This window comes from Wolbachia endosymbiont (group B) of Horisme vitalbata, assembly GCF_964028625.1.
Taxonomy (GTDB): Bacteria; Pseudomonadota; Alphaproteobacteria; order Rickettsiales; family Anaplasmataceae; genus Wolbachia.
In genome coordinates, this window is record NZ_OZ034797.1 from 230,686 (window position 1) to 346,028 (window position 115,343).

Sequence of the window (115,343 nt, forward strand, 5' to 3'; positions counted from 1 at the left end):
CAAATTAGATTTACCTACAATTTGATAATCTTAATTCTGCTGCTTATAACGTTTTGAGATTATCACAACGGTATAATGTTAGGCTGTGTGGACTATAATCTGTAGCTTAATTCAATTTGGCTACAACGAGCTGCTAGATTTCAGTTTTTTTAATAATTGTGTGCTACTAATTATATATAAATTTACACTTTTAAAGAGAATAGATGATTTCTAAAAATTTAGAGGCAAGTTTAAATAGAGCGTTACAGATTGCTTCTGATTGTAAGCTTAAATATGCAAAAGTGGAACATTTGTTGCTAGCATTAACCAAAGATGTGGATGTAAATTATGTTTTATCAAGATGTAACATCAGAGCTGGTGAAATCATAAATATAGATAATATTATATTAAGGAATGATCGTGGTAATAATACAAAAGGTTTTTTACAAGACAACTCCGAATTAACTGTCAATAAAGTTGAGCCTGATGTGCTATTTCAACGCATAATACATAAAGCCATGATACGAGCTCATCGTCTGGGAAGAAAAGAAATAAATGGAGCAAGTATTCTATTAGAGATTCTGTCTGAGCAAGATTTATATATTGAAGAGCTATTACGCAAACAGAATGCAAAGGATTCTAATTTGATTTATAACATATCCAATATGAAATATTCAGGTGATATAGAAGAATATGTAACTAATCGCAAGATAAAACTTGATAAGAATAACGATATCTCTACTGTAGCAAATAAAGGTGAATTATTAAAAGATGAAGAAGTTCTACAAAATTATTGTAGAAATTTAAATGATTATGCAAGAAGCAAAAAAATAGATTATGTCATTGGTCGTGATTATGAATTAAATCGCACTATAGAAATCTTGCTAAGACGCAGAAAAAATAACCCTTTATATGTCGGAGAACCAGGTGTTGGTAAAACAACAATAGTTGAAGGCTTGGTATTGAAAATTATTGAAGGTAGTGTTCCGAGTGCACTGAGATCCAGCATAATTTATGCTTTGGATTTAGGATCACTTCTTGCAGGAACACGCTATAGAGGTGACTTCGAAGAGAGAATAAAATCTATAATAAAAGTAATTGAGGCAAAACCTGGCGCTATTCTTTTCATTGATGAAATACACACTATTATTGGAGCAGGTTCAACAAGTGGCAGCTTTCTTGATGCTGGCAATCTGCTCAAACCTGCACTTGCAAGAGGTGCGTTGCGTTGTATAGGTGCAACTACATATAGAGAATATAGCAATAGCTTTGAAAAGGATAAAGCATTAGCAAGGAGGTTTCAAAAAATTAATGTAAAAGAGTCTTCTATTAATGATACAGTAAAGATACTAGATGGTATAAAGCATTACTATGAAAGGTATCATGGGGTATATTACACGAAACATGCCATTAAATCTGCAGCTGAACTTTCACACAAGTATATTACTGGGCGAATATTACCTGATAAAGCAGTTGATGTTATAGATGAAGCAGGGGCGTATTGTAAGTTACAAAAAAACAGGCGAAAAATTATAAACAGTAGAGATATTAAGAATACTATCACTAGGATTACAAACGTACCTTGCGAGCTTGATGATGTGCAAAGAGTAAAATCTTTGAAAGAAAATCTCAAGAAAGCCATTTTTGGTCAAGAGCAAGCGATAGAGTCTCTTGTTAATTCTATTAAAATTGCTAAATCTGGTCTAAGAAGTTACAGTAAACCCTTGGCAAATTATCTTTTTGCAGGACCAACTGGCGTAGGTAAGACTGAGCTTGCAAAGAAATTAGCACAGAATATGGGTATGAACCTTATACGATTTGATATGTCCGAGTATATGGAACCTCACACAATATCTAGAATGATTGGTTCCCCTCCTGGATATGTGGGTTACGACCAAGGTGGATTGCTTACAGAATCTGTATCTAACAATCAATATAGTGTGGTACTTCTTGATGAAATTGAGAAAGCTCATAGTGATATTTACAATATATTACTACAAGTCATGGATTATGGTTATGTTACAGATACTTACGGGCGTAAAGTTAATTTTTCCAATACAATTTTAATTATGACAACCAATGCAGGTGCATTTGAGCGTAGCAAAAGTTCTATTGGCTTTGGGTATAAGGACTTTAATATTGGTGATAGCGAAAAAGCAGTAGAACGGATTTTTAGCCCTGAATTTCGTAATCGCTTGGATGCAGTCATTTCTTTTTCTGACCTCAATTTAGATGTCATTTTGTATATTGTGGATAAATTTGTTCAAGAATTGAAAAAGCAACTTATGCAAAAGGGCATAAGTTGCTCAGTCGAAGAGGAAGTAAAGTTTTATCTTGCACAAACTGGCTACAGCAAAGAAATGGGAGCACGTCCGATAGAGAGGTTGATTGAAAAAGAGATAAAAAGTCATTTGGCTGAAGAAATGCTGAATCGTCAATTAATCAAAGGAAAGAAATTAAGGATTTATATGGATAAACAAGAAATTGCTTTTAATATAGTTTAAATTCTTGCTTGAGTATTAAATTTGTAGTATAAGCCTCATTTTTTAATGAGGCTAAAGTGGCAAGTTTAACTAGAAATCAATATTACAGTAATCAAGATTTACGGAATTTATTTTCAAGACTGGGAATAAAAGCGGAAGAAGTAATAAGCCAGGAGTTTGATGATGTACTTAAGTTAGTTGAGCGGCGCTTTAGAAAAGCTTCATTAAAATGTCACCCTGATAAAGTAATAGGAGAGAAAGAAAAAAAAGTAGCTGAAGAAAAGTTTAAAAAACTTAGTGCAGATAAAGATAAGCTAGAGCAATATCTTAATTCTTTAAAAGCAGCTGGCATATCTATAACATTACAGCGAGAAGTGCAGGAAAAACAAAGGAGAATCAATGAGATTCTATTGCGTAGAGAGAAAGCTGTAAATAGAGCATGTTTATTTTTTATATTAGCAGGTGTGATACTTAATCCGTCGCATAAAGTCAAATATTGCTTATCGCAGCTTGCTAACAGTGGCAAAATGCAAAATATTGCTTATAAATTTTATGCATTCAGCATCGGAGTTTGGCCATGGTTATTTATTATATCCTTTTGTAGTATTATCTATGCAGCAAGTAAACAAAGAGGCTCACAAGAGGAAAATCTAGATAGGTTAAATAGAAGATACAATCTACTTATTGCTGCTGATAATTATGTGATATGTATGGCAGCAGCGTTTGCTGTGTGCAGTTTAGCATCGGAAATTGCACAAAATGGCTGTCCTGTTCAATATGGAACAATGCTGATAGTTAATTTGGCATTGGATTTATTACTTATTGCTTTACTTAGAACTTTTACGAAAGCTTCTGAATTATATAGCGAACACTGCATTCAGCGTTTATATGAAGAAGACACAGAATTTAGCTACAAGGAAAAATTTGCATGGTATGACTACAAATTAGTGCTTATGCCACTCATTCTTCCTATTGTTAAAATGTATTTTGAAGATTTAATTCAAGAAAAACCACAGCAGCACACCACCGATCCTAAAGTTACACCTTTAAATATAGGTGTAGGAACAAGAGCATAAAAAGATCTTTGCTTCAACTATGGTTTTTGCTACACTTTAAGCAAACTTGAAGGTGTTAATGAGTAAAGAAGTAAACCGAATTCTAGATTATTACGAAAGTGAAAATCCTGGGGTAAAAGCAAATCTTGCTCGTATTCTTATGCATGGAAAACTTAGTGGAATTGGCAAGTTAGTAATTCTTCCTGTAGATCAAGGATTTGAGCATGGGCCAATAAAAAGTTTTGAAGTTAATCCTGATGCTTACGATCCGCATTATCATTTTCAGCTTGCAGTTGATTCGGGAGTAAGCGCATACGCTGCTCCGCTTGGTATGATCGAAGCTGGTGCTTCAACTTATGCTGGAATGCTACCACTTATTTTGAAGCTTAATAGTGCTAACTCCTTGCACTCGAAAAACTTAACTTCTGATCAAGCAATAACTGCTTCTGTAAAAGATGCGCTGCGTTTGGGTTGCGTAGCTGTTGGGTTTACTATATATCCTGGTTCTGCTAAGTGCTTCGATATGATGGAAGAAGCTCGCGAAATTATAGCTGAGGCTAAGTCTTGCGGCCTTGCCGTAGTGCTATGGTCTTATCCACGCGGTGAAGGAATTTCCAAAGAAGGCGAAACAGCAGTTGATGTTATTGCCTATGCTGCGCACATAGCAGCTTTACTTGGCGCTAATATAATCAAAGTAAAACTTCCAATTAACTATTTGGAAAGGGAGAAAATAGAAACAGAAAATATTGAGTCATTATCTAAAAGAATTGAATATGTTAAAAGATCTTGTTTTGCAGGGAAAAGAATAGTAGTTTTTTCTGGTGGCGAGTCAAAATCAGTGAATGACATATGCAATGAAGCGAAAGAAATTAAGCAAGGCGGTGGTAATGGTTCAATTATCGGGCGTAACACTTTTCAAAGAAAAAGAGAGGATGCTTTATCTATGCTAAAAGATATAATGGATATCTATGCATAAAAAACGGCTGGGTGGCAGAATGGCTTATGCGGAGGACTGCAAATCCTTTTATACCGGTTCAATTCCGGTCCCGGCCTCTTACTCCAATTAGATCGTTTTTTCTTCTGAAATTTTAACAAGAAGTGTGGCTTTTAATGAAATATTTAAAAAAATAAGATACTATATTCAAAATATAAGCAGTAAAATGCCAAAGAGATTAACAGAAGTTTTATTATTGATTGGTTTGCCCTTCTTGCTTACCAGTTGCACTTTTCACTATTTATTAAAGAGCTCGTATACTCATCTTGCACCAGAAAAGTACCCTTCATCCAACAAACAGCCGGTTTACGTCGGTACAGCTTACAGTGCACAGACTATATATAATGCGTTATTTAATGACTTTCTGTTAATAGGTAAGTCATCATTCACAGCCAAACATGGGCGTGCTAGTCAATATGTTAACTATGGAAGAGAAGTTGGAGCAGATGTGATAATCGTATCATTTCAAAATATGCAAAAGGATAAAGAGCATTTTAGCATCACAGAAAAACTATTATGGGACACAAGCTTAACAACATTTCATACAAGGACCATTATAAACTTTGATCAGGACGTACTCTTTCTAAAAAAGGTAGGTGATGCAAAAGCTCCATGGGAATATGTCAAAGGAGAGTTCAAGCTTCACGAAAAAGACGATACTGATCCATATCTAGGGAATTGGGTAGGGTATAGAATATGCAAGATTGCAATATCTTCTTCAGAAGATGAATACTTAGGATTTGTAAATGAAGATAATTGTAAAGAAAAATCTGGAATAAATAAGATGCTTGCTTGGAAAAATGGGGATGTAAGGTTGCGGATTAATAAACAATCAAAACAGGGATTTTATTTAAATCGAAATAAGATTCCTATACTAATAAAATCTCAAATTAACAAATTTGGCTACCTCGAATTAGTAGATAAAAATACTGATCAAGTTCTGGTTTCCCTTCAGAAAAATTAGTTTTTACTACTCATAGAAACTATATATAGCTCTTCTCATAATAGTCAGAATAAAAAAGCAGAATCAACAGCTTGACGGAAAGACTTAAAAATAGGGATATTTTTTCTAGCTCTGTTCTTTATAGCAAACCACTGATGCTCAATTTTGTTAAAGTCTGGAGAATATGGAGGAAGATAAAGAATTTCAGCACCAACTCCTTTAGCAAGATTATCTATTTTTTTAGATTTATGAAAAGTAGCGTTATCAAGAATTACAGTTTGGCCAGACCTTAAAATTGGAGTTAAAAACTGCTCAAACCAAGCCTCGAAAACATCCTTATTGCAATATCCTTCAAAGGTCAATGGAGCAATGATTTTCTCTTTATTTAGAGCTGCAATCATACTGACCCGCTGAGCTTTTTTACCTGATTTTAGTGAATGAAACCTCTCTCCTTTTCTGCAGTATCCGTATGGGTAGTCTTCTGTATTATCTATTCCAGATTCGTCAATATATACAAGATTTTCATGACGTTTTGTTGCTATAACCTTTGAAAAGTGAGCTCGCTTCTCTTCATTTCTTTCTTTATATCCGTAGGTCTTTTTTTCTTGTAAATCCAATATTTTTAAGTGCACGGTGAATCGTTTGTCTACTGATATTGCCCCAGAGTTTAGCCATCTCTGACTGAGTTTTGCCACCATGGTTTTTTGCAAATTTGGTAAAAACATTCCAGTCAGTAATTTTATGGTTATATCCTACGCTTCCAGGCTTTTTTGACTGAAAATCTCCCGTTTCCTTACGTCTTTTCTGCCACTCATATAGAGTTGTTTTTCCAATTTTAAATCTCTCGGCAACATTTGCTCTACTTTCTCCTTCATCCAATGCTTCCATTGCTTTTTTCCTTAAGTCGTAACTATACGCTGCTGGCATACAAACCCCACTACCATAAATCCATATCTTAACTTGTTTGGATTATTATGAGAAGAGCTATACTTACTATTTTGATAAACCTCAAGCTTTCTAAGTTATTCTTGTTGCATGGTAAAAAATAAACTAAAAATAAGCAAAGTGTTTTACAAAATGATATTACGTAATTTATTGTTTTTACTGCCGCCTGAAATTGCTCACTCCTTGGTAATAACGGCGTTAAAAAAGATGCCCTGTAGGAAACCTATAGAACTACCTAAGTCTTTAAATGTAAACTTTTTTGGTAATAAAATTAGGAGTCCTGTAGGTCTTGCTGCAGGTTTTGATAAAAATGCGGAAGTTGTAAAGCCGATGCTCTCATTTGGTTTTGGATTTATTGAGGCTGGTACTGTAACTAAACATCCCCAATATGGAAACAAAAAACCGAGAATTTTTCGATTAATTAAAGATGAAGGAATAATTAATAGATTGGGATTTAATAATAAAGGAGTAGACTATTTTCTTAAACAGATAAGTGAAACTAAACTTGGTGATTGTATTTTTGGTATAAATATAGGAAGAAACAGTACATCAAAGGACCAAATCAGCGATTATGTTGACTTAATAAAGATAGTATATGGAAAGAGCAATTATATAGTACTGAACATCTCATCCCCAAACACACCTAACTTGCGCGATTTGCACAATAAACAAGAATTATCCAAATTGTTGAAATCTATCACTCTAACCCGGAAATCAATCGATAGCTCTGAATCCATACCGATAATATTAAAAATTTCTCCAGATATAGATCAGCAAACAAAAGAAAATATCGCTGAGCTTACACTAGAATATAAAATTGACGGCTTAATAGTAAGCAACACTACGATAAGTCGAGATTCTTACTATAATGAGAGCGGTGGGTTGAGTGGCAGACCATTGTTTCAACTTTCAACTGAGTTATTGAGTGATATGTACAAGCTTACTAAGAGCAGAATTTTATTGATAGGATGTGGGGGAGTTTCAAGTGGTGTTGACGCATATGAAAAAATAAAGGCAGGAGCTTCTTTAGTCCAGCTATACACTGCTCTTGTATACCAGGGGCATCAAGTTGTGAACAAAATTAACCTGGAGCTTGCGGAACTAGTAAGAAGGGATGGATTTAGTAACGTTACTGAAGCGGTGGGTTGTATACATTAATTTTGGAAGTGGTGGTATTATTTTAATAAAATAAAACTAATTCTCTGGTATAAAGGTGGTAGAAAGCGTTTTTCTTTTGAATGATGAACATGAAAGTTTTGAACGATATAATATCTAAAGTTATTAATTATCAATTTACAGATCATGCAATATTAGAAGAGGCATTAACCCATCCAAGCGTAAATAAAAGGAATAGCGAAGACCAGATCGTAAGCTACGAAAGGCTAGAGTTTTTGGGCGATAGTATTTTGAACATGGTTGTATCTGCTATGCTGTTTAAAATGTTTCCTGAAGAAAAAGAAGGAGCATTGGCAAAAAGAAAAACGGATTTAGTTTGTGGTAGTACCATTGCTAATGTTGCTAAAGAAATAGAGTTAGGTAACTTTATTATCATGAATAATAGTGAACGTTGCAACGGAGGGAAATGTAACTTAAAAAATTTAGAAAATTCGCTTGAGGCACTAATAGGTGCAATTTATATTGACGGCGGACTTGAGAGTGTTGAAAAATTTATTATCCGACATTGGGAAAAGCTAGCTAAAGACATCCTCGATCCTCCTCAAGATCCTAAAACTTCACTGCAAGAATGGACTCAGAGAAATAAATTACCTTTACCGAAGTATGAGCTTGTAAAACAAACTGGACCAGCACACAATCCTGAATTTACTATATCAGTTTGCATAGAGAGTTATGACAAAGTTTCTGCATGCGCTCCTAGTAAGAAAATTGCTGAACAAAAAGCTGCTGAGTTGATCCTAGAAAAAATTAAAAAAACGACTTAGTTTAATCAAAATAGCTGTTAGCATAAATTTAAAGTAAGCTAAGCTCTTTAGTTCAGCTTACATATTTTTTTATCTCAGCCAGAATCTTATCAGATTGACTTTCATCTGAATTTAAGTCAGCTACAAAGTGTGTGACATATTTTCCTTCAGGGCTAATAAGGTATATCATTGAAGAATGGTTAATTTCCTCTTCTCCATCTACTTTACTTGCATATACTTTATACTTTGCAACTACTTCATCTATTTTTTGTCTTTCACCAGTGAGCATTTGTATTCTATGGTCAAATTGCTGCTGAAATTCTTTAAGCCTTTCTGTATTATCGCGCTCAGGATCAACTGTGATAAAAAATGTTTGTAGCTTGTTGTCAGTTTTCTTATCTAACTTTGCAAGTGTTTCTGAAATTATGCCGAGATTCATAGGGCAAATTCTTTTGCATGAGGAAAATCCGAAAAAAATCATCATATACTTATTTTTAAAATCACTACTGCGTACTGTTTGTCCGTCTTGATTGATCAAAGAAAAATCTCCACCTACCTTAATTTCTGTATTTTGTGAAACAAATATGCCTTGCTTGGTAAAATAACAATAACCTAAGAAGATAGCTGCTACTGTTATTAGCAAACTAGACAATAACCTTATAAACTTTATCATTAAAGCGTTTCCAATAAAGTTAAATCATATATTGATTAGTTGATTGATTCAATATATTCCTTCCAAAGTGGGTTGTTAATTTTATCTAACAATTTCTTATGCTCATCAATTTCTTTAATACTTGGTGAATGTTCTCTGCGAGCTAAATTACGCACTTTATGCTGAATAAACGTAGAGTTATTGTCCTGAGCACATTCATTATTAAATAAAAAGGTTTGCAATCCTCCTGTAAGCTCAACATAGACCTTTGCAAGCAATTGAGCATCAACTAATGCTCCGTGTAACTCTCTACCTTCTAGCGATATATCAAAACGCTTGCATAATGCATTTAAAGAAGCAGGTGATCCTACAAACTTTTTTCTTGCAAGTGGTAATGTATCTAGCACTCTATCTGAGGAAATTAACCCGGCATTCAACTTGTTTAACTCCATATTAAGGAACTTAATATCAAACTCAGCATTATGAATTACCAAGATGTCATTAGATATGAAGTCAAGAAATTCAAGTGCAACATCTGAAAATAGTGGCTTATCTTCCAAAAACTCCTCACTAATACCATGAATCTTAAATGAGTGGTAAGGTATATCTCTCTCTGGATTAAGATATCGATGAAATGTTTTACCTGTTGCAATACGGTTAATTAGTTCTACACATCCTATCTCAATAATTCGATGGCCAGACTCAGTGTCAAGACCTGTAGTTTCAGTATCAAGTACTATTTCTCGTAGCCTACTTTCCATCGGTGTAACTAATCTTACTTGTCATTTGCTGTTAAATTTTTATCGGTACTTGCCTTCTTGTAGTTAATGGAAACAAGCAACCAGGTTGGATCTGATGAATTAATATTTTTTTTGAATTGCCATACATCCTCAACTTTGTTAATAGTAGACATACTACCTGATATGATATCTCCTTCATTATTCTTAACGAAGTTAATTTGCTCTGAAAGGAAATATACTGCAATAAATATTACGTTTTTTACTAGCTTTATTTCTAAGATCTTTTGTGAAACGATAGAAACAATTATAGACTCGTGTATCTCTTTACGATGCTTAATCTTATCCACAAAGCTGTTATACAAATCTTTGTCCAGAAGGGATTTTAATTGAGGTAAATTCCCTTGGTTAAAATATTTAATTATTAATTCAAAAGCTATGCTTGAACCTTCTATAAAATTGGAAATAGAGAACTCTCTGTTTTTTTGTAATATTTGTTTATAAGTAGCTTCTATTGAACTTTTGTCGTTGCTATAAATATAATCTTCGATATTTTCTACCACATCCTCTTTACTTTGACTTGCATCCAATACAACTGTTAGCTTTTTTAGGTTGAGACTGTCTGATCTTCCTAAAGAATTGTATAAGCGTGAAAAAATAAACGCCGCTAGTAAAGCATATATTACAAGCTCTATCATGGTAACTTAACCCCTTGGTATATAAAGTATCTAAATATTATTAATTATTGATAAAAATATGTTTTGCATATTAGCCTATAGTTAGGTTTGCTATTCGTTTATAAATGAATATATTATATAAGAAAGTATTAAATATCTCAACTTAATTAAAGGAGAAGTAAGAAATGTTACAACACAAAATGAAAATTCATGGTCAGTATGTCAAAGATCTTTCGTTTGAGAATCCAAATTCGCCATTCCTTCCTTCTAGTAAAGCTCCCGATATTAATGTAACGGTTAATATTAATTCAGCAAAATTAGAAGGAACGGAAAGCAAAGAAGGAATAAATGAAGAAAAACCTTTTCATGAAATTACTTTGCATATAGAAGTCAAAGCGACGGTAAAAGATGAAGATATAAAAAATGGTATAGCTTTCATTTGTGAGATAAAGTATTGTGGTATTTTTTCAATAGAAAATTTGAAAGAGTTGAGTGAAGAGGAAGTAAGACAAGCTTTGTTTATTGGCGGGCCTACTTTTCTTTTTCCTTTTGCAAGAGAAGTAATTGCAAGAACTACAAGTAGTGGTGGGTTTCCTCCACTTATGCTAGATCCTATAGATTTTGAAACTATGTATCAGCAGCAAAGTCAACAACAAAAAAGTAGCGCTAGTAATTCCAATTTTAACTAATACAGGATGAACAATTCTTTAAATGCAAAGACGACTTTAAATATTGATGGAAGGTTATATAACTACTTTAACCTAAGTAACGCTGGTAAATTCTTAGGAGTAAATTTAACCAAATTGCCTTGTTCACTCAAGGTATTGCTTGAAAATTTATTGCGCAACGAAGATGGAGTAAGCGTTAAATTAGATGACATAAAGATATTAGCAAATTGCGTCAAGAAACACATTAATCACGAAATTAGCTACAAGCCAGCAAGGGTTTTGATGCAGGATTTCACAGGAGTTCCTGCTGTCGTTGACTTAGCTTCAATGCGTAATTATGTGAAGAAAAACGGAGGTAACCCAAGCAAAATAAATCCATCTGTAACTGTTGATCTTGTGATCGATCACTCTGTTCAAGTAGATAGTTATGGAAGCACTTCCGCATTCAGTAAAAATGTTGAGCTAGAAGTAAAAAGAAATTTGGAGAGATATCAATTTTTAAAGTGGGGAGAGTCGTCCTTCACAAATTTTAGAGTAGTACCACCAGGTACTGGAATTTGCCATCAAGTAAACCTTGAGTATTTAGCGCAAGTTGTGTGTAATAATGATGGGGTCATATATCCTGACACTTTAGTTGGTACTGACAGTCACACTACAATGATTAACGGGTTATCAGTCCTTGGTTGGGGTGTTGGAGGCATAGAAGCTGAGTCTGTGATGCTTGGTCAACCAATTAGTATGGTGATTCCAGAAGTAGTTGGATTTAAATTAATTGGCAGACTACCGGAAGGAGTAACTGCGACTGATTTAGTGCTGACGGTTACCAGTATCCTAAGAACAAAAGGTGTTGTTGGTAAATTTGTAGAATTTTATGGTGATGGTTTAGATTATTTATCTCTAGCAGACAGGGCCACTATAGCTAACATGGCCCCAGAGTATGGTGCAACTTGTGGGTTTTTTCCAATTGATCAGAAAACACTCGATTATTTACATTTAACAGGGCGATCAGAAGAGCTGATCAAATTAGTTGAAGTCTATTCAAAAGAGCAGGGATTGTGGCGTAGCAGTAATGAGTTAGCATTTTTTGACACACTAGAGCTTGATTTATCAAGCGTAAAGCCAGTGATGGCTGGTCCTAAAAGACCACAGGATAAGATTTTCCTTTCAGAAGTAGCGGAATCTTTTTCTACATCTTTTCCTATTAATGAGACAAACAGACCTCCGTTGGAACCTATCTATGGCGATCAGCTCCAGAGTGGCAGCGTAGTGATTGCAGCAATAACAAGCTGCACTAACACCTCAAATCCAAGTGTGATGATTGCTGCAGGTCTTGTAGCTCGTAATGCAATTAAACTTGGATTAAAATCAAAGCCTTGGGTTAAAACTTCTCTTGCTCCAGGGTCACAAGTTGTGACAGAATATTTAGAAAAGTCTGGATTGCAGGTAGATCTAAATGCTTTGGGTTTTAATCTAGTTGGATATGGCTGCACAACTTGCATTGGAAATTCTGGTCCACTTAATAAGGATATAGAGGATGATATAAAAAACAAAAACTTAACTGTTGCTGCAGTTTTGTCTGGCAATCGTAACTTTGAAGGAAGAATTCATCCGTTAGTCAAAGCTAATTACTTGGCATCTCCGCCACTTATTGTTGCATATGCACTTGCAGGCACTGTGCAAATTGATTTGACAAAAGATTCAATATGCAAAGATAAGAATGGAAATGATGTCTATCTCAAAGATATATGGCCAACAAATAATGAAGTTGAGAGCTGTGTTAAAAGTGTTGTGACGCGTGAAATGTTCATACAAAAGTATAAGGATGTTTTTTCTGGTGATGAGCATTGGCAAAAGATAAAGTGTGAGAAAGGTGAAATATATGATTGGGACGCGAAAAGCACTTATATACAAAACCCTCCCTATTTTGATAATTTATCGACTAAGAACAATGGAAGCAACATAGTTGATATAAAGAATGCGCAAATACTAGCGATGTTTGGCGATAGCGTCACTACCGACCACATTTCCCCTGCTGGAAATATTGCCTCAAATAGTCCTGCAGGCATATATTTAAAAGGTCTTGGAGTTGAACCGCAAGATTTCAATTCATATGGATCTCGCCGCGGTAACCACAACGTAATGATGCGTGGAACCTTTGCTAATATCAGAATAAGAAATAAAATGGTGAGCGCTGAGGGTGGCTATACAAAACATATTCCTTCTCAAGAAACTATGTCAATTTTTGATGCAGCAATGCAATATAAAAGAGAAGCTGTTCCATTAGTTGTCATTGCAGGAAAAGAATATGGTACAGGTTCAAGTAGGGATTGGGCAGCAAAGGGTACTGCATTACTGGGAATTAAAGCTGTGATTGCAGAAAGTTTTGAACGCATACATAGGTCCAACTTGGTCGGCATGGGTGTTCTTCCACTTATATTCCAAAATGGAATAACCAGAAAGATATTTGATGGTAGTGAGATAATAAGCATAAAAGGTGAAATAGTATCAAATGGAAATCTAGAATGTATCATTAAAAGACAGGATAATTCAAAGCAATCAATACAACTCAAATGCTGTGTACAAACCGCAACTGAGATTAAATACTTAATGAGTGGTGGAGTGTTAAGCTACATACTTCTTTCGACTTAGTAAAAGTAAGTACTAGACTTCTTTTAGCTCCAGCCCTGGTCCTTTTAAATAATGATTTGTTCTATGCGAAGTTATGATATAATTTTACCTTACATATAGTAAAGGTGTTTTATAGATAATTATGATTAGCTCTATACAAGAACCTAATGAACTCAGAAAACGTTTACAAGGATTTTATCGTACTGATGAAAAAAGCTGTATACGTTATCTTGTAGAAAAAGTAGAACTTTCGGTTGATTCGAAAAACAGAATTTACAATATTGCAAAACAAGTTATTGAAAAAATCAAACACAATAAATTAAGTATTGTAGATTCCTTTATGCAGCAATATTCGCTTTCCAATGATGAAGGAATAGCATTGATGTGCCTTGCTGAATCGCTACTTAGAATACCAGATGATTACACAATAGACGAATTGATCAAAGATAAAATTACCAACCAAGAATGGAATAAACACTTGGGGCGTTCCTCTTCATTGTTTGTTAATGCTTCCACATGGAGCTTGATGATAGGTAGCAGTATATTGAGAGATAATGAAGGCGATTCGAAGTTCTATTACGCAATTTCTAAGTTACTTAAGAATTTAGGAGAACCGATCATTCGCAAAGCAGTAAAACAAGCAATGTCTATGCTTGCTAATCATTTTGTTGTTGGAGAAACCATAGAAGAAGCTTTAAGATATGCAAAACTAGATGACAATAGTAAGTTTTTATACTCTTTTGATATGCTTGGCGAAGCTGCTCACACAGCTGAAGATGCAGAAGAGTGTTTTGATTCATACATGCACTCAATAAAAGCTATAGGTGCAACTACTGAAGTGAATGATTGTTTTAAATCCCATGGAATTTCAATAAAACTTTCTGCTTTGCACCCACGTTATGAATTTGGTCAATTTGACCGAATTGCTGGTGAGATATTTACTAGGGTTTTAGAGCTCTGTCGTGAAGCAAAAAAATACAACATTTCACTATGCATAGATGCAGAAGAATCAGAAAGACTTGAGATGTCATTAGTTTTATTCGAGCAACTGCGTCTTGATGAGTCACTTTCTCAGTGGGGAGGGCTTGGCTTGGCTGTACAAGCATATCAAAAACGTGCTTTATCTGTGCTTGATTTTGTTGAGGATGTTGCTATCCGATCAAAGCATAAAATTATGGTGAGGCTTGTGAAAGGTGCATATTGGGACTCAGAAATCAAGTGTGCACAAGAGCTAGGGTTAAGTGGTTATTCAATATTTACAAGAAAAAGCTATACTGATGTATGCTACCTTGCGTGTGCACAGAAGCTTTTAAGCAAAGTAAATCACTTTTACCCATGCTTTGGAACTCATAATGCCTATACTTTTGCTACTATAATAGAGCTTGCTGACAAAGATCATCCTGGATTTGAGTTTCAGCGTTTACACGGAATGGGTGAGGATTTATATGATTATGCAATGTCAGAACTTGCAACAAGCATCAGCTGTCGTATATATGCACCAGTTGGTAAACGTAGTGATTTATTACCATATCTTGTTAAGCGTCTTCTTGAAAATGGAGCTAATAGTTCGTTCGTCAATCAAATAAATGATCCTAACGTTAAAATTGAAGAATTAGTCTCGGATCCATTAGAAAAAGCTAAAAGTTTAGAATATGAACCTCATCAAAACATTCCATTGCCACAAGATATTTTTGGAGAGGAAAGAAAAAACTCCTTGGGGATGGATATTAGTGATTCAATTACAGTTTCGCAATTTGCAAATGATATAAAAAAATTTAGTGAAAAGAAATGGCAAGTTGGGCCAATAATTGATGGAAAGGCACTACTTGATAGTGCTGAATTTATCGAAGTAGTGAATCCTGCACATTTGGAAAATGTAATTGGAGAAGTGTCAAGTACAACAAGCGCTCAGGCTTTAAATGCTCTTGAAATAGCACATAGTGCTTTTACTAAGTGGCAGAATATTTCAGCAGAAGAGCGCGCTAAATGCCTTGAAAAAGCTGCAGATTTGCTTGAGGAAAGGATGAAAGAGTTGGTTTACATTCTCATCTTGGAAGCAGGAAAAATTTTATCCGATGCAATAGCAGAAGTAAGAGAGGCAATCGACTTTTTGCGCTATTATGCAATGATAGCAAAAAACGAACTGAATGACTGGAAAAAATTGCCAGGTCCAACAGGTGAAGATAACTTCATCTTTTTTGAGGGCAGAGGAGTTTTCTTATGCATATCACCGTGGAATTTTCCACTTGCTATCTTCATTGGGCAGGTTTCAGCTGCACTTGTAGCAGGTAATGCAGTGCTGGCAAAACCGGCAGAGCAAACGCCGATTATTGCCTATGAAGCCGTTAAGATACTACACGAAGCTGGAATACCAAAAAATGTATTACATCTTGTTCCAGGAGATGGTCGATATTTAGGTAAAATATTAGTGCCAGATAATAGAATTTCCGGTGTAGCTTTTACCGGCTCAACACAGACCGCTCAAATAATTAATAGAATGCTTGCCAGCAGAGATGGTCCTATTGTGCCACTTATCGCTGAAACTGGTGGATTAAATGCTATGATTGTTGATAGTTCTGCTCTTTTAGAGCAGGTAACTAAGGATGTTTTAATTTCTGCATTTCGCAGTGGCGGTCAACGTTGTTCTGCTCTCAGAGTGCTATTTATTCAAGAAGATATAGCAGAAAAACAGATAAAAATGATATGCAATGCAGCTCAAGAACTAAAGATAGGTGACCCAATACAACTGAGCACAGATATTGGTCCAATAATTGACAAAGCATCTATTGATATGCTCACTAAACATACGGAAAAAATATCAAGGGATGAAGATTCAAACCTTTTGTCCAAGGTACCCATGGATACAAATTCTTATAATGGTTATTTCTTTCCTCCGTACATTTATGAGATACAAAAAATTTCGCAATTAAAGCAAGAAGTGTTTGGGCCTATTTTACATATCATACGTTTTAATAAGTCGCAGTTAAATGAAGTTATAAGTGATATAAACAATACAGGATATGGACTTACGTTTTCTTTGCAAAGCCGTGTACAAAGTAAGATCGATTTAATAAGCAAGAAAATATCAGTTGGAAATGTATACATCAATCGCAATCAAATAGGTGCAGCAGTTGGAATGCAACCATTTGGCGGTAGAGGACTGTCAGGTACCGGACCAAAAGCTGGTGGTCCTAATTATCTGCAACGTTTTTCTATAGAAAAGGTTGTAAGTGTCAACACTACAGCATGTGGCGGTAACATTACACTTGCGTGTTTGGATTGATTTGCAATTTCTAAATTGGAAGTCCGTGCAGTTGTGTATGCAGTACTAAAACCTAAAACTCATACACTGAAAGGATAGTTGTGATTCTAAGGAGGATTCAAAGAAAGTCTTGTCTTTAATAAAAGAAAAAGGTTGCTATAATTCTGATAAAAGCACTATAAACAAAATGAATGTAAAAAATATCTTATTAGCGTTTTTAGTACAATTTATATTCGATTTGTCATTATTTGCGGCTGATCCTATTTTGCTTAATTGTATTGAAACTCCAGGGATTTATGATCTTGAAACAAGGCCAAAAAGCTTTAACTCTTCAAATAATTTAAGAAGAAAACCTGGCTCTCCAAATAATGCAGCAGGAGAATTAATAAATGTAGTGGGTAGAGTTACTGATGTAAATTGCTTACCGATACAAAATGCTGTGGTTTCTATATGGCACGCAGACTCACTTGGCATGAGCTATTATGATGAAAATGTGGAGCTTGATCCAAATTTTGCTGGATCAGGAAGATTTGTAGTAAATAACCTTGGCTATTATAATTTTATTACAATAGTACCAGGTAAAATTGGTGATAGGGCTCCACACATCAACTTTTTGGTCCAACATCCAGATTTTCCAGAATTCACAACACAAATGTTTTTTGCTGATCATAATTGCGATAACTGTGATGATCTTCTTCTTGGTAATCTTATTGAGAGTGGACTTGCAAGCCTTCTGATAGCACCATTTACTTATAACAATCAGGCCATGAAGACCTACACATTTAATATAACCCTAGGTGGGCATAACAAATTTTCTGATAAAAGATAAAGCCCTTGCATATCAGGGGAGTTCATAGTAGTCTTAAGCGCTATTGTACTTAAAATGTATATGAAAAATATCTTACTAATGTTTTTACTATGTTTTATGTGCAGCTTACAATTATTTGCAACGGAGATGTCAACGATGAAGATAACAATTTCTAAAGCTTTACCCGATTTTGAGACGCTAGTGGTAGGTTTGTTTGAGGGTGATAAGCTCATAACTAATGTTCTACAAGATAAGCAAGCTATAGATAACATCAAGAAATTTAGTGGTTTTAATGGAGGTTTTGGTGAATTTTTCTCCGTTACTTCATCAGAGGGAAAAAATATTATAGTTGCTGGTCTTGGAATGAGAGATGAATGGGATGAAAGCAAAGGATTAAATATTGGTGGTAAAATATATTGTGAGCTAAGCAGATTAAGAATCAAGCGAGCAGCTATTTCAATCGAGGGCAGTACAGCAAATGTTGCATATGGAGCATTTCTGCGCAGTTTCAAGTTTAATAAGTATAAAACTAAAAAGGATGAAAAAATTACAGAAGTAGAGGAAATTACATTATTAGTAAAAGATGAACAGTTAAGTAGCATTGAAAAATCATTTGAGCGTTTAAAACACGAAGGTGAAGGTATCTTTCTTGCACGTGCTTTTACTACTGAGCCACCTAATATTTTATATCCAGAGTCTTACGCTAATCGTATAAAAGCTGAACTTACTAAACTTGGTCTTGAGGTTGAAGTGCTTGATAAAAAGCAAATGGAAGAGAAAAAAATGGGAGCCCTGCTTGGAGTAGCACAAGGAAGTAGTAAAGAGCCAAAGTTAGTGGTGATAAAATGGAATGGGGCTTCTCAAGAACAAAAACCAATAGCTTTTATAGGCAAGGGTATAACGTTTGACACTGGTGGAGTGTCACTTAAACCCTCACGCGGTATGGAGTCAATGAAATATGACATGGCAGGTTCTGCTACTGTAGTTGGAGTGATGCATACTCTAGCTGGGCGAAAAGCAAAAGTAAATGCAATTGGTGTGGTTGCACTTGCAGAAAATGCAGTGGATGGTAATGCTCAAAGACCGAGCGATGTAGTCACTTCAATGTCTGGACAAACAATAGAAATATTAAATACCGATGCAGAGGGAAGACTAATACTTGCGGATGCTTTATGGTATACACAAGATAGATTTGCACCGAAATTTATGATCGACCTTGCAACTTTAACTGGTGCTATAGTGGTTGCACTGGGAAGTAATGAATATGCTGGTCTTTTTTCAAATAACGATGAATTAGCGAATCATCTGATTGATGCAGGAAATGAAGTAAATGAGAAATTATGGCGCTTTCCTATGAATGAAACTTATAACAAAATTATTGATTCGCCGATTGCTGATGTGCAAAATATAGCTCCTGCAGGTTCTGGTGGAGATAGTATAATGGCTGCACAGTTTCTACAGCGTTTTGTAAACGACACTTGTTGGGCACATTTAGACATTGCAGGCACTGCTTGGCACGAAAAAGGCACTGATATTTCTCCAAGAGGGGCAGTAGGTTTCGGTGTAAGGTTGCTAAATAAGTTGGTTGAGAAGTACTATGAGATTAATAATTAAGGATCTTTGTATTGAGTTTATAGCTTAATTTACGGCTACATGAATGTCTATTTATAAGACGTAGAAAATGATATCATCAAAGTAACTTACATTTTCTTTTTTGGGGATTCTAAAGTTACACACTTGAGCAGCATCAAGAGAAAGTATTTTGTTCAAATGATGATTGTAATGATGGACTATTAAAACTTTAAAGCTATTTGGTATTGACGGTATATACTTAAGTGTTAGAATAAAATAGGAAGTTTTTAGGAGTTTATATGGCAGCAGGCGGAAAAGCGAAAACAGCTAGTAAAAATAACCCTACTCAGCGTAAGAAAGCAGAACAAAAAATGTATAAGGATAAACCGGTAAAGCCGGTTAGATATATAGACCGTGATTCACGTATGAACTATATGTCTGCTCAATACGATAACGGCAATCTAGTTGAAGATGAGGTAAGCGGCAATCCTATAAAGTGGGAAGCTGTATAGTAGTTGTGGTTAAAGTTACTATTAATTCTAAGGAATGTGAAGTAGAGCATGGGCTCACTATAATTCAAGCTTGTGAAGTTGTGGGCGTTGAAGTTCCGCGGTTTTGTTATCATGAGCGTTTAGCAATTGCTGGTAACTGCAGAATGTGTTTGGTTGAAGTTGAGGGTGGCCCTCCAAAACCAGTAGCCTCTTGTGCAATGCCAGTTGCAGAAGGGATGGTTATTCACACTGATACCCCTAAGGTTAAAAAAGCACGTGAAGGTGTGCTTGAGTTTTTGCTAATTAACCACCCGCTTGATTGCCCAATTTGCGATCAAGGTGGTGAATGCGATTTGCAAGATATCACGATGGCTTATGGTAAAGGAATCAGCAGACTTGATGAATATAAGAGGGCTGTGCCAAAAAAACATTTTGGTCCGCTGATTGAAACTGCAATGAACAGGTGTATTCATTGCACTCGGTGTGTTAGATTTTTGTCTGATGTTGCAGGTACAAATGAACTTGGAGCAATTGGAAGGGGAGAAAATATAGAGATTAGTACTTACATAAAAAGGCATATTAGCTCTGAATTATCTGGGAATATTATAGATCTTTGCCCGGTGGGAGCTTTAACTTCAAAGCCCTATTCTTTTACAGCACGTCCATGGGAGCTATCACATTGTGAAACTATAGATGTGCTAGATGCTGTGGGAAGTAATATTAGAGTTGATTGTCGTGGTCCTGAAGTTATGCGAATATTGCCAAGACTCAATGAAGAAGTGAACGAAGAATGGATATCAGACAAAACTCGTTTTGCTTACGATGGACTCAAAGTACAACGCCTCGATCGACCTTATATAAAAAAAGAGGGCAAATTAATTCCAGTTGATTGGAATGAAGCATTGGCTTTTGCTGCAAAGAAACTAAAGAGTACGAAATCAAACAAAATAGCTGCAATTGCAGGTGATTTAGCAGATTGTGAGTCTATGCTTCTACTCAAAGAAGTGATGCAGAAGCTTGGTTCGGGGAATATAGACTGCAGGCAAGATGGTGCAAATCTTATATCAAGTAATCGTGGATCTTATGTGTTCAATACCACTATTCAGGGTATAGAAAGTGCAGATTTATGCTTGCTAATCAATACGAATCCAAGGATAGAAGCACCAATAATTAACGCAAGATTGAGAAAGAGATATTTACAAGGTAATTTCACTATTGCAAATATTGGTCCTAATCTTGAATATCTATATAATGTTGAAAGATTAGGTGATGGTCCAAACGTTCTAAAAGAAATAGAAGAGGGAAATCACAAATTCTGCGAGTTACTGAGTGCGGCTCAGAACCCTATGCTAATTATCGGTCAAGATGCATTAATAAGAGATGATTCTGAATCAGTTTTAGCTCTAGCTGGCAAAATTGCAGAAAAATTTAACATGATCAGAGATGACTGGAATGGCTTTAACGTACTGCATAAGGCTGCAGCAAGGGTTGGTGGACTCGATATTGGATTTGTTCCTAGCAAAGGTGGAAAAGACATTAATCAGATGCTAAAACAGGCAGAAAGTGGCGAGGTGGAAGTTGTTTATCTTCTTGGTGCAGATGAAATTGATACATCAAAATTAGAAAATACATTTGTAATTTATCAAGGCCACCATGGTGATAGGGGAGCGCATATAGCAGATGTCATTCTACCTGGAGCTGCATACACAGAAAAATATGCAACTTATGTAAATACTGAAGGGCGAGTACAGAGAACAAATTTAGCTGTTTTTCCTCCTGGTGAAGCAAAGGAAGATTGGTTGATTATTAAAAATTTATCCCAATATTTGAGCCTTTCCTTGTTATATGATAGTTTATTTGATGTGAGAAAAAAATTAGATACTATCGGTCCACAGTTTAGAAGTGTTGATCAAGTGGTAAAAAATACATGGGTACCAATCAGCAATGGTAAAATAAATTTAAGTAATACGCCTTTTACTTTAAAGGAGTGTAATTTTTATATGACAGACTCAATAGGTCGTGCTTCAAAAATAATGGCAGATTGTACTAAGGATTTTTATGAACACTCTACTTAATATTTTATTTATTCTAACACCATTATTACTAATAACTCTGGTATATTTTCAACGAAAATTAAACTCTATATTTTTGTGTAAAGAACAAAATACATTAGAAAAACAGTTCGTTTATAAGCTAGTTGATTTTATCAATGATATTATTGCACTATTTACGGAAGGATATGTATGGATGGCAATAACATTTATTATAGTTACCGAGGGAAGAGGGAATTATTTGCCTCTCACAATGATCTTAATTATGATGTCACTAGTGTCATTCATATGCATATCATTTTACTATTCTATTAAGCTAAATGCTGTACAGAAAAGTGTTGTCCTATTGATTTCAATAGGGACATTGTCTTTTGTGTCTAGAGCATTTGCTGTATTTTTTATTGCCACAATTATGAACTATTTTTTTGATTTAGGGTTGCATGTACTTGATATTTGATATTCTTTTTCTTCTTATTCCACTTTTGCTTTCAGTAGCATATTTAGTGTACTTTGAGCGTAAAGTTATTGGTGCAATTCAACTAAGGCATGGTCCAAGTGTAGTAGGGCCATTTGGGCTACTACAGCCATTTGCAGATGCTATCAAATTGATAATTAAAGAGCCGATAATACCATTTAGAGCAAACACCATACTGTTTATTATGGCTCCAATGCTCACCTTTATTTTAGCATTAATTTCCTGGGCAGTTATACCATTTGGAGCTGAAATAATTACAGAAAATGGACAGCAGGTAATAATCCCTAAGGTAATATCAAATATTAATGTTGGAGTGCTTTATGTGCTAGCTATATCCTCTTTGGGAATATATGGCATTATTATTGCAGGCTGGTCTAGTAATTCTAATTATGCATTTCTTGGCGCTATAAGGTCAGCTGCTCAAATGATTTCATATGAAGTTTCAATAGGTCTAATAGTTGCTACAGTTGTTATTACAACTGGCACATTAAATCTTGGAGAGATGGTGGTAGCGAAACATAATATGCCATTTTGGATTGATTTATTACTAATGCCTATAGGAATAATATTTTTTATTTCTTTGCTTGCCGAAACTAATCGTCACCCATTTGACTTACCAGAAGCTGAAGCAGAGCTCGTCTCTGGGTATAACGTCGAGTATTCATCAATGCCTTTTGCTCTCTTTTTCTTGGGAGAATATGCAAATATGATTTTAGCAAGCGCTATGATGACAATATTCTTTCTAGGAGGGTGGTATCCTCCATTAGAGCTTAGTTTGCTGTATAAAATTCCTAGTTTAATCTGGTTTGTTTTGAAGATAGTTGTACTTTTGTTTATATTTGTTTGGATTAGAGCTACAATACCTCGTTATCGTTATGATCAATTAATGCGTCTTGGTTGGAAAGTATTTTTGCCAATATCGGTACTTTGGGTAATACTCATTTCAGGAGTGTTGCTTTTTACTGGGAATTTGCCTGGATCCAATGTTTAATTTCCCAAATACAAGGTTAAGGCGTAGGCGCTCAGGCAAGTGGATTCGCAATTTAACAAGTGAAAGCACTTTATCAGTAAATGATTTGATTTTTCCCTTATTTGTTCATGACGGAGAAGAAACAATTGAGCCAATTTCTGGCTTACCTGATATCAAATGTTATTCAATAGATGGATTAATTTCTATAATTCAGAAAGCTAAGGACTCGGGGATTAATGCTGTTGCAATTTTTCCTGTAGTTGATAGTAAACTAAAATCTGAAAACGCCGAGGAAGCGTACAATCCTGACAATTTAATCTGTAAAGCAATTTGTGCTGTAAAATCAAATGTACCGGATATTGGCATTATTGCAGACATTGCACTAGACCCATACACTACTCACGGTCATGATGGCATTTTAAAAAGCAGTAGGATAGATGTAGAAAATGACGAGACTGTGTCAGCATTATGTAAGCAAGCACTTGTTTTAGCAAAAGCAGGATGCGATATAGTTGCTCCTTCTGATATGATGGATGGCAGGATAGGAAAAATAAGAAAAACATTGGATGATAATAACTTTCAGAATGTGTCAATATTGTCCTATGCAGTAAAGTACTGTTCTAGCTTCTATGCGCCGTTCAGGCAAGTTGTCGGTTCGTGCGCATCATCAAATTTCATCGACAAAAGTGGTTATCAAATGGATTATAGAAATGCACGTGAAGCAATCTGCGAAATCGAAATGGATATAGATGAAGGTGCAGATTTTATTATGATAAAGCCGGGTATGCCATACTTAGATGTAATAAAAACAGCAAGTGAAAAGTTTAATTTTCCGATTTTTGCTTACCAAGTAAGCGGTGAATACGCAATGATAAAAGCTGCAGCAAATAATGGCTGGTTGGATTATAACAGAGTGATTTATGAGTCCTTAATTGGTGTTAAACGTGCAGGTGCAAGTGCAATATTTACCTATGCTGCACTTGATGTTGCAAAAAATTTGGTATCTACTTAGAACCTGTCTTGAAAGGAGTTAATTGGCTAATTTAGTAAGCATAGAAGTAATCATATTAAATAAGATATTGTTTTTTGAAGTAAGAGGAGAATGTTCGTAATCCTTGCTCATGCGTCTAAAATTGGAAAGCCAGGCAAAGGTTCGTTCTACAATCCAACGTTTAGGAATAACTTGAAATCCTGTATCAACCAATTTCTTGGTAATCGTTAGCAAACATCCAGTTTCCAACAAACATCGATTTTGTAATTTACCTTTATACCCTTGATCAGCAAAAAACCTACGTAATGTTGGAGCTTTGCATTTAGCTTGAACAAAAAGATTGGTAGCACCATCACGGTCCTGAATGCTTGCGCTGTGTACTTCTGCAGTAATTACAAGACCTAGTGTATCTACAATAATATGACGTTTTCTACCCTTTATTTTTTTACCGGCATCATATCCTCTTGATCCCCTTTTTGAGTCGTTTTCACTGATTGACTGTCAATTATACCTACTGAAGGTGTTTCATTTTTGCCAACCATTTTTCTTACCTCTTTTACTAGCATGTCATGTATTTTTTTCAATTTTCCATTATTACGCCACCTGAGAAAATAGTCATACACCGTTTTCCATGGAGGAAAATCTTTTGGTAGCATTCTCCACTGGCAACCACCCCTCATTATGTACCTTATTGCATTAATAATTGTTCTTATGTTATGTTTTCTTGGTCGTCCTATCGCTCCTTGTGCAACATAGGGCTCTAAAATTTCCCATTCCTTGTCACTTATATCACTTGGATACAACTTACCCTCCTATTTTTTGCTTACCTCATCATACTCTTTTCTTCATTACCTTTCAAGACAGGTTCTTAGCAGTGTGGAACATCTAAGTAGGTAGCTGGCCGAAGTGACTTGACAAACCTTCCCACTTTCCTTATCATATCAATAAAAGTATTTATCCTTGTTTTTAATCTCTGCAGATTTAACAACAAAAATTCAGTAAAAAACTCAGGTATTTATTGGCAAATTACATAAAATTATAGCGGCTGCATGTCTTTTTTATTTTTTCTACGTTCAGCCAAATCGCGCTTGTTAGCACATTATTACAACGCCAATTTAAATTATAAAACTCGCTATAAGGGGGTTCTTTTGCCTTTTTTTATTTAGTAAATTTTTTAATATTTTGAATTAGCTATACATACTGACATCATATCACAGTGCGTGACACTGTGATCCAGAAAAACTAACCGCAAATTGAATCATAATAAAGACTAGATTCCAGCGTCATGAGCTGGAATGACATCAACTTTTGAATTCCAGTTATGCAAGAGATCTAATGACGCAAAGGGGCTACTTGAATGACAGGAAAAGGAGCACTGGGATAGAGGCACTAATATGAAGAAAGAAGGGATAACGGTTATTGGTAAATTTAGATCGTTTTTAACTATTTGCCTTTTTTCTATGCAAGAAGTGTATTGATAAGTCCATTACAATTCAGTATTGTGAAAAATATAAGTCAAGTGTTAGTTAGGACATGGGGATTTTTTTTCAATTTTTGGGTAAGGTGCTAGGCAAGGTTTTTCCTGCCAAAATAGTAAGCTCTTTTTTAGGAGTAGGATATTTACCGGGTTGGCAGCATTATTGGTCTTCTTTTCTAATATTATTTATTACCGACATTATATTAATGCTTACATACGGAGGTGATTTTATACTATATAAAATGCCGAATTCAGGCATAGTTGTAGCTGCTATTTTTACCAAGCTAGCAATAGTTATGTTAGTGCTGCAATTAGTTGGCATATCTATTTTTCATACTCAAGATCCTTCAGCCAGCAGTGATGAGAATATAGTAATACAAATAGCATCAGGACAGGTGATGACTGTTGCGTTTTCGATGCCGGCAATAATGTCAATTTATTATATTGTAAGTAAATTCTATTTAAGTATATGCAAGGCAATACTTAAATGTCCATTTTGGTTTAATGATCTTATGCATTTGTTCTTTTTCTTTATAATACCTTATTTATTTTTTAATATTGTAGAAGTAATAAAACCATGGCCGATAAGTACGATACAGCTTAGTTATAACAATGCAATATCAATCACATTTGAAGGGATTTTTCATGTGTTTTATGCAGTGATTTTATTGTACTTGACTGCATTTATATTCTGCGATCTGACTATGCATGATGCGATTGTTTTAAATAAAAGCATATTTGAGTATGTAAAAGAAAGTTCAATAGCCTTGAGTGACTATTTTCATGGCACTATTAAAAAAATAAGTATAGAATAGTACTTATTTGCTTATGTATTCAGTTTAAAAGATATACAGTTTGCGTGAATCTACAGGATATAATAAAGGGATTACAAGATTTTTGGGCAGATGAAGGGTGTACTATACTTCATCCATATACGTCTGAAGTTGGAGCTGGAACACTACATCCCGCAACAATCATGTCAGCGATTGACGAAAAATCAACAAAAATTGCGTATCTACAACCAGTAATCAGACCTGCAGACGGACGCTATGGCGACAACCCTAATCGTTTATATCAGCATCATCAATACCAAGTTATAATAAAACCATCTGGCAGCAATTTGCAAGATATTTACTTAAATAGCTTAAAAGCTCTTGGTGTATCGACAAAAGAATATGATATTAAGTTTATTGAAGATGATTGGGAAAACCCAAGTGTTGGCGCATCCGGTCTTGGTTGGGAGGTTACATGCAACGGAATGGAAGTAACACAACTTACTTATATACAGCAAGTGGGAGGTATTGACTGCAGAATAATTCCTGGTGAAGTAGCATATGGGTTAGAGCGTTTAGCAATGTGCATACAGGGTGTAGATAATGTTTACGACATAATGTGGAACGGTAGCGGTGCAACTTATGGAGATATTTTTAAACAAAGAGAGCGAGAGTTTTCTTACCTGGCACTTGATTATTATGATACTAAAGTAGTACAACAGCAGTTTGAGGATACAGAAAAACTGTGTAAATTCCTTGTTGAAAAAGAATTGCCGATAGCAGCTTATGACCAATGTATTAAAACGAGCCATCTACTTAATCTACTTGATGCAAGAGGTGTGCTTGGTGTGAATGAACGTACAGCCTATATTGGTAGAGTGAGAGAGTTAACAAAAAAATGCTGTGAATTATATAGAGCAAAGTAGAATATGTTGTCACAATTATTGTTTGAATGTCTTTCAGAAGAAATTCCATCAAGAATGCAGAATTCATCTGCAGCTCAGGTTAAGAGCTATATCACTAATGCTTTTAGTAAAAATAATGTGAAATTTGCATCTATAGAAGTTTATGTGACTGCACGTCGCATTGCTCTTTTTATTGATGGCATAAGTGCTTTGGAGCTAAAAGATTCTAACAATGAGATTAAAGGACCAAGAGTTAATGCACCGAAAAGTGCTATCGAAGGTTTTTTGAGAAAAAATCGGAAAGGTGAAGAAGATTTACTCATTCGCAAAGTAAACGATGAAGATTTTTACTTCATTAAGAGAGAAAGCTGCTTATTTAACATCAACGGGTTTCTCAAAAATCAACTGGAGGAAATGCTAAAAAACTTTTCTTGGCCAAAGAGTATGAGATGGAGTGAAAGAAAAGAGAGATGGGTTAGGCCAATTAAAAATATTCTATGTATTTTAAATGACGAAATAATACCTATATCTTTTGCAGGGGTTACAGCATGCAACGTGACGTATGGTCATAGGTTTCTTTCAGGTGATGCAGCACTTACTGTTAAAACACCCAAAGACTATTTTGAATTGTTAGAAAAAAATAATGTCATTCTTCAGTTGGACAAAAGAAAGCAATTTATACTAGATCAGATTAATAAGTTTACAAAAGAGGAGAACTTACAACTTGAAAAAAATGATTATTTACTTAATGAATTGGCAGGGCTTATAGAGTGGCCAATAGTATTATTTGGTAAAGTAAAATCATCAGAATTACCGAAGGAAGTAATACTTAGTATAATTAATACGCAGCAAAAGTATCTTGCTTTAAGTGATGGACAGAAAATATCACATTTTGTTACTGTTGTAAATGTTAACAACAATGAAGTTGTCAAAGGCCATGAAAGAATATTAGAAGCACGTCTTGCTGATGCCCAGTTTTTGATATCTCAAGACAAGAAGGAAAACCTAGATTACTATGTCAAAAAATTGAGCTCTATTTCATTTCATGCTTCGCTCGGTAGCGTAGAAGAAAAAGTGAAGCGTATTATCGCTCTTTCAAAGTATATAGCGATATTTATTCCACATGCTTCATTAATTAAAGTTGAACGTGCTGCATATTTAGCAAAGGCAGATCTTGCAACGTTGATAGTGAAAGAATTTCCGGGATTGCAAGGAGTAATGAGTGGATACTACGCTTCTTATTTTCAAGAGGATAAAGAAGTAGTGGAAGCTATAACTGAGCACTATAAGCCAATTGGATCGGACCAAGAATGCCCTAAATCTCCTACTGCGATTGCTGTAGCTATTGCAGACAAAATGGATAGTTTGGTTGGCTTAATTGCAGCAGGTGAGAAAATCTCTGGTTCGTATGATCAGTTTGGTTTGCGGAGAATGAAAATTGGTATAATTAGAACAATACTTGAAAATAATTTGCATATTCCAATTAGATTGCTGATAGATAAGTCAGTATCTTTATGTTCAAGGCTTCTATTGAATAAAAATATAACTCCAGTTGATAAGCCAAGTGAAAAACAAATTTCAGAACTAGTATTTAAATTCTGCTTAGAAAGATTCAAGATTATTTTAAAAAATAGAAATATAAGGCAAGATGTTGTAGATTCAATACTATATAAAGTCGATATTAATGATCTGCTGAAAGCGGAAAAGCAAACTGTGATATTGGATCGTTATCTTAGTACAAAAGAAGGTGAACAGGTTCTAAGCACTTATAAAAGAGCCAGTAACATGATGAGCAAAGTGAGAAAAAGTGATGGCACTACTTATAATGCATCTTACAGTAAGAAGTTTTTGATTGAAGATGAGGAGATTGCGCTATCAAATTGTGCTATAGCTGCTTGTAAAAACATCAAACAAGCGATAGAAAATAACGACTTTAATACAGCGCTTGATGAACTTGCTCGTTTTGCTCCATTTATCAATCAATTTATGGACAGTGTAAAGATTAACTGTGATTCTAATGAGCTTAGAATAAACAGGTTATCTTTGCTTGCAAATGTTATTTCTACCTTTCATTTAGTAGCAGAGTTTAACCTTATACAGGTTAAACAATTGATAAATGCTCAGGCAATATAAGGAACAAATCAAATCATCTCCACAATCCTGTGGCGTTTATAAGATGATTGGAGATAAGAGTAAGGTTTTATACATTGGTAAAGCAAAAAACTTGAAGTCGAGATTATCCGACTACCTTCAATTCGAAAACCTTTCTGAACGAATCAGAGTAATGATCTCACAGGTTATTAAGGTTGAAATATTCATCACTGAGAATGAAATCGAAGCATTGCTTCTTGAAGCACAGTTAATAAAATCGTTAAAACCATCTTATAATATTTTGCTTAGGGATGGAAAATCTTATCCTTATATAACAATTTCTAAGCATGATTATCCAAGAATAGCGAAATATAGAGGTAAGTTTAAGAAGAATGAGTTTCATTACTACGGCCCTTTTCCATCTGCTGCTGCTGTTAAGAACACTATATTATCATTGCAAAAAGCTTTTCTCTTAAGAGTATGTTCAGATCAATATTTCTCTTCAACAAAAAGACCATGTCTTGAGTATCAAGTTAAGCGCTGTTCAGCACCATGCGTAGATAAAATTACAAAAGATGATTACTGCAAATCAGTAAAACAAGCACAAGATACTCTGCTAGGAAGGAATAAAGAAGTGCAAAGACAGCTATTTTCTACAATGGAAAAGTGCAGTAGGGAGATGAACTACGAGCTTGCTGCTGTCTATAGAGATCGATTGAAATTTCTTCAGCAAATTCAAATGCAGCCAATGGATTTTTCTTTTGAAGAAGATGCAGATTTCTTCAGCATTGTACGTGAGGCAGACTTAGCATGCATTGGTGTACTATCTTTCAGAGATAAAGGTAACTATGGAAGCATTCCTTACTTCATTGAGAATTGTAGTGATCATCCAAATAATGAAATTTTATCCACCTTTTTGGTCAATTTGTATAATCCAGTTAGCACACCACCAGCACAAATTTACGTTCCCGATTTTATTAAGGATAAGGAAATTATAGAACAAGCACTTTATGCTCTTACTCAAAAATCAATAAAAGTTTTGTATGCGAAAAATAGTAAAGAGCGTGATTTGTTGAATTTTATTTACAATAATTCTAAGCATAGCCTAGAGCAGAAGCTTACTGATTATAGAAATAACCTAGAAAAGCTCGAAGAGCTTAGGAAGATTTTCTTGTTACCAAATATTCCAAAGCGTATCGAGGTTTATGATAATAGCCATATATCTGGAAATCAACAAGTTGGTGTGATGATTGTTGCAGGGCAGGAAGGTTTTTTAAAAAGTGAGTACAGAAAATTTACTATAAAAGAAGAAATTTCAGGTGATGACTATAAAATGATGAGAGAAGTGCTTACTAGACGTTTCTCTGGCAATATAAAAGACATCATTCCTGATTTTTTACTGATAGATGGTGGGCCAGGACATGTTTCCATAGTGCAGAATGTGTTGGAGATATTGAATATAAACGTTCCTTTTGCTTGTATGGCAAAAGGTCATGATCGTAACGCAGGAAATGAAAGATTTTATGTGCCGAGCAGAGAAGAATTTACTCTAGCAAGTGACAGCAAGGTCATGCTTTATTTACAATTGCTGCGTAATGAAGCTCACCGTTTTGCAATAACTTCGCATAGAAAAAAACGCGATAAACAATTTTTTGCTTCACAATTAAGCAAAATATCCGGTGTTGGCAGTAAAAGAAAGAAGGCACTCATGTCTCATTTTGGTTCGGTAGAAAACATAAGCAAAGCTTCTCTAGCTGAAATTCAAAACGTACCTGGAATTAGTAAAGGTTTAGCAGAAATCATTCTTCAAAACGTGAATTCTAAGAAAGGTACTCCTAAATAGGTACTCTAAAATTAACCTTTATTTCTTCTTAATAAGACATAAAAAGCTCCTTTGCCACCATGTTTTTTTATGGCTTGCTGATAGTATAAGATCATATTCCGAACTTTTGTGTCATTCAACCACTTATTTAAGCTATTCTTTATAGTGTCTATTTTATCTGTACTATTACCATGCCCCGTAATTACCAATAAGCACCTATTCCCTGCTTGATAATTTTTGATAATAAAATCTATCAATTTACAATAAGCATTATCTATACTATAGCCGTGCAAATCGAGTTTATCGCTTATAAAATATTTGCCCCTATCGATCTTTAATTTTGTATTGTAGTCAAGACAAAATGATGAATCACCATTATCAGTATTAAGAAAATTTTCTTGTAAACTAGAGGCACCTTTATCAATCATAGATTTTATATTTACTTTGTGATCAACTTTCAAAGTAACTTTTCCACATTCTATTGGCTTAACATTTTTTTGCCAATCTAACTCATCATCTGACATAAATTCATTAATTGAACTGCATAATTTTACAACAATATATAAACACAGTAAAATATTGCTTACTCTATAAAAATCTGATTTTTAATAATGAGATGAAATCATCAAAAGCTAATGAAAACTGTTGGATATATGGAAAGCACACTTGTATTTCAGCATTAAGAAACAAAAATAGGCGGTGTATAGAACTGTTAGTAACAGAAAATTTCTACAGAGAATTTGAGAAAGAAATTAAACAATGTGCAGATAGTAAGGGCATTAAAGCTCGACTGGTAGAGAACAAAATGTTCAATGATGTTTTACCCAAAGGTGTAAATCACCAAGGAATTGCTTTAAAAGTTACTCCTATTTTTCACAGCTTAAATATTGAAGAAATAGCTGAAAGATCAGGTGAAAACTCTACTATAGTCATTTTAGATCAAATTACTGATACACACAATATAGGGTCGATTTTAAGAACCTCAGCTTGTTTCAACATTGATGCATTGGTTTTACCGTATCACCATTCACCAAGCGAAAATGCATCTATCGCAAAAACAGCAAGTGGCGCATTAGACATTGTTCCTCTAATATACGTTACAAACATAGTAAAGACGATGGAGTCTTTAAAAAAGATAGGCTACTGGTGTTATGGGTTTGATTGCAATGCAAAGGAAAATATAGATGAAATAAAGAATTTTGGGCAAAAAAGAGTAATTGTTTTTGGTTCTGAAGAGAAAGGAATGCGGAGACTAGTTAAAGAAAATTGTGATTATCTTTTAAAAATCCCAATGTCAAACGTAATTAACAGTCTAAATGTTTCAAACGCAGCAGCAATAGGACTATATTCCATCTACATTAAAACAAAAATCACTGCAAATTAGTTGCAATAAAACAAGGATGTCATTCCAGTATGTGATACTGTAATGACAACAGTGAATGACATCTTGCGATGTCATTCACTAGCACTTACATTACCAATCCCAAGAAAGAGGTGAACTTGAATCTGTTGGAATCTCGAAGGATGGCTGTGACACTATCTCTTTTATCTCATTTCTAAGCCATTCACTACCTTCTTGCCCAGCATCCGTGATAGCTTGCTTGAAACTGCTCTCTAGTACAGCTTTAGCAGCTTCAGTGACGTGACCATTACCATTTATAGCATTTCCTATTGCAGTTAACTTAATTAACTCATCGTTTAAGTCATCAGGCATCTTATCAGTCTTAGTTTGTATTGCAGTAACCTTATTTCCTAAATTAGCAGCACTTGTAGCATCTTTTATAGCAGCAACATCAGCAGTAAAGGTATCTGTAATCTTATCAGTCTTAGTTTGTATTGCAGTAACCTTGTCTCCTAAATTAGCAGCATTTGTAGCAGTTTCTATAGCAGTTACTTTAGCTGTTAAGTCAGCTGGAATAGTATCAGTTTTAGCCTTTATAGCAATGACATCAGCTCCTAAGAACCTGTCTTGAAAGGAGTTAATTGGCTAATTTAGTAAGCATAGAAGTAATCATATTAAATAAGATATTGTTTTTTGAAGTAAGAGGAGAATGTTCGTAATCCTTGCTCATGCGTCTAAAATTGGAAAGCCAGGCAAAGGTTCGTTCTACAATCCAACGTTTAGGAATAACTTGAAATCCTGTATCAACCAATTTCTTGGTAATCGTTAGCAAACATCCAGTTTCCAACAAACATCGATTTTGTAATTTACCTTTATACCCTTGATCAGCAAAAAACCTACGTAATGTTGGAGCTTTGCATTTAGCTTGAACAAAAAGATTGGTAGCACCATCACGGTCCTGAATGCTTGCGCTGTGTACTTCTGCAGTAATTACAAGACCTAGTGTATCTACAATAATATGACGTTTTCTACCCTTTATTTTTTTACCGGCATCATATCCTCTTGATCCCCTTTTTGAGTCGTTTTCACTGATTGACTGTCAATTATACCTACTGAAGGTGTTTCATTTTTGCCAACCATTTTTCTTACCTCTTTTACTAGCATGTCATGTATTTTTTTCAATTTTCCATTATTACGCCACCTGAGAAAATAGTCATACACCGTTTTCCATGGAGGAAAATCTTTTGGTAGCATTCTCCACTGGCAACCACCCCTCATTATGTACCTTATTGCATTAATAATTGTTCTTATGTTATGTTTTCTTGGTCGTCCTATCGCTCCTTGTGCAACATAGGGCTCTAAAATTTCCCATTCCTTGTCACTTATATCACTTGGATACAACTTACCCTCCTATTTTTTGCTTACCTCATCATACTCTTTTCTTCATTACCTTTCAAGACAGGTTCTAAGGTATCTGTAATCTTATCAGTCTTAGTTTGTATTGCAGTAACCTTGTCTCCTAAATTAGCAGCATTTGTAGCAGTTTCTATAGCAGTTACTTTAGCTGTTAAGTCAGCTGGAATAGTATCAGTTTTAGCCTTTATAGCAATGACATCAGCTCCTAAGGTATCTGTAATCTTATCAGTCTTAGTTTGTATTGCAGTAACCTTGTCTCCTAAATTAGCAGCATTTGTAGCAGTTTCTATAGCAGTTACTTTAGCTGTTAAGTCAGCTGGAATAGTATCAGTTTTAGCCTTTATAGCAATGACATCAGCTCCTAAGGTATCTGTAATCTTATCAGTCTTAGTTTGTATTGCAGTAACCTTGTCTCCTAAATTAGCAGCATTTGTAGCAGTTTCTATAGCAGTTACTTTAGCTGTTAAGTCAACTGGAATAGTATCAGTTTTAGCCTTTATCGCAGTGACATCAGCTCCTAAGGTATCTGTAATCTTATCAGTTTTAGTTTGTATTGCAGTAACCTTATTTCCTAAATTAGCAGCACTTGTAGCATCTTTTATAGCAGCAACGTCCGCAGTAAAGGTATCTGGAATAAATACAGTCTTAGCCTTTATCGCAGTGACATCAGCTCCTAAGGTATCTGTAATCTTATCAGTTTTAGTTTGTATTGCAGTAACCTTATTTCCTAAATTAGCAGCACTTGTAGCAGTTTCTATAGCAGTTACTTTAGCTGTTAAGTCAGCTGGAATAGTATCAGTTTTAGCCTTTATAGCAGTGACATCAGCTCCTAAGGTATCTGTAATCTTATCAGTCTTAGCCTTTATTCCTGATATCAGATCTGTTCCGACTTGAGTTTTTATGGTAACTAAGTCAGCGCTTAAGTCAGCTGGAATAGAATCAGTCTTAGTTTTTATTGCATCTACATTAGTTCCAATACCTAATAATGTAGCAATTGCACCTCCAGTCATGAAGTTTGTTGCTGTAGCACTGTAATCTATTTCAGCAGCACCATTAGGTTCATACTTAAAAGTGTTGAAAACATTAGTAGCATTGTCTACACCAAAGGTATACTTATTCTGTGCAGCATCTTCATAAATTATGCTTTTAATGTTAGGGGATGGTACATTTGCTCCAGAGTTGTCTTTAAAAGTTAAACTAGCCATATCACTTTCCGTTAATTATAAAAACCATAATGTGCATGAAAATAATATAAATTCCGTAAATACTAGATTTTGCATAAGATTTCCTTGAAGCTTTTCGCTTCAGAATTCTTCTCTTGTGATCTAAGTATGTAGCAGACGATGTCATCCTAGTAGCCCCTTTGGTGTTATTCCAGTGCTTGACACTGGAATCCATTTTTCCATCATAAGAAACGTTGATTACTTTTATACTAGCAAATTTAACTGGATGCCAGTGTCTGGGCATTGGCATAACAAAAAGAGGGCAGGGCCCTCCTTGTATATTAGATATAGGCTGAGTTATGATCGTGATAAACGTGATCGCTTGCGCAGTCGAACATTTTCACAAAACCATTCTCTAGATAGAGATTATATTCATGATGTTGATCTAATAACTCAAAGTTATCTTGTGTTTCTAAGCTGAAGTGACTTGAATCTGATAGCAATTCGTAATTTGGATTATCTATTTTACTAATGCTGCTTATTACTTTGCCATTACCATTTGATATAGCCAAACTATAACTATCACCATCCTTCATTATTTTGATGGATACCTTATCTTCAGGTAACACTATAAGCTTTTTCGTGTCACTATCGTGAATTAGAAATTTGCCATCTTTAAAGTAATACTTGTCTTCCGGCAAAGCACCAATCTTATAATCCGATGTATGCAGTTTGTTCCAAAAATCTAACACAGATTGCTTATCTGCTCCTTCTGCTCTATTATACAAGGCTTTCACATCATTATAATCTATGATTACATTTGCCTTATGCTTTCCTTCTACATCTCGATCATAGCTCTTTTCTATTTTCAAGATTGTGTCTTTCAACACTACCTGCTCTTTCTCCTCCACTGAAGCTGACCTTTTTGCCCTTGTTGGAATTTGTGGTTGATCAGACTGTATTTCACTATTGTCGTTTGATACAGTTCTCTCTTCAGCAACAACATTAGTAGTACTATGAACTTCTGTCTTAGTTTCACTTACTTGCCCTTTTGGACTTTCGGTTTGTTTCTCTTTTGTGAATATTCTCTGATAGTCCGTGTAGCCTCTGTTAGTATCGCCGATATCGCCACTGCCTTGATCGAAAGTTATTTTTTTGCTTCCATTTCCCATATTCTCAATTTCAACTTGAGGAGAAACAGATGCGAGGAAATCATTATAGCTGTAGTTATAATCAGCAGAAAAGAATATTTTTCCTTTGAAGTTATGGAAATTATTAGATAACATTCCAATTTCTTCATCAGTATCACCATCAAATAGTTTTACTTTAGTGAAATATGTTTGATCTTTTATTCTAACTATTTGACCACTCGAGTTTCTTTGTATCTGATAATCATTTGGATCATGTTTAATTGTAAAAAGTTTACCAGGGGCATATTTTTCTAAGTTTATAAGGCCCACATTTATATGTTTATGAGAATAATCTCTCTTTTCATATTCATGTGCAAATACTGGGTCAATATATTTGTATTCGTCTGGTATGCTACTGTATTCTCTTCCTTCAGAATCAGATGGTGCTAATTTATATTGTCCATCTTTTTCCACCAATTTTAGGTGAGTAACATTGCCTGGCAATTGAAACCTTACGTTTTTTCCATGATCATGAATGAACAAGTTACTTTCATTTATAACTTCACCTCTTTCATTTTTCATCTCTTCAGTGATATAGAAGCCCATATTTTTGAATGCATGTAGATTTTCGCCTCCTTGCTTTACAACCGCTTCGTATACATCGTCGTCTGTTCTATCAGTCCCTTTATCATCCAATAATGTTCCTTTTTCTACGATTACGCCGCTTTCTCTTTGCTCATCAGAATATTGAGCATGCTTTGAATCCTGATGATTTAGAATTTTGGTCCCTCTAAGAAGCAGAGAATCTAAATCTTTTTGAATGTGTCCAGTGCTAGGATGCAACAATTCATTTTCATGTAAATGTGCTTCATCAAAGTATTCATCACGTTCAACTGTTCTGCCATCTATCAGAGAAGCTTTATAATGACCATTTTCTTTTGTAATAGCCATATAAGCACCACCGTCATATTGAGTATTCAAGTTGTGCAATATGTCCTCAAAAACAAAAGTTTCTTTAGTTTGACCTTCAACTTGCTTAAAAAAGCCCGATTCGCTCGACAACTCTCCAAGCTTTGTATTCCCATCATATATAGATAGTGCACCCATATCTCCGTGACCAAGAGCTTTGATAGAGAAAACTTTACCTTCTTGTAGATTAATATGAGCACCTCTGATTAGGTTTGGATCGATATTAACCATCTCTTCTAACATCTTTTCTACGTCAATGTTCTGAGTTTCTTTTACTTGTTTCAAGCCAGCGTTTATGGTTTTATCAAGCAAATCATCTTTCAGTTGTGTATATTTGTCCTGTGTAGCATTATATAATCTCTTATCTTCATTATGATAATTAGTGCTGGCTGAATTGCATTTTTCTACAAATTTCTCATAAGAGATCTCTCCTCTTTTGTATTGCTCGTATGCATCATGACGCTGTGTTTCTTCCTGTTCACGAAGGCTTTTCAACACATCATTATATTTTATATCCTTCTGCTTATCTAAGTCTTCTTTCCCATCATAGTAAGATTTTCTAAGATCTTCACCATATTTTGATAATATCCTCAAAGCTTGCATTTTATACTCTTGACTGTTTTGATATTCATTACCTTGTTGATCAGAGTAAGTCAGCTTAACCTGCCCATCAGTAGTTTTTACTGCCTTTAAGAAATGATATTCCTTTGATATATCGAGGGTATCATTTGTTGCCCTATTAACAGCACGAGCATAATCGTAAAATGACACATGCTCTACAGCAGAGAAACTTCCAACGTTTTCTCCATCTATTTTTTCTATATTTGCTTTATAATACGATACATCTTTAATTTCTCCACCCACTATTTCTTGACCAGTTGCTATAAAATCTCCTTTTGTAACTTGCAAAGCGTTGAGATGTTCCATTGCAGTTTCTGTATCATTCTCAGAACCTGTCTTGAAAGGAGTTAATTGGCTAATTTAGTAAGCATAGAAGTAATCATATTAAATAAGATATTGTTTTTTGAAGTAAGAGGAGAATGTTCGTAATCCTTGCTCATGCGTCTAAAATTGGAAAGCCAGGCAAAGGTTCGTTCTACAATCCAACGTTTAGGAATAACTTGAAATCCTGTATCAACCAATTTCTTGGTAATCGTTAGCAAACATCCAGTTTCCAACAAACATCGATTTTGTAATTTACCTTTATACCCTTGATCAGCAAAAAACCTACGTAATGTTGGAGCTTTGCATTTAGCTTGAACAAAAAGATTGGTAGCACCATCACGGTCCTGAATGCTTGCGCTGTGTACTTCTGCAGTAATTACAAGACCTAGTGTATCTACAATAATATGACGTTTTCTACCCTTTATTTTTTTACCGGCATCATATCCTCTTGATCCCCTTTTTGAGTCGTTTTCACTGATTGACTGTCAATTATACCTACTGAAGGTGTTTCATTTTTGCCAACCATTTTTCTTACCTCTTTTACTAGCATGTCATGTATTTTTTTCAATTTTCCATTATTACGCCACCTGAGAAAATAGTCATACACCGTTTTCCATGGAGGAAAATCTTTTGGTAGCATTCTCCACTGGCAACCACCCCTCATTATGTACCTTATTGCATTAATAATTGTTCTTATGTTATGTTTTCTTGGTCGTCCTATCGCTCCTTGTGCAACATAGGGCTCTAAAATTTCCCATTCCTTGTCACTTATATCACTTGGATACAACTTACCCTCCTATTTTTTGCTTACCTCATCATACTCTTTTCTTCATTACCTTTCAAGACAGGTTCTGAGCTACCAGGCTCCAGCTTAAATGCATCTTTAAAATTAGTAGCTGTTTCTCTTATCTCACTTTCAATGTGAGCAACTTTACTTGTTCTTAAATCATGAGAATGAACCTCTACTTTGATATTTAAATCTTTAACTTCTATGATATGCTTATTGTTAAAATATTCTTCTTTAGTTATATTTTTATTTACTTGTTGACTGATTGTCATAACTTTAACCTCTAATTTATTAGTCTCCACAATATCAAGCATAAAGCTACTTCCGCTAAGAAAGTGTAAATTCTCATATTGATATAATTTATATCTTAATAAAAAAGTATAGATAGTTAACTCAATATGAAAAATCGAGAATATAGCTAAAATTCCATGGCTGTTAATAAGTAGCGGAATTATAATTAAGAAATTTACTGAGTAGAAAAAAAGGTAAAAAAATCCTTTAGTAGCGAGTTTTATAATGTAAATTGGCGTTGTAATAATGTGCTAACAAGCGCGATTTGGCTGAATGTAGAAAAAATAAAAAAGACATGCAGCCGCTATAATTTTTATGTAATTTGCCAATAAATATCTGAGTTTTTTACTGAATTTTTGTTGTTGAACCCGCGAGGATCAAAAACAAGGATAAGTACTCTTATTGGTATGATAAGGAAAGTGGGAAGGTTTGTCAAGGAGTTTCATTCAGCAAGAAGTCTAAAAGCAAATTGACTTTCATTTCACTGAAGCACTATACTAAGGTTAAGATGGGTAATTAGCTCAGTTGGTAGAGCACTTGCTTGACGTGCAAGGGGTCGCTGGTTCGAGCCCAGTGTTACCCACGTTTTTTTGCTCATAAAAAGATTTTGTATGACAGCAGTGCACAATGGCAAACACTCAATAGCAGAGTCCAAGCGCTTAATTTATTCCATAATAATAGTCGCAATAACAATGCTTATGGAGATAGTAGGTGGAGTAATTTCACACTCGCTTGCTCTGTTATCAGATGCAGGGCATATGCTCACTGATCTTTTTGCCTTGATTTTAAGCTGGGTAGCGCACAAATTTTCAGCTAAGAAATCTGATTTACAGAGGTCATATGGGTATCACAGATTGCAGATAATTGCAGCATTTGTTAATGGTTTAACTCTATTTTTCATTGCAGCGGTCATTATAATTGAATCAATAAAGAGATTCATTTGTCCGGTCAATGTGGAATGGAAAGTAATGCTAATAATTGCCACACTTGGCCTAATCTCTAACATTATAGTCTTTTTTATATTACATAGTAAATGCGAAAGTAATATAAACATAAAAAGTGCTGTATTGCATGTTATCGGAGATATTTTAGGTTCTGTAGCTGCTATACTTGCATCCATAATTATCATGTTTACCGGATGGCAAATAGTGGACCCTATTTTGTCAGTATTTGTCAGTGTAATAATCTTAAACAGTGGCTATAAAATTCTCAAGAATTCTTGCCATATACTCCTTGAAGGTACACCTGAGAGTGTATCTGCTGAGGAGATAAAAAGTGAGATTGTATCTAAGTTACCTGAAGTGATAGATGTGCATCATATACATGCATGGTCACTATCTGATAATTATTTTATACTTACTATGCATGCCAAGATAAAGCAAAATGGACAACACACTAATATTTTGTATGAGATAAAAAAAATACTATTAAATAGGTTCGAAATTGCGCACTCTACAGTTGAAATTGAATACGATGAGTGCGTAGACAGTAAAATACTTAAGCATTGACATCTATAGGCTATTTGTTATTACTACAATATCATAATATTATAGAGAGTAGGCTATGATAGGTGTTTCCCAAATACAATTTCCTGGAAAGGATTCTTACAGATTAAAGACAGCAAGTTACTTCGCAGCTTTTGTTTCTTTAAGCATTTTAGTTAATCCTGCCAATGTCTTTTTATCTTTTGCCACATTGTTTTTTAGATCTGAAATAAAAACTTTTTACGTTTATAAAGACATAAAAGCTGCAAAGCAGGAAAAAATAAGTAAAAAGGAATATTGGGAAATATTTTTTGAGAAAAATAAAATTAAGATAGCATCTTTCCTTTTATTTTTTGCTTCTGTAACATATCTAACTTTTACAATTACTTTTCTACTTGTTTCGTTACTTGCAACAATACCACTTGCAATGGTTTTAATTCTATTACAAAGTGAATTAAGGCCAAAGGATTTTAATCCATTTACGTTACTCAAAGCTGCTATAAGTTTCTTTTTAGAAGGCATAAAAGAAAATACTCGCAGTATGACAAATAAGTTTGATGGTACTTATGAGCATTTACTGCCCCATCAATTGAATGACGATATTAGTAATAATATTAGTAAGTTAATACGCAAATATGATCCAGTACCAGAAGACGCTATTAATGATGAGGGATTTAAAGAGTTTATTGAATATATAAATCACTTACATATGCTTGATGGCCAACCATTTAGTAATGAGAATAAGGGAAAATTAGTAATGTTTTTGCAAGATTTTTGCAAAGGTAATGAGAAACATAGCTCTGGCTTCACTGGTGGACAAATTCTTCTGTTAGTTCTTAGAGCCTGCAATGATGGAGATAGAGAAGCTGTAAAAAATAAAAAAGACGCGTTAATTGCAAATTTACTGGATAGTCAAACTTTCTCTAGAAAAGAACGAATTCCTAACACATGTTTTACTGGTGTTATCTACAGAATGTTAAGTACATTAGAGGGTATTCATTCCGATCCAGAGATTAAATTTACACCACCTAGACAAATGCTCCTTACAGAAGCAGAAAATGAAGCACGTAAGTTTATGTTAGACAGGCTAAAAAATAAGAAGAACAGTAAAGAAATTCTTAGGGCTTGGCATAACGCCCAAAATAATTATGAAGATGATAAAAGTCAAAAAATAGTTGATGATTTTATTGCAGAAGTAAGCGTTCCTTTAATGAGAAGGTTGCTAAGTTTTACTTCTCAGAACCTGTCTTGAAAGGTAATGAAGAAAAGAGTATGATGAGGTAAGCAAAAAATAGGAGGGTAAGTTGTATCCAAGTGATATAAGTGACAAGGAATGGGAAATTTTAGAGCCCTATGTTGCACAAGGAGCGATAGGACGACCAAGAAAACATAACATAAGAACAATTATTAATGCAATAAGGTACATAATGAGGGGTGGTTGCCAGTGGAGAATGCTACCAAAAGATTTTCCTCCATGGAAAACGGTGTATGACTATTTTCTCAGGTGGCGTAATAATGGAAAATTGAAAAAAATACATGACATGCTAGTAAAAGAGGTAAGAAAAATGGTTGGCAAAAATGAAACACCTTCAGTAGGTATAATTGACAGTCAATCAGTGAAAACGACTCAAAAAGGGGATCAAGAGGATATGATGCCGGTAAAAAAATAAAGGGTAGAAAACGTCATATTATTGTAGATACACTAGGTCTTGTAATTACTGCAGAAGTACACAGCGCAAGCATTCAGGACCGTGATGGTGCTACCAATCTTTTTGTTCAAGCTAAATGCAAAGCTCCAACATTACGTAGGTTTTTTGCTGATCAAGGGTATAAAGGTAAATTACAAAATCGATGTTTGTTGGAAACTGGATGTTTGCTAACGATTACCAAGAAATTGGTTGATACAGGATTTCAAGTTATTCCTAAACGTTGGATTGTAGAACGAACCTTTGCCTGGCTTTCCAATTTTAGACGCATGAGCAAGGATTACGAACATTCTCCTCTTACTTCAAAAAACAATATCTTATTTAATATGATTACTTCTATGCTTACTAAATTAGCCAATTAACTCCTTTCAAGACAGGTTCTCAGTATAGTGAACAAATTGTGCTGACATTAATGAAAAATATCAGCTCTGTAAAGTTAAATAAATTAGAGCACTTTGTGTTGGGTCAGCACATGAGAGATAGACTGCAGGAGCATGCTTTAGATGACCAACTCGAAAATATCAAAGAAAAAGTCTTTTTGAAGCTTTTAAACCAAAATTTACTTAGGATAGATTTTTCTCTTAAGGATTCATTTTTGAATGAAGCTAAGGGAATAGCTGACGAAATAATAAAAGAAGAAGTAGAGAAATTTAGGTCAGAAACTGCTGAAAAGGTTAGGAAAGTTAACCCTATAGAAGCTCAAATAGATGCTACATTGCAAAATCTGTCAGCCTTGCCACGAGAAAGGAAGTGTTGCATTGCATATAACAGACTAAATGGACAATATAAAGGTGATGAAAGAGAAATAATGGAGAACATCTTACTAAAAAAATTAGAGATAACGAAAGAAGAAATGAATAAGATGCTAGAAGAGTATGATATACGTAAGCTAAAATTAGCACTTGATGATGCATGTAAAAAAAGTGGAAAAAACATGGAAGAAATAATAAAAGAAGTAGAAGAAGTGGTCTCAAGTCGTCTCTCACATGGAGTATCCGCTAGTAATGTAGTAGAAGGAATGAGACATAGCTCATAAAAACTTACGTTCTCTGCCTTGCAGAAGATTTGCAATATTTTTGTAATGCTTCAAGAAAATTAATATCGCTACAGTGAGTAGTATAAGGAATAACTCCTTTTGAAAAAAGAAAGATGCTATAACAGCTGCTGCAGTAGCAGCCAAGGAAGCAAGAGAGGAGTACCGAAAGATAAAAAATACTATTAGCCAGACAAATACAAATGCTAATGCTATAGAAATGTTAAGTGCTATCAAAACTCCCAAAGTTGTTGCAACCCCCTTTCCTCCATTGAACCTTAGCCAAATAGGAAACATATGCCCTAGAACTGCTAAAATTGCAGATACATGTATATATAAATCGTTATTATCACAAAATTGTTGTGCTGTATAAACCGCGACAAATCCTTTCAAAGAGTCTAAAAATAATGCGAGGACAGCAAGTCTCTTATTTCCTGTTCTTGCAACATTTGTAGCACCAATGTTTCCTGAACCTACTTCTCTTAAATTTATATCATTTATTTTTGCAATAATTAAGCTAAACGGTATTGAACCTAATATGTAAGATAATACAAAGACTACAAATATCTCTATCATAGCAGAAATCTAGCTAATTTTGTTATTCCTTAGCCTTTTTAGATAACATTGGACTTCATTGTTAATCTGATTGCTAAACAGTATAAGTGCTGTCATATTGATGAGTGCTAAACAAGAGAATAAAGCCCCACCAATATTAGCAATAGCCATTATATCTTTAGACAAACCTGACAAAAATGAAACTACTACCACCGCTATACGATATATTACTACACTTTTTACACCAAACAAATACAGCCATCCCATTTCACAACAATATACAAATGAAATTACTGAGGAAAACGCAAACAAAGGCGCAGCGATGGTTAAAAGTATAGGAAACCAAGAAGAAACTGTTTCAAATGCTTTTTGGGTGATCAATATTCCCTCGCCAATGCCAGTCTGGTATGCGCCTGTTATTACTATTGTTATTCCTGTCAAACAACAAATTAACATTGTATCAAAGCATGGTTCTATCATAGCAACTAGACCAGTCCTAACCGGCTCCTCATCTTTAGCTACAGCGTGAGTAATTGCAGCAGAACCAACACCTGCTTCACTGGCAAAAATTGCCCTTTGAATCCCAGCGACAAATGCTCCTACTACTCCACCACCAACAGCATTGAAGTCTATCATACTGGAAAACAATATTTTTAATGTATTGCTAAAATTGTGAATATTGAATGCAATAATCGTGAAACAACTCAAAATATATATGAGTGACATAATAGGCACCAGCGCAGAAGAGACTTTAGCTATTCTCCTGATTCCACCGATAATCACCAGAGCAAGTAACGTAGAAATTATGGAAGAGAGAAACCAAGGATGACCATCTATCCAATTTGAATAACCAGATAATATTGAAACCATTTGGTTAGTTTGAAACGCTACACTTCCACCAAGACCTGATAATACAAAAACCGCTGCATATATTGCAGCCAGTACGATACCAAGTTTTTTAAATCCAAATTCCTCTAGTCCATTTCTTATATATTGAAAGGGACCACTGAATAACTGCTCCTGGCCTTCTGTTCTGTGTCTGAATGCTAAAGTTACTTCAGCAAACTTTGCAGACATACCAAAAAAGCCTGTAATCATCATCCAAGGTACCGCTCCTGGTCCTCCCATTGAAACTGCAATTGCAACACCGGCAACAGTTCCAAGGCCGACTGTACTTGAAAGTGCAGTTACAAATGCCTGAAAATGAGTAATGTGACCATCGTGATGATCTGTGTCATATTTTCCACATAAAATAGCGAATGCATGCTTAAACATCCTTATGTTGAGAAATTTAAAACGTAGTGTTAGAAATATATAACCAAAAGCCAATAGAAGAATTATAAATGGTACGTGAAAGATCTTGAAAAACAACACTTCATTCATGAAGTTGCTTACTCCATTTAATGCAGTGTCATAACTTTTATGAAAAACTGAAGCAGCGTATACATCATTAAATGGTAGGCAAAATAACACTATATAAAGCATTCTATAAATCATGTTTAATACCTTTTGTAATAAGAATCTATTGTATTTAAGACTTCCCTTCTCAGTAGATATATCGCAACAGCATTTGGAATCATAAGGCACATAAACAGGCTATCACCTAAATAAGATATAAATTCTATATTTTTTGACATACAACTGATATACACTGAACCCACTATAAGAATTTGGAACAATATCAGTACTTTTTTGTTACCAAATAAGTATAACAGGGCAACTTCACAGTAGTAATAGTAAGCTATTATTGTGGAAAATGCAAAGGAAAACATTATCAGCGGAAGAGCTAGCTTGCTAAATAAAGGTAAGGCTGTTGAAAATGCTGAGCTAACTAACGTAATATCACCTACGGTATTAGTGATATGCATATCGGTGATAATTATCACAATACCAGTCAAAAATGAGACTAATATTGTGTCTACAAATGGTGCAATCATTGCAACACTTCCAACTTTAACTGGGTCTTTCTCTTTTACAATCGAATGTGCTATAGCTGCTGTTCCAGTACCTGCTTCATTAGCAAACACTGACCTTCTTACCCCTGCTATTAATCCACTAAATACTCCACCTCCTATAGCTGATTTGTTAAAGATATCTTGAAATATTATAGATAGAGCATTCAGTAGATTATTTCCGTTTACACAGATTAAATATATACACATGCCTATATATAACATTATCATGTTTACACTACCGACAATGTTGCAAAAAACATAAAAATAAAACTAGAGAAAACCATTTCTCGAAAACTTCTGTGTCCAGAACCAAGAGTCCGATTTACTTATAGCGCTAATAATCAATTAACCATCGGCTTTAAGGAATGATATGAACATATTATTTCAAGGAAAAGTCATGAGAAACAAGAGATTAGCTATCCAAATTAGCTGTAGCTATGAACCTAATCGGTTAGCAGAACAATGCTTATCAGATGCTTATGAAAAGGTAGTGTCAAAGGAAATAAGTCAAAAAAACTTAAAACATAAAAATGGGATTCAAGGAGGGTCAAATGGTAACAGTATGTTTATATGCGAGAGTTTCTTCGGGGAAACAAGTAGAAGGAAATACGATAGAAAGTCAAATTGCAGCTTTAGAGAAGCAAATTAATCTGGACGGATACAGATTGTTAAGTGAGTATAAATTTATTGATAACGGCTACAGTGGATCTCATTTAGTCCGCCCTGATTTAGAAAAATTACGTGATAAAGTAACAGAAGGTAAAATTGATAAGATTTACATTCATTCTCCTGATCGTTTATCTAGAAAATATGCATATCAAATGGTGCTGATTGAAGAATTTGAAAAAGCAGGAGCAAAAGTGGTTTTTTTAAATTATGAGATTAACGGTAACCCAGAATCTCAATTACTGTTACAAATGCAAGGTATGATAGCAGAATATGAACGTGCGAAAATTATGGAACGAAGTCGTCGTGGTAAAATCTATGCAGCTAACAAAGGCTATGTAAATGTAATGGGAGGAGCTCCTTATGGTTATCGTTATATAGATAAGCATATGGGAGGAGGACAAGCTTTATTTGAGATTAACGAAAAAGAAGCTGATGTCGTTCGTAAAGTATTTTTGTGGATAGGCAGAGAAAGAACAAGTATTGGGGAAGTATGTCGTCGGCTAAATACTATGTCCATTAAGACACAAAAAGGAAAAGAACGCTGGAATAAAGGTACAATTTGGAGTATGTTGAAAAACCCTGCTTACAAAGGACAAGCAGCTTTTGGTAGAAGAAGGTTAGGAGTAAGATTAAAGCAAGTAAGACCACAGAAAGGCTCTTGTGAGCAGCCAAAAAGTAACCACTCTGTCTATCCTGTTGAAAAAGCAAATTGGATTTATATTAAAGTGCCAAATATAGTAGATGAAGATATATTTGATATTGTTCAAGAACAATTAGCTGAAAATAGAAAAGTAGCAAGGACAAGAAAAAGAGGAGCAAAGTACTTACTACAAGGTTTAGTCATATGTAAGCGTTGTAATTACGGATGTTACGGAACTTGCATGAGAAGTAGACGAGAAGAAGAAGGTGGTCATTATGCATATTACCGTTGTAGTGGTAAAGATTCTTACCGTTTTGGTGGTAATAAGATTTGTGACAATAAACCCATTCGCTCAGATGCATTAGAAACAGCTGTGTGGGAAGAGGTTAAGCAGTTATTGAAAAATCCAAACAGGATTTTAGAAGAATACAAGCGTAGGCTTTCAGAACTAAAAAAATCATCATTGGATCAAAAAAGTGACCTGCTAGAGAAACAAGAAAATAAATTAAAACGTGGTATTGCTAGACTTATCGATAGTTATGCTCAAGAATATATCAATCAAGAGGAATTTGAACCACGAATTAAAGCAATGAAACAAAGCTTAAAAACAATTAAAGAAGAGAAGAAAAAGATATTTTATCAAAAGGAATTAGAACAGGAGGTAACTCTGGTTGTGGCCAATTTAGAAGACTTTTCTTCCAATATTACGTTAAACCTTGATAACGCAGACTGGTTAACTAAACGTGATATTATCAGAACATTGGTCAAGAGAATTGAAATTAACCTTGAGGACGTAAATGTGGTATTTCGCGTAAAAGAGCTACCGAACTCTTCTGGACATAATGGAAAGGAAAATAAAAATTTGCAACATTGTCGTAGGTGTAATCGGCCCTAAACCTGTTGCAACTAAAGCAATTCGCTTTATTCCTCCCAGTATTACAATTAATACAAATAGCGAGATAATAACAGATGTGTTGTATTCAAATAAGTTACTTGACAACGCTGCAATTTGATTTGCCTGAAATGGTATGCCGCCTAGAATCATTGCAACAAGCAGCATAACTGCGTAGATAAATGCAAGGAATTTGCCAGTCTTCATAAATCCAATCTTTGCAAGTCCATGTTCCATATAATAAAAAGCCCCACCAGTTGTGTTTTCAGAGCGATGAGTAAATGCAAGCACTACTTCAGCAAATTTTATTGACATGCCAAGTACTCCGGTAATTATCATCCAAAAAACTGCACTTGGCCCCCCTATTGTAATAGCTATTGCAACTCCTGATATTGTTCCAAGACCAACTGTTCCTGAAATTACCGTTGCAAATGCCTGAATGTGGGTGATTATGCCGTTATTATTATGGCTCTCTAGGTTGAATAGTGTTTGTATCCCATATTTGAACAACCTAAAGTTAATGAATTTGAATCGAATCGTACAAAAAACCCCAGTTGCAATTACCCAAATAATTATAAATGGTATGTTGAATATCTTTATATATAAAAAAGAGTTTAATAGATCAGTTGCTTTTACAATCATGCTGCTCACTACTTTTATATAGCTAATGAGTTTTATATGTGTAGTATATATAAAGTCCAGTGCTTATTGGAATAGTAAGTATATACAATGCGCCTAAAATTGGTAGTGTTATCCAGGGCTTGCTTATAAACAGTATGATCAATATTCCAAAAAACGACACAAATATATAGGATAGGCTTCTAGGAACATAAATGTACTTTGCAGAGAAAGTTGGAATATGACTTATCGAAAAAAATGAAATGGCCAAAAAGTAACAAGCTGTATTCTTTACGTTAAAAAATTGCTCTATAAGAAGTAAGTATTCACTCTCATGAGATTGAAAGGTAATAATTATTGGTAACAGAGCAAGTAAAGCGCATACAGGAGCTGGAACGCCGGAAAAGAAAAATTTTTTCCAGTATAATTGTTCTGAATGTAACGAAACATTGAATCTGGCAAGTCTTATTGATATGCAGATTACATATATCATTACTAAAATCCATCCTACAACTTTAATTTCATTTAACTTCCAAAAATATAAAAGAAAAGCAGGTGCTGAACCAAAATTTAGAAAATCTGCAAAAGAATCGAGTTGTGCTCCAAAATCGCTAGTTGATTTTAAAATTCTGGCTATCCTGCCGTCCATTCCATCTATTATTGCTGCAATGATAATAAAAATTGCTGAAAATTCCCATTGTTCATTAAATGTGAATTTAAGTGAAGTAAGGCCAGCACATAAACCCAGTAAAGTGATAAAATTTGGAAATAACTTGGTAATAGGTAAGGATTTACTGTTACTTTCATCATTATTCATATAACATCAAAAGTAAGCTTCTCTTGTTTATTTAAATCTGCTATAACTGTCTCACCACCAATAACAGTTTGGCCTTCTGAGACTCTTACCTCTATTCCAGCAGGGATATAAATATTTACTCTGCTACCAAATCTTATAATTCCAAATCTTTCACCTGCTTTTACGCTCTGAGATGTCCTCAAATTACAAACAATGCGGCGTGCAATAAATCCAGCTATTTGTTCCACAATGATTTCTTTTTCCTTTTCATATTCAATCACAATAATCTGCTTTTCATTTTCATTACTGGATCTATTACTCATTGCAGAAACAAACTTGCCTTTTTTATAGTTCATTTCCTTTATCGTACCAGATATTGGTATACGATTCACATGGACATTCAAAACGCTTAGAAATATGCTGACAAGTGTAAATTTCTTTTCTTCTTCATTTTCTTCTGATAAAGAGTAACTAACTTCTTCTATCTTTGAAATCACACCATCAGCTGGGCTTAATATAAAATCCTTATTGCTTGGTACAGCTCTTGCTGGATCACGAAAAAAATAGGTACATAATAACGTTGGAAATAAGCAAGTAATTCCAGCTCCCCAAGATATAGAGAATGCTATACATGTTACGATAAAGGAAACAACTATAAATAAATAACCTTCTCTGTTTATGTTAGGCAAACCAAAGCACATAACTTATTCTCAATAATTCATTATTAACAATTTATCATTTATAATTTCTCATGAAAAGCTTTTTTTTACTGTTTCACTTTTCGAATTATTATATAAACATTTGCTTATAAAATCGCTGATAGATGTAAATTTTTTAATAAAAATTGAAGTTTTTTAACTATCATTAATGTAATTTTAATAAAAACTTAATAATAATCCTTAATAATCTATGAATTAATATGTTCGCAATTTCGTATGACAGGGGAAATAGAAAAAGATGAATCTCCTTCCTTATACTCTGCAATTCGGATGGGTGATATTGAAGCTACAGAGCTACTAATAAAGTTTGGTGCAAACGTCAATGATAATTATGAACGTAATCGTACGCCACTGCATGTTGCTATCGGGTATAAGCAGTTTGAAATAGCGAAATTGCTGATAAATAACGGAGCAAACGTTAACGCAAAAACTGGAAATCATGGCAAAGATGACTTAACACCAATGCACCTTGCAATTTTTGCAAACACGCCAGAGTTTATAGAATTGCTAGCTAGCAATGGTGCGTTAATTAATGAAAGGGAAAGCACTGAAGGACATACACCTTTTCACCTTGCTGCTTTATATGGGAATAAAAGTGTAATACAAGCCTTAGTTGATAAGGGACAGGATATTGAAGATATTGATAATAATGGGCGGACAGCTTTATTTTTAGCTATTAGACAATGCACTGAAGCAAAGGATGATAGCAGAGTAGAAGTTATCGAGTATTTGATAAATAAACTCAAAGCAGACATAACGAAAAAAGATAATAATAACAACACAATACTTTTTCCTGCTGCTAATAATTGTCCTGGAAAAGTAGTGGAACTCATCATTAAACAATATATAGAAAGCTTTGGTAGAGATCGGTTGAAGAATTTTATCAACCACAAAAATAAAGCTGGAATGGATGCCTTGGATATTGCACTCAATAGTGGAAATGAAGAGGCCATTGAAGTACTTAGATCATATGGAGCAGACATTGAGAAGATAGAGGGTGAAAGTCGTCTATTTCGTACAGTAAAAGAAGGTAATATAGAAAAAATGAGGCTTCTTTTAGAGCAAGGAGCAAACGTTAATATAAAAAATGGAAAGGGGCTTACTCCTTTAGATATTGCGATACGGGAAAACGATCAAGACATGGCTCGATTCCTAAGAGAGAATAAAGCAAAAACAAGTTTAGAGATAAAAGTTCAGTTAGCGGCATTAGTTACGCTAACTATTATAACTCTTGGTTTAGCACTAGTAGTGTATTTTGTTGTGAAAGGTATTCAAGAAATTGCTGCACAAAAAACAGGCAGTACTCTCAATAATGTAGAAAGTACAAAGATAGAACCTCCTATCAAGCAAAAATAAAGCTTTTTACAGGTAGTTGATAAGTTTCTTGCTTTATTTACATTCTTTCTATAGTATGATATATTAATGTTAGAATAGGGTATGTTTGCAGGTCAAAATAATAATCAACAGCAGAATAGAAATAGAGTACAGGCTTTAATAGAAAGAGTGCAAAATGCTTACAACAACACTAATAAAATTAAAAGATTCATTAATATAGTTTTATTAGTAAGTATGATTCCTTCATTTTTTCTTCTTGTACAGCTCTCTTTGTATTTATCATTAGTAAATTATTTTTTCAAACCAAGGGAAAATGAAAAAAGATTATCAGCGTGGCCAAAAAATGTTATTAGAATAACATTAAGCATTTTTTTAATTATACACATTATTAATTCCTGTGTGCTTTTGGTACTGCCTATATTGTGCTTATGGTTGCTAAACAAATCACTCATTGAAGAAATACAGCAGTTTAACGATTTAATACAACAAATTCCAGAGGAAGAAAGGCCTATTTTCTTTCAAGATTTAGCAGCCATTCCTTTTATGGCACAAACTACTCATGACCCAAGTGCAGTTGCTAGTATAAACTTGAGTGTTGATAGACTCATAGAAAAGTATAAAGAGAATTTAAGCAAAGATGAATTCTATGTACAGCTAAATAGAGGCAACACAACCGACATTGAAGAGTACATCAAACAGTCAAATGAATTTACAGAAGGCGATAAATCTAATGCACTTGAATGCTTAAGATTTATCAATAGAACAGGAGATAATTTTAAAGACAATCATAGTAAGTTAACACTAAAGCAAGCAGCTATTTTATGTTGGAAAGCCTGCAATGATAGAAATACAGGGACAGAAAATCAAAGAACTCCTTTGAATGATGAAGACATAAAAAACAGAAAAGATATGTTTTTAAAAGGTCTTGTAGACGCTGCAACAACTTACGGTAATCAAGGTCAAAGTTGTGCAGGTGGAACATACAATAAATTATTTGAGTCTTTATCTGGCTTACATCCATCAGTGGTTATTACACTCGATGGAGAAGAGGCTAGAGAAATGATAAAAGAAACGATCACACAAAAATTCCCTGAAATGGCCAGAGCCAATTTCACCAATTTCTCTGGAACAGAACAAGAAAGGATCCGTAGCGAGTTACCAGAGTTATCATCTGAAACAGTAAGGTATATTATGACTACGCATTCAGCTCTTGAGAGAAGGTGTCAAGAGTTCAGCAATAGATTAAACAATGATAAAAAGAATGAAATATTAGAAGAGTGTATGAGCAACTTATCCTGTGTTGAGCTAGAAAGTCCAATTGAAAGAAGAAGGTAAATTGTATTTGATTGTAGCCATTTATCTTGAAATATGAAGCAGAGTTTTGTATGATTATTTGAACTTAAGTTTATGTATTGAAATAACATGTAAAACCACTTCGTGTAGGTGATATGTTATGTTTTATCTATATGTCAAGGATCCTTCTCTCAACTTAAAGATGTTGCTAATCAGCACATACAAATGTAATATTAATTAATATTTATAAATAAAGCAATTCCATGGAAAGTAACTACAACGCTGATGCAATAAAAATCCTAAGAGGTCTTGATGCTGTAAGAAAGCGTCCAGGTATGTACATTGGTGATACTGATGATGGATCTGGTCTGCACCATATGGTGTACGAGGTTGTTGACAATGCGATAGATGAGTCTTTGGCTGGGTATTGTAGTAAGATTGAAGTTAGCATAAATGAAGATGGCTCAGTATCTGTAACCGATAATGGTCGTGGCATTCCAACTGATATTCATGCAGAGGAAGGGATATCAGCAGCAGAAGTGATAATGACCCAATTACATGCAGGAGGTAAATTTGACAGCAATACCTATAAGGTTTCTGGAGGATTACATGGTGTTGGAATTTCAGTTGTTAATGCGTTATCGAGTTGGCTGGAATTAACCATATGGCGCAATAAGAAGGAATATTTCATACGCTTTGAAGATGGTGAGTCTGTTGAATCTTTAAAGGTAATTAATGAAAACAAAAATAAAAGAGGAACTAGAGTAACGTTTATGCCATCAACGGGGACTTTTAGTAGTATTGATTTTAGTTACTCCACTCTTGAGAGTCGCATCAGAGAATTGGCATTTTTAAACTCAAATATTGAGATCATTTTGTGTGATCTCCGTAATAAACCACATGTAAAGTCTCATTTTAACGATAGTAAAGAGTCTGAAGATAATTTTGGTACAGCTAATTTTGTACGGTACTTAGACAAGAATAAGACACATGTTACTAAAATTGCCAGCATTAGAGATAATGTAAAAGATCTAGGTACCAGTGTAGAAATATCAATGGAGTGGAATGATTCCTACTATGAGAATATGCTATGCTTCACAAATAATATAAGACAACGGGATGGTGGTACGCATTTGGCGGGGTTTAGATCTGCACTAACCAGATGTATCAATAACTATGCAAACAATGAAGGTTTTTTGAAGAAGGCAAAAGTGAATTTGACTGGAGAAGATGTTAGAGAAGGCTTAACTTGTGTTTTATCTCTCAAGATGCCTGATCCTAAATTTTCTTCACAGACAAAAGATAAATTGGTCAGTTCTGAAGCGCGGGCAGTTGTAGAGAGCATAGTTTTTGACAAGTTGAGTACAATACTTGAAACTGACCCCAAGTTAGCAGCAAGTATAGTAGAAAGAGCGATTAGGTCAGCAAAAGGAAGAGAAGCCGCAAGAAAAGCACGAGAGTTAGTTAAAAATAAAAACAATATTAATATTGCAACTCTACCTGGAAAGCTTGCCGATTGTCAGGAAAAAGTTCCTGAGTTATCGGAATTGTTTATAGTAGAGGGTAATTCCGCAGGTGGTACTGCAAAGCAGGGACGTAATCGTAAAACACAGGCGGTACTTGCTTTAAGAGGGAAAATTCTAAACGTAGAACGTGCAGGGCTGGATCGTATTTTTTCATCTGCAGAAATTGGCTCTCTGATCACGGCAATTGGAGCTGGAATAGGGAGTGAGCACTTCGATATTGAAAAAACTAGGTATCATAAAATTATCATTATGACAGACGCAGACGTTGATGGCTCGCATATAAGAACTTTGATTCTAACTTTCTTTTTTAGACATATGCGTGAAGTAATTGAAAAAGGATATTTATACATAGCGCAGCCACCGCTCTATAAAGTTACAAAAAATGCTAAAGATACTTATATCAAAGATGATGAAAATTTTGAAGAGTATATAGTAAATTCAGCGATTAAAAAATTAACATTAAATGGTGTAGGCAAAGATTTGCGTTTCGTTTTGAATAAGTGCCTCAGTATTTCAAACATTAGCAAAAATTATGATAGGGAAATACCAAAAGATCTCTTAGAATCATTGCTAATTTTAAGCAAAAAGAATGCTCTATTGTCTGCTGATGAGATATTAAAATATTTAAAATTGATGTATAGTGAATATAATTGGGAAGTAGAAGTAAAAGATGAGGAAATTCACATTGCTAAATTGTTTCAAGGGTTAGCAGACAAATATGTATTCTCGCTTAGTATGCTTGAAAGTAAAGAAATACGGAATATATTGAGTTCTCTTGATAACATAATTGACTTATTTAATGGTGATTCATTTTTACAGTCACAAGAAACTGAAATAAAAATAAAGTCTCCAAGTGCACTCGCAAAAATAGTGATGGATTATGGTAAAAAAGGTTTAACTCTGCAGAGATTTAAAGGCCTTGGTGAAATGAATGCTGATCAGCTTTGGGAAACTACACTCAATCCAGAAACTAGAACTCTGCTAAAAGTTGAAATAAAAGATTGTGAAGAAGCAGATAGCATATTCTCGGTGCTAATGGGTGATATAGTTGAACCACGTCGTGACTTTATAAATAACAATGCACTTAACGTGCATGATGTTGATATTTGATTTTAGAAACGCTAAACCCTTATGGCTTAGCATTGTGTGCCAAACCGGCTATTTAAAACGTACTACTAACCAATCCATTTCAGAAATCTGAATTGATCTCGGTTGTATTCCCGTTTTCGATCATAAATATATAGATTTTCTGTCCTATTGTTGTTATAATTAATGCCTCGCTAACATTGAATATTAATGAATGAATTGAGAAGGCTCACTATTACAGAGATGCATGATGGACTTAGGCGGGGGGATTTTTCTGCTGTTGAGCTTGTAGAGACGCATGTTAATGCAGTTGAAAATGAGCAACTAAATGCATTTGTAACAAAAACCCCAGAAATCGCGATAAAAGCTGCTAAAATAGCAGATGAATACTTCTTGAAACAAAAAGATAATATTTCACCACTTATGGGCATACCAGTTGGTGTTAAAGATTTATTCTGTACAAAAGGAATAAAAACAACAGCATGCTCAAAAATGCTGGAAAATTTCATCCCGACTTATGAATCTACGGTATCTAACTTGCTTTTAAAAAATGGAGCAGCCATGCTTGGTAAACTTAACATGGATGAGTTTGCTATGGGTTCTGCGAACACAAACAGCTATTTTGGTCCTGTTGAAAATGTGTGGATTAGAAAAAGTGACGGAGAAAAAGTTGTTCCTGGTGGGTCCTCTGGTGGATCTGCAGCATCAGTTGCTGGGTTTTTATGTGCTGGAGCATTAGGAAGCGATACTGGTGGGTCTGTACGTCAACCAGCAGCTTATTGCGGAGTAGTGGGAATAAAGCCAACTTATGGAAGGTGTTCGCGTTTTGGTATGATTGCATTTGCGAGCTCTCTTGATCAAGCAGGAGTAATTACTCGTTCCGTTTCTGATTCAGCGTTAATGCTGGAAACAATTTGTGGCTATGATGAAAAAGATTCAACATCGAGCGAAAGACCAGTGCCTAAATTTTCCAGTTTTATAAATGGTGATATTAAGGGTAAGCGCATTGGTATACCAAAAGAGTATAAGATGGATGGAATTTCAGATGAAATAGTTCATAATTGGGAAAAAATTGCTTCCTATTTAAAAGAAAACGGTGCTGAAGTTGTTGACATTACTCTGCCTCATACTAAATATGCGATACCGGTTTACTATCTAATTTGTTCTGCTGAAACTTCATCTAACCTTGCTCGCTATGATGGTGTACGTTATGGATTCAGGGTTGATGCTGATACCCTTGAAGAAATGTATTCGCTAACAAGAGCAGAAGGTTTTGGTAAAGAAGTGAAAAGGAGAATTTTAATTGGTGCTTATGCGCTTTCTTCAGGTCATTACAATGAGTATTATGAAAAAGCACAGTGCATTAGGGCATTAATTAGAAATGATTTTATAAAAGCGTTTGAAAAAATAGATTACATACTTGTGCCATCTGCTCCAACAGAAGCTTTTGGCTTAAATGAAAAGCCAGACCCGCTAATTATGTGCATCAATGATGTGTTTACCGTGCCGGCAAGCTTAGCGGGGTTACCTGCTATTTCTGTTCCTGTTGGACTTTCCAATGAAGGCTTACCACTTGCTTTGCAAGTAATTGGAAATTATTACGATGAAGCTGGAATATTAAATATGGCAAGTGTGATAGAGCAAAATTGTGGCAGAATAGTTAATTCCCTTACGTAATATGTTTTCTTATAGTAACTATAGCATTATGATTATTTTGGCTATAGGAAACAAGAGCTTGATTTTTATAGCTAAATAACAGACCATCAAAGGCACACATAAATATCTACAATGAAAGAAAAAACTTTCACAATCATTGATGGTTATGGTTTTCTTTTCAGAGCTTATTACGTTTTGCATCATTTGACTACCACAGCTGGTATTCCAGTAGGTGCTGTGTACGGTTTTCTTAATATGGTTCTGAAGTATATTTCCCATTCGGACTACTTAACTATAGCACTTGATTCTGGCAAAAAAAATTTCAGGCACAGTTTATATTCTGAGTACAAAGCAAACAGAGTAACACCTCCTGAGGATCTAATTCCACAATTTACAATACTGAGAGAAGCGGTAGAAGCTTTTAACTTCAGCTATGAAGAGATTGAAGGCTATGAAGCAGATGACATAATTGCAACACTAGCTGCAAAATATGCCAACCACGAAGACTTTAAAGTAGTAGTAGTCTCATCAGATAAAGACTTATTTCAACTTTTGAATTACAACATTCTAATATTTGATCCTATCAAAAATATATACGTAGATGAAAAACAAGTGATAGAAAAATTTGGTGTAAATTCAAATAAGCTTCTTGATTTATTTTCTCTAACTGGAGATGCATCTGATAACATTCCAGGCGTTCCAGGAATAGGCCCAAAAACTGCAGCTAAATTGCTGGATAAATTTGATTCGTTGGATAACATTATAGAAAACATCAATAACATTGAGCAAACAAGAGTTCGTAATATTCTTACTGAGCATAAGGAAAAAGCACTAATTTCAAGAGAACTTTTGTCACTATGCAAAAAAGTAGATCTTCAACATGATATTGTAAAATATGAAGTCCATCCTCCAAATATGGAAAAATTGTTATCCTTTTTGAAGAAATATGAATTTAATTCATTGATAGGAAAAGTAGAAAAGCTCTTTTCTTATAGTGGATCTAGCACAAAAGAGAAAATAGAATATAGTAGTGAAGAATTAGAAAAATTTTTGGAGCATTGCAGATATGAAGGTAAAATTGCAATTCATTGCCACTTTGAAAACAATAGATTGAACAAAATCTCCTTATCTTGTAGTGAGGATAATATTTTCTACATAGATCAAAGCTGCCTACAAGATGCACTTACTATAATAAATTCAACTTTATTTTCAAATGGGGTGCTTAAAATAGTACATGATATTAGAAAGATCAGAGAAATATTTCCTACAATAGAGAGAGTGCTAGACTCAATTGATGACCTGATGATCATGTCATACAGCCTTGACACAGGTAAGCATGATCACAGCATTCCAAACATAATTGCACACAATTTAAGTAAAAATGTAGAAACTTTCTCGGCAAAAATTTTAATAGCGATCCATGAGAAACTGACACAAAGATTATTTCAGGAAAAACTTTTTACGATTTACGAGCGCTTTGATAGACCTCTCATGAAAGTAATATTTGATATGGAGCAAAATGGAATACTGCTCAATATTCAAAAACTACAGGAATTGTCTGATAAGTTTGAGCAGCTAATTGCTGTACTTGAAAACGATATACATAATTTAGCAGGAGAAAAATTCAACATTGCATCGCCAAAACAATTAAGTGATGTTTTGTTTAATAAAATGGAGCTAAGTAAAAAGAAAAAGTCAAAATCTGGGTCTTATAGCACAAACTCTGAAGTTCTAGAGGCACTTGAAGAGGAGGGGACAGAAATCGCAGGTAAAATTTTAAGTTGGCGACATTCAAGTAAATTAAAGGGTACCTATACTGACGCGTTAATAAAACAGGTTGATCCGCTTGATGGTAGAATACATACAAGCTTTTCAATAACCACAACTGCAACTGGAAGGCTGAGCTCTAGCAATCCTAATTTACAAAATATTCCTATCAGAAGCGAAGAAGGTAGTCTTATCAGGCAAGCCTTTATTGTGCCAAAAGGTTGCAAGATAATTTCTGCTGACTATTCACAAATAGAATTAAAAATCCTGGCACACGTTGCAAATGTTACCGCATTTAAAGAAGCTTTTGCAAACAGGCAAGATATTCATGATATCACTGCAAGACAAGTTTTTGGAGTGCAAGAAATAGATGAGCAATTAAGACGCAAAGCAAAAACCATTAATTTTGGCATTATATATGGCATTAGTCCATTTGGCCTTGCAAAGCGACTTGGCATTACCTTTCAAGAGGCTGCTGAATACATTAATTACTATTTTTCTTGTTACCCAGAAATAAAGGTCTATATGGAAAAAGCAGTATCTATCGCGAGAAATCATGGTTATGTAGAGACTTTGTTTGGTAGAAGATGTTTTGTAAGAGACATCAACAATAAAATTCCTTATCTAAGACAATTTGCAGAAAGGGCAGCAATAAATGCACCACTGCAGGGAACTGCCGCTGATATAATAAAACGCGCGATGATTCGGCTTTTTGATCAGTTAAAGTCAGGTAAAATAATCCTCCAGGTTCATGATGAATTACTTGTAGAAGTGGAAGAGAGCAGAGTGCAAGAAACAGCAAAACTTATGAAAGATATAATGGAAAATGCAGTAGAAATTTCTATACCACTTGAAGTAGAAATAAAAATTAGCGACAACTGGGGCTTTTCTTAATTATACCGTAGACCCTAAGAACCTGTCTTGAAAGGACTTAATTAACAAGCATAGTCATATTAAATATTTCTTGAAGTAAGGAGAGCACGCTCATACGTCACGCAAACAACGTTTGGGAATAATCTAAGGTTCTGTGATATCAGCAGCTTTCTTGCCCCGTTTTCAGTAAACAGTGATTTTTCTATATATTAGAAAAATTTTTATTTTAATTAGCGTTAAACAATAGGCGCCTATTGGTTTTTAGCTAAAATAAAGGTCAAGTATCTGGAATTCTGAACATAAAATCCCCCTGTGTAAAAAAGATTAGAAAAAAGTGCAGCGCACATACGACAGAGATTAAGTATACGTGTATACACTGAAGAAGATAGACTACATTTTTTAATTAATTTGATTGTTTAGTAGAAAAAGTCTGCAGACAAAGATAAGTTTTTGAGCTCTCAAAATATCTCTAACTGTAATTATAATCAGATTTAAAATATATGGAAGCAATTTTTTACATTCCCTTATCATTTGTTACTTTTCTATTTCTTGCTTTATTCTTTTCTTTTTTCCCTTTCAAGACAGGTTCTAAGAAATTTGAATTAATGCGAAAAATATGCTATAATTAAAGCATAGGTTAGTACGGATAGATCAGTTATGACAGGAATACCAATTTCACAATCAAAGAATCAGGAACCTTCGAAGCCACCTGTTCAGGCGGTGGAGAAAAATGAGATGGTCCTCAAGGAGGAACATAGGGTAATTTATGATGACTTTGTGAAAGTGCTACAAGATAAGGCCAAAGAGAATCAAGGAATAACTAATGCTTTCATATCAGTTTATAAGGACATACTACTTAATAATGTCAATCCGGAAAAAATAAGACCACTCAGTGAAGAGAATTTTTGTCAGTTTTTACTTTCTGTATTTAAAGAAGTTAGAGAGAAAAAATTAGCGAACAAAGAGAATGTCAAGAATGTTGAAATAAAGAAAGTAGATGATTGTGTAGCTGATATACGTGGTACAGAAGCTAAGGATTCACTAATAAAACTTGTTGGGTTACCATTGGGAATAAAAATAGACCCGAAAAATATTTCTGATTCTTGTATGAGTGGGCTAAAAGAGAAAATACCATTCTTAGGCGGTGGTAAAAAAGAGGATGATGAACCACTACTTAGTGATGAAGAGATGGTAACAAAGTTCTTACGTAAAGTTTTTCTTCCTATTCTTTTTTCCATTGCTTCAATATTAATTTTTGGTCCTACTACACTTGCAATAGTTGCTGCTGTTATTGGTACAATATTTGCCGTAAAGGGAGGAGTTGAGGTTCTTTTTTCAAATAATAGGCCAGGTACTTTATATGACCCTAGCTCACCAGATAAAGATGATACAGAAAAGAGAGAAAAATTGAATGAAAAAATTCGCAATGGCATTGATGATATTTTAAAAACCGAAATCAAAGAGATTACTGAACAAATTTCTCAGGGAGACGGAGAGAATAAACAGCATTTTACTTCTGAGCGAGTTTGCAGTCCACGAAAAGAAACACCTGCTACCCTTAAACAACCTACTTTAGATCAGCCAGCTAAAAGTACAGGACAGCAAACAGATTTACCAAATATGTAAGAGGTCTTTTATTGTTTTATAACACATACAACAGGAGTATGATCAGATGGGTTTTCTAGTTTACGCAACCTATCATCTATGTAACATGTTTCCAATTTATCTGCAGCTTGTGGCGATAGCAGCATATGATCTATTCGCATTCCTTGATTGTTTCTGAGTGAATTACCTTGATAATGCCACCAAGTGAATTGTTGTAAGTTGAGGTGAGATATTCTAAATGCATCTTTAAAACCAAGATTCAAGATCGCTCTTAATTTCTCACGCTCTTTTATATGAAAGCACACTTGGCCATTTAATAAATTTGAATCAAAAACATCAATTTCATCCAGTGCAACATTATAATCGCCAGCTATAATAGTTAACTCTTCATTTTTCAACAAAGTGCCCATCCTTTCATATAGGTTATCAAAAAACTTGAGTTTATACTCAAAAGTATGAGAGTCTGGGCTTTGACCGTTTGGAACGTATACACTTCCTACCCTTACCTTATTATTGGTGTGTTTTATCACACACTCTATATAACGTGCTTCTTGATGACTCTCTACAATATCAATTTTAAACTTCTCCAGTATTGGATATTTAGATAAAACACAAACACCATTTCTTGCAACCTGTCCATAGACAGCATATTCATATCCTAATTCTTCTATCTCTGCATAAGGAAATTGCTCTTCTGTACATTTTATCTCTTGCAGCAAAACTATATCTATCTGACTATCAACTATAAAACTACAAAGTTGGTTAATTCTTTTACGTATGGAGTTTACATTCCAAGTTGCAATCTTTAGCATCAACAATCCTTATTAATTATATCAATTAAACTCTCCCCTGTAGGCAACCTCGATGTTATAATTTTTTTCCACTTGATTAACTTTAAACTATCAGCAATGTTTTTACTCATGGTATATGCAACTGTATTATTCATCACAGGAGATAGCCCACTTTTTAGAACTAATGAACAAAATACCCTTGCAGTTTGTGAGGAAAAAAAAGCAACGCTATCAATTTTACCGTCCAATAGTAAATTTTTACACCTATTAGTTAGACTCCTTTTAGTAATTGTTTTATAGAGTACAACTTCTCTTACGTTAAAACCTTCTTCAGATAATCTTTTTTTTAGGTCACATGATACTTCTTGTCCCCTTATATATAAGAACTTTATTGCATTTGAATAATGAGATTTTATGAATGATATCAGACCATCAACGTTGCTGTCTGCTGAGATTATATCGGAAAATCCCAAATTTTTTGCAGCCTGCATAGTTGAATTACCAACTGTAATAATCGAAAAGTTATCCTCTTTGCATATTTGACTGAAAGCCTTTACACTGTTTTTACTTGTAGATATCACAACATCAAATTCGTGTGCGGATATATCAGGATTTAAGTACTTTATTGTGAATACTGGCTCTATAAAAACTTTGTATCCATATTTTTTTAGCGTGCTTCTTGTGCTCAACGAATCTAATAAAGGCCTTGTCAATAAAATAGACTTCATTCTTGTTTATTTCGCTAGCAGTAAAATGATATCCCTTATACACAAATTATTGAATAAAAATTTTATTTTTCAAGTTTCTTGCATAACCTAGAAAAAAGGCAAAAGAAACTCCATAATTGGCCCAGTGCTAGAAAATTGATATTAAATAAGCGAACGTTTTGATCAAATGGAAAAAAGGATGTTACTCATTGAGTAACATCCTTTTGAAGAAAGTAGGTAATTTTGTTTACTGTCTTTCATTCGTTTTTGGAGCTTGATGCTCTACATCGACTTCAGCAGTTACTGTTGAAGAAGGTCCCACCAATTTTTCCAAAGAACCTGTCTTTCTTAAGTTATCTTGGGTTTTTAACTTGCCATTTTTCTCAGTGAACATACCATGTTGCGGAGAAGAACTTGGTGAATTGAACCCACTATCAGAATTACGACGGTAACTGGCAAAGCTAGAAGTTGTAGCAGTACTGTCAGTGCTTAAAGAACCCGTTGAATTGCTTCTTGGCGGTTTCTCCGGAGCAACATAAAAACGGCTATTTCCTATCTCCGCAGATGGCATCTCATCTGCGTGCATCCTTTTATATCCTGTGCAAGTAACTTCCTCTGGCTTTTTGCCACCTTTTAGTGATGATGACAACTTGCTCCAAAGTGAAGTAGGTGCTTTTACTTCCTTATGCTCATTAGGATTTAATAATTCTGCTTTGCTGCTAACAGTACTTATAGAACTCGTTGAACTACTACCTGATAAGCTATTTTCCAGTGAATTCATAGAACTTGCTTTATGCCTTTTTGCTGACTTATTAAGCCTTTCTAAAGTACTAAAACGAGTATGCTCTTCCTTGCATTCTTTAATAACTTCCTTAATCTCATCATGATGTTCAGAAAAAATTTCATATAGGCTGCTACTATCTTTAGCTAACAAATGTTGCAACTTCTTAGCATCTAATTTATTGATAAAATCTATTTGCTGCTTCAATCGGTTGATCAACTGGTCCTTTTTGGCACTGTGTTGACCATCAACAGAATAAGCTTTCTCTAATATTTTTTCCCCCAGCTTAGAAAATATTTTCCTAGTTAAAGCAGAGCTATTCACACCTTTGTCTTCAAAAACTTCCTTGACAAACATTTCCTTTACACTATTAAAACTTCTCGTTTTTTCTTTTGTTTTCAAAATAACAGTTTGATCTTCATTACCTATTGAATATGCGATGCCATCTAAACTAGACATGCTTGCACCACTATCACTCATCTTCCTTCCAAGGTTTTGAATGTTATCCCCCATTTTTCTTAATGTAGAGCTAGCTCTCTCTTGTGTTGCCTGTTTTACAGAACTTGCAGTTTCTTTTACCGAATTCTTGGCATATACAGCACCATCTTTGATTTTTCCGCCAATATGCTTCGCTCCTTCAACTGTTTTTTCTGCTGACCATTTGAGCCCTTTATATCCAGATTGAACTGCTTTTACAGCAACTTTCGCAGCGAAAAATAGAGTAAGACCAACTATAGCACTTGGTATAGCAAGTGTTGCACCAACTGCCAAAAATGGTAACACTGCTGCAAATAATCCACTTGCTGTACCTACTACAAGGGCCTTATCTCCTTGCTTCATCTTGGAGAATTCTGTATCTCCTTTTAACAGATCCATAATTCTGTCTTTTAGCTTCTTGGGATCGTGAATGATATCTGAATTTAATGAAGAATCTTGAATCATTTTAAGATCATCTTGCTTAGTTTCAACAAAATTTGAAGAGTTTTTTTCACTAGGTGACATTTTAAACCTCACTATTAATTAAACATACTAATATTGTATATATCTGATTCTTAAGTTAGGGTTAATTCATCTAACAATGTCCACTTACTCTCAAATGATTTTGCTTGATGTGTTTTTTTGAAAGCACAGAAAATTAGTGATTGTTGCGGTATGATGTTTCGTTTGGATTAGCTATAGTTGAAGTAAAAACTCATCCTTTTCAAGAAATAGATTTTTCTGAAGCCTGAGCAGAGACTGCGCTTGGATCTGATAGTTCTGTTCTGACATATTTGCCTTCTTTATTGTATAAATCAATCACTTGCTCTTCAGTTTGAACTTCCACTGTATTAGCCTCTTTTTGATCTGTTGAAGATGATGCATTAACACCTGCATTTGTACCTTGGTCTTGTGTTTTAGGAACTGTAGTTTCGTGATTACTTGCCTGGATTCCTCTACTTTCATATTTAGCTTCAGTTTGAGTTGAAGTAGCTACTTTCGCACCTACTTCACTGAGTTCATCTGCAATTGATCTTCCAGATTTAAGTTGCCAAATTTCCCTTTCTAAATTCCCCTTTTCTTTTTGCAGTTGATTTAATTCTCTAGCTAATTGATTTACTGTATCAGTCAATTCTTCGTTTTCATTTTTTGCTTCCATCCATTGTTCTACCAACTGCTTTTCGTGATTATCTTGTGAACCTTCTACCAATATTTTCTTGAGATCATTTTCAAAATTTGTATTCTTTTTTTCTAGTGTACTTAACTTAGCTTCACTTTGCTCTAATTTTTCCTGCTGCTCTTCATTTATTCTATTTATTGACTGAATCTCACTTTTTTTATCGTTCAATTGACTCATTAAATGTGTTATTCTAGCGTTTTCATCTTTTTCACTTTGTTTTAGTGCGTTTACCTCTAGTTCTAATTGCTTAATGTCTTGATCCTTTTCAGCTAACTCTTTTTCCTTTCTTTTCAATTCATCTTTAAGTCTTGTGAATTCTTTTTCCAGATCTTGCTTTCCCTCGATTAATTGACTTGCTTCTGCTTCACCTTCTTCTGTTATCTTCGTATTACGGCTTTTTAACTCCGCGTTTTCCTTCTTGAGATATGTGTTTTCTTCCTCTAACTCATTTCCTTCTTGTTTGTTCTCTTCTTCATCACTAAACGTATCACTCTCAAATATTTCATCTTCACCATTAAATTCACTACTAATAGACAAAGAACTTCTGCGTGAAGAAGGTGTATTAAGAGAAGAATATCCACTGCTACTTGGTGTAGCTGACTGTGGTGAATCTTTTGTAAATGTTTCCTCTGCTGGTGTTTGCTGCTCGTTCACACTTTTGACCATGTCAGTGAAAGTTTGATATAGAGTTTTGCCATTGATAAAAACTTCTTTATTCTGCTCAACTAATTTTAATACCTCTTCTGGGTCAGTTATTTCTCCAAATTTTGGTTCATCAATCACTCTTTTTATGCCCTTAGAATTTACTTCTACAGTCATGCTACAATCTATGCTATTGCCTTTAGAATCCTTAGCTTGCCAGTTAATGGTCATCTCACATGAGCTTGAACCAGTAAAATCATAGTGCCTTTCGCTGCCTTTTTTGGTTGCAGTTATTTGACTATCTTTCCCTAAAGATAGGTTATAAACCTTGCCTTCGTCACTGGCTCTTAAAAGGGTGCTAATCTCTATTGGTTTTTCTTTATTTTCAAATCTAATTTTAAATTCATTATCTTGTGTTGTATATACTAAGAAATTTTCACTTGGTAGAGATTCTGCGAATTTTTTATGTGTTGCATTTATTGATTGCTCAAACTTTTGAAACTCCTCTTTCCACTTTGAACTTACCTGTTCTTTAATGTTCTCATCTTTGTGTAAAGGACCAATAAAGTACCAGATTAAATTTTCTTCTTCTAGTTTTCTGATAAAATCCTGAAAATTTTTGCAAGATTTAATGAAACTTAAAATATCATTTTTCTTTTGCTCATCTACATCTAAACCTTGATTTTCAGCTATAAATAAGTTTTCTTTTAGCATAATTTCTATTTTTAGAGAACTATATTATAATATTAGCATATTTTCTTAAAAAATCAACTAATCTTATAGTTAAATAAACTTGAGTATTTGGCGGGAATGTTATATATTAACCACTCCAAGAAGTGCAGTATGGACAATACTATTATAAGAAAATACGATATTAGAGGTGTGGTAGGCAGAGACCTGCAAATCAGTGATGGGTATGAAATAGGTAGAAAATTCGGTCAAACTGCAGCTAACGTTTGTGTAGGCTATGACAGCAGGATAGATTCACCAAGCATAGAAAAAGAATTAATCAGAGGCTTGATTTTATCCGGTGCGAATGTTATACGCGTTGGGCTCTGTTCTTCACCTATGCTCTACGCTGCAACAATGCAGGCAGATCTTGGGATTATGATCACTGCTTCTCATAATCCCAGAGAATATAACGGCTTTAAATTTTTCAGTAGTAAAAAAGTTTACTCAGATCAAGAAATGAAGGAAATTATAGGCAGTACAATTAAAAACAGCACGAAAATTGGAAGCTTAATTAACACGAATACATATAGTGAATACATTCACATATTAAAAAATGCACTAAAAAATAATACTACACGCAAGCTAAAGATAGCCTGGGATTTTGGCAATAGTCCAACAATTGTAAGGTATATTGAAAAAGTTTTACCAAGTCATATACACATCATAACCAATAACTCTATAGATGGGACGTTTCCACTGCATGACCCAGATCCCATAGAAGAAAAAAATCTTGCTCAGTTAATCAGTATTGTCAAGAAAGATAAATGTGATCTTGGTATTGCACTTGATGGTGATGGTGATAGGGTACGCTTGATTGATAATAAAGGTAATGTTGTTTCCAATGATCACTTGTTTATGATTTTTTCACGTGAAGTATTGGCGGAATACCCAAAAAGCAAAGTTATTGCCAACGTAAAAATGAGTATGAAAGTGCATGATTTCGTTAGCAAATTAGGAGGGCAAATAATTACCTGTGCCACTGGACACTCACTAGTTAAGAAAAAGATGGTAGAAGAAGGGGCCAAGTTTGCCGGTGAACTCAGTGGGCATTTTTTCTTTTCTGAGTTAGGTTTTGATGATGGACTATATTCTGCTATTAAAGCCATTGACATTTTACTTAAGAAAAACCAAAGCCTATCTGAGGCGATTGAAGATTTACCAAAGTTATATATCACTCATGAAGTGAAAATTGTGGTGAAGGATGAGAAAAAATTTCAAATAATTGAATCAATCAAGGAGACACTAAAGCAGCAAAACATTGTATTTTCAGAGCTTGATGGAATTAAGGTAACTGATGATAAAGGTTGGTGGCTTCTTAGAGTATCAAATACGCAAAACTGCATAACAGCAAGATGTGAAGGAAATACCTTAGAAGATTTTGAATTCACTAAAAAAGTTTTGTTGTATTACATTGATGAACTAAAATTATACATTTAAATTTTTTTGATGATTTACTTATTCGTCAATGTTTGCAGTTTTGTTTGATTAGTAATAGGAATTGGTAACCTATGGCGCACTGCTGTGGATAACAGCTGTCTAAGCTAATTTAGCTATAGAAAATGAACACTCACTTTTCTTTATTGTTTTGAGGTTTTTCTTGATCAACCATTTCCTCACCAATCTCTTTTATTTTTAGTATCAATGACTCTGGTACATACATGTTAATTACTTCTTCTGTTGTCACAAATAAAGCCTGATAAGAGTGTGAATTTATTATCCAATTGGGCAATATGTCTTCTGCGTCTATTTTAGACTCTCCCTCTTTTTTATCATATACTGTGTGGCAATATAAGTGCACAGCAAAAAATAGTACATAAGAAAGCAATATTCCTCTGAGTGCTCCGACAAAGATTCCAGTAACTCTATCCATTAATCCCAACCTTATAGGTGATAATATGTACATTAGCCAGTTATTCATTGTCATGAATGTAAGATTAAGTATGATAAATACAGAGATTGTAGAAAGTATGTTTTGTGTAACTTTAGAGTCAAAATACTTACTATAATTTATAATAAAAAAATCATAGTAACTAGCTGTCAAAAAGACTGATAAGAGCAAGAACATTAATGCACATAGCTCTTTTATAAAACCTCTAGTTATCGATATTATTACACACAAGACAATAATAAAGATAATTAGGCTATCGAAAAACATATTTTGTATCTATATGATTTTCAAGATATAATAGTTGTAAATAACAAAGTTGTAAAATTAATTGTGTTGATATTTTATCAGCTGGTCTAAGTACCGAGCAATCATATCAACTTCTAAATTTAGGTAATTACCTGTTTTGTTATATTGAAAAGTTGTATTTTTCCATGTGTAGGGAATAATGTTCACAGTGAATTCTTGATCGACAACTGAATTTACTGTAAGGGAAACTCCATCTAGCGTTACAGAACCTTTTTTTGCAACAAATTTAATTAATTCTTGTGGGCATGATAGTCTGATTTCATGAGATTCTAAATTTTGATTGATTGTTAAAATTTCTGTTGTGTCATCCACATGACCCTGAACCAAGTGGCCGTCAATTCTGTCACTCAGTTTCATTGCTTGTTCTAGGTTTATTTTTTTCCCTGTTTTCCACGTATTTAAGTTAGAAACCTTCATGGTTTCTTGAGATACTTGAACTGTGAATACATTGCTCATTATGTTGACAACAGTTAAACACACTCCGGAGCAGGATATTGAATCTCCTTTGTTTATAGAGGATAAATTTTGTGTCTCAATATGGAAGATTTGATCAGAGTTAGGGTGGATAGTGATATCAGTTATAGTGCCAATATCTTTGATAATTCCTTTAAACATGCAATAAAATAAATAATTATATCACAAAAGATCTTATTTGTTAGGTGCGCAAAGGAAGATCTTTTTTACTTATCTGCTCAATAGATTCTACAGAATATTCAGAATATAGAAAGTAAGCCAGGTTCAAAACGCACAGTGTAATTAATATTGGTAACCCTATGTTTAATGTTAGACCGATACTTTCCCTTTTTTCTGTTGGCACCAATTCCTTTAAAATTGACACTTTTCCCAGCGGCAAGTGCCATAGGCAGAGTGCTGATATAGAAGCTGCTACTAAAAATAGACAAAAATAAGTCTCTTTCGAAGAAAACATAGCTTTTAATGGTGATTTGAGCCTAATATTAGTAGGCAATCGAGTTTTAGCTTCATTTGTTTTTGGTAAATGGTCTACAGCTTTGCTTGGTAAAATTTCATGAGAAACATTTTTAGGCTGTGGAGAAGGTTGGCCTGAAACTAATTTAATCAACTGCTCTTTTTTTCTATATACTTGCTTGTGTAAATACTCTTTTGGAAAAGAAGATTTGCCGGCTGTTTGTGGTATCTTCAGCATTTCTAATGCTTCTGATATCTCATCTGGTTCTAATACTTCATGTAGTTGTTTATCTTGGAAATAAATAATATTAAACATTGAGTTGAAAATATTGTGAAATATTTCTGGATCTTGATTTTTATATTCACTTACTACTTCTACGAATATTTCATCGAGTTTTTTTCCCTTGTGCTTAGCTACATTATCTATCATAGCTACTCTAGCATCAATTTGAGCTTGTTTTATGATTGATTGTTTTTCTTCTTGCAATAATTCTTTAGCCTGCTTTTGTGACTTCTTTTTTCTGTTAGCTTTAAAATAATCTGTGTGCGAAGTAGTTTGACCTATATCCCGTTCCACTTCTTGAGGCATTGGATTTCCTATACTACCCTCTGTTATCCGAGTGTCTAACACTGGTTCTTTTTCTTTTTGGTCAAGTGCTGGAATAACACCAGGTGGCATATTGTTACTCTGTATAGAAAATTTGGGCAGTTGTGGGAAAAAGAATTGTGCCGTATTAAAAAAATTGAATGGCTGAAAAAGAGACCTAAACCAGGAAATATTTTCATGAATTGCAGCAACAATTACTGGTGCGCGTGTAATTTGCTTTCTGTTACTTACTATATTGTAGCCAAACGAACCTTGCACAATTTGTTTATCTTGCTTGTTCCTTTTTTCAACCACATTTTCGTTTTTATTTTCAGTTTCTTCTACTTGTGATATATCTTGACTTTGCTCCTCATTTTTGGCTTTTTCTACATGTTTTAGCTTCTCATTTAAGAGTGCCTCGATTTGTTGCAAGCTATCTAGATTGATGTTTTTGTCTGTTTTTAGCGTTATCGTTATGCCCTGCAGAAGGATTTGAATTGAAGCATTACTTATGAATTCTTCTACAGTTTTATTCGCTTTATGGTGGTTGTTGTATAGTTCTTCACTTTCTTTTGGTACTTTTATATTGGCTGTGAAGTTTTTCTCCTGAGAAAGGCAGATTTTAAAAAAGTCAATTAAATGTTTTATTTGAGGTAATATTGTATTAGGGTTTACCTCTGTTAGCAGCTTGAGCTTAAATGAAAACTCTTGTGTATCACTTACAACACTTCTTGAGCGAATGGTGCTAATCTCCAGTACTTCATTAGAAAATGCCTTACTTATTTTTTTAGATCTATCCTTAAAAAACTTAGGTAAACCCTCAATTTCGTATTTTTTCTTAGTTTCTATGTTACTACTATGCATGAGTAAATTTTTTAATGTAGAGTGAAATAAAAAACATAATTAGTCAATAAATTAATAATTATAGCACCCTTGCATAACAGCGGCGCGTTGGATTCAATAAGAGCAGAAGAAGTTACTTTACAAACCTCATCAGTTTCCTTATCATGACAATAAGAGTATTTATCCTTGTTTTTGATCTGCGCAGATTCAATGACAAAATTCAGTAAAAAAACTCAGATATTTATTGGCAAATTACATAAAATTATAGCGGCTGCATGTCTTTTTTATTTTTTCTACATTCAGCCAAAATCCGCTTAAAATAAGCGTTAGAACATTATTACAATGCCAATTTACATTATAAAACTCACTACTGGGAGATTCTTTTGCCTTTTTTTTGCTTGGTGAATTTCTTAATATTTTGGATTGGTTAGGAGTCCTATAGAGATGTCATTCCAGCACTTGATGCTGGAATTCAGGAATTTTTTGAGCACGAAAGTTATGCTAAGTTTTTATTGTTAAGTAAAGGCTGGATTCCAGTGTCGGAGCACTGGAATGACAGAAGAAGGAAACACTCGGATAGGGGCAATTTTAATGATACCATCATAGAGATCAGCTACTCTGATGACAACTTTTTATGCGAATAGTTTTATTGATGATATTAAAGACTTCACTATAATGAAAGTTTAAGCTAGCGTTTTTAAGGTGAATAAAGAGCTAATAAGTGAAATACCTTTACTTGAAGATAAGGCAGTTTCTGAGATTGAAAATGCTGCTTCTTTGCAGGATTTAGAAAAAGTTAGGTTGTCATACTTGGGGAGAAAGGGTGTAGTAAAAGCTTATTTCGATGACTTAAAGAATATAGATGATGCAGGAGAAAAACGCGACCTAGGTGCAGTGATTAATGTTTTACGCAATAAGATAGACCAGCTTATAACAAGCAAAGAAAATGAACTAAAAGATAAAGAAGTTAAGTTAAAACTGCAAAATGAAGCAGTTGATATCACACTACCTGTCAGACCAGAAAGAATTGGCAAGATTCATCCACTGAGCAAAGTTATAAGTGAAGTAAAGCTCATTTTTGCACATATGGGCTTCAAAGCAGTTGATGGTCCTGATATTGAAGATGAATTTCACGTGTTTGATGCGCTAAATACTCCAAGTCATCATCCTGCGCGAGAGGAGCAAGATACCTTCTACTTAAAGAATAAAATAAACGATAAAAGAATGGTGCTGCGCACTCATACCTCATCTGTGCAGATTAGAACTATGGAAAAGACAAAAGCTTTTCCAATTAAAATAGTAGCTGCAGGCAGGGTATACAGAAATGACTTTGATGCAACTCACACTCCTATGTTTCATCAGATAGAAGGGCTTTATGTTAATGAAAATGTCAATATGGGCCAATTAAAATTTACTATTCATCGCTTCCTTAGTAAATTTTTCGGAGATAAAGGTCTAAAAATACGCTTTCGTAATAGTTTTTTTCCTTTTACTGAGCCTTCTGCAGAAGTGGACATAAGTTATAAAGGTAGTAAATGGATTGAAGTACTTGGATGTGGTATGGTGCATCCAAATGTCTTTAAAAATGTTGGAATAGACCATACTAAATACAGTGGCTTTGCATTTGGGATTGGTATAGAAAGGCTAGCAATGCTGAAATATCAAATTAGTGATCTAAGGAGCTTTTACGACAATAGAGTTAGTTGGCTCAACCATTATGGTTTTCATTTTTTGTCTTTAAGATAAGTGACAAATAAATCTTATACATTTGTTGTACTTGCTGCTGGGCATGGTAAACGAATGAATTCAAGCTTACCTAAGGTTTTGCACAAAATAGGTAATTTTTCCATGCTTGAGCACGTCATTTACAATGCAAAGCAGCTAAATCCTGAAAAAATAGCTATTGTAGTCGATTTGCCTTTAACTCAAAGGCTGGAATGCTTTAAGGATATAAAATTAATTACACAAGAGTCAACGCTCGGTACAGGGGATGCAGTCAAAATTGCAATGAGAAACCTGAAAGAATTGTCAGATATAGTTGTTGTGCAGTATGGGGATACTCCACTAATAAAAAGCAGCACAATAACTAAAATGATAAGCTGCTTAGGAGAGAGCAATGCTTTAGTTTGTCTTGGGTTTAAAACTAATAATAAAGGATACGGTAGACTAATTATTGAGAACGGCTCCCTAAGAGAAATCGTAGAAGCACAAAATGGTAGAAATAATGATGAGGAATTTCTTGCTAATGCCGGAATAATGGTTGCACATGAAAAGAATCTACTTGAATTGGTGGAGAAAATAGAGTGTAATAACCAAGCTCATGAATATTACTTGACCGATATCGTTTCCATTGCAGTAAAGAGTAATTTAAATGTCGGCTATGTTATTGCTGATGAGGAGGAGGCAACTGGCATAAATAATAGGAATGACCTTGTAAAAGCTGAGTTTTACTTTCAAGAAGACAAAAGAAAGTTTTTCACTAACTCTGGAGTGACGCTTGTTGCTCCAGAGACTGTTTTCTTCTCTCTTGACACGCAAATTGGTATGGATTCGATTGTTTACCCATACGTTTTTTTTGGCCCTGGAGTAAAAATAGGATCTGGTGTTAGGGTTGGTCCATTTGCCAAATGTGAAAATACAACAATAGGTGATGGTGCAATCATAGGTAATTTTGTTGAAACAAAAGCAAGTGATATAGGTATAAATACTAAGATAAAGCATTTAAGTTATATAGGAAATACTCAGGTAGGGCAGGGGAGTAACATAGGTGCAGGTACCGTTATTTGTAATTATGATGGAAAAAAAAAACATAAAACAAATATTGGAAGCAATTGTTTTATTGGTGCCAATAGTTCATTAATTGCACCGCTTAATGTTCATGATGACTCTCTAGTTGCAGCAGGTAGCGTTATAGTAGAGGATGTGCCAGAGAAAAGTCTTGCAATTGCAAGAGAAAGGCAAATAACTAAGAAAATAAAATAACTCTAATTTTTATTACACGAATTATGTTATTTTTAACATATATATTAGTATACATGTATATCAATATACATGTTAAAAATGAAAAAGTTGCTTATTTTGGTGGTCTGTTGTTTCCTGTCAGTACCGTCTTTTGGAGTTGATTGGATTAAAGATAGAATTTATACTTCTTTGTCATATAGCCGACTTGGTGTTAATTATGACGTTGGTTTTCACTATACAGATAGCGTTAAAATTTCAGTTGGCTATGTAATCAAACCTACTCTTGATGAAGAATTTGGAGCAGTGGTGGGGCTTATGGCAAAGCTTCATTATCATCATAAATTTGAAAATACGGGTATTACTCCTTATATTACTGCTGGTGTTGGTGCTGTTATAGTGCGTACAATGAAGGCTAAACCTAATGTAGGTAGAGCTGATAGTATAGGTGAAAACATAAGTGCTCTACTTGGAGAGGCTTTCAAAGCTGTAGTCAATGATGAATTTTTTTCTTATCAAATAGGTTCTGGTATTAATCTTCCACTTTCTGAAAGAACAAGTGTTTTTGCTGGCTACAAATTGCAAAGGTTTCATAAAATTTTCCATGGAATTGAGCTAGGAGTGAGTTTTAATTTATAAACTCTGATTGAATATTTTTAGTAAAGGCTAGTGGGAAATTATATTGAAGTGAAAGTAAGTGATGTAGACTCAAATGATGATTGCAGCAGATAGTGAAAGATATGCCAATTTGCAATTGCAAGAGAAAGACAAATAACAAAAAAAATAAAATAATTCCAATTTTTTACTTGCAATTTATACTATTTTTAATATTTATATGCTTGTATGTGCATATATTAATCTTTGGAGGATAAAAATGAAAAAGTTACTTACTTTCTTGGCTTGCTGTTCTTTGTCAGCACCGTCTTTTGGAGTTGATTGGGTTAAAGATAGAACCTACACCTCTTCGTCGTATGGTATGCTTGGTATTAATTATGATCTTGGCTATCATTGTACAGATAGCATTAAAATTTCATTTGGTCCTGCAGTTAAACTTGTTATGAGTGAAGGGATTTTAGACGCGGGACTTATGACAAAGCTTCATTATCATTATAAATTTGAAAATACAGATATTACTCCTTATGTTACTTTTGGTGTAGGAGGAGTTGCTAAAATTCCTCTTTCAGAAAATCAAGGGCCAGACGTAGAAGAATTTTTTTCTTATCAAATAGGTTCTGGTATTAATCTTCCACTTTCTGAGAGAACAAGTGTTTTTGCTGGCTACAAGCTGCAGAAGTTTCATGAACTTTCGCATGGGGTTGAATTTGGAATGAGTTTTAATTTGTAAGCTCCGATTGAATGTTTTTAGTGAAGTCTGGTTTGAATTTTTGTTGAAAAAAAGCAAGTGATATAGGCTAAAATGATGATTGCGGTAGGTAACAAAATGTGACAAAGAGAAGTTTGGCAATTGCAAGAGAAAGGCAAGTAGCTAAGAAAGTGATTCCGATTTTATTATGTAAGTTATGTAATTTTTAACTTTTCTGTGAGTATATATGCGTATATTCATGGTTAGAGGGTAAAAATGAAAAAATTACTTACTTTAGTAGTCTGCTGTTCTCTGTCAGCACCGTCTTTTGGAGTTGATTGGATTAGAGATAGAATCTATACTTCGTCGTCATATGGCAATCTTGGTGTTAATTATGATCTTGGTTATCACTATACAGATAGTGTTAAAATTTCGGTTGGTTCTGTAGTTAAACCTACTCTCAATAGTCAGTATAACCTTGCTGGACTAGAGTTGGGACTTATGGCAAAGCTTCATTATCATCATCAATTTGAAAGTACGGATATTACTCCTTATATTACTTTTGGCACAGGAGGCATTATTGCAATGTCTCAAAAACAAGAAGGATTTTTTTCCTACCAGATAGGTGCTGGTATTAATCTTCCACTTTCTGAGAGAACGAATGTTTTCGCTGGCTATAAACTTCACAAGTTCAGTGATTTTTCTCATGGGTTTGAACTTGGAATGAGTTTTAATTTATAAGCTCTGATTGAATGTTTTTAGTGAAAGCTTGAGTTTTTATTAACGTCGTAAAGTTTTCATGAGACTAAGAGAATTTGAGAGTAGTCAAGTTTTAAAACTTGACTACTCTCCACGAGGAAAAGCAGATAAAGGTAGAAGTATTTCATGTTTTTATTTATATTGACAGTATGTGTAACATCATTTACGATTAGTGTTAATAACAATAATTGATATTTGTCATGTTTGCAGTAATCGAAACTGGTGGAAAGCAGTATTTAGTAAAAAAAGGCAGCATAATTAAAGTAGAAAGATTACAAGCTGAAGAAAAAGAGGAAGTGGAAATCAATAAAGTGATTTGTGTTTCAAACAATGGCTTATCTTGTTCATCCAATGCTGTTATTAAAGCTGAAGTACTAGAGCAGTGTAGAGATAAAAAAATTATAATCTTTAAGAAAAAGAGAAGAAAAAATTACCGTAGGAAAAATGGTCATAGGCAGTATATTACTGTTCTTCGTATCAATGAAATTAGTCTTCAAAAGTAAGAGGTAAGATATGGCAACTAAAAAATCAGGTGGTAGTTCCTGTAATGGTAGAGATTCGGCAGGGCGTCGACTCGGGATAAAGAAGAATGGTGAGGTTATTCCAGGTAACATAATTGTACGTCAAAGAGGTACAAAATTTCATCCTGGAAAGAATGTTGGTATGGGTAAAGATCATACGATTTTTGCTAAAACGAAAGGCTGGGTGAGTTTTAGAAAATCAGCAAATAAAAAGACGTTTATTGATGTTGTGCCTACAGATGATATGCAAGCCTTGGCTTGAATAGATACGGGTCTGTAGCTCAGGTGGTTAGAGCGCACGCCTGATAAGCGTGAGGTCGGAGGTTCAACTCTTCCCAGACCCACCATTTAAATTTGCAATAGTTTTGATATCGTGTAACTAAGCGATGGTTTTACATAAGAATTCAGTAACCAGTGAATCAGTAGCAGCCGGTCATCCAGACAAAGTAGCAGACCAGATTTCAGATGCAATACTTGACGAATACCTTTTTAATGACTCTTCCTCTCGTACTGCAATAGAGACTTTAGTTACTAAAGATAATGTTATTATAGCTGGGGAAGTATTTGGGCCGAACATTGAAAATAGCAAGATTGAAAGTATTGTACGGAATACAATAAAAGATATTGGTTATGAGCATGATGGTTTCCACTGGGAAACAGTGAAAGTAAATATACTGCTACATGAACAATCAAATGACATTGCAATAGGTGTGGATCAAGGTGCTGGGGATCAGGGCATAATGTATGGCTATGCAACAATAGAGACAGAAAGCCTCATGCCAGCACCCATTTTTTATGCACACTCGATTCTGAGAAATATCATGAGTATGGTCAAAGAGGTAAAGCTTGGTCCGGATGCAAAATCGCAAATCACTTTGGCGTATGAGAATAACCTTCCAGTGCGTGCTGAAAGTATTGTTGTTTCAATACAGCATCTTGAGGATCTGAGTCAATCGAAAGTGAAGGAAATAATTTATCCTTACATAGCTTCATCTTTACCTGAAGGGTGGATGTGCCCTAAAGAAAATCTCTTAGTCAATCCAACAGGTAGATTTGTTATTGGCGGACCAGTTGGTGATTGTGGATTAACCGGACGAAAAATTATGGTTGATACTTATGGAGGCTATATTCCACATGGTGGAGGAGCGTTTTCTGGAAAAGATGCAACAAAAGTTGATAGATCCGCAGCTTGTATGGCGAGATACCTTGCTAAAAATATTGTCTTTGCAGGTTTAGCTGAACGTTGTCTTGTGCAGCTTTCTTATGCAATTGGTGTCTCAAAACCTACTTCATTTTACATTGATACATTTGGCACGAATACAATAGATGAAGAGAGGATTAAAGGGTTTATTGAAGGTAACATAGATTTATCAACTAAAGGCATAATAAGACATTTATCACTTAATCGTCCTATATATAAACGTACAGCCTGCTATGGGCATTTTGGTAAAGAATCGGAAAGTGATGGTGGATTTTCTTGGGAAGGTGTGGACTTATCTACTGATTTTTGTAAAGAATTTAATATAGAAGAAAAAAAGAGAGAATTTCTTTAAACTATTAAACTCTTTTATTTCTAGCTTGATACTGATATAATAACTTATTATTAAATTGTAAGTAACTTTTTAGTAATTATACCAGTTTTAATATTTATGAGGCTTACAAGATGTCCGACAAACCAAAAGAAGAATTTTACGATATTGCTGTAAGAGAGTCATCTGGCCTTATTGAAAAAATAATAAAACATCCTTTCAATGTTGAATTGATGAACAATACGCTAGATTATGAAAAGTTCAAATTTTATCTTCAGCAGGATTTTTTATATTTAGTGGACTGTACTCGTGCTTTATTGATTATTGCAGCTAAAGTTCATGACATTGAAATAATGAGCAGCTTAATAAATGTGGCAAGAGGAACATTTGATGTTCGGAGGCAATATAAAGAACATTTTGGAGATTGTGATTTATCTGATAATCACAAAAAATCAAGAGCCTGTTCTGCCTTTACTGACTTTTTCATGCGCGCTGCATATAACAGTTCTGTTGCTGAAGCTTTATCAGCATCTTACCCTTGCTTTAACATATACCAAATCATTCTACATAATATGATGAGTGAGATAACACCCGATGAGGTTAAAAATAGCAAGTACGAAGGATGGATCAATATTTACAATAGCAAAGCAATGAATGCTGCAATTGATGAGTTTACTAATATTACGAATAAATTTTATAAGAAAGCTGGCGATTGTGAAAAAAGAAGGATGCATGAGTTTTTTAAGAGAGGTCTAGAGCTAGAAATATTGTTTTGGGATGAGATGTATTCTCTAGCATAGTCTGTAGTATTAACACTAAATTATGTTATAATTTATGTGATGTTCAGTGGTATAATTAAGAGCTATTATGGGTCAAATCTTTTAAAGGATATTATTGAGCATCCTTTCAATGTTGAATTAGCAAATAATACTTTAAACATAGAAAACTTCAAATTTTATATACAACAAGATGCATTCTTTTTAGCTGATTATGTTCGTACTGTTTTAATGATTGCATCAAAAATGGAGAGTTGTAATAACATTGTTCCATTGATTGGGGTGGCTAAAGGAGGAATAGAGATTATGAGAGTGTTATACGACCACTACTTTACTGTATACTCCATAAATCGTGGAGAAAAGTCGCTTGAGTGTTTCAATTTTACTAACTTTCTTTTGTCTACTTCATATAGCGATGTTTATGAAGCTGTAACAGTTCTTTACTCTTGCCATTTCATATATAAAATTGTTGTTGATAATATGAGAAATAAAATTAAAAAAAATAATAGGTATAAGGATTGGCTTGATTTTTTTGGCAGTAGCTTGATGGAATCTGGATGTGTTGCTTTGGAAGATATTGTTGACGAATATTGTAACAAAGTAGGAGAAAGTGAAAGAACCAGAATGCTAGAATTATTTAAAATAACTGCACAATTTGAGTTAGGCTTTTGGAATAGCGCATATAATTTTTCAAAATTTGATCAAGATTTTAAGAAATATTGACAATTTTAAGCTAATTTGTATGCTTGGTACGTATTTTTGAAGATGATATGAAAAGTAAAGAACATGATTTTCATTTAGTAGATCCAAGTCCCTGGCCAATTGCTATATCAGCAGCAATTCTTGTTCTTGCACTTGGATTAGTTGGTACACTCCATAAACAAATTTCTGGAATATTTGGTTTAGTTTTGGGAATCTCTGCGGTATCAGGGGTGCTGTTTTATTGGTGGAGAGATGTAATAAGAGAAGCAATTTATGATAAATGCCATACTGCCATTGTAAAACATGGACTCAAGCTTGCAATGTACTTATTTATCCTCTCGGAAGTTGTGTTTTTTATAGCGTTCTTTTGTTCATTCTTTAAAGCCTGGCTTGATCCGGTTTTTTTATTTGAAGCGTTTTCTCCTACAAAAAAAGTTGAATGGCCCCCTGAAGGGATTTTACCACCGGATCCGTGGTCATTACCATTCATGAATACATTAATATTATTACTTTCTGGTACAACGATTACTTCAGCACATCATTTTTTACTTGAAAATGATCAAAAGAGCATGATTAAAATGCTGTCTATAACTATATTGCTTGGGATGTTCTTTATAATAGTGCAAGCAATTGAGTATTATGAAGCAAGTTTTTCTCTACAAGAAGCGGGAGAGAAACTTATCTATACATCCAACTTTTACATGATTACTGGTTTTCATTGTGTACATGTTATAATAGGGATAATATTCTTGTCAGTATGTTTATTTAGAGCTCGAAAAAATCAGATTACACCTCAAGATCATTTATGTTTTGAGTTTGCTTCTTGGTATTGGCACTTCGTTGATGTAGTTTGGATATTTTTATTTTTGTTTGTTTATTGGCTCAGCATTTATTAAGTGATTAAGATAATAGGTCTAGATCCAGGAATAAGCAAAACTGGTTGGGCAATTATCAATCTGGAAGAAAAAAATAGTATTGAATTTTTGGGTGGTGGTGCCATATCAACTGATAGTAAGTTGGGTACAGGTGAGCGTTTACATATAATTTTTGAAGAATTAAAGAAAGTAATTTCTCTATACTCTCCAAATGAAGCTGCAGTAGAGAAAATTTTTGTTAATAAGAACCCAAAATCTTCGCTAACTTTAGGATATGCAAGAGCGATTGCAATTTTAGTATTACAAATGACGGATTTACCCATGAATGAATATGATGCAAACTATATAAAAAAGAGCATTACTGGAAATGGTCATGCTGATAAGGGTCAGATTATATTTATGGTAAAGCAAATAGTTAAAAGCTCAAATATAAAATGTCACCATACTGCTGATGCTCTTGCTACAGCAATTTGTCATGCTTATACGAGAAATTCTTGTTTTATTGAATAGTTTTACATGAATTCAGTTAAAAAAACTATTTGATGGTATTTATCTTATCTAACGTTCGTTGCAGAATAATACATGCAGCAATTTTATCATCTATTTTTTTTGATTTTGTGATTGATATTCCAGTAATTTTTAGTGCGTGAGTTGCAAGAGATGTTGATAGACTTTCGTCTTGTAGGTATATGTGTACTTTACATTTTTTTATTATTTTATTTGCAAACTGGATTATTGCTTTACACCATTCAGTCTCTTGGTCATCTATTTTGAATGGTAGTCCTATTACCATTGATCCAGCTTCATTTTCTTTAAGCATTCTATTTAGATAGCCTAAATCTTTGCTCATATTTCTTCTATAATATATACTATGAGCTGTAGCTATAAGCTGTGTTTTATCACTAAATGCTATGCCTATTTGTTTTTCTCCCATATCAAGGCACATTATACGTTTATCTCTTGGAATAGACTTTAGAAATTCATCTGGATTTCTATGTAGCATCTATGAAAACATAACTTTTGTACAATTATATTTTTGTGACAGTAAGTTATGTACAGTCTACTGGCATGATAGACATTCATCATAATTAATATCTGTTTTTTGTTGCAATATTTCACTTTTTTTGAATATGTCATGTGAGACCTTGTCAGCTCTCTGCATTGATTGTGATCTGCAGTAATACAAGCTTTTTAATCCTTTTTTCCAAGCAAGCATATGTATTTTGTGTAAGTAACGTTTATGCACATTGGCAGGTAAGAACAGATTTACTGATTGAGATTGACAAATATAAGGAGTTCTATCACTTGCATGTTCTATGATCCATTGTTGATCAAGTTCGTATGCTGTTTTAAATGTCAGTTTTTCATGCTTGCTAAGAAAATCTAAATGCTGAACAGAACCCTCATTTGTTGAAATTGAGGACCATGTTTCATCATTGTCTTGATTTTTTTCTGCTAGTAGTTTTTGCAAGAATTTATTTCGTACTACAAATGAACCTGTAAGTGTCTTCTGTATAAATACGTTTGCTGCATACGGCTCTATTCCAGGAGAAGTGTTGCCTGCGATAATCGAAATTGAGGCAGTTGGAGCAATAGCGAGCTTATGTGTAAACCTTTCCATTAGATCGATTTCTTTAGCGTCAAGACATGGCCCTTTTTCTTCTGCTAATTTTTTAGAAACTACATCTGCTTGCTCGCGCAAATGCTTAAATATTTTTTTATTCCATTGTTGGGCTGTTACTGATTCAAAAGGAACCATTTTACTTTGTAAAAATGAATGAAAGCCCATCACACCAAGACCGATACTACGCTCTCTTATTGCGGAATATTTTGCTCGCTGTATTTCATTTGGTGCGTGGTTTATGAAATCCTCTAATACATTATCAAGAAAACGCATTATATCTTCTATGAAAAGCTCATTATCTTTCCATTCTTCGTAGTATTCAAGATTTACGGATGATAAACAACATACAGCAGTGCGTGACTTTTTCAGGTGATCGTAACCTGTAGTTAAAGTTATTTCACTGCATAGGTTTGACATTTTGATATCTAAATTGAGCTTTTTGTAAGGTTCTGGTTTATTGTTATTTGTTGCATTAAGAAAGATAATATAAGGTTCTCCAGTTTCAATTCTTGCTGTTAATATTTTAATCCATATATCCCGTGCTTTTACTGTTGAAATAACTTTATTGTTATGAGGGCTTATTAAATCCCATTCTTGATCATCTTCAACAGCTTGCATAAACTTATCTGTTACTATTACAGCATGATGTATATTTAATGCTTTGCGATTTGGGTCACCACCAGTTGGCTTACGTAAGTCTAGAAACTCTTCTATTTCTGGATGCCATACAGGAAGATAAACTGCTGAGCTTCCTCTTCTTAAGGATCCTTGGCTGATTGCAAGCGTCAGAGCGTTTTGTACTACGATAAATGGCACAATTCCTGATGTTTTACCGCTACCTTTGACACTTTCACCAATTGAACGTAAATTTCCCCAATAACTACCTATTCCACCACCACGTGCAGCGAGCCAAACATTTTCATTCCATAGATCAACTATTCCCTTCAAGCTATCTTCAGTTTCATTAAGAAAGCAGGAAATAGGCAATCCTCTTTTGGTACCGCCGTTACTAAGTATTGGTGTTGAAGGCATGAACCACAAGTTGCTCATGTAATCATAAAGACGTTGTGCATGTTTTCTATCATCAGAATAGTAATTAGCAATACGTATAAAGAGATCTTGATAACTTTCATTTTCTATTAAATACCTATCCAATAGAACTGCTTTTCCAAAATCGGTTAATTTACTATCTTTTGCGTAATTAATAGTAATGTAATTCATAAGGCTCCTTTTATGATAATATAGAAATTTATTTGAGCGATTTCTCGATTAAGTTGTTGAATTTGTTTGTGGATGTTGTAATGCAAATAAGATACCATCAACCTGACTGCCATATATTTTACAGTAACTCATTTGACTTATTTGCATATTTGTTTCTTTTGCAACATGCTGAATATAATCTTCTGAATGACGAAAATAATCTCCTTTGTTTACAAAGTCAATACCTTTACCTTCCTTTCTTCTTACTAAACATACAATAACCCCTTTTTTGTTTGTCAATCCTTTTGCTAGTTCCAATTCTGCTAGAAAATCATGTAGATAGTGTAGCACTTCAGCAAAGATAATTACATCATATTGCTGGTTCTTCTCTTGTTTAAGAAATTCTTTCATTTCTGTATGTATTAACTCATCGTAAACAGGTTTACCTTTTATAAGGCATCCTCTTGCAATATTGAGCATTCTATTTGAGATGTCAACTCCTGTTATGCGACTTCTAATATTACTTATTTTTAGGAAGTGACCACATATTCCAGTACCGCAACCAAGGTCGAGTATATTCAGTTTAGAAGTGGAGTTGTTAAAGACTTTTGTAATTATCATGTGTACTAGTTCATGCCCTCTGTATTGTTTGGCAATTAGCCAATGCTCAACAAAATATTCACCTGTGTAATCAAAATATTGTTTTATGAGATTTTCAGGCAATTCTACGATATCTGATGTGTTTGTTATTTTTTTTAAGTAGTAAGAAGCTTCTTTGTGACTACTATCTAATTTTAGTGTCTTTGTTAAATAATTATAAGCTTTATTAGTATTTCCTACTGCAAAATGACATCTTCCAATATTATAACAGACTAGAGGTAAATTGGGGTAGAATATGCTAATTAACCAAAATCTTAACTTTGCATCTGATATATTACCTTTATAGAAGTGATATAACCCGATTTCAATGTTGGTATTTAACAGGTTTTTAGATTTTTCAAGAAACACTACAATTTCTTTATGGAGAGTATTGTATTTATCCATAATGAAATTTTTTACTTTTTTAATATTTAATAAGCCAGTGAGCTTAGATATACAATTTAAAGCAAAGTTTTTTATAAAAGATAGATTACTTTTCATACATTAGAAATACTCCAAATGTTCATTTTCATTTTTAGGTAACTAATTTTAACACATTTTATCTTACAAAATATCTTTTTCATTAATTTTTCTGTACATATCAATTTGTCGAATATTTCTCAGATTGTACTGTTTAAGATTGCTGGTATATTGTTGTTGATAATAATAGGTAAATGTTTTGTGTAAAAAGGCGTTGACATATGATTTATCAGATTGTAACATATAAAAGATTAGTTTTTAGATGTTTGAAAAGTTTTATGGTAGAGATTATTTAATCTCAATTCAATTGTAAGTTAATATTTAACTCTGCATATTCTACATATAGTCAGATAAATAAATTATTAAGAGCACTTGATGGATGCCTTGGCGTTAAGAGGCGATGAAGGACGTGGCAGGCTGCGATAAGCTGTGGGAAATTGTCAACAAATTTTGATCCGCAGATTTCCGAATGGGGAAACCCAACTAGCTTAGCTAGTTATTATATACTAAGTATATAAAGCAAACTTGGTGAACTGAAATATCTAAGTAGCCAAAGGAAAAGAAATCAACCGAGATTCTGTTAGTAGTGACGAGCGAAAGCGGAAAAGGCTAGTGATTTAAAAATAAGAATTAGAATACTCTGGAAATGGTAACCATAGAAGGTGATAGTCCTGTATAAATAGAAAGTTTTTAAATCCTTGAGTAGAGCGGGGCACGTGAAATCCTGTTTGAATATGGGGGGACCATCCTCCAAGCCTAAATACTCCTTAACGACCGATAGTGAACAAGTACCGTGAGGGAAAGGTGAAAAGAACCCCGGGAGGGGAGTGAAATAGAATCTGAAATCAAGTGCTTACAAACAGTTGGAGCTCTATATCAATTTATTGATATTTAGAGTGACAGCGTACCTTTTGCATAATGGGTCAGCGAGTTAATCTATGAAGCAAGCTTAAGCCGGTAGGTGTAGGCGTAGCGAAAGCAAGTCTGAATAGGGCGTTTAGTTTTATGGATTAGACCCGAAACCAAGTGATCTAGTCATGACCAGATTGAAGGTATGGTAAAACATACTGAAGGATCGAACCAGTTAATGTTGCAACATTATTGGATGAGTTGTGATTAGGGGTGAAAGGCCAATCAAACTTGGAAATAGCTGGTTCTCCGCGAAATCTATTTAGGTAGAGCGTTGTATGTATGTTGTTGGGGGTAGAGCACTGGATAGACTAGGGGGATTCATCATCTTACCAAATCTAACCAAACTCCGAATACCAACAATTAATTATACAGCAGACACACTACGGGTGCTAAGTCCGTGGTGGAAAGGGAAACAGCCCAGATCACTATCTAAGGTCCCAAAATTACAGCTAAGTGGGGAAGGAAGTGGAAAAACCATTACAGCTAGGAGGTTGGCTTGGAAGCAGCCATCCTTTAAAGAAAGCGTAACAGCTCACTTGTCTAAATAAGTTTTTCTGCACCGAAAATGTACCGGGGCTAAAGCTGTATACCGAAGATGTGGGTGCTTATTAATTTCGATTAATAGGCGCGGTAGCGGAGCGTTCCGTAAGTCTGTGAAGGCGGTTTGTGAAAACTGCTGGAGATATCGGAAGTGAGAATGCTGACATAAGTAGCGTAAAAGAGTGTGAAAAACACTCTCACCAAAAATCTAAGGGTTCCTACGTTAAGTTAATCTGCGTAGGGTTAGTCGGTTCCTAAGGCGAGTCCGTAAAGGAGTAGTCGATGGCAATTAGGTTAATATTCCTAAACCTCTTAAGTGTGACGGGTTTTGTATTTGTATAGGTCTTATTGGATTGATCTATGCTTAAAAGAAGCTCCAGGAAATAGCACTTATATTTATGAGGCCGTACCGTAAACCGACACTGGTGGATGAGTAGAGTATACTAAGGTGTTGAAAGAATGATGTTGAAGGAACTCGGCAAATTATACCTGTAACTTCGGAAGAAGGGTAACCTGCTTTTAGGCAACTATGAGTAGGTGGCACAAAATAGGGAGTAGCGACTGTTTACTAAAAACACAGGACTCTGCAAACACGTAAGTGGAAGTATAGGGTCTGACGCCTGCCCGGTGCTGGAAGGTTAATAGGAGGGGTGCAAGCTCTGAATTGAAGCCCCAGTAAACGGCGGCCGTAACACTGACGGTCCTAAGGTAGCGAAATTCCTTGTCGGGTAAGTTCCGACCCGCACGAATGGCGTAACGATTTCTCCACTGTCTCCAACATCATTTCAGCGAAATTGAATTCCCCGTGCAGATGCGGGGTACCCGCGGTTAGACGAAGAGACCCCGTGCACCTTTACTATAGCTTTACATTGCTATTAAAAGTGTGATGTGCAGGATAGGTGGGAGACTTTGAAGTTATGGCGCTAGCTATGATGGAGTCAACCTTGAGATACCACCCTTTACACTTTTGATATCTAACTATGTTTCATTATCTGGAACTAGGACATTGTATGGTGGGTAGTTTGACTGGGGCGGTCGCCTCCTAAAAAGTAACGGAGGCGTGCGAAGGTAAGCTAGAGCTGGTCGGAAATCAGCTTGATAGTACAATGGCATAAGCTTGCCTGACTGCGAGGCTGACAAACCAAGCAGAGACGAAAGTCGGTCATAGTGATCCGGTGATTCTGTATGGAAGGGTCATCGCTCAACGGATAAAAGGTACGCCGGGGATAACAGGCTGATGGTGTTCGAGAGTTCATATCGACGACACCGTTTGGCACCTCGATGTCGACTCATCACATCCTGGGGCTGGAGAAGGTTCCAAGGGTTCGGCTGTTCGCCGATTAAAGTGATACGTGAGTTGGGTTTAGAACGTCGTGAGACAGTTCGGTTTCTATCTGCCGTGGGTGAAGGAAATTTGAGAAGATCTGACTCTAGTACGAGAGGACCGAGATGGATATACCTCTGGTGTACCAGCTGTTATGCCAATAGCATCGCTGGGTAGCTACGTATAGATGGGATAATTGCTGAAAGCATATAAGCAAGAAACCCTCTTCAAAAAGATTTCCCAATTAAGGCCGTGGGAGACTACCACGTTGATAGGCTAGGTGTGGAAGCATGGTAACATGTGAAGCTAACTAGTACTAATAGCCTGATTGATTTATTTCCTTTCTATATGTGTATATGCAGTGTTAAATATTAAATTGAAATTTGTTAAGTCAGAAATTTTTATTGACTTGGTGACTATAGCAAAAATGAACCACCCGATCTCATTTCGAACTCGGAAGTGAAACTTTTTAGCGCCGATGATACTTAAAAAGGGAAAGTAGGTCGTTGCCAAGTTTATAAAAATTTCTTTTTATTTATATCTGTTCAGTAGAGCGATGAAACAAGGTAAACATAGAGTAGCTGTGAGGTAATATAACTGATCTTTTAGAATTTTGCGAAAACTTTAAAATAAAAGTAGAAAATTTAAAAGTAGAATTTGTCACCTATTTGCAAATGAGGAGGAGAGATAGCAACATTTAACAAATCATCAAACAATTGATCTTCCGAAAATCAAACTTTATATAATTGAATATTAATTAAGTTGTTGGAGATGAGGAGAAAGAAGAAGTAGCAAACTACCAAAAAGCAGATACATTTGGTCCAATAGTTAGGTGATAATTGTAGTACTCAGTGGATTTTATAAAAATTAAAAACGTGAAAATTATAAGTGATGTTTTTAATGTGAATTGAAAGCGTATCAAATAGTGAATATAGAATTCCCTCAAAATGCAAAAAGGTGTATGAGCAAATCGAATAAGAAAAGTGAGGTTTTGCGCATCAACGTGTTATAATAAAGGTAAACTTGGTTAGTGCTGAAGCAATACTGCAAGTTTTAAAGGGAAAGAAGATTTAAAAGACAGTGTATGTTGCAATCGTAATAGTCGCTGACAGGTACTTTGAAACATAGCTGGACTATTGAAGTTAAAATTCTGGGCTGTTACTTAAAAAACGCATCCACTGAATTATTTATGCTAAAAAAAGCTTTATTAAAAAATGAAACAGAAGTGTAAGAAAGTTGCAAAACGTATAAGGTATTACTTGAAGCTACCTATCTGAAGCAACTGGAGCTTTTCAAGTTGCGAAAAATATTTTAAAATCTGAAAGAATGATGTGAAATTTTTTAAGTAAACCAGAAAGTATTCCACTATCGCGCTGAACAGCAAATTAGGCATTATATCATTTACTGTAAAAGCTCATATTTTACGTAATCAGAGCTAGGAATTTGAAAGGATAATTTCATTATACTTAACATGGAAACAAAGAGAACTATACAATCCCCTGCCTATCGTTTCTTGAACCACTCCCCTGAACGGGTACTTTTACTTTTATCAAACTATTCTCTTATTGTAATAAGTTGCTTCTATATTCAAATTTAGCAACTTCCCTCTAGGATTATCCTTATTTTGTTCTAAGTATTGGCTTTGTTCAAATGCCATTCCCCATTGTGTACGATAGCTAGACTTTCTATATTCATAAAAACTCTCTTCAGCATTATTTGTATCGAGCTTTTTATCTTGTTTTCTTATACTCTCTACCATCAAGCACCCACATCTATTAATTTATTTTAAAAAGTTTACTTATCTTATCATAAAAAATATAGCTGTAAATACTTTAGTGAAAATTTCTTCTTATTTTATCTTTCTTTAAGCAAATATTGAGGTCTTTTTGTAAATTTTTATAGCCTGCTTGCATAATGTTTTTATGGGTTAGTATTATGTAATAGTATCCTACATTACTTATATTAGAAATGCTAACTTTAGCTAGCATTCGTAATTGCCTTTTTATTTTATTTCTTTTTGCTGCTTTTCCGACTTTTTTACTGATAGCCAGACCTACTCTAATAACATGAATATACTTTTCAGGTTCTCTTTCTTTTATAGCATATAGTGATATATATACCCCTCGATAAAAAAGACTGTCAGGTGCTAATCTGTTTTTAAAAGCAAAGGAAAACTCTTTTTTTTTATGCTTACTATGCGCATAATTTATTACACCCTAATGAGCGACGCTTATTAAGAATTTTTCTTCCAGCTTTTGTTGACATACGTGAACGAAATCCGTGTTTGTGCTTTTTTTTTAAATTTTTTGGTTGAAATGTTCTTTTCATTGTTTTTATATTAATATAACTATTTATTTTAAATTATTTTTCTCTATTGTCAAATAATGGTCAACTTCTATGGCATTCTTATTGAATAAAATTTGATATATGGAAAAATGAATTTAATTATAGGCGTACCTGTTTTACTAATCCTTTTATTTTGTTTGAGTAAGTTTCAAGCAGTAAGTAAAGTTAAGTCTTATATATATTTGAGTTGTATGTGGATGCTACCTTGTTTGTTAGCATTCTATGATGGTTATTTTATAACTTCTATTTCTATAGCGTTACTTTTTTTTATGCTGATTTTTATCTTTAAAGGTAAAAGAAATAAGATGGTAAAATTTTTGTTATTTATGGCTTTAGCAATATCACTTTTTATCACTTTATTTATAATGCTATCTATTTTTGTTCAGTCCATTTCTTTTTTTAATAAAGTAGCTATTTCAGAATTCTTATTTTGCTTAAAATGGAAGCATAATGTAGCTATTATTGGCGAAGGAGAGGTGGGGTGTTTTGGTATAGCGCCACTTTTAGTGGGGACATTACTTATAACTATTGTAGCAATGTTAGTTGCGGTGCCGCTTGGTTTATTTTCTGCAATATATATTAGTGAGTATGCGAGTGAAAAAGTGCGTTATGTTATTAATACAGCCTTACAGGTTTTGTCTGCTATTCCTACTGTTGTATATGGATACTTCTCAGTTGTATTTTTGTCTTTTTTTATAAAACAGGTAGCAAATTTTTTTAATTTAAGTATACACTCAGAAAGTGCTTTGATTGCTGGTTTATCGATCGGGGTAATGATTCTTCCTTTTATTATTTCTTTGCTTGAAGATGCTATAAGATCTGTTCCAAAAAGTTTGCGTTATGGTTTTATGGCGCTTGGTGCAACTCCAGCGGAAACTATATGGCATATAACAATACCTTATGCAATGCCTACAATTTTAAGTGCAATTTTATTATCAATTTCAAGAGTGATAGGTGAAACAATGATTGTACTAATGGCTGTGGGAATCAATGCAAATTTGACCTTTAATCCTCTCAATTCAGTTACTACTATCACTGTACAAATTGCTACATTACTTACCGGAGATCAGGATTTCAATAGTGTGCAAACTCTTGCTGCTTATGCGCTTAGTTTAGTGTTATTTGTTATTACTTGGCTATTAAATGCATTTGCACTATTTATAATGAAACGTAACTAGTAAGTGTTTTAATATTGCAAAATTTCTGTTAATAATATAAGATTTATTTTTTAGAAGTTCTTTTATAGAATTATAGTGTTAGGTGATGAAAGAGATGAATATAGGTAGAACGGTTAAGATAACTCAAGCAGTTGTTGATCTAAAATTTGAAGGCGAGTTACCTAAGATATTTAATGCTTTAAAAAGCAAACTAAAATGTAAGGGCAAGGAGCTAGTTTTAGAGGTTTCACAACATATAGGTGACAATATAGTTCGTTGCATTGCTATGGATAGCACAGATGGTATGTCAAGAGGTGATGAGTTTGTTGATACAGGTGCACCAATATCAGTTCCGGTTGGACGCTCAACTTTAGGAAGGATTTTTAATGTTGTAGGGGAGCTTATAGATGAGTGTGGTCCGCTAAAAGGAAAGTATGATTTAGAACCTATACATAGATCACCTCCAAGTTTTACTGAGCAGAAGATACAGGAAGAAGTTTTAGTTACAGGAATAAAGGTTATAGATCTTCTTGCTCCTTATCTTAAAGGAGGAAAAATTGGCTTATTTGGTGGAGCTGGTGTTGGTAAAACAGTTCTGATAATGGAGCTGATTAACAACATAGCAAAAGCTCATAAAGGATTTTCTGTGTTTGCTGGAGTAGGAGAGAGAACGCGTGAAGGTAATGATCTTTATAACGAGATGATTACTTCGAATGTAATAGATATAAATGAGCACGAAAAATCTCAAGCCGTTTTGGTTTATGGTCAAATGAATGAACCTCCTGGAGCAAGGGCTAGGGTTGCTTTAACAGCACTAACTATGGCGGAGTATTTTCGTGATCATGAAAATCAAGATGTTCTATTTTTTGTAGATAATATCTTCCGTTTTACTCAAGCTGGCTCTGAAATTTCTGCTTTGCTTGGAAGAATACCGTCGGCTGTTGGTTATCAGCCAACTCTTGCGACTGATATGGGCGCTATGCAAGAGAGAATAGCCTCAACTACTGCTGGTTCTATTACTTCTGTACAGGCTATATATGTTCCTGCAGACGATTTGACCGATCCAGCTCCAGCAACGACATTCTCTCATCTTGATGCCACTACAGTGTTGTCAAGGCAGATAGCTGAAATGGGTATATATCCTGCTGTTGATCCACTTGACTCAACTTCTCAGTCTTTATCTGCTGAAATCATTGGTGAAGAGCATTATAATGTGGCTTCTGAAGTGAAACGTATATTGCAAACTTATAAGTCGCTGCAAGATATTATCGCAATACTTGGTATGGATGAACTATCTGATGAAGATAAAATTATTGTTGATAGAGCTCGTAAAATTCAGAAGTTTCTTTCTCAACCTTTTCATGTTGCGGAGGTATTTACTGGCATGTCTGGCAAATTTGTTTCACTTTCTGATACTATTTATAGTTTTAAAGGAATTATTGAAGGTAAATATGATCATCTGCCAGAAGCTGCTTTTTATATGGTGGGAAGTATAAGTGAAGCAATAGAAAAGGCTGAATCAATAAAAGCTGAAGTTGGAGCCGGACATTAAAGATTATGAACACTTTTAAGGTGCAATTTTTTTCTCCTGATAATCGAATTTCATTCGATGAAGTGGTTTCGCTTTCAGTGAATGGGCTTGAAGGAGAGCTAGTGATTTTAGCTTACCATTCTCCTTACTTAATTTATTTATTGCCTGGTATAATTACTGTTCAAATGAGTAACCAGACAAAGGAAAAAGTTGTAATTGATAATGGTATATTAGAGGTTGCAAATAATAATTGTAGCATTATAACGAATCAAATTCAGGTTTTTGATCATTTGACTCATGATGAGGAATCATTAAAAAATAAGAGAGTTGGTATATATTTAAGTTATCTTGATGTCAAATCTCTTTAGGGGCTCTTTTTGTGTTCAAGAAATGAGTTTACTCTTGTCATTCCCACTTCAAGTAGCTGACACACAACTGTACGAACATTATGGTTCAGGGAAGATGTCATTCCAGTATCTTCCTTCTTGTCATCCCAGTGCGTGACACTGGGATCCAGATATAAAAAGTATTTGAAAATTATGCAGTAAACAATAGTTCTTATACACCTACGACAATGTTGCAAATTTTTATTTTCCTTTCCATTATGTCCAGAAGAGTTCGGTAGCTCTTTTACGCGAAATACCACATTTACGTCCTCAAGGTTAATTTCAATTCTCTTGACCAATGTTCTGATAATATCACGTTTAGTTAACCAGTCTGCGTTATCAAGGTTTAACGTAATATTGGAAGAAAAGTCTTCTAAATTGGCCACAACCAGAGTTACCTCCTGTTCTAATTCCTTTTGATAAAATATCTTTTTCTTCTCTTCTTTAATTGTTTTTAAGCTTTGTTTCATTGCTTTAATTCGTGGTTCAAATTCCTCTTGATTGATATATTCTTGAGCATAACTATCGATAAGTCTAGCAATACCACGTTTTAATTTATTTTCTTGTTTCTCTAGCAGGTCACTTTTTTGATCCAATGATGATTTTTTTAGTTCTGAAAGCCTACGCTTGTATTCTTCTAAAATCCTGTTTGGATTTTTCAATAACTGCTTAACCTCTTCCCACACAGCTGTTTCTAATGCATCTGAGCGAATGGGTTTATTGTCACAAATCTTATTACCACCAAAACGGTAAGAATCTTTACCACTACAACGGTAATATGCATAATGACCACCTTCTTCTTCTCGTCTACTTCTCATGCAAGTTCCGTAACATCCGTAATTACAACGCTTACATATGACTAAACCTTGTAGTAAGTACTTTGCTCCTCTTTTTCTTGTCCTTGCTACTTTTCTATTTTCAGCTAATTGTTCTTGAACAATATCAAATATATCTTCATCTACTATATTTGGCACTTTAATATAAATCCAATTTGCTTTTTCAACAGGATAGACAGAGTGGTTACTTTTTGGCTGCTCACAAGAGCCTTTCTGTGGTCTTACTTGCTTTAATCTTACTCCTAACCTTCTTCTACCAAAAGCTGCTTGTCCTTTGTAAGCAGGGTTTTTCAACATACTCCAAATTGTACCTTTATTCCAGCGTTCTTTTCCTTTTTGTGTCTTAATGGACATAGTATTTAGCCGACGACATACTTCCCCAATACTTGTTCTTTCTCTGCCTATCCACAAAAATACTTTACGAACGACATCAGCTTCTTTTTCGTTAATCTCAAATAAAGCTTGTCCTCCTCCCATATGCTTATCTATATAACGATAACCATAAGGAGCTCCTCCCATTACATTTACATAGCCTTTGTTAGCTGCATAGATTTTACCACGACGACTTCGTTCCATAATTTTCGCACGTTCATATTCTGCTATCATACCTTGCATTTGTAACAGTAATTGAGATTCTGGGTTACCGTTAATCTCATAATTTAAAAAAACCACTTTTGCTCCTGCTTTTTCAAATTCTTCAATCAGCACCATTTGATATGCATATTTTCTAGATAAACGATCAGGAGAATGAATGTAAATCTTATCAATTTTACCTTCTGTTACTTTATCACGTAATTTTTCTAAATCAGGGCGGACTAAATGAGATCCACTGTAGCCGTTATCAATAAATTTATACTCACTTAACAATCTGTATCCGTCCAGATTAATTTGCTTCTCTAAAGCTGCAATTTGACTTTCTATCGTATTTCCTTCTACTTGTTTCCCCGAAGAAACTCTCGCATATAAACATACTGTTACCATTTGACCCTCCTTGAATCCCATTTTTATGTTTTAAGTTTTTTTGACTTTCCATAAGATGGTACAAGCCTCCACCTTCTAGGTGGAGAAACTTTAGTTTGTCAATGTCATAACTGTACTTTATAAAGTATAGTTATGACGGAATATGACAAAGGAAAACACACTGTATTTTATCATAGGTACCATATAGTCTGGATTACAAAATATCGGTACAGAGTATTAACTAAGGCTATGAAGGAGAGAATACGAACAATCATAGCAGAAGTATCTGAAGAAATGGGGATTAAGATAGAAAACGGAGTAATATCATCAGATCATTTACATTTATTCGTAGTAATACCTCCTCATATAGCTGTGAGTGATTTTGTTCAAAGAGCCAAAGGCAGGTCTTCACGCAAAGTTCAACAAGAATTTCCAGAGCTAAATAAAATGTACTGGGGAAAGCGTTTTTGGGGAAGAGGATACTTTAGTGCTACCAGCGGACATATCACAGATGAAGTCATTAATGAGTACATCAATAAACATACAGATGCACATCAGCCTCATTCTATATCTAGTATAAGATTGGAGTAGCTTTAGCTTCTCACCGCGCTTCCAGCGCTATATCCAACCTTTCGGCTCTCAGCCGATAGTGGTTGAGTTATTTCCTTTGACACTACCTTTTCATAAGCATCTGATAAGCATTGTTCTGCTAACCGATTAGGTTCATAGCTACAGCTAATTTGGATAGCTAATCTCTTGTTTCTCATGACTTTTCCTTGAAATAATATGTTCATATCATTCCTTAAAGCCGATGGTTAATTGATTATTAGCGCTATAAGTAAATCGGACTCTTGGTTCTGGACACAGAAGTTTTCGAGAAATGGTTTTCTCTAGTTTTATTTTTATGTTTTTTGCAACATTGTCGGTAGTGTAAAAGGACATATGTCAAAAACAATGTCCAAAAACTAGATCCCAGTGTCTAGGCACTGGCATGACATTATTTATTATGTGCCGTATTGCAATGTTCGTACAGCTATGTGTCACACTACTCGGATGACAAGAGGGGCTACTTGAATAAAGAAGCCGCTGGTCTCATGTGCATCTTTAAACATTTTCACGCTGACTTTGGCTACACACCTTTGAGGGACTGCTGATTAAGTCTAGAAGTGAATTACAGTGATCGCTATGAAATGCGCTATCAAGGCTTAAAGACCTAGATTTTTTTTCTGAATCATCAATTTTCTCTGTAAGCTGGTAAAACATTTTTGAATTATTATCAAAAACTTCCTTTTTATTAACAAGTACTTGATCAATTACTGGACTTAACAGTTCTACTTGACTATTTAAGTATTGCACTGTACCTTTTAGCTCTTTTCTTTCTCCAGTTATTCTTTCAATTTCCAGAGCTTTATTTCCAATTATTTCTGTCAAGTGCTCATTACATTCTTCCAATTCTTTAATCTTTGTCAGTAATTGATTCTCTTTTGTTTCTTCTCTCTTCTGCGACAACTGTTGCTTATACTTCTTAATTTGCTCATCTTTAAGCTCTACCTCGTTCTTTAACCCTTCATATTCCTGCTTTAGCTGATCTACCTCTTGTTTATAAGATTCCAGATTTGTGTTGTACTTATCATCTAAGCGTAGAATTGTAAATTTTAAATTCTGTATATCTTTCCAATTTTCATTTAATATATCTTCTGCTTCCTCTTCCGCTTTTTTAAACTGTTTCAATTTATCTTCCAGTTTTTCATTTTTTGCATTAGCAATTGTTAACTTTTTCTCTAGATCTTTCTTTCCTTCATGTGCACTTTCAAGTTCTTGTATTTTCTCTTGCAGCTCTGTTGACATATTTGCTAGTTTTTCATTTTTTTGTGTCAGTTCGGCTTGCAATTTTGCATTTTTTTGCTTTTCCTCTCCAAGTTCATTCTGTAAATCACTATTATGCTTTTCAAATTCTTGCTCAGCCTTGTCGAGCCTATATTTTAAATTCGTTAAGCGCTCATTCTCTTCGATCATTATACGTTCTGATTGCTCGCTCTCTATCTGCAATGTATCTTCCAGTTTCTTATTTTTTACATTGGCAACTTCCAGCTTTTTCTTCAGGTCTTTCTTTTCTTCATATGCACCTTCAAGTTCTTGCGCTCTTTCTTGCAGCTCTGTTGACATATTTGCTAGTTTTTCATCTTTTTGTGTCAGTTTAGCTTGCAATTTTGCATTTTTTTGCTTTTCTTCTCCAAGTTCATTCTGTAAATCGCTATTATGCTTTTCAAATTCTTGCTTGGCCTCTTCGAGCCTATGCTGTAAATTGTTCCTCTGCTCATTTAATTCTCTAATTTCTTGCTCAGCTTTTGTAAGCTTTTGATCTAGTTGTTGTGAATTAACTTCTGTTTGAGTTGCAATTGCCTGAGTTGCAATCTGCTGTGGATTAACCTCTGATACATTGTTGCTAGTGAAAGAGAGAATAGGATTGTTTTTAGCATCATTTTCAAGATCTTTCAGCTTTTCGTCTTGATTGATTACGATATGTTCGTTATTTTGCAGATTACTAACAGCCGGTGCAATGTTAGCATTTTTGTTCTTTTTCAATAATGCTTTTACAGCATCATTTAGAGAGAGGTCTTGAATATATAATTCCTCATTTTGTCTTATTAATTCCCAAAACTCCTCAGGTGGCGATTCAAAATCTTTACCATTAAACTGTAGTACTTTAGTTATACCAGAATTACTTACATTCATAACCATAGTACAGGTAAAAGTTTTCCCATCCTTGTCCTGCACAGGCCAAGTGCTTGTCATTTCATAATATGCACCCTCTTTAAATTCATAATGTCTTTCCTTACCTTTTCGGTAAGCGTATATGTCATGCTTTTTATCGCAATAGATATTCAATGTGCTAATATCCCTTTCTTGCTGTAAGATATCACTAATTCTTATTGGCTCACTTCTATTGTAATTAATAAGATTAATGTTTAACACTTTATCAGAATTGTTAGTTTCTACATAAAAAGCTCGAAGGTCTATGTCTTTGTCTCTAAAATACTTACTTACAGCTTTTTTTGCCTGATTTGCTAATTCTATAAAGTTTTTTTTAAAGCTCTTGTTGAAAGATAGATCTATATATGCTTGCTTAAAATTTTCATCATTTGTTAAATCCATGAGCAAGTCATAAACCTCCCATTTTTCCTGACAATGTTCTTCTAAAACAGTAATGCTATTTTTTCTTTTCAGCTCTGCTAATATGTTTTTCAATGTCGGGAAATTTGTTGACATAGTATACCCCTTGTTACTATTGTTCTGATAATATATTTACTTTAGGAGTGATTAACTCCTTTTATATTAACCTTTTTAGTTGAATTTAATTGCGAGCGTTAAACTCGAACTTAGTCATTTTGTTTATTGTTCCTCACTACCTATTTGTGTTACTATACTAATAGTAGCACTAAGTTTTAGGCTATGCAAGAATTTCTATTGAACGTAAAGCTAGTAAACTTCAGAAATTGGTTATGCTAATTTTGTTAATAAAATGCAACCAATTAAGGAAAGCGCTATACTGTGTCTCAGTGCAATATTTTCTTTCCTAACGGACTGAAAATTGAGTTGAGTTAAAAATCCGATTTTATTTAATACTTTTCAAAGATGACAATATTTTGTAAAAATAGGTTTTTAATAGGACAATAATATGGAAATTTTTCTTGATAGTGTTGATTTGAATGAAATTAAGGAGCTAAAAGAGTTCATTGATGGTATAACAACTAATCCTTCTTTAATAGCAAAATCTGGACATAAAGATAAGTACGAAGATTTAGTAAGCGAAATATGTTCTATTATAAAAGGACCTGTTAGTGTTGAAGTTGTTGCAGATAGCCATGAAGATATGGTTAAGGAAGGCCTTAAGTTAGCGAAAATCGCTAGTAATATCGTAGTAAAGTTACCCCTTACACATGAAGGATTAATTTCTTGTAAAAAGTTGTGGACAGAACATAAAATACCTGCTAATATCACATTATGTTTTTCTCCTGGACAAGCACTGTTTGCCGCTAAGGCCGGTGCTTGTTTTATTTCTCCCTTTGTTGGTCGCCTTGATGATATAAGCTATGATGGCTTATCGCTAATAGAAGATATATGCACTATATATTCTAATTATAATTTTAAGACAAAAGTTCTTGTTGCATCAGTAAGAAGTCCAGCACATGTAATAGAAGCTGCACGGCTCGGTGCTCATTCAATTACTGTGCCAGCAAAAATACTTAGACAGTTAATTAATCATCCACTTACTGATCAAGGGCTCGCAATATTTGAAAAAGACTGGGGCGTAAAACAATAAATGACATTGCTAAAAAAGACATAAAAACACAATAATTTATATAAAAAGGACATAGGTACCATCTGTCCTTTAAAGACATGTAGGTCAATGATATGCGTAATTCAGTGTTTTAAACATGATAGTCCTCCACTAATAAAAAAGATTGAGAAAAATGTATACAGCTACGACCGAAGTATAGCTAAAATATATTTTAACTGAAGATTATAGATTAATTGAATTGAAAAGTCTGCAGACGAAGATAGATTCCGAGCTCTAGAACACCTTCACTGTGCATGGTAACAAAACTATTAGAGTTTGTCAAGTAATTTTTTATCGTAATTTTACGAACGTGCCATGCCAGTAATTATATCTAGTTAAATTTGTAAAGTAATACAGTGTTTTCGATAGTTATAAAAAAGCTGGATTTCAGTACTGGAGTAACATTTTGGAAATTGGGATGAAAAGAGGGAAAGTACTGGTTTGAAATTAAGTTTTCTGGATTCCAGTGCTGGAATGACAAGAGAGGAGCTCCAGGTACAGCTGTTACCTATAGAATGGCAGTACTAGAATGATAACAAACTGAATGACATATTTAATCTCTATACAGATGTACATCACGCACCGATTTCCATTCAAGGTAATGTCATTCCAGCATTGGAATCCAGTTAGATTTGCGAGTATAAAAGTAATACAACATTTTTGATGATGGAAGCCATTACTAGGATAACAAGAAAGGAAGTGCTGATTTCAGTGTTTATACGTTAGCCATGCATCTAAAAATTTATAAACAAAAGATTACACTTCACAACTTTGTGATGGAATAAGTTTTTCAATGCTGTTGACGCAAAACTCAGTTGTATTATTAGCTATTTCATCGAATTTATCATTTATATCCTTACCTATTTTTTCATCTTTAATATATTCATACAGAGCTAAAATAGCTATAGTTGAACATATTGCGATGAAACCAACTTTTGCTGTAATAAGTAATGATATCCCACCTGCAAGTATGGACACTGCTCCAATAGCTAGGTTTATAATTTTATTTTGTGTTGATTGATTCTCTTTATCCTCTAAAACGTTTGATATTGCTTTTGAGGCAATTTTTATTGCTATTGCTGTAGTTGAGATTATAACAAACATCATAGCTATTTTTGCTAAGAGAAAAATTGATGGTAGCATTATTACAAGAAACAGTGAAGCACCTCCTATAAATAACCATTTCTCATTTATTTTTTTAGACTGATCTGTATTATTAGGCATTGCAACCCTCCACTTTCATTAACAGTTTATTCATATAATATGAAACATGCGATAGTCAAGATGTTTTTGTGTGGAGAAGCTTGCGATTGAGTTTTGAAGAGCTTTAGCTTTACAAGATGGTAGATTTGGTGATTATCGTAAGATTCTTGCAGTCATTTTAGTGGGAAGAATTTGTAAAATATGAAAAAATAACCGCCAGAAAATTGGAAACGCTATAACTTTCTTTCCTTTAAATATACTTTTTAAAATATATGCTGCAGCTTTTTCTGGCTCCCATATGAAGGGAAGTGGTTTATTAGACTTAAACATATCTGTTTTTACTGGCCCTGGCATTATGGTGATAAACTTTGTGCTACTGTTAGCATATTGGATTTTTAGTGATTGAAAACAACTTTTTAGTGCTGCTTTGCTGGCACAGTATGCAGAAGCATGTGGTGTTGCATGCATAGCAACAAGAGAAGATATAACCGCAAAAGTTGCCAAGGAATTATGATGAATCCATTCTTCAATCCAGTTGATAACGCCAAAATAATTGGTTTCAAATGTTTTTCTATGAATGTTGGTATGAAACTTATCTTCTATTTCGCCACATCCTGCATTAAGAAAAAAGAGATTTGGTATAATATTTTGCTTTTTTAAAAAATCAGACGAGTTTTTAATATTTTCACTTTTGCTTACATCACATGTTATAGGTAAAAAATTACTACCTAATTCTTCTTTTAATTTTTCCAGTTTTTCAGTGCGCCTTGCAATGCCAACCACAAATCATCCATCTTTAATGAGCAACCGTGCTAGACTTTCTCCAATGACAGATGATGCTCCTGTAATGAGACAAGTTTTTCTATCCATGTGAATTTACATAACGTGAAGTATGAATGTAATGACTATTGCCTATTCACACAAGTTAAGTTTGCTATAATTTTGCTAAATAATAAAAAAAGAAAGCTACTTATAATTTTGAATTTTATATAAACTTAAAGGGAAATTTAGTATTTGCTTACTTGTAATTTAAAATTCTTATATAATATTTTAAATGAGTTGAGAGAATTAAATGCAGGATGCAGCTTTAGTTTTACAAGATGGCAAGTGCTTTTTGGGAAAATCGGTAGGTAAAAGAGGCAAATGTATAGGTGAAGTTTGTTTTACCACTGGTATGACAGGTTATCAGCATACTATAACCGATCCTTCTTTTGCTGATCAAATAATAGCGTTCACTTTTCCTCATATTGGTAATGTTGGAATAAATCACAAAGATAATGAAGGAGAAAAAGTTTTTGCAAGTGGTGTGGTTATGCGTGAACTTTCTCCTATGTCTCACTCTTCTTCATATATTAGTTTAAATGATTGGTTGGAGAAAAATAATGTAGTTGGGATATCGGGAATTGATACTAGAGCTTTGACGAGATATTTGAGAAAACATGGATCTCAAAATGGAATGATATGTCCGTCAAGTGAGGCACATATATTAGATGAATTGAAGAAATACAAATCTGTAAATGGAATAGAAATAACTAAGAAAGTCAGTTTAAGTAATAACTTTCAAAGCGTTCTTAATGCAAAATATAGGATTGTAATTGTTGATTTCGGTATAAAAAATAGTATAATCTCACGCTTAGTAGAACTTGATTGTACGGTTGAATTAGTCAAACCAGATACAGGTTTTGCTCACAAAATATTAAGCATGAATCCAGATGGTATAGTGCTTTCAAATGGCCCTGGTGATCCACAAGAGATAGGAGAGAGTGTAATTTCAGAAATAGAAATTATTGTGAAATCTAAAATACCAGTTTTTGGCATATGCCTGGGCCATCAATTACTTGCAGTTACTTTGGGAGCAAAGACTGTCAAGATGGATATTGGTCATCGAGGGAGTAATCATCCAGTTTATGATCTGGAGAGTAAAAAAGTTGAGATAACTAGCCAAAATCATGGTTTTGTTGTTGATTCAGCTTCTCTTCCAAGTAACGTTGAAGTTACTCATATTTCTCTATTTGATAATAGTGTAGAGGGGATAATGATGAAGGATTACCCAGTCTTTTCTACTCAATACCATCCAGAAGAAGCGCCAGGTACACATGATTCACATTATTTATTTGGGCGTTTTATTGACAATATTTTGTTATATAAAAGTAAAATCTAACTGAAATCAGTTAGATTAGCTTTTATTACTTGATCTTTTGGATTTGGATGTTTAATATTAGGAATAATAAAACTTAAGTTAAGGTAGTGTTCTCTTAACAGATTTTTGTGGAGGAGTGACCGAGTGGTTAAAGGTAACAGACTGTAAATCTGTCCGCATTGCGTACGTAGGTTCGAATCCTACCTCCTCCATTGTGCGGGTATAGCTCAATGGTAGAGCTCTAGCCTTCCAAGCTAGTGACGTGGGTTCGATTCCCACTATCCGCTCTTTTTTTGTTGTATTTATATAAAATCAACATATTATTTATTGATGTATTTGTATTTTAGGTAGAAGAGTTAAAATTATGACAGCGATAGTAGAAGCATTTGGAAAGCCGCATATAAACGTGGGAACGATAGGACATGTGGATCATGGGAAGACAACGTTAACAGCGGCGATAACAAAGCATTATGGTAATTTTGTAGCATATGATCAAATAGATAAAGCGCCAGAAGAAAGAAAGAGAGGTATAACAATAGCAACAGCGCATGTTGAATATCAAACAGAAAAGAGACACTATGCACACGTTGATTGCCCTGGACATGCTGATTATGTAAAGAATATGATAGTAGGTGCAGCACAGATGGATGCAGCGATATTGGTAGTGTCAGGGGTTGATGGGCCGATGCCACAAACGAGAGAGCATATATTGCTGGCAAAACAGGTGGGTGTTGGATATATCGTGGTATATATAAATAAAGCTGATGTTGCTGATGCTGATATGATAGATTTGGTGGAAATGGAAGTGAGAGAGTTGCTGAGTAAGTATAAATTTCCAGGTGATGAAGTGCCTGTGATAGTTGGGTCTGCGTTAAAAGCATTAGAGGATGATAGTAGTGAGTATGGAAAGAAATCAATAGATAAATTGATGGAGAAGTTAGATGAGTATGTGGCAGTACCTCCAAGGCCTGTAGATTTGCCGTTTTTGTTGCCAATAGAAGATGTATTTTCAATATCGGGCCGAGGGACGGTAGTAACAGGAAGAATAGAGAAGGGGGAGATAAAGACAGGGGATGATATAGAGATAATAGGTCTGAAAGCGACGCAAAAGACGACATGTACTGGTGTTGAGATGTTTAAGAAGTTGCTAGATAAGGGAAGTGCAGGACTCAATGTAGGAATACTACTAAGAGGAACAAAGAGAGAAGAAGTGGAGAGAGGGCAAGTATTGGCAAAACCAGGGACAATAACCCCGCATAAGAAATTTAATGCGGAGGTGTATATATTGAAGAAAGAAGAAGGAGGGAGGCATACACCATTTTTTGAAAATTATCAGCCACAGTTTTATTTAAGGACAACGGATGTAACTGGGAGCATAAAATTGCTAGATGGAAAGGAGATGGTAATGCCAGGGGACAATGTAAGTATAGAAGTGGAGTTGCAAGTACCAATAGCAATGGATAAAGGATTACGTTTTGCGATAAGAGAAGGTGGTAGAACTGTTGGTTCTGGCGTTGTTTCGGAAATTTTAGAATGAGTATAATAACTAAGATGAAGCAAGATATATATATTAGAATCAAAGCTTTCGATTGTTCTTTGTTGGAAAAGTGTATTCGCGAGTTTATTGATCAATTAAAGCAGTTTAATGCAGATTTATCTGGTCCGATTGCGTTGCCAAGAAAAGATTCTAAATTTACTGTTAATAGGTCTCCTCATGTTGATAAAAAATCTCGTGAGCAATTTGAAATGAGAATTTCTAAGCGGTTAATTATTGTGCATAATCCTACTTCTACTATGATGAAGATGCTTGCAGATTTATCTTTTTCTGCTGGTGTAGAAGTGGATTTAAAGGTTAAGGAAGTTAATATTTAGGAAAAGGAAATGAAGAGAATAAATTCGCTTAGGAGAATTGGTTTGTTAATGACGAATGTTGGCCATACTGCTATGTATTTTGATAATAGTCGCATGGCTGTAACCTTATTGCATCTCAGCGAAACTTATATTATCGATATAAAAGGACAAGATAAATGTGGCTACAATTCAGTCATTTTAGGCACAGGAGATTTAAAAAAAATAGCAAAACCTCAGTTGGAATATTTAAAGAAAAAGGGTATAAATAGTAAATGTAAATTATATGAAAGTAGATTAACTGATCTATTCGGAATAGAATGTGGTAAAAAGGTGGGGGTTAATCATTTTGTAGTTGGTCAATATCTTGACATTACGGGTTATTCTTTAGGTAAAGGGTTTGCTGGTGTGATGAAGCGGCATAACTTCAGTGGGCTTAGGGCATCTCATGGCGTTTCTATTGCTCATAGATCACAAGGTTCTACTGGTCAATGTCAAGATCCTGGTAGAGTATTCAAGGGGAAGAAAATGGCTGGTCATTTAGGTAATAGCAGAGTAACTGTACAGAATATGAAAATATTATCCATTGATTATGAAAATAGCATAATTGCTGTAAGGGGTAATAATGTTCCTGGGTTTAAAAACTCTTATGTTTTTGTGAGAGATGCAGTTAAAAAGCCTTTACATAAAGATGTTCCTTTTCCAGCAGGTCTGCTGTTGAATATGAGTGATGATGCTAATAATTTGGTGAGTTAGTTATGGAATGTGAATTAGTTGATCTATCTAATAATAATGTAGGTAGTGTTGAGCTTAATCCCTTGATATTTTCTGCCAAGCAAAAATTGAGTATTTTGCATGATATAGTGAGATGGCAATTAGCAAAGAGAAGAGTTGGTACTCATAAAACAAAGGGTATCAGTGATGTTTCTGGTACAACAGCTAAGCCGTATGGTCAAAAACGTACCGGTAGGGCGAGACAGGGGAGCTTGCGATCTCCTCAGTTTAGAGGTGGTGGAATTATTTTTGGTCCTGTTGTGAGGAGTCATGCTTATTCTCTTAATAAAAAAGTACGTAAATTGGGTTTGAAAATTGCTTTATCTCTAAAATATTTAAATAATCAAGTTATTGTTCTTGATAGTTTAAATGTTGATGTGAAGAAAACATCTAAAATGTGTGAATATATTAAAAATTTTAAATTTTCTTCTTTTTTAATAGTTGGTGATTATGGAGATGATTTGTTACGTGCTGCTAAAAATTTGCATTATGTAGATTTAATCAAACCTATTGGGTTAAATGTTTTTGATATATTGAATCATGAATGCGTGATGTTAACAAAAGACACTTTAAAGCATCTTGAAGGTAGATTGTTATGATTAAATATAATAATATAATAAAATCTCCTGTAATCACAGAAAAGGCTTCTCTTTTAAGAGAGAAGTTTAATAAATACTCTTTGTATGTTTTTGTAAATGTAAATAAGCGTCAAATAAAATCGGCAATAGAGTCTTTATTTAATGTCAGAATTTCTTCTATAAATGTTATTAGAGTTAAACCTAAATATAGACGTTTCAGGGGTGTGGTTGGTTGTAAAAAACAGAGAAAAAAGGTTTATTTTTCTTTGATAGATGGTCAAAAATTAGATATAATGAGCGTTTAATATGGGTATGAAATTTTTTAATCCTGTTACTCCGTCTTCTCGTGGGACTATATTAATAAGTAAAATTGGTTTATCAAAAGATAAGCCGGAGAAGTCTCTTGTATTTGGCAAGAAATCCAGTGGTGGAAGAAATAATCATGGTAGAATTACAACTCGTCACAGGGGTGGTGGTCACAAGAAGAAGTATAGAGTTATAGATTTTAAACGTAACAGAAGTGATCAAGGTATAGTTGAGAAAATAGAGTATGATCCAAATAGAAGTGGGTTTTTAGCATTAATATCATATAAGGAAGATGATATTAAATCTTATATATTAGCTCCTCAAGGTATGAAGCCTGGTGATGTTGTGACAGCTGGAGATGATGCTGATATTTTGCCAGGGAATTGTTTACTACTCAAGAATATACCTGTTGGTTCTTTCGTTCATAATGTTGAGCTGAAGCCAGGTAATGGTGCTGCGATTGCTAGAGCTGCTGGTTGTTATGCACAAATCGTTGGTCGTGATGGCCAATATGTTTTATTACGACTCAGGTCTGGTCAAATTAGGTTGATTTTATCTTCTTGCAAGGCTACTATTGGTGTAGTATCTAACCCTGACCATAAGAATAGAAAGTTGGGTAAAGCTGGGAGAAGTAGGTGGCTTGGGATTAGACCTACTGTACGTGGAGTTGCAATGAATCCGGTTGACCATCCTCATGGAGGTGGAGAGGGAAAAACTTCTGGCGGTCGTCATCCTGTTACTCCTTGGGGTGTTGCAACAAAAGGAAAGAAAACTAGGAAAAAAAATAAATCTAGTGATAAGTATATAAAAAAATTGAAAGGTTAATTTATGAGTAGATCTGTATGGAAACCACCTTTTTTACACCCATCTGTACTAAGATTAGTTCAGAGAGCTTTAAAAGAGGGTTCTATTAATAAGGTGATAAAAATTCATTCCAGGGCTTCTGTAATTCTTCCTAATTGTTTGGGTTTAAAATTTGCTGTTTATAATGGTAAAGATTACATTCCTGTTAGTGTTGATAATCAGAATATGATAGGTCATAAATTCGGTGAATTTTCACCTACTCGTAAATTTACTGGGCATGGTGGTGATAAAAAGGCAACAAGAAGGTAGGCAATTGATATGAAAAATAGGGATATAATAGTTGAGGCTGGTTCTAAGGTTTTAAGATCAACTCCTCGCAAATTAAATTTGGTTGCTGATTTAGTGCGTAATAAAAAAGTTTCTTTTGCTAATGTACAATTAAGATTTTGTGAAAAAAAGGCTGCCGGTTTTATAATGAAGGTGTTGAATTCTGCAATTGCTAATGCTCAAAATAATTATGGATTGAACGTTGATAATTTATATATAAAGGAAATTTTAATAGGTAAGTCACTTACTTTGCGTAGAGTATATCCAAAAGCTATGGGTAGGGCTAATAGAATGAGCAAATTTTATAGTAATATAACTATAAAATTGAAAGAAATTGTATAATTTATAGAAATGGAAAATTAATAAGGAAAGTGTAAAAATATGGGACAGAAGGTTAATCCTAAAGTATTTAGATTGCAAATAAATAGTAATACCTGGGATTCTGTTTGGTGTGCTACGGATGATTATAAACAGAAATTGCATCAAGATCTATTTATTCGCAGTTATATAAATGAATCCTTTAAGCATGCTGGTATTTCTAAAGTAACTGTAGAGCGTACAGTTAATTTAGTGTCTGTAATAATACATTCTTCTAAGCCTGGAGTTATAATAGGTAAGAAAGGTTTGGATGTTGAGAAGATAAAGCAAAAAATAGCTAAAAAAGTAGAAAGTAGTGTCGAAGTGAATGTAGTAGGAGTTAAAAAGTCTGAAATAGATGCAGTTTTAATATCAAGGAGTATTACACATCAGCTAGAAAAAAGGATTTCATGTAGAAGAGCGATGAAAAAAGCTATTCAAAATTGTTTGAAGATGGGTGCTGAGGGTATTAAAGTAAGTTGCTCTGGGCGTCTTGGCGGAGCTGAAATAGCTCGTACTGAATGGTACAAAGAAGGTCGTTTGCCTTTACACACTTTGCGTGCTAATATAGATTATGCTTTTTGTGAAGCGAAGACTATATGTGGTATTATAGGAGTTAAAGTTTGGGTTTATGTTGGTAGTTAAGGTATATTGAAATGTTTGTTCCCAAAAAGAGTAAATATAAAAAGGTATTTAAGGGGAGAATTAAGGGTAATGCTAAGGGTGGTAGCGCGCTGTCTTTTGGAGATTATGGATTAAAAGCTATGGAAGTAGGTAAGGTTCAGTCTAAGCATATTGAAACTGCAAGGCGCGTAATATCTAGAACGTTAAAACGCTCTGGTAAAGTGTGGATAAGGATTTTTCCTGATACCCCGGTTAGTAAAAAGCCAGCAGATGTACGTATGGGTAAAGGGAAAGGTAGTGTTGAATTTTGGGTATTTAAAGCTAAGCCCGGTAGGGTTTTGTTTGAAATTAGTAGTGATGTTCCCATGCATTTAGCAAGATTGGCGCTTGAAAAAGCGACTGCTAAGCTTCCTATGAAGTGTAAATTTATATCTAATCATAATTGAATGGAGTTGCAATGGATATAGTTAAATTTGAATCAGAATCTTCACAAGGATTACATGAACTTCTTGTGAATTTGAGGAAAGAATTTGTTAATTTGGCTTTTCAAAAAAAGCTGGGCCAGTGCAACAATTTTTCGCGTTTTAGCTTAATAAGAAAGAGCATAGCTCGTAGTCTAACTGTATTAAATAGAAGAAAGAGAGAGGGAAAAAATGCCTAAGAAGGTTTTTTGTGGTGTCGTAACTAATGCTGAGTCTGATAAGACTGTAAAGGTTTCGGTGTTACAAGTGTATAAGGATAGGCTGTATAAAAAAGTTATTAAAAAATACAAGAAGTATACAGCACATGATGAGAATAATAGTTGCAAAAAGGGAGATAGGGTTTTAATACAGGAACATAAGCCTATTTCTGTTACTAAAAAATGGGTTGTTATCAATAGCTAAAAAGGAATAGGTATTTATATGATTCAAAAAAATACATTGTTAGAAGTAGCTGATAATTCTGGTGCGCGTGCAGTGCTTTGTATTGGCTTGTTAGGTGGTAGGAAATCTGCATCTGTAGGTGATACGATTATTATATCTACTAAGTCTATTAACCCAAAAGGTAAAGTTGAAAAAGGAAAAGTATATAAAGCAGTTGTTGTTAGAGTAAAAAATAGTGTTAAGAAATCTGATGGTTCTGTAATTCGTTTTTCTAGCAATGCTGTGGTTTTAATTAATGATCAAGGTGAACCACTTGGCACTCGGGTGTTTGGTCCAGTAAAAAAGTTGTTATCTGGTTCTTTTATGAAAATAATGTCATTAGCTGATGAGGTTTTATAATGAGTGCTAAAATAAAAAGTGGTGATGATATTATAGTTTTAACTGGTAAAGATAAGAGAAAAATTGGTAAGGTAATCAAAGTTATAATACGTGATGCTAAAAAGAAAGTAGTTGTTTCTGGCGTAAATGTGTGTAAGAGACATACTAAACCAAGAGCTGGTAGTGGTGGTGGTATATTGAATAAAGAGTTAGCTATTGATGTATCCAATGTTGCAATATTGGATCCTAAGTGTAAAACTCCAACTAAAGTAGGATTTAAGATTATAGATGGTAGAAAAGTGCGTTTTGCAAAAGTTTCTGGAGAAGTGATAGATTAGGTTGATATGTTTAAACAATTGTATAAAGATAATATAGTAAAATCCTTAAAGGATAAGTTTAATTACGGCAATGTAATGCAAGTGCCTAAACTTGTCAAGGTGTGTATCAATATGGGCGTTGGAGATGCTGCTACGGACAATAAAGCGATAAATGAGCCATTTGATAATCTACATTTGATTGCTGGGCAAAAGCCTGTGTTAACCTTTGCAAAAAAATCTATTTCTGGTTTCAAAATTAGAAAAGGTGCAACTGTAGGTTGTAAAGTGACTTTGCGTAGAAATAAAATGTATGAATTCTTAGAAAGATTAATATATATTGCTTTGCCAAGGGAAAAAGATTTTAGAGGGTTTAGTGTGAAGCAATTTGATGGTCATGGTAATTTTTCCCTTGGTATCAAGGAGCATATATCATTTTTAGAAATAGACTATGATAAAATAAGTAAAATTAGAGGTATGGATATTAATATTATAACAAGTGCAGTTAGTGATAAGGAAGCAAAGGAATTATTACTGGCTCTTAAATTCCCTTTTTTTGATAATTGAGAGAAAATATATATGGCAAAAAAATCCATGATACAGAAGAATCTTCGTAGAATAAAGTTATGCGATCAATATAGGGAGAGAAGGGAAGAATTAAAATCTATAATGAATAATAAGGATTTATCTATTGCAAAAAGGTTTGCAGCTCAAAGTAAGCTGATTAAAAAATTGCCTAGAGATTCTTCTAAAATCAGAATTAGGAATAGATGCGCTTTAACTGGTAGGCCGAGAGGAGTATATAGAAAATTTGGTTTATGTAGGATTGTTTTACGTGATTTGTGTTCTTTTGGACAAGTTCCAGGGGTTACAAAATCTAGTTGGTAAATGTGATATAAGGAGTGTAATAGTGTCGTTATCTGATGGTATTGGTGATTTTTTAACAAGAATACGTAATGCTCAATTGGCAATGCATAGGGAAACAAGAGTCCTATTCTCTAAAGTGAATTCTTCTATATTGAAGATCTTAAAAGAGGAAGGGTATATTCTTAATTATGAAAAGCAAGAGAGTGATAGTATCCCTTCGCTTGTTGTGCAGTTGAAGTATTATGATAAATCACCTGTGATTAATGATATAGCTAGGATATCAAAGCCCGGTTGTCGTTATTATTCTAAGTGTAAGGACATTTCTAAAGCATATAATGGTCTTGGAATTTTTATTATATCTACACCGAAAGGAGTGATGACCGATTATAATGCACGTAGATTAAAAGTTGGTGGAGAAGTTTTGTGTCGTGTATTTTAAATGATAGGAGAAATGTATGTCTCGTATAGGTGCCGCACCTATCAATATTCCTGCTGATCTTTCAGTTGAATATAATGATGGTAGGGTATTAATAAGAAGTGTTAGGGCAGAAAAAGAGCTGAACTTGTGTAGTGGCATTCTGTGTCAGATAGTTGATAATCAATTGTTACTTTCTGTTGATCAAGGCAGGGATGATTATGATAAAATAAAATCTATATGGGGCACTTATAGAAGTAATATTAATAACATGATTAACGGTATGGTTAATGATTTTTCTGTTGATCTTGAGATTAATGGTGTGGGGTATAAAGCAGAATGTGATGATAAGTATTTGACTTTATATCTTGGTTATAGTCATAATATTAAGTATAAAGTGCCTAAAGACGTTGAGATTAAGTGTATAAAGCCAACTCATTTAGTGATTCGCGGTATGGATAAGCAAAAAGTCTATATGGTGGCTTCTGATATATGCAAAATTAGAAAATATGATCCTTATAAAGGTAAGGGTATTGTAATAAAAGGCAAATTTATGCTGCGTAAGGTTGTAAATAAAAAGAAGTAATTAAAATGAAAAGATTGTATAATTTTTTAAGTAGCTATGAAAAAAGGAAACTTCGTAATAGAGCGAAGCTCGATAAGAGCGCTGGACGTTTACGTATATCCGTATTTAAGTCTAATAAACATTTTTACGTTCAGTTGATTAACGATGCAAAAGGAATAACCCTAGCTTCTGCTTCTACTTTGGATGATAAAATTAGGAATGTATGTAAAGGTAGGGTCAATGCTGAAACTATAAAACAGGTTTCTTCTTTATTGATTGAGCGTCTGCCTAGTACAAAATTGCAGCAGCGGTTCGTCTTTGATCGGGGAGCATATAAGTATACAGGATTGATTTCTCAATTTGCTGAGGCTTTAAGAAGCTCTGGATTTAAATTTTAGAAGGTTTTAAATATGGCTGTAAAGAATTTACAAAATAATAATGATTTATCAGAACTTTTGGTTTCAGTGCGAAGGGTAACAACGGTTACTAAAGGTGGTAGAAGATTTTCATTTTCAACTTTGGTTGTTGTTGGTGATGGTAAGGGTAGGGTAGGATGTGGAATAGGTAAACACGCAGAGGTTGCTGAAGCAAGAGTGAAAGCTGTAAATGCTGCAAAGAAGTCGATGATTAGGGTATACTTACGTGAAGGTAGAACTTTACATCATGATATTAAAGCTAAATTTTGTTCTGGTGAGATAGTTTTAAGAGCTGCAAGAACTGGAACGGGTATTATTGCTGGTGGAGCAATGAGGTCGGTTTTTGAGGTATTAGGTATAAAGGATGTGGTAGCTAAGTCTACTAGATCAAATGATCCCCATAATATTATATGTGCAGTATTTAAGGCTTTTGATGTTATGTTATCTCCTCGCCAAGTGGCAGGTAAGAGGGGTAAAAAGATTAGTGAGATAGTTGGAAATAGGTAAAGTATGAATGATGCTGTAAAATTAAATTCTGTGTTTACCAAATTATCTAAGAAAAAGAAGCCTAAATTATTAGGTAGAGGTATTGGTTGTGGTAAAGGTAAAACATCCGGTAGGGGGCATAAAGGGCAAAAAGCGAGAAGTGGCGTTTCTATAAATGGTTTTGAAGGTGGACAGCAGTCTATATATACTCGTTTACCTAAAAGAGGTTTTAAGCCTATACGCAAAAACTTATACTCTATATTTAATGTTGGTGATGTACAGTGCTTAATGGAAGCTAAAAAAATAGTCAAGGATTCTATCATAGATAAGGAGCTACTGCATAAATTAGGTTTTATCAGATCTGTTAAAAGTAAAATCAAACTTCTTAATAAGGGTAAATTAAGCGAAAAATTTGTGTTTCATGTTGATTTTGCATCAGAAGCTGCAAAAAGATCTGTAGCTTCAGTTGGTGGTAGTGTAGAAATACTATCGTAAATCATGAGCAGTAAATTTGCATTTAATAGTTTGGATTCTACGTTATTATATAAAAGTGATTTACTAAAGCGTATATTTTTTACGCTAATGGCTTTAGTTTGTTATCGTTTAGGCACTTATGTTCCTATTCCTGGAGTTAATCTTGATATAATCAATGATATATTTCCAAAAGAGAGTTCTGGTGTTTTTGGAGTATTTAATTTATTTTCTGGTGGCGCTTTAGCTAGAATGACGATCTTGGCGTTAAACGTTATGCCATACATAGTTGCATCCATAGTTATGCAATTATTATCTTCTGCCGTTAAAGGAATCAATGAAATTAAAAATGAAGGAGAGTTAGGACGTCGAAAGATGAACTCTTATATACGCTATATGACTATAGTGTTTTGTATCTTTCAATCAATTACGATCTTAATAGGGTTAGAAAGAATGAATAGGGAAGGGGTATTAGTTGTAGTTGAACCTGGTATTATGTTTCGTACTATAGGTGTCTTTAGCCTTTTAGGTGGAACTATATTTTTAATATGGCTTGGTGAGCGGATCAGTGTGAGCGGTATAGGCAATGGTATCTCATTAATCATTTTTACTGGCATAACATCTGAATTACATAATGCTTTATCATCTCTGCTAACATTAAATAAAAATGGTAGTATGTCGTTTTTCATTACCCTTTTTGTTATAGCATTGTTTTTTTTACTGCTCCTTTTAGTCATTTTTACAGAATCTTCTTATAGAAAGGTAATTGTTCAATATCCCAAAAAACAGTTTAAAAAATTACATAATGATGATTTTACTTACATTCCATTGAAGATCAATTTATCTGGTGTAATACCAACTATTTTTGCTAACGCAATTCTATTAACGCCTATTTCAATTGCAAATTTCTATAAAGGTCATGCCATTGCTGATTTTATTTTAAACTACTTTATGGCAAATAAAGTGATGTACATTATAACTTACTTAATACTCATAGTACTTTTTAATTTTTTCTATACCAATTTTATATTTAATCCAGAGGAAAATGCTGATTTTCTTAGGAAAAATGGTGGTTTTATTCCTGGTAGAGGGCCTGGAAAACATACTTCTGATTATCTTCAAGATATAGTTTTTAAATTAACATTTATTGGGTCTGCGTATTTGGTGGTAATATGTACTATACCTGAAATTATGAGGTATCATTATGATATACCATTTATTTTTGGTGGGACGAGCTTGCTGATTATAGTTAACGTTATTACTGATACTATTATGCAAGTACAATCTTATGTTTTTTCAAATAGGTACGATAGTTGGATAAAGAAATATGAGTCTAAAACAAGGAGACTAAAGTGATTATTACAATTTTTGGTCCTCCTGGCTCTGGTAAGGGTACTCAGTCCAGTTTGTTAATAGCAAAGTATAATTTTAAATTAGTTTCAGTAGGAGATTTATTAAGGAATATTATATCTAGTGGGAGTAAATTAGGTAAAGGAATAAAGGATACTGTTGAATCTGGTAATTTAATTCAAGATGAAGTTATATGTAAATTATTGTGTGACCAGCTTGCATTAATAGATGGTGATTTTTTGTTAGATGGTTTTCCAAGAAATTTAAATCAAGCTCATTTTTTAACTCAAGTTTTGCAAAAAAGATGCAATAGGGATGTTGATCTTGTAATTGAGTTGCAGCTTGACGATAATATTGCAATTGATAGATTAAAAGATCGTCTTACTTGTTTGGATTGTAAAAGTATATATAGTATATCTTCTTTTAAGAATACTACTTGTGCTAAATGTAAAAGTACGAGATTGGAGAAGAGAATTGATGATGCTAATATGCTTGCAATTAATAAGAGGATAAGAGAATATCATTCTCAGATAGAGGGTTTGCGCGAGTATTATAAGGACAAGTTGTTAACAATTAACGCTAATTTGAGTGTTGATAGAGTAATGCAAGAGATTGAAAGTAAAATTTCTTGTAATTTGATTTGACTATAAGTTGTTTTATGGTATAAATTAAGAGTTATTATTAATAAAGTATCGAGGTATCAGTGGCACGTATTGCAGGCATAAATGTTCCGGTGAAGAAGTGTATTCCTTTTGCATTAACTTATATACATGGTATAGGTATTACTACTGCGAATATAATTTGTCGTAGCTGTAAAATTGATGAGCGTAAGCGTGTTTCAGAATTACAAGATGAAGATATAGAGAAAATTAGTAGCTTTATTAGGCAAAAATATGTCATAGAGGGTGAGCTCAGAAAAAAAGTGGCTATGGATATAAAATCTTTAATAGAAATCGGTTGCTATAGAGGATTAAGGCATAGAAAAGGTTTGCCTGTGAGGGGACAAAGAACCCATACTAATGCTAAAACTCGTAAAGGCAGATCTAAATTGCCTATTGCTGGAAAAAAATAAAATTTG

General features: G+C 34.2%; 109 protein-coding genes, 5 tRNA genes, 2 rRNA genes and 4 pseudogenes. 84 read left to right on the forward strand and 36 right to left on the reverse strand.

Going from position 1 to position 115,343, the window contains the following annotated elements:
• Window positions 1–203 precede the first annotated feature (203 nt).
• From ABWU56_RS01275 to ABWU56_RS01295, 5 genes are all read left to right on the forward strand, one after another.
• Window positions 204–2,483 carry an AAA family ATPase gene (locus ABWU56_RS01275; RefSeq protein ID WP_353281632.1) on the forward strand — a complete coding sequence of 760 codons (2,280 nt, stop codon included), beginning with the start codon at window positions 204–206 and terminating at the stop codon, window positions 2,481–2,483.
• A 56-nt stretch (window positions 2,484–2,539) separates the two neighbouring features.
• On the forward strand, window positions 2,540–3,538 hold the full coding sequence (locus tag ABWU56_RS01280) for a molecular chaperone DnaJ (protein WP_353281633.1): 999 nt from the start codon (window positions 2,540–2,542) through the stop codon (window positions 3,536–3,538).
• A gap of 58 nt (window positions 3,539–3,596) precedes the next feature.
• The gene (locus tag ABWU56_RS01285) at window positions 3,597–4,493 is read left to right on the forward strand and encodes a class I fructose-bisphosphate aldolase (RefSeq protein WP_353281634.1); all 897 of its coding nucleotides are present in this window, start codon (window positions 3,597–3,599) and stop codon (window positions 4,491–4,493) included.
• Between the two features lie 5 nt (window positions 4,494–4,498).
• Window positions 4,499–4,570, forward strand: a tRNA-Cys gene (locus tag ABWU56_RS01290).
• A 107-nt stretch (window positions 4,571–4,677) separates the two neighbouring features.
• Window positions 4,678–5,475, forward strand: a complete 798-nt coding sequence (locus tag ABWU56_RS01295; RefSeq protein ID WP_006015735.1) for a hypothetical protein — start codon at window positions 4,678–4,680, stop codon at window positions 5,473–5,475.
• Window positions 5,476–5,519: 44 nt separating this feature from the next.
• Here the strand turns inward: ABWU56_RS01295 and ABWU56_RS01300 are convergent.
• A protein-coding gene (locus ABWU56_RS01300) for an IS630 family transposase (RefSeq protein WP_265028085.1) occupies window positions 5,520–6,381 on the reverse strand; the annotation gives its coding sequence in 2 pieces (ribosomal slippage) (window positions 5,520–6,057 and window positions 6,056–6,381; 864 coding nt in all).
• Window positions 6,382–6,489: 108 nt separating this feature from the next.
• Between ABWU56_RS01300 and ABWU56_RS01305 the strand changes: the two genes are divergently transcribed.
• Window positions 6,490–7,557, forward strand: a complete 1,068-nt coding sequence (locus ABWU56_RS01305) for a quinone-dependent dihydroorotate dehydrogenase (protein ID WP_353281635.1) — start codon at window positions 6,490–6,492, stop codon at window positions 7,555–7,557.
• Between the two features lie 89 nt (window positions 7,558–7,646).
• Window positions 7,647–8,339, forward strand: a complete 693-nt coding sequence (gene rnc / locus ABWU56_RS01310) for a ribonuclease III (protein ID WP_353281636.1) — start codon at window positions 7,647–7,649, stop codon at window positions 8,337–8,339.
• Between the two features lie 52 nt (window positions 8,340–8,391).
• Here the strand turns inward: rnc and ABWU56_RS01315 are convergent, their stop codons facing one another.
• Genes ABWU56_RS01315 through ABWU56_RS01325 form a run of 3 tightly spaced genes read right to left on the reverse strand, consistent with a single transcriptional unit; the run spans window position 8,392 to window position 10,405 of the window.
• Window positions 8,392–8,991, reverse strand: coding sequence for an SCO family protein (locus tag ABWU56_RS01315; RefSeq protein WP_010404358.1), 600 nt, complete (start codon window positions 8,989–8,991; stop codon window positions 8,392–8,394).
• Window positions 8,992–9,026: 35 nt separating this feature from the next.
• Complete coding sequence (gene dnaQ, locus ABWU56_RS01320) at window positions 9,027–9,731, reverse strand: DNA polymerase III subunit epsilon (protein WP_353281637.1); 705 nt, start codon at window positions 9,729–9,731, stop codon at window positions 9,027–9,029.
• Between the two features lie 14 nt (window positions 9,732–9,745).
• A complete protein-coding gene (locus ABWU56_RS01325) occupies window positions 9,746–10,405 on the reverse strand; it encodes a Tim44/TimA family putative adaptor protein (protein ID WP_353281638.1) in 660 nt (219 codons plus the stop codon).
• Window positions 10,406–10,569: 164 nt separating this feature from the next.
• Between ABWU56_RS01325 and secB the strand changes: the two genes are divergently transcribed.
• From secB to hemB, 10 genes are all read left to right on the forward strand, one after another.
• A complete protein-coding gene (secB, locus tag ABWU56_RS01330; protein ID WP_064085710.1) occupies window positions 10,570–11,073 on the forward strand; it encodes a protein-export chaperone SecB in 504 nt (167 codons plus the stop codon).
• A gap of 6 nt (window positions 11,074–11,079) precedes the next feature.
• Window positions 11,080–13,701 carry an aconitate hydratase AcnA gene (gene acnA, locus ABWU56_RS01335; protein WP_353281639.1) on the forward strand — a complete coding sequence of 874 codons (2,622 nt, stop codon included), beginning with the start codon at window positions 11,080–11,082 and terminating at the stop codon, window positions 13,699–13,701.
• 121 nt (window positions 13,702–13,822) lie between these two features.
• A complete protein-coding gene (gene putA, locus ABWU56_RS01340) occupies window positions 13,823–16,963 on the forward strand; it encodes a bifunctional proline dehydrogenase/L-glutamate gamma-semialdehyde dehydrogenase PutA (RefSeq protein WP_353281640.1) in 3,141 nt (1,046 codons plus the stop codon).
• A 166-nt stretch (window positions 16,964–17,129) separates the two neighbouring features.
• Window positions 17,130–17,771, forward strand: coding sequence for a protocatechuate 3,4-dioxygenase (locus tag ABWU56_RS01345; RefSeq protein ID WP_064085711.1), 642 nt, complete (start codon window positions 17,130–17,132; stop codon window positions 17,769–17,771).
• A 135-nt stretch (window positions 17,772–17,906) separates the two neighbouring features.
• Window positions 17,907–19,364 (forward strand): leucyl aminopeptidase, encoded by a 1,458-nt coding sequence (locus tag ABWU56_RS01350; protein WP_264730013.1) that lies wholly within the window; start codon window positions 17,907–17,909, stop codon window positions 19,362–19,364.
• 257 nt (window positions 19,365–19,621) lie between these two features.
• Window positions 19,622–19,834, forward strand: coding sequence for a hypothetical protein (locus tag ABWU56_RS01355; RefSeq protein ID WP_006279675.1), 213 nt, complete (start codon window positions 19,622–19,624; stop codon window positions 19,832–19,834).
• The gene (gene nuoG, locus ABWU56_RS01360) at window positions 19,819–21,888 is read left to right on the forward strand and encodes an NADH-quinone oxidoreductase subunit NuoG (RefSeq protein WP_353281641.1); all 2,070 of its coding nucleotides are present in this window, start codon (window positions 19,819–19,821) and stop codon (window positions 21,886–21,888) included. The genes ABWU56_RS01355 and nuoG overlap by 16 nt, the downstream gene beginning before the upstream one ends.
• Complete coding sequence (locus ABWU56_RS01365) at window positions 21,872–22,321, forward strand: hypothetical protein (RefSeq protein WP_010404400.1); 450 nt, start codon at window positions 21,872–21,874, stop codon at window positions 22,319–22,321. The genes nuoG and ABWU56_RS01365 overlap by 17 nt, the downstream gene beginning before the upstream one ends.
• Complete coding sequence (gene nuoH / locus ABWU56_RS01370) at window positions 22,305–23,330, forward strand: NADH-quinone oxidoreductase subunit NuoH (RefSeq protein ID WP_010404403.1); 1,026 nt, start codon at window positions 22,305–22,307, stop codon at window positions 23,328–23,330. The genes ABWU56_RS01365 and nuoH overlap by 17 nt, the downstream gene beginning before the upstream one ends.
• The gene (gene hemB / locus ABWU56_RS01375) at window positions 23,323–24,321 is read left to right on the forward strand and encodes a porphobilinogen synthase (RefSeq protein ID WP_353281642.1); all 999 of its coding nucleotides are present in this window, start codon (window positions 23,323–23,325) and stop codon (window positions 24,319–24,321) included. Before nuoH ends, hemB begins: the two co-directional genes overlap by 8 nt.
• Window positions 24,322–24,339: 18 nt before the next feature.
• On the opposite strand, the gene ABWU56_RS01380 is transcribed toward hemB, so the two are convergent.
• Window positions 24,340–25,103, reverse strand: a protein-coding gene (locus ABWU56_RS01380; protein ID WP_353281091.1) for an IS5 family transposase whose coding sequence is annotated in 2 segments (ribosomal slippage) — window positions 24,340–24,749 and window positions 24,749–25,103 — 765 coding nt in all. Because the reading frame shifts where the segments join, the coding sequence is not laid out codon by codon here.
• A 730-nt stretch (window positions 25,104–25,833) separates the two neighbouring features.
• Here ABWU56_RS01380 and ABWU56_RS01385 point away from each other — a divergent pair.
• The 4 genes from ABWU56_RS01385 to uvrC are packed head-to-tail and all read left to right on the forward strand — an operon-like array spanning window position 25,834 to window position 31,389.
• Window positions 25,834–26,592, forward strand: a complete 759-nt coding sequence (locus ABWU56_RS01385) for a phosphatidylglycerophosphatase (RefSeq protein ID WP_264375950.1) — start codon at window positions 25,834–25,836, stop codon at window positions 26,590–26,592.
• Window positions 26,593–26,636: 44 nt separating this feature from the next.
• Entirely contained in the window at window positions 26,637–27,476 is an 840-nt protein-coding gene (locus ABWU56_RS01390) for a glycine--tRNA ligase subunit alpha (protein ID WP_264374578.1), read from the forward strand.
• 3 nt (window positions 27,477–27,479) lie between these two features.
• Window positions 27,480–29,588 (forward strand): glycine--tRNA ligase subunit beta, encoded by a 2,109-nt coding sequence (gene glyS, locus ABWU56_RS01395; protein WP_353281643.1) that lies wholly within the window; start codon window positions 27,480–27,482, stop codon window positions 29,586–29,588.
• The gene (gene uvrC, locus ABWU56_RS01400; RefSeq protein WP_353281644.1) at window positions 29,572–31,389 is read left to right on the forward strand and encodes an excinuclease ABC subunit UvrC; all 1,818 of its coding nucleotides are present in this window, start codon (window positions 29,572–29,574) and stop codon (window positions 31,387–31,389) included. Before glyS ends, uvrC begins: the two co-directional genes overlap by 17 nt.
• An 11-nt stretch (window positions 31,390–31,400) precedes the next feature.
• On the opposite strand, the gene ABWU56_RS01405 is transcribed toward uvrC, so the two are convergent.
• Window positions 31,401–31,892: a Smr/MutS family protein gene (locus tag ABWU56_RS01405; RefSeq protein ID WP_211907769.1), complete on the reverse strand. Its 492-nt coding sequence runs from the start codon at window positions 31,890–31,892 to the stop codon at window positions 31,401–31,403.
• A gap of 92 nt (window positions 31,893–31,984) precedes the next feature.
• Here ABWU56_RS01405 and rlmB point away from each other — a divergent pair, with 92 nt between their 5' ends.
• The gene (rlmB, locus tag ABWU56_RS01410; protein ID WP_064085291.1) at window positions 31,985–32,752 is read left to right on the forward strand and encodes a 23S rRNA (guanosine(2251)-2'-O)-methyltransferase RlmB; all 768 of its coding nucleotides are present in this window, start codon (window positions 31,985–31,987) and stop codon (window positions 32,750–32,752) included.
• A 90-nt stretch (window positions 32,753–32,842) separates the two neighbouring features.
• Here rlmB and ABWU56_RS01415 read toward each other — a convergent pair whose 3' ends face one another.
• Window positions 32,843–33,082, reverse strand: a complete 240-nt coding sequence (locus ABWU56_RS01415; RefSeq protein WP_353281645.1) for a hypothetical protein — start codon at window positions 33,080–33,082, stop codon at window positions 32,843–32,845.
• A gap of 133 nt (window positions 33,083–33,215) precedes the next feature.
• Here ABWU56_RS01415 and ABWU56_RS01420 point away from each other — a divergent pair, with 133 nt between their 5' ends.
• Window positions 33,216–33,341 carry a hypothetical protein gene (locus ABWU56_RS01420; protein ID WP_353281646.1) on the forward strand — a complete coding sequence of 42 codons (126 nt, stop codon included), beginning with the start codon at window positions 33,216–33,218 and terminating at the stop codon, window positions 33,339–33,341.
• 6 nt (window positions 33,342–33,347) lie between these two features.
• Here ABWU56_RS01420 and ABWU56_RS01425 read toward each other — a convergent pair.
• The 5 genes from ABWU56_RS01425 to ABWU56_RS01445 form a co-directional block, all read right to left on the reverse strand.
• Window positions 33,348–34,111, reverse strand: a protein-coding gene (locus ABWU56_RS01425) for an IS5 family transposase (protein WP_353281091.1) whose coding sequence is annotated in 2 segments (ribosomal slippage) — window positions 33,348–33,757 and window positions 33,757–34,111 — 765 coding nt in all. Because the reading frame shifts where the segments join, the coding sequence is not laid out codon by codon here.
• Window positions 34,112–34,131: 20 nt separating this feature from the next.
• On the reverse strand, window positions 34,132–35,331 hold the full coding sequence (locus ABWU56_RS01430; RefSeq protein WP_353281647.1) for a hypothetical protein: 1,200 nt from the start codon (window positions 35,329–35,331) through the stop codon (window positions 34,132–34,134).
• Window positions 35,332–35,630: 299 nt separating this feature from the next.
• Window positions 35,631–37,886 carry a surface protein-related protein gene (locus ABWU56_RS01435; RefSeq protein ID WP_353281944.1) on the reverse strand — a complete coding sequence of 752 codons (2,256 nt, stop codon included), beginning with the start codon at window positions 37,884–37,886 and terminating at the stop codon, window positions 35,631–35,633.
• Between the two features lie 470 nt (window positions 37,887–38,356).
• Window positions 38,357–39,120, reverse strand: a protein-coding gene (locus tag ABWU56_RS01440) for an IS5 family transposase (protein WP_353281091.1) whose coding sequence is annotated in 2 segments (ribosomal slippage) — window positions 38,357–38,766 and window positions 38,766–39,120 — 765 coding nt in all. Because the reading frame shifts where the segments join, the coding sequence is not laid out codon by codon here.
• Between the two features lie 20 nt (window positions 39,121–39,140).
• On the reverse strand, window positions 39,141–39,434 hold the full coding sequence (locus tag ABWU56_RS01445) for a hypothetical protein (protein WP_353281648.1): 294 nt from the start codon (window positions 39,432–39,434) through the stop codon (window positions 39,141–39,143).
• 487 nt (window positions 39,435–39,921) lie between these two features.
• Between ABWU56_RS01445 and ABWU56_RS01450 the strand changes: the two genes are divergently transcribed.
• The 5 genes and pseudogenes from ABWU56_RS01450 to ABWU56_RS01470 all read left to right on the forward strand — a co-directional run bounded on the left by ABWU56_RS01450 (window position 39,922) and on the right by ABWU56_RS01470 (window position 43,637).
• Window positions 39,922–39,994 (forward strand) — tRNA-Val (locus ABWU56_RS01450).
• Between the two features lie 28 nt (window positions 39,995–40,022).
• Window positions 40,023–40,919 carry a cation diffusion facilitator family transporter gene (locus ABWU56_RS01455; protein ID WP_250120286.1) on the forward strand — a complete coding sequence of 299 codons (897 nt, stop codon included), beginning with the start codon at window positions 40,023–40,025 and terminating at the stop codon, window positions 40,917–40,919.
• A gap of 55 nt (window positions 40,920–40,974) precedes the next feature.
• Window positions 40,975–42,135 (forward strand): annotated as a pseudogene (locus ABWU56_RS01460) (hypothetical protein); the annotation flags it as partial.
• Between the two features lie 64 nt (window positions 42,136–42,199).
• Window positions 42,200–42,963, forward strand: a protein-coding gene (locus ABWU56_RS01465; protein ID WP_353281091.1) for an IS5 family transposase whose coding sequence is annotated in 2 segments (ribosomal slippage) — window positions 42,200–42,554 and window positions 42,554–42,963 — 765 coding nt in all. Because the reading frame shifts where the segments join, the coding sequence is not laid out codon by codon here.
• A gap of 38 nt (window positions 42,964–43,001) precedes the next feature.
• On the forward strand, window positions 43,002–43,637 hold the full coding sequence (locus tag ABWU56_RS01470; RefSeq protein WP_353281649.1) for a hypothetical protein: 636 nt from the start codon (window positions 43,002–43,004) through the stop codon (window positions 43,635–43,637).
• Here the strand turns inward: ABWU56_RS01470 and plsY are convergent.
• From plsY to ABWU56_RS01485, 3 genes and pseudogenes are all read right to left on the reverse strand, one after another.
• Window positions 43,632–44,210: a glycerol-3-phosphate 1-O-acyltransferase PlsY gene (gene plsY, locus ABWU56_RS01475; RefSeq protein WP_410542167.1), complete on the reverse strand. Its 579-nt coding sequence runs from the start codon at window positions 44,208–44,210 to the stop codon at window positions 43,632–43,634. The genes ABWU56_RS01470 and plsY overlap by 6 nt on opposite strands.
• A gap of 9 nt (window positions 44,211–44,219) precedes the next feature.
• Window positions 44,220–45,686: an alanine/glycine:cation symporter family protein gene (locus ABWU56_RS01480; protein WP_353281650.1), complete on the reverse strand. Its 1,467-nt coding sequence runs from the start codon at window positions 45,684–45,686 to the stop codon at window positions 44,220–44,222.
• 2 nt (window positions 45,687–45,688) lie between these two features.
• Window positions 45,689–46,372 (reverse strand): annotated as a pseudogene (locus tag ABWU56_RS01485) (alanine:cation symporter family protein); the annotation flags it as partial.
• 302 nt (window positions 46,373–46,674) lie between these two features.
• Between ABWU56_RS01485 and ABWU56_RS01490 the strand changes: the two are divergent.
• Window positions 46,675–48,348 (forward strand): recombinase family protein, encoded by a 1,674-nt coding sequence (locus ABWU56_RS01490; RefSeq protein ID WP_410542168.1) that lies wholly within the window; start codon window positions 46,675–46,677, stop codon window positions 48,346–48,348.
• On the opposite strand, the pseudogene ABWU56_RS01495 reads toward ABWU56_RS01490, so the two are convergent.
• From ABWU56_RS01495 to ABWU56_RS01505, 3 genes and pseudogenes are all read right to left on the reverse strand, one after another.
• A pseudogene (locus ABWU56_RS01495) lies at window positions 48,301–48,987 on the reverse strand (alanine:cation symporter family protein); the annotation flags it as partial. The gene ABWU56_RS01490 and the pseudogene ABWU56_RS01495 overlap by 48 nt on opposite strands.
• Window positions 48,988–49,009: 22 nt before the next feature.
• On the reverse strand, window positions 49,010–49,780 hold the full coding sequence (locus ABWU56_RS01500; protein WP_064086015.1) for a CDP-alcohol phosphatidyltransferase family protein: 771 nt from the start codon (window positions 49,778–49,780) through the stop codon (window positions 49,010–49,012).
• On the reverse strand, window positions 49,777–50,460 hold the full coding sequence (locus tag ABWU56_RS01505) for a phosphatidylserine decarboxylase (protein ID WP_353281651.1): 684 nt from the start codon (window positions 50,458–50,460) through the stop codon (window positions 49,777–49,779). The genes ABWU56_RS01500 and ABWU56_RS01505 overlap by 4 nt, the downstream gene beginning before the upstream one ends.
• A 234-nt stretch (window positions 50,461–50,694) precedes the next feature.
• On the opposite strand from ABWU56_RS01505, the gene ABWU56_RS01510 reads away from it, so the two are divergent.
• The 6 genes from ABWU56_RS01510 to ABWU56_RS01535 all read left to right on the forward strand — a co-directional run bounded on the left by ABWU56_RS01510 (window position 50,695) and on the right by ABWU56_RS01535 (window position 61,640).
• Window positions 50,695–51,834, forward strand: coding sequence for an ankyrin repeat domain-containing protein (locus ABWU56_RS01510; protein ID WP_353281652.1), 1,140 nt, complete (start codon window positions 50,695–50,697; stop codon window positions 51,832–51,834).
• A gap of 81 nt (window positions 51,835–51,915) precedes the next feature.
• A complete protein-coding gene (locus ABWU56_RS01515) occupies window positions 51,916–53,148 on the forward strand; it encodes a hypothetical protein (protein WP_264729991.1) in 1,233 nt (410 codons plus the stop codon).
• A gap of 221 nt (window positions 53,149–53,369) precedes the next feature.
• Window positions 53,370–55,742 (forward strand): DNA topoisomerase (ATP-hydrolyzing) subunit B, encoded by a 2,373-nt coding sequence (gyrB, locus tag ABWU56_RS01520; protein WP_353281653.1) that lies wholly within the window; start codon window positions 53,370–53,372, stop codon window positions 55,740–55,742.
• 186 nt (window positions 55,743–55,928) lie between these two features.
• On the forward strand, window positions 55,929–57,395 hold the full coding sequence (gene gatA / locus ABWU56_RS01525) for an Asp-tRNA(Asn)/Glu-tRNA(Gln) amidotransferase subunit GatA (protein WP_353281654.1): 1,467 nt from the start codon (window positions 55,929–55,931) through the stop codon (window positions 57,393–57,395).
• Window positions 57,396–57,506: 111 nt separating this feature from the next.
• Window positions 57,507–60,035, forward strand: coding sequence for a DNA polymerase I (gene polA / locus ABWU56_RS01530; RefSeq protein WP_353281655.1), 2,529 nt, complete (start codon window positions 57,507–57,509; stop codon window positions 60,033–60,035).
• A 714-nt stretch (window positions 60,036–60,749) separates the two neighbouring features.
• On the forward strand, window positions 60,750–61,640 hold the full coding sequence (locus ABWU56_RS01535; protein ID WP_410542169.1) for a hypothetical protein: 891 nt from the start codon (window positions 60,750–60,752) through the stop codon (window positions 61,638–61,640).
• An 8-nt stretch (window positions 61,641–61,648) separates the two neighbouring features.
• Here the strand turns inward: ABWU56_RS01535 and ABWU56_RS01540 are convergent, their stop codons facing one another.
• From ABWU56_RS01540 to ABWU56_RS01555, 4 genes are all read right to left on the reverse strand, one after another.
• A complete protein-coding gene (locus ABWU56_RS01540) occupies window positions 61,649–62,431 on the reverse strand; it encodes an exodeoxyribonuclease III (protein ID WP_017532452.1) in 783 nt (260 codons plus the stop codon).
• On the reverse strand, window positions 62,431–63,138 hold the full coding sequence (locus ABWU56_RS01545) for a uroporphyrinogen-III synthase (protein WP_064085243.1): 708 nt from the start codon (window positions 63,136–63,138) through the stop codon (window positions 62,431–62,433). The genes ABWU56_RS01540 and ABWU56_RS01545 overlap by 1 nt, the downstream gene beginning before the upstream one ends.
• 226 nt (window positions 63,139–63,364) lie before the next feature.
• Window positions 63,365–64,900 (reverse strand): hypothetical protein, encoded by a 1,536-nt coding sequence (locus ABWU56_RS01550; RefSeq protein WP_353281656.1) that lies wholly within the window; start codon window positions 64,898–64,900, stop codon window positions 63,365–63,367.
• 199 nt (window positions 64,901–65,099) lie between these two features.
• On the reverse strand, window positions 65,100–66,911 hold the full coding sequence (locus tag ABWU56_RS01555; RefSeq protein ID WP_353281657.1) for a hypothetical protein: 1,812 nt from the start codon (window positions 66,909–66,911) through the stop codon (window positions 65,100–65,102).
• Window positions 66,912–67,040: 129 nt separating this feature from the next.
• Here ABWU56_RS01555 and ABWU56_RS01560 point away from each other — a divergent pair, with 129 nt between their 5' ends.
• Window positions 67,041–68,366 carry a phosphomannomutase/phosphoglucomutase gene (locus ABWU56_RS01560; protein WP_353281658.1) on the forward strand — a complete coding sequence of 442 codons (1,326 nt, stop codon included), beginning with the start codon at window positions 67,041–67,043 and terminating at the stop codon, window positions 68,364–68,366.
• A 130-nt stretch (window positions 68,367–68,496) separates the two neighbouring features.
• Here the strand turns inward: ABWU56_RS01560 and ABWU56_RS01565 are convergent, their stop codons facing one another.
• The 3 genes from ABWU56_RS01565 to ABWU56_RS01575 are packed head-to-tail and all read right to left on the reverse strand — an operon-like array spanning window position 68,497 to window position 71,500.
• The gene (locus tag ABWU56_RS01565) at window positions 68,497–69,084 is read right to left on the reverse strand and encodes a CvpA family protein (RefSeq protein ID WP_211907805.1); all 588 of its coding nucleotides are present in this window, start codon (window positions 69,082–69,084) and stop codon (window positions 68,497–68,499) included.
• A gap of 57 nt (window positions 69,085–69,141) precedes the next feature.
• Entirely contained in the window at window positions 69,142–69,738 is a 597-nt protein-coding gene (locus tag ABWU56_RS01570) for a riboflavin synthase (RefSeq protein WP_064085308.1), read from the reverse strand.
• Between the two features lie 40 nt (window positions 69,739–69,778).
• Entirely contained in the window at window positions 69,779–71,500 is a 1,722-nt protein-coding gene (locus ABWU56_RS01575; protein ID WP_353281659.1) for a hypothetical protein, read from the reverse strand.
• A 681-nt stretch (window positions 71,501–72,181) separates the two neighbouring features.
• Here ABWU56_RS01575 and pheS point away from each other — a divergent pair.
• The 13 genes from pheS (at window position 72,182) to ruvC (ending at window position 81,412) form a co-directional block, all read left to right on the forward strand.
• A complete protein-coding gene (pheS, locus tag ABWU56_RS01580) occupies window positions 72,182–73,225 on the forward strand; it encodes a phenylalanine--tRNA ligase subunit alpha (RefSeq protein WP_264374605.1) in 1,044 nt (347 codons plus the stop codon).
• On the forward strand, window positions 73,226–74,461 hold the full coding sequence (locus ABWU56_RS01585; RefSeq protein ID WP_353281660.1) for an NTP transferase domain-containing protein: 1,236 nt from the start codon (window positions 73,226–73,228) through the stop codon (window positions 74,459–74,461).
• 78 nt (window positions 74,462–74,539) lie between these two features.
• Complete coding sequence (locus ABWU56_RS01590; RefSeq protein WP_353281661.1) at window positions 74,540–75,076, forward strand: hypothetical protein; 537 nt, start codon at window positions 74,540–74,542, stop codon at window positions 75,074–75,076.
• A 235-nt stretch (window positions 75,077–75,311) separates the two neighbouring features.
• Window positions 75,312–75,782: a P44/Msp2 family outer membrane protein gene (locus ABWU56_RS01595; protein WP_007302508.1), complete on the forward strand. Its 471-nt coding sequence runs from the start codon at window positions 75,312–75,314 to the stop codon at window positions 75,780–75,782.
• Window positions 75,783–76,016: 234 nt separating this feature from the next.
• A complete protein-coding gene (locus tag ABWU56_RS01600) occupies window positions 76,017–76,481 on the forward strand; it encodes an outer membrane beta-barrel protein (protein ID WP_353281662.1) in 465 nt (154 codons plus the stop codon).
• A gap of 218 nt (window positions 76,482–76,699) precedes the next feature.
• Window positions 76,700–77,002: a 50S ribosomal protein L21 gene (rplU, locus tag ABWU56_RS01605; RefSeq protein WP_264686671.1), complete on the forward strand. Its 303-nt coding sequence runs from the start codon at window positions 76,700–76,702 to the stop codon at window positions 77,000–77,002.
• Window positions 77,003–77,012: 10 nt separating this feature from the next.
• Complete coding sequence (gene rpmA, locus ABWU56_RS01610; RefSeq protein WP_006012184.1) at window positions 77,013–77,282, forward strand: 50S ribosomal protein L27; 270 nt, start codon at window positions 77,013–77,015, stop codon at window positions 77,280–77,282.
• A gap of 8 nt (window positions 77,283–77,290) precedes the next feature.
• Window positions 77,291–77,367: transfer RNA gene (locus tag ABWU56_RS01615), tRNA-Ile, on the forward strand.
• Window positions 77,368–77,406: 39 nt separating this feature from the next.
• Complete coding sequence (metK, locus tag ABWU56_RS01620; protein ID WP_353281663.1) at window positions 77,407–78,573, forward strand: methionine adenosyltransferase; 1,167 nt, start codon at window positions 77,407–77,409, stop codon at window positions 78,571–78,573.
• A gap of 110 nt (window positions 78,574–78,683) precedes the next feature.
• Window positions 78,684–79,349 (forward strand): TenA family protein, encoded by a 666-nt coding sequence (locus ABWU56_RS01625; protein WP_353281664.1) that lies wholly within the window; start codon window positions 78,684–78,686, stop codon window positions 79,347–79,349.
• Between the two features lie 39 nt (window positions 79,350–79,388).
• Window positions 79,389–80,048 carry a TenA family protein gene (locus ABWU56_RS01630; protein ID WP_264719965.1) on the forward strand — a complete coding sequence of 220 codons (660 nt, stop codon included), beginning with the start codon at window positions 79,389–79,391 and terminating at the stop codon, window positions 80,046–80,048.
• A 47-nt stretch (window positions 80,049–80,095) separates the two neighbouring features.
• Window positions 80,096–80,923: a cytochrome c oxidase subunit 3 gene (locus tag ABWU56_RS01635; protein WP_019236912.1), complete on the forward strand. Its 828-nt coding sequence runs from the start codon at window positions 80,096–80,098 to the stop codon at window positions 80,921–80,923.
• Complete coding sequence (ruvC, locus tag ABWU56_RS01640) at window positions 80,924–81,412, forward strand: crossover junction endodeoxyribonuclease RuvC (protein ID WP_264719966.1); 489 nt, start codon at window positions 80,924–80,926, stop codon at window positions 81,410–81,412.
• A 25-nt stretch (window positions 81,413–81,437) separates the two neighbouring features.
• Here the strand turns inward: ruvC and ruvX are convergent, their stop codons facing one another.
• Genes ruvX through ABWU56_RS01655 form a run of 3 tightly spaced genes read right to left on the reverse strand, consistent with a single transcriptional unit; the run spans window position 81,438 to window position 84,866 of the window.
• Window positions 81,438–81,905 (reverse strand): Holliday junction resolvase RuvX, encoded by a 468-nt coding sequence (gene ruvX / locus ABWU56_RS01645; RefSeq protein ID WP_353281665.1) that lies wholly within the window; start codon window positions 81,903–81,905, stop codon window positions 81,438–81,440.
• Window positions 81,906–81,962: 57 nt separating this feature from the next.
• Entirely contained in the window at window positions 81,963–83,747 is a 1,785-nt protein-coding gene (locus tag ABWU56_RS01650; protein WP_264336922.1) for a ribonucleoside-diphosphate reductase subunit alpha, read from the reverse strand.
• A gap of 48 nt (window positions 83,748–83,795) precedes the next feature.
• Window positions 83,796–84,866, reverse strand: coding sequence for a class I SAM-dependent DNA methyltransferase (locus tag ABWU56_RS01655; RefSeq protein WP_264375925.1), 1,071 nt, complete (start codon window positions 84,864–84,866; stop codon window positions 83,796–83,798).
• A 331-nt stretch (window positions 84,867–85,197) separates the two neighbouring features.
• On the opposite strand from ABWU56_RS01655, the gene ABWU56_RS01660 reads away from it, so the two are divergent.
• The 3 genes and pseudogenes from ABWU56_RS01660 to ABWU56_RS01670 form a co-directional block, all read left to right on the forward strand.
• A 23S ribosomal RNA gene (locus tag ABWU56_RS01660) occupies window positions 85,198–87,962 on the forward strand.
• A gap of 67 nt (window positions 87,963–88,029) precedes the next feature.
• A 5S ribosomal RNA gene (gene rrf / locus ABWU56_RS01665) occupies window positions 88,030–88,136 on the forward strand.
• 191 nt (window positions 88,137–88,327) lie between these two features.
• Window positions 88,328–89,138: pseudogene (locus ABWU56_RS01670) on the forward strand (IS66 family transposase); the annotation flags it as partial.
• A 32-nt stretch (window positions 89,139–89,170) separates the two neighbouring features.
• On the opposite strand, the gene ABWU56_RS01675 reads toward ABWU56_RS01670, so the two are convergent.
• From ABWU56_RS01675 to rpmH, 3 genes are all read right to left on the reverse strand, one after another.
• Window positions 89,171–89,380 (reverse strand): hypothetical protein, encoded by a 210-nt coding sequence (locus ABWU56_RS01675; RefSeq protein WP_264686664.1) that lies wholly within the window; start codon window positions 89,378–89,380, stop codon window positions 89,171–89,173.
• Between the two features lie 73 nt (window positions 89,381–89,453).
• A complete protein-coding gene (rnpA, locus tag ABWU56_RS01680; RefSeq protein ID WP_080589533.1) occupies window positions 89,454–89,831 on the reverse strand; it encodes a ribonuclease P protein component in 378 nt (125 codons plus the stop codon).
• Window positions 89,815–89,949 carry a 50S ribosomal protein L34 gene (gene rpmH / locus ABWU56_RS01685; RefSeq protein WP_010404613.1) on the reverse strand — a complete coding sequence of 45 codons (135 nt, stop codon included), beginning with the start codon at window positions 89,947–89,949 and terminating at the stop codon, window positions 89,815–89,817. The genes rnpA and rpmH overlap by 17 nt, the downstream gene beginning before the upstream one ends.
• A gap of 107 nt (window positions 89,950–90,056) precedes the next feature.
• Here rpmH and pstC point away from each other — a divergent pair, with 107 nt between their 5' ends.
• The 3 genes from pstC (at window position 90,057) to ABWU56_RS01700 (ending at window position 93,023) form a co-directional block, all read left to right on the forward strand.
• Window positions 90,057–91,145 (forward strand): phosphate ABC transporter permease subunit PstC, encoded by a 1,089-nt coding sequence (pstC, locus tag ABWU56_RS01690; RefSeq protein ID WP_226079768.1) that lies wholly within the window; start codon window positions 90,057–90,059, stop codon window positions 91,143–91,145.
• Window positions 91,146–91,239: 94 nt separating this feature from the next.
• Window positions 91,240–92,676, forward strand: coding sequence for a F0F1 ATP synthase subunit beta (gene atpD / locus ABWU56_RS01695; RefSeq protein ID WP_353281951.1), 1,437 nt, complete (start codon window positions 91,240–91,242; stop codon window positions 92,674–92,676).
• A gap of 5 nt (window positions 92,677–92,681) precedes the next feature.
• Complete coding sequence (locus tag ABWU56_RS01700; protein ID WP_010404622.1) at window positions 92,682–93,023, forward strand: F0F1 ATP synthase subunit epsilon; 342 nt, start codon at window positions 92,682–92,684, stop codon at window positions 93,021–93,023.
• Here the strand turns inward: ABWU56_RS01700 and ABWU56_RS01705 are convergent.
• On the reverse strand, window positions 93,020–94,879 hold the full coding sequence (locus tag ABWU56_RS01705; protein WP_353281666.1) for a recombinase family protein: 1,860 nt from the start codon (window positions 94,877–94,879) through the stop codon (window positions 93,020–93,022). The genes ABWU56_RS01700 and ABWU56_RS01705 overlap by 4 nt on opposite strands.
• A 111-nt stretch (window positions 94,880–94,990) precedes the next feature.
• Between ABWU56_RS01705 and tnpA the strand changes: the two genes are divergently transcribed.
• Window positions 94,991–95,428: an IS200/IS605 family transposase gene (tnpA, locus tag ABWU56_RS01710; RefSeq protein WP_006279552.1), complete on the forward strand. Its 438-nt coding sequence runs from the start codon at window positions 94,991–94,993 to the stop codon at window positions 95,426–95,428.
• A 2-nt stretch (window positions 95,429–95,430) separates the two neighbouring features.
• Here the strand turns inward: tnpA and ABWU56_RS01715 are convergent, their stop codons facing one another.
• Both ABWU56_RS01715 and ABWU56_RS01720 read right to left on the reverse strand, forming a co-directional pair.
• Complete coding sequence (locus tag ABWU56_RS01715; protein ID WP_353281667.1) at window positions 95,431–95,631, reverse strand: hypothetical protein; 201 nt, start codon at window positions 95,629–95,631, stop codon at window positions 95,431–95,433.
• A 310-nt stretch (window positions 95,632–95,941) separates the two neighbouring features.
• Window positions 95,942–98,107 carry a hypothetical protein gene (locus tag ABWU56_RS01720; RefSeq protein ID WP_353281668.1) on the reverse strand — a complete coding sequence of 722 codons (2,166 nt, stop codon included), beginning with the start codon at window positions 98,105–98,107 and terminating at the stop codon, window positions 95,942–95,944.
• A gap of 409 nt (window positions 98,108–98,516) precedes the next feature.
• On the opposite strand from ABWU56_RS01720, the gene fsa reads away from it, so the two are divergent.
• Complete coding sequence (fsa, locus tag ABWU56_RS01725; RefSeq protein WP_007302527.1) at window positions 98,517–99,161, forward strand: fructose-6-phosphate aldolase; 645 nt, start codon at window positions 98,517–98,519, stop codon at window positions 99,159–99,161.
• A gap of 774 nt (window positions 99,162–99,935) precedes the next feature.
• On the opposite strand, the gene ABWU56_RS01730 is transcribed toward fsa, so the two are convergent.
• The gene (locus ABWU56_RS01730) at window positions 99,936–100,403 is read right to left on the reverse strand and encodes a hypothetical protein (RefSeq protein ID WP_010407187.1); all 468 of its coding nucleotides are present in this window, start codon (window positions 100,401–100,403) and stop codon (window positions 99,936–99,938) included.
• A 132-nt stretch (window positions 100,404–100,535) separates the two neighbouring features.
• On the reverse strand, window positions 100,536–101,165 hold the full coding sequence (locus ABWU56_RS01735; RefSeq protein ID WP_264682331.1) for an SDR family NAD(P)-dependent oxidoreductase: 630 nt from the start codon (window positions 101,163–101,165) through the stop codon (window positions 100,536–100,538).
• 289 nt (window positions 101,166–101,454) lie between these two features.
• On the opposite strand from ABWU56_RS01735, the gene carA reads away from it, so the two are divergent.
• From carA to rpsM, 27 genes are all read left to right on the forward strand, one after another.
• Window positions 101,455–102,543, forward strand: a complete 1,089-nt coding sequence (carA, locus tag ABWU56_RS01740; protein WP_353281669.1) for a glutamine-hydrolyzing carbamoyl-phosphate synthase small subunit — start codon at window positions 101,455–101,457, stop codon at window positions 102,541–102,543.
• Window positions 102,544–102,652: 109 nt separating this feature from the next.
• A tRNA-Tyr gene (locus tag ABWU56_RS01745) sits at window positions 102,653–102,734 on the forward strand.
• A 4-nt stretch (window positions 102,735–102,738) separates the two neighbouring features.
• Window positions 102,739–102,809 (forward strand) — tRNA-Gly (locus tag ABWU56_RS01750).
• A gap of 77 nt (window positions 102,810–102,886) precedes the next feature.
• A complete protein-coding gene (gene tuf / locus ABWU56_RS01755) occupies window positions 102,887–104,059 on the forward strand; it encodes an elongation factor Tu (protein ID WP_353281258.1) in 1,173 nt (390 codons plus the stop codon).
• 14 nt (window positions 104,060–104,073) lie between these two features.
• Entirely contained in the window at window positions 104,074–104,394 is a 321-nt protein-coding gene (gene rpsJ / locus ABWU56_RS01760; protein WP_012482004.1) for a 30S ribosomal protein S10, read from the forward strand.
• Between the two features lie 9 nt (window positions 104,395–104,403).
• Window positions 104,404–105,126, forward strand: coding sequence for a 50S ribosomal protein L3 (gene rplC, locus ABWU56_RS01765; RefSeq protein WP_353281670.1), 723 nt, complete (start codon window positions 104,404–104,406; stop codon window positions 105,124–105,126).
• Between the two features lie 2 nt (window positions 105,127–105,128).
• Complete coding sequence (rplD, locus tag ABWU56_RS01770; protein WP_353281671.1) at window positions 105,129–105,743, forward strand: 50S ribosomal protein L4; 615 nt, start codon at window positions 105,129–105,131, stop codon at window positions 105,741–105,743.
• A complete protein-coding gene (locus ABWU56_RS01775; RefSeq protein ID WP_010404680.1) occupies window positions 105,740–106,027 on the forward strand; it encodes a 50S ribosomal protein L23 in 288 nt (95 codons plus the stop codon). The genes rplD and ABWU56_RS01775 overlap by 4 nt, the downstream gene beginning before the upstream one ends.
• Window position 106,028: 1 nt before the next feature.
• Entirely contained in the window at window positions 106,029–106,853 is an 825-nt protein-coding gene (gene rplB / locus ABWU56_RS01780) for a 50S ribosomal protein L2 (protein WP_353281672.1), read from the forward strand.
• Between the two features lie 3 nt (window positions 106,854–106,856).
• Window positions 106,857–107,141, forward strand: a complete 285-nt coding sequence (gene rpsS, locus ABWU56_RS01785) for a 30S ribosomal protein S19 (protein WP_010404687.1) — start codon at window positions 106,857–106,859, stop codon at window positions 107,139–107,141.
• A 9-nt stretch (window positions 107,142–107,150) separates the two neighbouring features.
• A complete protein-coding gene (gene rplV / locus ABWU56_RS01790; protein WP_007302537.1) occupies window positions 107,151–107,501 on the forward strand; it encodes a 50S ribosomal protein L22 in 351 nt (116 codons plus the stop codon).
• A 39-nt stretch (window positions 107,502–107,540) separates the two neighbouring features.
• Window positions 107,541–108,161, forward strand: a complete 621-nt coding sequence (gene rpsC / locus ABWU56_RS01795; RefSeq protein WP_265041688.1) for a 30S ribosomal protein S3 — start codon at window positions 107,541–107,543, stop codon at window positions 108,159–108,161.
• An 11-nt stretch (window positions 108,162–108,172) separates the two neighbouring features.
• Entirely contained in the window at window positions 108,173–108,586 is a 414-nt protein-coding gene (rplP, locus tag ABWU56_RS01800) for a 50S ribosomal protein L16 (RefSeq protein WP_353281673.1), read from the forward strand.
• An 11-nt stretch (window positions 108,587–108,597) separates the two neighbouring features.
• A complete protein-coding gene (gene rpmC, locus ABWU56_RS01805; RefSeq protein ID WP_007302540.1) occupies window positions 108,598–108,801 on the forward strand; it encodes a 50S ribosomal protein L29 in 204 nt (67 codons plus the stop codon).
• Complete coding sequence (gene rpsQ, locus ABWU56_RS01810; RefSeq protein WP_010404696.1) at window positions 108,794–109,024, forward strand: 30S ribosomal protein S17; 231 nt, start codon at window positions 108,794–108,796, stop codon at window positions 109,022–109,024. Before rpmC ends, rpsQ begins: the two co-directional genes overlap by 8 nt.
• A gap of 18 nt (window positions 109,025–109,042) precedes the next feature.
• The gene (gene rplN / locus ABWU56_RS01815; protein WP_007302542.1) at window positions 109,043–109,402 is read left to right on the forward strand and encodes a 50S ribosomal protein L14; all 360 of its coding nucleotides are present in this window, start codon (window positions 109,043–109,045) and stop codon (window positions 109,400–109,402) included.
• Window positions 109,402–109,719 (forward strand): 50S ribosomal protein L24, encoded by a 318-nt coding sequence (gene rplX / locus ABWU56_RS01820; RefSeq protein WP_010404700.1) that lies wholly within the window; start codon window positions 109,402–109,404, stop codon window positions 109,717–109,719. The genes rplN and rplX overlap by 1 nt, the downstream gene beginning before the upstream one ends.
• Window positions 109,720–109,725: 6 nt before the next feature.
• On the forward strand, window positions 109,726–110,262 hold the full coding sequence (gene rplE, locus ABWU56_RS01825) for a 50S ribosomal protein L5 (RefSeq protein ID WP_264374629.1): 537 nt from the start codon (window positions 109,726–109,728) through the stop codon (window positions 110,260–110,262).
• Between the two features lie 12 nt (window positions 110,263–110,274).
• On the forward strand, window positions 110,275–110,583 hold the full coding sequence (gene rpsN / locus ABWU56_RS01830; protein ID WP_007302545.1) for a 30S ribosomal protein S14: 309 nt from the start codon (window positions 110,275–110,277) through the stop codon (window positions 110,581–110,583).
• Between the two features lie 22 nt (window positions 110,584–110,605).
• Window positions 110,606–111,001, forward strand: coding sequence for a 30S ribosomal protein S8 (rpsH, locus tag ABWU56_RS01835; protein WP_353281674.1), 396 nt, complete (start codon window positions 110,606–110,608; stop codon window positions 110,999–111,001).
• A gap of 16 nt (window positions 111,002–111,017) precedes the next feature.
• Entirely contained in the window at window positions 111,018–111,563 is a 546-nt protein-coding gene (gene rplF, locus ABWU56_RS01840; protein ID WP_010404706.1) for a 50S ribosomal protein L6, read from the forward strand.
• Window positions 111,564–111,568: 5 nt separating this feature from the next.
• Window positions 111,569–111,940, forward strand: coding sequence for a 50S ribosomal protein L18 (gene rplR / locus ABWU56_RS01845; protein WP_052265059.1), 372 nt, complete (start codon window positions 111,569–111,571; stop codon window positions 111,938–111,940).
• Between the two features lie 12 nt (window positions 111,941–111,952).
• On the forward strand, window positions 111,953–112,465 hold the full coding sequence (gene rpsE / locus ABWU56_RS01850) for a 30S ribosomal protein S5 (RefSeq protein ID WP_010404712.1): 513 nt from the start codon (window positions 111,953–111,955) through the stop codon (window positions 112,463–112,465).
• 3 nt (window positions 112,466–112,468) lie between these two features.
• Window positions 112,469–112,939 carry a 50S ribosomal protein L15 gene (rplO, locus tag ABWU56_RS01855; protein ID WP_006012263.1) on the forward strand — a complete coding sequence of 157 codons (471 nt, stop codon included), beginning with the start codon at window positions 112,469–112,471 and terminating at the stop codon, window positions 112,937–112,939.
• A 3-nt stretch (window positions 112,940–112,942) separates the two neighbouring features.
• Entirely contained in the window at window positions 112,943–114,271 is a 1,329-nt protein-coding gene (gene secY / locus ABWU56_RS01860; protein WP_010404717.1) for a preprotein translocase subunit SecY, read from the forward strand.
• On the forward strand, window positions 114,268–114,909 hold the full coding sequence (locus ABWU56_RS01865; RefSeq protein ID WP_052265056.1) for an adenylate kinase family protein: 642 nt from the start codon (window positions 114,268–114,270) through the stop codon (window positions 114,907–114,909). The genes secY and ABWU56_RS01865 overlap by 4 nt, the downstream gene beginning before the upstream one ends.
• A 59-nt stretch (window positions 114,910–114,968) precedes the next feature.
• Entirely contained in the window at window positions 114,969–115,337 is a 369-nt protein-coding gene (gene rpsM / locus ABWU56_RS01870; RefSeq protein WP_010404723.1) for a 30S ribosomal protein S13, read from the forward strand.
• Window positions 115,338–115,343: the final 6 nt, after the last annotated feature.

What these genes read in the sequence shown, in the direction of transcription:
- metK (WP_353281663.1), top strand. Translation starts at nt 77,407, where the DNA reads ATGGTTTTACATAAGAATTCAGTAACCAGTGAATCAGTAGCAGCCGGT.
- ABWU56_RS01315 (WP_010404358.1), bottom strand. Translation starts at nt 8,991, where the DNA reads ATGATAAAGTTTATAAGGTTATTGTCTAGTTTGCTAATAACAGTAGCA.
- rplV (WP_007302537.1), top strand. Translation starts at nt 107,151, where the DNA reads ATGAAAAATAGGGATATAATAGTTGAGGCTGGTTCTAAGGTTTTAAGA.
- tnpA (WP_006279552.1), top strand. Translation starts at nt 94,991, where the DNA reads ATGACGGAATATGACAAAGGAAAACACACTGTATTTTATCATAGGTAC.
- rplD (WP_353281671.1), top strand. Translation starts at nt 105,129, where the DNA reads ATGGAATGTGAATTAGTTGATCTATCTAATAATAATGTAGGTAGTGTT.
- ABWU56_RS01500 (WP_064086015.1), bottom strand. Translation starts at nt 49,780, where the DNA reads ATGAATAATGATGAAAGTAACAGTAAATCCTTACCTATTACCAAGTTA.
- ABWU56_RS01445 (WP_353281648.1), bottom strand. Translation starts at nt 39,434, where the DNA reads ATGCTTGATATTGTGGAGACTAATAAATTAGAGGTTAAAGTTATGACA.
- ABWU56_RS01715 (WP_353281667.1), bottom strand. Translation starts at nt 95,631, where the DNA reads ATGAACATATTATTTCAAGGAAAAGTCATGAGAAACAAGAGATTAGCT.
- rplF (WP_010404706.1), top strand. Translation starts at nt 111,018, where the DNA reads ATGTCTCGTATAGGTGCCGCACCTATCAATATTCCTGCTGATCTTTCA.
- ABWU56_RS01535 (WP_410542169.1), top strand. Translation starts at nt 60,750, where the DNA reads ATGGTCCTCAAGGAGGAACATAGGGTAATTTATGATGACTTTGTGAAA.
- ABWU56_RS01275 (WP_353281632.1), top strand. Translation starts at nt 204, where the DNA reads ATGATTTCTAAAAATTTAGAGGCAAGTTTAAATAGAGCGTTACAGATT.
- ABWU56_RS01350 (WP_264730013.1), top strand. Translation starts at nt 17,907, where the DNA reads ATGAAGATAACAATTTCTAAAGCTTTACCCGATTTTGAGACGCTAGTG.
- ruvX (WP_353281665.1), bottom strand. Translation starts at nt 81,905, where the DNA reads ATGCTACATAGAAATCCAGATGAATTTCTAAAGTCTATTCCAAGAGAT.
- ABWU56_RS01385 (WP_264375950.1), top strand. Translation starts at nt 25,834, where the DNA reads ATGGGGATTTTTTTTCAATTTTTGGGTAAGGTGCTAGGCAAGGTTTTT.
- ABWU56_RS01285 (WP_353281634.1), top strand. Translation starts at nt 3,597, where the DNA reads ATGAGTAAAGAAGTAAACCGAATTCTAGATTATTACGAAAGTGAAAAT.
- ABWU56_RS01415 (WP_353281645.1), bottom strand. Translation starts at nt 33,082, where the DNA reads ATGCCTGATGACTTAAACGATGAGTTAATTAAGTTAACTGCAATAGGA.
- ABWU56_RS01650 (WP_264336922.1), bottom strand. Translation starts at nt 83,747, where the DNA reads ATGAATTACATTACTATTAATTACGCAAAAGATAGTAAATTAACCGAT.
- ABWU56_RS01365 (WP_010404400.1), top strand. Translation starts at nt 21,872, where the DNA reads ATGAACACTCTACTTAATATTTTATTTATTCTAACACCATTATTACTA.
- ABWU56_RS01700 (WP_010404622.1), top strand. Translation starts at nt 92,682, where the DNA reads ATGAACACTTTTAAGGTGCAATTTTTTTCTCCTGATAATCGAATTTCA.
- ABWU56_RS01550 (WP_353281656.1), bottom strand. Translation starts at nt 64,900, where the DNA reads ATGTCACCTAGTGAAAAAAACTCTTCAAATTTTGTTGAAACTAAGCAA.
- ABWU56_RS01345 (WP_064085711.1), top strand. Translation starts at nt 17,130, where the DNA reads ATGAATGTAAAAAATATCTTATTAGCGTTTTTAGTACAATTTATATTC.
- ABWU56_RS01515 (WP_264729991.1), top strand. Translation starts at nt 51,916, where the DNA reads ATGTTTGCAGGTCAAAATAATAATCAACAGCAGAATAGAAATAGAGTA.
- ABWU56_RS01560 (WP_353281658.1), top strand. Translation starts at nt 67,041, where the DNA reads ATGGACAATACTATTATAAGAAAATACGATATTAGAGGTGTGGTAGGC.
- ABWU56_RS01590 (WP_353281661.1), top strand. Translation starts at nt 74,540, where the DNA reads ATGAAAAAGTTGCTTATTTTGGTGGTCTGTTGTTTCCTGTCAGTACCG.
- ABWU56_RS01555 (WP_353281657.1), bottom strand. Translation starts at nt 66,911, where the DNA reads ATGCTAAAAGAAAACTTATTTATAGCTGAAAATCAAGGTTTAGATGTA.
- ABWU56_RS01480 (WP_353281650.1), bottom strand. Translation starts at nt 45,686, where the DNA reads ATGATTTATAGAATGCTTTATATAGTGTTATTTTGCCTACCATTTAAT.
- ABWU56_RS01655 (WP_264375925.1), bottom strand. Translation starts at nt 84,866, where the DNA reads ATGAAAAGTAATCTATCTTTTATAAAAAACTTTGCTTTAAATTGTATA.
- dnaQ (WP_353281637.1), bottom strand. Translation starts at nt 9,731, where the DNA reads ATGGAAAGTAGGCTACGAGAAATAGTACTTGATACTGAAACTACAGGT.
- ABWU56_RS01355 (WP_006279675.1), top strand. Translation starts at nt 19,622, where the DNA reads ATGGCAGCAGGCGGAAAAGCGAAAACAGCTAGTAAAAATAACCCTACT.
- rplR (WP_052265059.1), top strand. Translation starts at nt 111,569, where the DNA reads ATGAAAAGATTGTATAATTTTTTAAGTAGCTATGAAAAAAGGAAACTT.
- rplN (WP_007302542.1), top strand. Translation starts at nt 109,043, where the DNA reads ATGATTCAAAAAAATACATTGTTAGAAGTAGCTGATAATTCTGGTGCG.
- rpsN (WP_007302545.1), top strand. Translation starts at nt 110,275, where the DNA reads ATGGCAAAAAAATCCATGATACAGAAGAATCTTCGTAGAATAAAGTTA.
- rpsQ (WP_010404696.1), top strand. Translation starts at nt 108,794, where the DNA reads ATGCCTAAGAAGGTTTTTTGTGGTGTCGTAACTAATGCTGAGTCTGAT.
- ABWU56_RS01625 (WP_353281664.1), top strand. Translation starts at nt 78,684, where the DNA reads ATGTCCGACAAACCAAAAGAAGAATTTTACGATATTGCTGTAAGAGAG.
- ABWU56_RS01565 (WP_211907805.1), bottom strand. Translation starts at nt 69,084, where the DNA reads ATGTTTTTCGATAGCCTAATTATCTTTATTATTGTCTTGTGTGTAATA.
- ABWU56_RS01505 (WP_353281651.1), bottom strand. Translation starts at nt 50,460, where the DNA reads ATGTGCTTTGGTTTGCCTAACATAAACAGAGAAGGTTATTTATTTATA.
- atpD (WP_353281951.1), top strand. Translation starts at nt 91,240, where the DNA reads ATGAATATAGGTAGAACGGTTAAGATAACTCAAGCAGTTGTTGATCTA.
- ABWU56_RS01600 (WP_353281662.1), top strand. Translation starts at nt 76,017, where the DNA reads ATGAAAAAATTACTTACTTTAGTAGTCTGCTGTTCTCTGTCAGCACCG.
- ABWU56_RS01575 (WP_353281659.1), bottom strand. Translation starts at nt 71,500, where the DNA reads ATGCATAGTAGTAACATAGAAACTAAGAAAAAATACGAAATTGAGGGT.
- rpmH (WP_010404613.1), bottom strand. Translation starts at nt 89,949, where the DNA reads ATGAAAAGAACATTTCAACCAAAAAATTTAAAAAAAAAGCACAAACAC.
- ABWU56_RS01540 (WP_017532452.1), bottom strand. Translation starts at nt 62,431, where the DNA reads ATGCTAAAGATTGCAACTTGGAATGTAAACTCCATACGTAAAAGAATT.
- rplE (WP_264374629.1), top strand. Translation starts at nt 109,726, where the DNA reads ATGTTTAAACAATTGTATAAAGATAATATAGTAAAATCCTTAAAGGAT.
- rpmA (WP_006012184.1), top strand. Translation starts at nt 77,013, where the DNA reads ATGGCAACTAAAAAATCAGGTGGTAGTTCCTGTAATGGTAGAGATTCG.
- ABWU56_RS01405 (WP_211907769.1), bottom strand. Translation starts at nt 31,892, where the DNA reads ATGTCAGATGATGAGTTAGATTGGCAAAAAAATGTTAAGCCAATAGAA.
- putA (WP_353281640.1), top strand. Translation starts at nt 13,823, where the DNA reads ATGATTAGCTCTATACAAGAACCTAATGAACTCAGAAAACGTTTACAA.
- pstC (WP_226079768.1), top strand. Translation starts at nt 90,057, where the DNA reads ATGAATTTAATTATAGGCGTACCTGTTTTACTAATCCTTTTATTTTGT.
- gyrB (WP_353281653.1), top strand. Translation starts at nt 53,370, where the DNA reads ATGGAAAGTAACTACAACGCTGATGCAATAAAAATCCTAAGAGGTCTT.
- ABWU56_RS01490 (WP_410542168.1), top strand. Translation starts at nt 46,675, where the DNA reads ATGGGATTCAAGGAGGGTCAAATGGTAACAGTATGTTTATATGCGAGA.
- ABWU56_RS01730 (WP_010407187.1), bottom strand. Translation starts at nt 100,403, where the DNA reads ATGCCTAATAATACAGATCAGTCTAAAAAAATAAATGAGAAATGGTTA.
- rplU (WP_264686671.1), top strand. Translation starts at nt 76,700, where the DNA reads ATGTTTGCAGTAATCGAAACTGGTGGAAAGCAGTATTTAGTAAAAAAA.
- polA (WP_353281655.1), top strand. Translation starts at nt 57,507, where the DNA reads ATGAAAGAAAAAACTTTCACAATCATTGATGGTTATGGTTTTCTTTTC.
- uvrC (WP_353281644.1), top strand. Translation starts at nt 29,572, where the DNA reads ATGCTCAGGCAATATAAGGAACAAATCAAATCATCTCCACAATCCTGT.
- nuoH (WP_010404403.1), top strand. Translation starts at nt 22,305, where the DNA reads ATGTACTTGATATTTGATATTCTTTTTCTTCTTATTCCACTTTTGCTT.
- ABWU56_RS01705 (WP_353281666.1), bottom strand. Translation starts at nt 94,879, where the DNA reads ATGGGATTCAAGGAGGGTCAAATGGTAACAGTATGTTTATATGCGAGA.
- plsY (WP_410542167.1), bottom strand. Translation starts at nt 44,210, where the DNA reads ATGATAGAGATATTTGTAGTCTTTGTATTATCTTACATATTAGGTTCA.
- ABWU56_RS01570 (WP_064085308.1), bottom strand. Translation starts at nt 69,738, where the DNA reads ATGTTTAAAGGAATTATCAAAGATATTGGCACTATAACTGATATCACT.
- rnc (WP_353281636.1), top strand. Translation starts at nt 7,647, where the DNA reads ATGAAAGTTTTGAACGATATAATATCTAAAGTTATTAATTATCAATTT.
- ABWU56_RS01325 (WP_353281638.1), bottom strand. Translation starts at nt 10,405, where the DNA reads ATGATAGAGCTTGTAATATATGCTTTACTAGCGGCGTTTATTTTTTCA.
- ABWU56_RS01430 (WP_353281647.1), bottom strand. Translation starts at nt 35,331, where the DNA reads ATGGCTAGTTTAACTTTTAAAGACAACTCTGGAGCAAATGTACCATCC.
- rpmC (WP_007302540.1), top strand. Translation starts at nt 108,598, where the DNA reads ATGGATATAGTTAAATTTGAATCAGAATCTTCACAAGGATTACATGAA.
- rlmB (WP_064085291.1), top strand. Translation starts at nt 31,985, where the DNA reads ATGAAATCATCAAAAGCTAATGAAAACTGTTGGATATATGGAAAGCAC.
- hemB (WP_353281642.1), top strand. Translation starts at nt 23,323, where the DNA reads ATGTTTAATTTCCCAAATACAAGGTTAAGGCGTAGGCGCTCAGGCAAG.
- rplB (WP_353281672.1), top strand. Translation starts at nt 106,029, where the DNA reads ATGGGTATGAAATTTTTTAATCCTGTTACTCCGTCTTCTCGTGGGACT.
- ABWU56_RS01455 (WP_250120286.1), top strand. Translation starts at nt 40,023, where the DNA reads ATGACAGCAGTGCACAATGGCAAACACTCAATAGCAGAGTCCAAGCGC.
- rplP (WP_353281673.1), top strand. Translation starts at nt 108,173, where the DNA reads ATGTTTGTTCCCAAAAAGAGTAAATATAAAAAGGTATTTAAGGGGAGA.
- rpsE (WP_010404712.1), top strand. Translation starts at nt 111,953, where the DNA reads ATGGCTGTAAAGAATTTACAAAATAATAATGATTTATCAGAACTTTTG.
- ABWU56_RS01720 (WP_353281668.1), bottom strand. Translation starts at nt 98,107, where the DNA reads ATGTCAACAAATTTCCCGACATTGAAAAACATATTAGCAGAGCTGAAA.
- tuf (WP_353281258.1), top strand. Translation starts at nt 102,887, where the DNA reads ATGACAGCGATAGTAGAAGCATTTGGAAAGCCGCATATAAACGTGGGA.
- rpsJ (WP_012482004.1), top strand. Translation starts at nt 104,074, where the DNA reads ATGAAGCAAGATATATATATTAGAATCAAAGCTTTCGATTGTTCTTTG.
- glyS (WP_353281643.1), top strand. Translation starts at nt 27,480, where the DNA reads ATGTTGTCACAATTATTGTTTGAATGTCTTTCAGAAGAAATTCCATCA.
- ABWU56_RS01510 (WP_353281652.1), top strand. Translation starts at nt 50,695, where the DNA reads ATGACAGGGGAAATAGAAAAAGATGAATCTCCTTCCTTATACTCTGCA.
- acnA (WP_353281639.1), top strand. Translation starts at nt 11,080, where the DNA reads ATGAACAATTCTTTAAATGCAAAGACGACTTTAAATATTGATGGAAGG.
- carA (WP_353281669.1), top strand. Translation starts at nt 101,455, where the DNA reads ATGCAGGATGCAGCTTTAGTTTTACAAGATGGCAAGTGCTTTTTGGGA.
- rplC (WP_353281670.1), top strand. Translation starts at nt 104,404, where the DNA reads ATGAAGAGAATAAATTCGCTTAGGAGAATTGGTTTGTTAATGACGAAT.
- rplX (WP_010404700.1), top strand. Translation starts at nt 109,402, where the DNA reads ATGAGTGCTAAAATAAAAAGTGGTGATGATATTATAGTTTTAACTGGT.
- ABWU56_RS01775 (WP_010404680.1), top strand. Translation starts at nt 105,740, where the DNA reads ATGATTAAATATAATAATATAATAAAATCTCCTGTAATCACAGAAAAG.
- rpsS (WP_010404687.1), top strand. Translation starts at nt 106,857, where the DNA reads ATGAGTAGATCTGTATGGAAACCACCTTTTTTACACCCATCTGTACTA.
- fsa (WP_007302527.1), top strand. Translation starts at nt 98,517, where the DNA reads ATGGAAATTTTTCTTGATAGTGTTGATTTGAATGAAATTAAGGAGCTA.
- ABWU56_RS01635 (WP_019236912.1), top strand. Translation starts at nt 80,096, where the DNA reads ATGAAAAGTAAAGAACATGATTTTCATTTAGTAGATCCAAGTCCCTGG.
- ABWU56_RS01295 (WP_006015735.1), top strand. Translation starts at nt 4,678, where the DNA reads ATGCCAAAGAGATTAACAGAAGTTTTATTATTGATTGGTTTGCCCTTC.
- rplO (WP_006012263.1), top strand. Translation starts at nt 112,469, where the DNA reads ATGAATGATGCTGTAAAATTAAATTCTGTGTTTACCAAATTATCTAAG.
- ABWU56_RS01630 (WP_264719965.1), top strand. Translation starts at nt 79,389, where the DNA reads ATGTTCAGTGGTATAATTAAGAGCTATTATGGGTCAAATCTTTTAAAG.
- ABWU56_RS01595 (WP_007302508.1), top strand. Translation starts at nt 75,312, where the DNA reads ATGAAAAAGTTACTTACTTTCTTGGCTTGCTGTTCTTTGTCAGCACCG.
- secB (WP_064085710.1), top strand. Translation starts at nt 10,570, where the DNA reads ATGTTACAACACAAAATGAAAATTCATGGTCAGTATGTCAAAGATCTT.
- gatA (WP_353281654.1), top strand. Translation starts at nt 55,929, where the DNA reads ATGAATGAATTGAGAAGGCTCACTATTACAGAGATGCATGATGGACTT.
- secY (WP_010404717.1), top strand. Translation starts at nt 112,943, where the DNA reads ATGAGCAGTAAATTTGCATTTAATAGTTTGGATTCTACGTTATTATAT.
- rpsC (WP_265041688.1), top strand. Translation starts at nt 107,541, where the DNA reads ATGGGACAGAAGGTTAATCCTAAAGTATTTAGATTGCAAATAAATAGT.
- ABWU56_RS01545 (WP_064085243.1), bottom strand. Translation starts at nt 63,138, where the DNA reads ATGAAGTCTATTTTATTGACAAGGCCTTTATTAGATTCGTTGAGCACA.
- ABWU56_RS01675 (WP_264686664.1), bottom strand. Translation starts at nt 89,380, where the DNA reads ATGGTAGAGAGTATAAGAAAACAAGATAAAAAGCTCGATACAAATAAT.
- ABWU56_RS01305 (WP_353281635.1), top strand. Translation starts at nt 6,490, where the DNA reads ATGGTAAAAAATAAACTAAAAATAAGCAAAGTGTTTTACAAAATGATA.